Consider the following 115,343-nt stretch of genomic DNA (forward strand, 5'->3'; position numbering starts at 1 on the left):
GAAGCGCGCGAAGCCCGCAAAGCAATGCGTGAAGAAATGCGCGAGCAGAAAAAAGCCGAGCGCGAAATGAAAAAGGCCGACCACAAAGAAAAAATGGCCCAGAAAAAAGCGCAAATGAAGCTGGATAAAGAAGAGCGTAAAGCCCAGCGAGCCGATGCCAAGGCCATGAAAAAAGCCATGAACAAAGGCAAGGGTGACGATGATGACGACACGGACGACGATGAGGACGATGACGGCACGGAATAATCCCGAGATTGACCCCACCTTCCGTTCCTGTTGAGATAAGTAAATTACATCTCAACAGGAACGCACGTGTACAAACTCTGCCGTAAGCTTCATAACTGGTTAGGTCTTATCCTTGCCCTGCAAATTCTTTTGTGGTTTCTCAGTGGCCTTATCATGTCGGTGTTACCTATTGAGGAAGTGCGCGGCGAACATCTTAAAAAACACATCAGTGCCAATTGGTCGGATGCAGCCGTATCACCTGCCGATGTGTTGTCAGATTACCCGGGGGAAACACCATTGCGGCTTAGCAGCAGACTGTTGCTGACAAATGGTCTGCTGACCGCCGAGCCGGTTTACTCTGTGCGTAGTAATGACCGCAACGTGAATGTCAGTGCAATTACCGGCGAAACGCTTGCGCCACTTACCGCCACGACGGTATCAGCGCTTGCCATGGCACAGTATACAGGACCCGGTACGGCCGTCTCAGTGCAGCTGCTCGACGCTCTGCCTCAGGAAGTACATGCCCTGACGCCGCCATTGTGGCAGGTGCAAATGGATGACGCCCAAAACAGCCGGTTTTATCTGGATCCCGATACGGGCATGGTGACACGGGTACGCACAGATAACTGGCGCCTGTTCGACTTCTTCTGGATGCTGCATATCATGGATTACGACGAACGCAGTGACATCAATAACCCGTTACTTATTAGTTTCTCCGCCTCGGCGTTATTGTTCACCCTGACCGGACTGGTCCTGTTGTGGCAACGATACCGACCGCGTCGCCGTCGTTTTACGCGCAGGGCGAGACATGCGTGAGCTGCACGATAAGCCATTGCCCGCCAGCGTCGGGCACCCTAGAATGCGGGGTGTCGCTAACATGATATGCCGGAAGTGTGATGTCTGACTCAGAACGTCTGTTACTTGATAATCAGTTGTGTTTCTCTCTCTATGCAACCTCGCTTGCAATGACACAACTGTATAAACCACATTTGCAGGCACTGGGGCTGACCTACACGCAGTACACCATTATGCTTATTTTGTGGGAGACCGACGGGGTGAGTCTTAGCGAGATTAGCCGGCGGCTGGGGCAAAAGCCTGGCGCACTGACTCCGGTATTAAAGCGCATGGAGGCTGAAGGGTTACTGTCCCGCAATCGCGGTATTCACAATGACCGTACGCTTACCATTACGCTGACCGATAAAGGCCTCGCACTGAAGCAAAAGGGGCTGGAAGTAAACCGCTGTGTGTTTGACGCATGCGGACTCAGCGGCGATACGTTGCTGGAGCTCAAGCAGCAACTGGACACGCTACGGGCACAAATTACCGCTTGAGGAACGTTGCCAGCATGGCGTTAAGATCATGACGTTTCACCGGCTTGGTAATGTAGGCGTTCATGCCGGCGTCCATGGCGGCGCTGATTTCTTCCTCCAGTACCGCGGCGGTCAGCGCAATGACTGGCAGGTCCGGGTAGCGTCTGCGAATATGCCGGGTAGCCTCTTTGCCGTCCATGACCGGCATATTTAAATCCATAAAAACCAGGTCATACTGGTGTGCGCGCACCTTATCCAGCGCCTTCTGTCCGTTAGCCGCAAGATCAACCGTCACGCCGAATTCCTCCAGCAGTGACCTGGCAACCAGCTGATTAATCTCATTGTCTTCAACAACCAGTACGTGGGCGTAGTAGTGCGCATCGTCGCTGTCGCTTCTGGTTTCAGGCAGCGGTGAACTGGCTTTGGGCAGGGTAATGCGAAAATGAAAGCGGCTGCCTTCGCCCGGCACCGACGCTACCCAGATCTCGCCATTCATGGCAGATACAAGGCTTTTGGCAATCTGCAGGCCCAGGCCGGTGCCACCATATTCCCGGCTTACAGACTCACTGGCCTGCGTAAAGGCCTCGAAAATATGCTCGTGGACACTGGCATCAATGCCGCTGCCGGTGTCCTCAATACAAAAGATAAGTGTCTGCGCGTCCGGCATTTGCTGCTCAACGTTGACGGTGAGTGAAACGCCCCCGTGCTTAGTGAACTTTATGGCGTTGCTGAGCAGGTTGTGCAGCACCTGGGCGATACGCGTCGGGTCACCACTGACAGCGTGAACCACCCGTTCATCAACCTGCTGGGTCAGGGTAAGCCCTTTTTTATCGGCGGCTGGCTGATAGAAGGTCACACAATCGTCTATCAGTGTGGCTAAATCAAAGGTGATGGTTTCCAGCAGCAGCTTTCCGGCATTCAGCTTAGACAGGTCAAGGACGTCATTTAATATGCGGTTAAGCAGCAGCCCGGAACGCTGAATCTTCTCAAGATTAGGACGCTGCGATTCGTCCAGCGGCCTGGCCAGCACAACATCGGTTAACCCCAGAATGCCGTTCAGGGGCGTGCGGATCTCGTGTGACATGGTGGCAAGAAAGCGGGATTGTGTTGCCGAGGCATGACGCTCTTTTTCCAGCGCCAGTTTAAGCTCGTAGGATTTATTTCTGCTTTCTACCAGCGCCTTCTCCAAGCGGCTGACCAACGCGTAAATAAGAATAGAGATAACCACATTGGTCACACAAAGCCGCAGCCATATCCCGGTATCGATAGGGCCGTCGTACAGTGGTACCAGAAAAATACATCCGGCGAGGATCGCCATACTCATCAGACGCCATCCGCCGCGCAGCAGCATGACCGGAAAAATAGTCGCCAGCGGCAGCAGGGTGGCGGGCATCAGCCCATTGTTAATGATTAACACCGGCGCCATAGGAATAGAGATTACGGCCCACGTGCGGGCGCAAAGCTGACTAAGGTGGGGGAACTGCAGTGCAATCACGGCGATGGCAGACCACCATAATGGGAAGAACAGCGCGATAGCACTGTTCTCTGGTGACGTGGCAATAATCACCAGAGTAATCATCAGTGAAAACGCCAGCAGGATCCGAAAGCCCGCGAGTCGCAATGTCTGCGCAACTTCTCTTATATATGTGGCGGTATCTGTAATCGATTCAGGCATAACAGATGATAAGCAAACCCTGAAAAGGAGTAGCGAAAAGTCAGTATAGACATTGCCTTAGCGTGATGTACACAAATTCATCAGGGCCGTCGTGTGATCTTTTTATCTTTGCTTGCGTAATAATATTTATCGCAATAACATTGTCAGTAAAGCAATTGCTTCAATTAAAGGAGATGCACTATGAAAGCACTATACACAGCTACGGCAAAAGCCACCGGTGGTCGCGACGGTCGCGCGGTGTCCTCAGATAATAAACTGGATGTAGCGTTAAGCACGCCTGCCGGACTGGGCGGCGCTGGCGGCGACGGCACGAACCCTGAACAGTTGTTCGCGGCAGGCTACTCCGCCTGTTATATCGGTGCGCTGAAATTTGTTGCCGGGCAGAAGAAGGTGTCGCTGCCAAATGACCTCAGCGTAGAGTCTGACGTGGGTATTGGTGAGAACGACCGCGGTGTGGGCTTTGCAATCAGTGTGGACATGCGTGTCAGCCTGCCGGGCATTGATAAAGAAACCGGCAACATGCTGATAGAAGAAGCGCATAAAGTCTGTCCGTACTCTAATGCAACACGCGGTAATATCGACATTACTACCACCCTGGTATAACCCGCCTGTTGGTGTCTGCCGGTGTTATGCCGGCAGGCTGTTTTTCGCCCGTTGAACGCAAGCGACAACACGTGACTTAACGCGGCTGAACGCAAAACCGCCCTGATCGGTTTTTATTCAAACTTTCCCTTGCTTTATCTGCTCTCCCCTGTATAATTCGCGCCCACTGCCTGTTATGGGCATAACTTTTTAGCCGCGACCTCACTGCTTTTAGGGTGGTTGCCAACGTAACGCGCTCGGTCGATTAGACGATTTGTGTTGCAGGCGTGCTAGAAGAAGAACAGGGTTCCGATTGGGAACCATCGGTTTACGCACATCCTTTCTTCCCGGTAATAAAAGGGAGAGAAAGGGTGAATTTTTTTGTTCTTTCGATTGGAGCTTAATCGATGCCAAATCAAAGAATTCGTATTCGTTTGAAAGCGTTCGATCATAAATTGATCGATCAGTCTACGGCTGAAATCGTTGAAACGGCGAAACGCACTGGTGCTCAGGTCAGCGGTCCAATTCCTCTGCCTACTCGCAAAGAACGCTATACAGTTCTGATTTCTCCGCACGTCAACAAGGACGCGCGTGATCAATACGAAATCCGCACTCACAAGCGTTTGGTAGACATCATCGAGCCAACTGACAAAACAGTTGATGCGTTGATGCGTTTGGACTTGGCTGCCGGCGTTGATGTTCAAATCAGCCTGGGCTAACAAGAGAGGGTTATAACAATGGCGATTGGTCTAGTCGGTCGTAAAGTGGGTATGACTCGCATCTTCACTGAAGATGGCACGTCTATCCCTGTGACTGTTATTGAAGCGACCCCAAACCGTGTTACTCAGCTTCGCACTGAGGAAACAGACGGTTATCGCGCTCTTCAGGTTACTGCTGGAACCAAGAAAGCGAACCGCGTGAACAAAGCTGAAGCAGGTCACTTTGCTAAAGCAGGTGTTGAAGCGGGCCGCAGACTTGTTGAATTCCGCCTGGAAGACAACGAAGGTGCCGACATTGAAGTAGGCAGTGAAATCACTGTAGAAATCTTCAACGACACCAAGAAAATTGATGTCACTGGTACATCAAAAGGTAAAGGTTTCCAAGGTGCTATCAAACGCTGGAACTTCAGTTCTCAGCGCATGACCCACGGTAACTCTTTGTCACACCGTGCTCCTGGTTCAATTGGTCAAAACCAATCTCCAGGTAAAGTTTTCAAAGGCAAGAAAATGGCTGGTCAGCTTGGTAACAAGCAAGTGACTACGCAGTCTTTGGAAGTTGTACGTGTAGACGTAGAGAACAACCTGATCCTGGTTAAAGGTGCCGTACCTGGCGCAACAGGCGGCGACGTAATCGTTAAGCCAGCTGTTAAAGCGTAACGTCTGGGGAGTGAACTGATGGAATTAACATTGAAAGACGCGAACAGCGCTCTTGAAGTATCCGAAGCGACCTTTGGACGTGAATTCAACGAAGCCCTGGTACACCAGGTCGTTGTTGCTTACGGTGCAGGTGCTCGTCAGGGTACTAAAGCGCAGAAAACGCGCGCAGAAGTACGTGGCGGTGGTAAGAAGCCATGGCGTCAGAAGGGTACTGGTCGTGCCCGTGCTGGTACAATCCGCAGCCCAATCTGGGTTGGTGGTGGCCGTGCATTCGCTGCTAAGCCTCGTGACTTTGACCAAAAAGTTAACAAGAAAATGTATCGTGGTGCGATCAAGAGCATCCTGTCTGAGCTGATTCGCCAGGACCGTCTGGTTGTGGTTGAGAAGTTTGGTGTTGACTCACCTAAGACTAAGGCCCTGATTGCTAAGCTGAACGAATTAGAACTGAATGACGTTCTGATCGTAACGCCTGAAGTTGATGAGAACCTGTTCCTGTCAGCACGTAACCTGTACAAGGTTGACGTACGTGACGTAGCAGGCATCGACCCGGTCAGCCTGATTGCATTTGAAAAAGTGCTTATCACTGCTGATGCAGTGAAACAACTTGAGGAGGCGTTAGCATGAGAGAAGAACGTCTACTGAAGGTGCTGAAAGCACCACACGTTTCAGAAAAGTCTACAATGGCTGCTGAAGCGAACAACACAGTTGTATTCAAAGTAGCGAAAGACGCGAACAAAGCCGAAATCAAAGCGGCAGTTGAGAAACTGTTCGAAGTTGAGGTTGAAGGTGTTCGTACCGTGAACGTGAAAGGTAAAACCAAGCGTCACGGCATGGCTTTCGGTAAACGCAGCGACTGGAAAAAGGCCTACGTGGTTCTTAAAGAAGGTCAGGACATCGACTTTGTCGGTGGCGCTGAGTAAGAAGGGGATTAGAAATGCCATTAATGAAAGCTAAGCCAACTTCTGCCGGTCGTCGTCACGTAGTTAAGGTCGTTAATCATGACCTGCACAAAGGCGCGCCGTATGCACCGCTGTTGGAAAAGAACAGCAAAACTGGCGGTCGTAACAATAATGGTCGTATCACCACTCGCCACATCGGCGGTGGTCATAAGCACCACTATCGTCTGATTGACTTCAAACGCAACAAAGACGGCATTCCAGCCAAAGTTGAGCGTTTGGAATACGATCCTAACCGTTCTGCAAACATTGCTCTGGTTCTGTATGCAGATGGTGAGCGTCGTTACATCCTGGCACCTAAAGGCATGAAAGCGGGTGACAGCGTACAGTCTGGTTCTGATGCGCCTATCAAAGCCGGTAACACGCTGCCTATGCGCAACATCCCAGTGGGTACCGTTGTACACGCAGTAGAAATGAAGCCTGGTAAAGGTGCACAGATTGCACGTTCTGCTGGTGCTTACGTTCAGATCCTGGCGCGTGACGGAAACTACGTTACACTGCGTCTGCGTTCTGGCGAAATGCGTAAAGTATTGTCTGATTGCCGCGCCACTATCGGTGAAGTTGGTAATGCAGAACATATGCTGCGTTCACTGGGTAAAGCGGGTGCAAACCGCTGGCGCGGTGTCCGTCCTACCGTTCGTGGTGTTGCCATGAACCCGGTTGACCACCCACACGGTGGTGGTGAAGGACGTACATCTGGTGGCCGTCACCCAGTCACTCCTTGGGGTACTCCTACTAAAGGTAAGAAGACCCGAAGCAACAAGCGTACTGATAAGCTTATCGTACGTCGTCGTAACAAGTAATAGCGAGGATTCACCATGCCACGTTCTCTCAAGAAAGGTCCTTTTATTGACCTTCACTTGCTGAAGAAGGTAGAGGCTGCAGTGGAAAAGAACGACCGTAAACCAATTAAAACCTGGTCACGTCGTTCTATGATCATCCCAGATATGATTGGGTTGACCATTGCGGTCCATAACGGTCGACAGCACGTTCCAGTTTTGGTCAACGACGAAATGGTCGGCCATAAGTTGGGCGAATTCGCGCCAACGCGTACTTACCGCGGTCATATCGCGGATAAGAAAAGCAAACGTTAAGGGGTAGGAAGATGGAAGCATTAGCTAAACACCGTTTTGCCCGCACGTCGGCTCAAAAAGCACGCTTGGTTGCGGATCAGGTTCGCGGTTTGCACGTTGAGAAAGCCCTTGAGCTTCTGACGTTCAGCCCGAAGAAAAGCGCAGCGCTGATCAAGAAAGTTCTGGAATCTGCGATTGCCAACGCTGAAAACAACGAAGGCGCAGACATCGATGAACTGCGCGTAGCAAAAATCTTCGTTGATGAAGGCCCAACAATGAAACGTATCAAGCCACGTGCGAAAGGCCGTGCAGATCGTATCTTTAAGCGTAGCAGTCACATCACTGTGGTTGTAGCGGATAACTAGGAGTAGATAATGGGACAGAAGGTACATCCTACGGGCATACGCCTGGGTATCAGCAAACCATGGACTTCTACCTGGTACGCTAATACCGCAGACTATGCAGATAATCTGTATAACGATCATCAGGTACGTCAGTACCTGACGAAGCAACTGAAAAACGCGTCACTTTCTCGTATCGTGATCGAGCGTCCAGCGAAGAGCATCCGTGTAACTATTCACACTGCTCGTCCAGGCGTGGTTATCGGTAAGAAAGGTGAAGACGTAGAAAAGCTGCGTAATCACGTATCTAAGCTGGCCGGCGTGCCTGCTCAGATCAACATTGCAGAAGTGCGTAAGCCAGAGCTGGATGCCCAGCTGGTTGCAGACAGCATTTCTAGCCAGCTTGAGCGTCGTGTTATGTTCCGTCGTGCTATGAAGCGTGCGGTACAGAACGCTATGCGTCTTGGTGCTAAAGGTATCAAAGTTGAAGTAAGCGGCCGTTTGGGCGGTGCAGAGATTGCACGTACTGAATGGTATCGTGAAGGTCGCGTTCCACTGCACACGTTCCGTGCGGACATCGATTACGCGACGTCTGAAGCGTCAACTACCTACGGTATCATCGGCGTTAAAGTATGGATCTTCAAGGGCGAGATTCTGGGCGGTTTGCCTACTACTCAGGAGCAAGCTCCTGCTCAGCCTAAGAAGAAAGGCCGCAGCGCTAAGCGAGAGGGCTAAATCATGTTACAACCAAAACGCATGAAATTTCGTAAAATGCACAAAGGTCGTAACCGTGGTCTTGCCGTTGCTGGTAGCAAGGTAAGCTTCGGTACTTATGGCCTGAAGGCAGTTGGCCGCGGTCGAATGACTGCTCGCCAAATCGAAGCAGCGCGTCGTGCTATGACTCGTCACGTTAAGCGTCAGGGTAAAATCTGGATCCGGGTTTTCCCAGACAAGCCAATCACTGAGAAGCCTCTTGAGGTTCGTCAGGGTAAAGGTAAAGGTAACGTTGAGTACTGGGTATGCCAGATTCAACCTGGCCGTGTTCTGTATGAGATGGAAGGTGTTCCTGAGTCTCTGGCACGCGAGGCGTTTGAACTGGCAGCGGCAAAACTGCCATTTAAAACAACCTTTGTAACTCGGACGGTGATGTAATGAAAGCGGCAGAACTGAAAGAAAAAAGTGTGGAAGAGCTGAACGCAGAGCTGATGAATCTGCTTCGCGAACAGTTCAACCTGCGCATGCAGCACACCACTGGCCAGCTTGAAAAAACTGACCAGTTGAAGAAAGTGCGTCGTAACATCGCGCGTGTTAAAACCATTCTGACTCAAAAGGCTGATGCGTAATGACTGAGCAAAAAATTCGTACAGTACAAGGTCGTGTGGTTAGCAACAAAATGGATAAAACCATCACTGTTGTTGTAGAACGTTTTGTTAAGCACCCTATCTACGGGAAGTTCATCAAGCGCTCTACCAAGCTGCACGCTCACGATGAAAACAACGTAGCCAACCAAGGCGATACCGTCACTGTACGTGAGTGTCGTCCTCTGTCTAAGAACAAATCTTGGATGCTGGTAGACGTTGTAGAGAAAGCTGGCGTTTAATCGCTACCGCTAATCTCCAAAAAGCGCTGACCTTTGGTCGGCGCTTTTTTTTGCCTGATTGTTGGTGCTGAAGACCCAGTTGGCGAATATTTGCCCTCGCTATTAGTTCGGAATCAATGTTTCTTATGACTTAGCCCAGGCATGCAGTAGCTGATTTACTGAGGTAAGATGGTGGTTTGACGACAAGTTCGCTGTGCGGTGTAGGACATGACAAAGAACATTACCTTGCTTTCGCTAATTCTGTTGCTGTTGGTTAACCCGGTATGGGCTGACGATACCGACACTAACAACAGTTATGAAGCCGTATTTTCCAAACTGGCGCTTGAGTGTATTCACAAGGAATACAGCAATAAAATTGCGCACTACATGATCAGCGACGACGACGTAAAGCCCCCGCGTGAGCTTTATCCTGCATTCTATGGCTGCTTCGACTGGCATTCATCGGTGCATGGCCACTGGTTGTTAGTCAGAATGCTGAATACCAGCAGTGGGAAAGTGAATGCGGATACCATCATCAGCAAGCTCGATCAGAGTTTTACTGCGGACAATATTGCCGGCGAACTGGCGAATTATCAGCGCGATGGTATGGCATCGTTCGAGCGTCCTTATGGTATTGCCTGGTTGCTGCAGCTCACCGCTGAATTGCGTCAGTCGTCATTGCCGCAGGCAAAGATCTGGCTGGAGAACCTGCGCCCCTTAGAACAGCAAGCGGTGAAAAATATCAGCGACTGGCTGCCGAAACTGACGTTTCCTATCCGTACCGGAGAACACAGTCAGACCGCATTTGCCTTTGGCCTGATGCTGGACTGGAGCAGAATTGCTGGCGATGGCGAGTTTGAGGCTTTGCTGAAAGACCGTATCAATGCTTTATACCTGAAAGACAAAAACTGTCCGCTGGCGTATGAGCCGTCCGGTCAGGACTTTTTGTCACCGTGTATTGCCGAAGCCGACCTGATGCGCCGGGTGATGGATAAGAAGGCTTACGCTGCGTGGTTATCTGACTTTTTTCCAACCCTGACGGCCACAAGTGGCGATAACTGGCTGGTTCCTGCCGTTGTTACAGACAAAACCGACGGTAAGCTGGCCCACCTTGATGGGCTTAACACCAGCCGTGCCTGGATGCTGGAGGGCATTATTCGCGGTCTGCCTGAAAACGATGCCCGCATCAGGCCGCTGAGCCGTGCGGTAGAGGCCCACCGACAGGCAGGCCTGAATGCGGTACTTGGCGATATGCATTATATGGGCAGTCACTGGCTTGGCAGCTTCGCCGCGTACCTGCAGACACAGCGTGGACTGGAGTAACCATTTACCCGCTCGTTATTCGTGCGAGTTAGTGATAAAAAGTAAACAACGAAGCCTACGCCGTAAGCCAAGCAATGAAGTTTGTAGAAAAGCCACGCCACTATTTACTGATATCTTTAGGTATAGGGTGTCTGATCGCGTTTTTTATGGTGTTTACAGAGCCATTTGATACGCAGCGTCAGGCAGACCTGAGTACATCGCTAAAACTGATGGGTTATGGCGCGGTAGTATTCATTTCGCTGTTGCTGAGTTACGTTGTTGAAAGAAAGTGGTACTTAAAAAGTAGCCGCGTCTGGCACTGGCAGAATGAAGCGTTTTCCATGGCGATGCTATTCCTAGTCATTGCTGTATTAACGAATATCTATCATGCAATGATGTTCGGTGCGCCAGATAAAACTCTGGTTGAATCCGGCTTATTCATCATTAAGTTTGTAATGCCGTTTGCGGTATTTGTATTCCCGGTCATCGTATTATTAAGACAACATGTAGGGACACAGTTTGACGCAACCGGACATGCCCAGGTTGCAGACAACAACCTTGAAAATGTAGTCAGGATAGAAGGGGAAAATGCGGATGAACGCATAGAAGTTTCTTTTTCCCGGTTTTGTTGCGCAGTTGCACAACAAAACTATGTTGCCATCCATATCCTGAATGAGAATAACGCGGTGCAGGAAGTATTACTGCGTACAACGTTAGCCGATGTACTAAGTCAGTTGCCTGGTGCCGTGCAGGTTCACCGCTCCTATATTATAAACCCAGAGAAAATCAACAACGTCACAGGCTCTAAAAGAAAAGCTAAGGTATTGCTTGAGAATGCTGAGACTCCCATCCCTGTAGGTGCTACATACTTCGACAAGTTAATGGAAAGGCTGCAGGTTCGTCCCTGACTTCGTCACTTCATCCCTGATCTGTTGTCTTCATCACTCAATGAGTGGTTTTGGTCACTCACTTTTCTTCACCCTGCCAGATTGCGATATGTTTTTTACGTCAGCAAAAAACAGGAAATGAATTATGAGAGTGATCAAATTAGCTGCTTTTACCGCACTCGTCGCTGCGGTACTTGGGTCTGTTAGTTACGGTGCATTTTTTTTCAGTGAATACGTTTCAGGTGCAAAGTACGTCGACTATCTACAGCAAAATAAAGAATCAAAGAGCCTCAATGAGCCATTTGATTATGAATTGATGAAAGATGATATACAGAACAATGACTTAATTCTTGTGGGTGAAATACATGGATTTTCATCACCAACAGATTTCGATGTCGAGTTTTATACCCATCTTAGAACACAATTTGCTTTCGATACTTACCTGGCGGAGATGGATTACAGCCAGGCGTACTTCATGAATACATATAACCGCACAGGTGATGACGCACTGCTGGAACGCGTTCTTTCTCATTGGGCAGTCAATATTGGTCGGGAAAATAGTGACTACAAAAAGCGTTGGAAGCGGTTGCGCGCTCTGTATCAGTCAGGCGCAACATTCACGTATTATGGGAATGATAAAATACGTGATGTCTCTCTGCTTTATAAACACCTGGCAGACATCGACCAACAACTCGCGTTGCACTTTGATGAGGGTAAAACCGAGTCAGAGCAACTGAAGGATGCACTAGCCGCAATAAATGGTCTGATGGAGCAAAAAGATATCTCTGAGTCAGTACAGTGGGAACTGAATCACCTGAAGGCAAATATTCAATTCAGACTGAACGATGTACACAGAGAAGCCATACTGACCGACAATCTTATCGCTTTGTATGACCACTATGATCTGTTCAACAAAAAGGTTTATGGGTTCTATGGGTTAGGCCATACCCTGACACATCCAATTGCAGAGGGCCTCAACCCCATGGCTTCTCGAATCGGTGAGAAAAATGCGTGGTTTAAGGAAAAGACACTGTCAATCAACATGCTCTTTGTCGACAGTTATATGACGGTGCATAGCAACAGTCTGCCATCATTTATGCAGTCAGAGGGAAAATACTCGAAATTGCCGGTGTCCTACGACAGCCTGCTTACCTATTATGCCTACGGCATTATGGACTTGAAGATGGTCACTGAATCATCGACTAAAACCTTGTTTAAAATGGATAATGAGGGTAGTCCTTACAGAGAGTCTCAGAGACTGTTTCACCCCGTTAAATTACTTCCCTTTGGGACGACATTAACCGCGGCTGAGAATGCCTCTACGGCGGATTATGGCCAGTACCTGCTTTTATTTCGCAATTCTGACTGGGCTAAGCCGACAGGCATTTGATGATTCTGAGATTGCATCTTTTTATTTGAGTGCGGGCTGTGTTGTTTTGGCAACGTCTGTTTGAAAAATCACTGCCACCAGTACAACGGGTACGCATTCCCATGTTGCCAGACAGCCGGAGTATGAACCTGTCTAACGCGGTATCGGTGTTCGTGTATGAAAGCTGGCGCCAGTTGGGTTTTGAAGGCGCCCGCTAGCAACACCTTTTATTTTATGCAGCACGCGCAGCCTGAGTCAGTGCTACCAGCGCTTTTCGCGCATCTCCTGGTGCCCGACACACTTCATTGAACGGAATAAAATGGTTCTTACCCTGACTGTAAAGGTAACAGCCATCGGCCAGGATCCCCGACATAACCACCTGCTCATCCAGGATGCCAGTGGCCTGACGAAGAATGAGAGTCATTGCATCCTGGTGATCATCGTTCATGTGTTCAATGATTCCACTCTCTGCCTGTGCATCCCAGGGCGCTTCATCAGCAACCCATTCCTGTTGTTCTAACCAGAATATTTTGCCAAAACCGCCAATGTAGCGAATGCGCTTTACCGTGATTTTCCAAATATTGAAGTCGTGAGCCTGCTCATAGGATTTGGCATCCGGATAACGGCGGATATACCTGGCCAGCACTTCATCGTGTTTATCGCCATCCACGATGTTGCCATCGCCGACCAATGTGACTCGCGCCTGCTCATTCTGATCACCATGCTCACCTTGTCTGAAGACGGTCAGACTCATTCGGCTGTCCGCCTGCATATTTTTGGCGTGCTGAGCAATATCACTAATATATAAGTATATATTGCCCTGACTGTCAGAAATGAAGGGTGTGACTGAGCCAAACGGGTAGCCCTGCAGGTTTTTCGAAATGGTTGAAATTACGCCGGTATCCGATTGTCTTAGCAGTAGTTTTGCTTCACTCATTGCGCGTTCTCGCATATAGATTCTCCTTTGGTTCTGAATAAATCATGGGGTGATGTAATGTTGGGTGACTGCTGACATGCATAGGAGTGTGGTACACCGACTCAAGCCGACTGGCGGTAAACACGCCTGATGGTGAGCCGAAAGCCGCTACTTTTTTATCGTGTAAAAGACAGACGCGATTGGCATACAGCGAAGCCAGATTAAGATCGTGAATGGCAACGATGGCGGCATTGCCCTGTTCAACGAAACGACGAACGAGTTGCATCAGCGTATGTTGATGACGTAAATCAAGTGCCGAAGTGGGTTCATCAAGCAGTAGTAATGCGGGTTTGTGAGCATCACCAAACGCATCCAGCTGGGCCAGACATCTTGCCATGTGAACGCGTTGTAACTCGCCGCCCGACAACTGATGGGTACTGCGTGACACCAGTCCCTCCAGCGCGAGCAACTGAATGAATTCGTTAACTCGCTTAAAACAGGTTTGGCGGCTCTCGGCTATCTGGTGGCGGCCCATGGCAATGACATCAATCACTGACAAGTTAAATGCCGTCTGAATGTGCTGGGTTAACACCGCCCTGCGGCGGGCAAGTTCACTGGCAGACCAGGCTGTCAAAGGTACCTCGTCAAATAAGATCTGCCCGATGAATGAATGGGTGCCTGCCAGCGTATGTAATAGTGTCGACTTCCCAGCACCATTTTCTCCTGTCAGGGCAACCAGTTGGCCAGGTTGTATGGACAGGGCGAGATCGGCAATGATTGTTCGGTAGCCACGCTTAACACTGAGGTTTGAAATCTCAAGCATACCGGCCCTCCGACTGTTGACGATGCAGCAGATAAATAAAGACGGGGGCACCGATAAGTGCGGTAATAATGCCAATAGGTAGTTCAGCCGGAGCGACGATAATGCGCGCCAGCCAGTCTGACAATAGCAGCACGGTACTGCCACATAGCATACACAGCAACATCATTTGTTGCATATTGCTTCCCAGCAGCAATCTGGCGACGTGAGGAATAACCAGGCCGACAAAACCAATCATACCGGTCATTGCGACGACAGCGCCTACACCAAGTGCAATCAGACACACAACCTGAACCTTAAGACGCGCGATATTAACGCCCATATAGCGGGCTTCGGCTTCTCCCAGTAACAGTATGCTGAGCCTTTTTCTGAGCACAAACAGCCCTGCAGCACTTATCAGCAAAAGTGGTAACGTCTGGAGTAGTGAAGACCAGGTTGCACCGGCCAGTGAGCCCATCGTCCAGTAGTTGATGAGACGCAGAGCGCTGTCGTCAGCATAGAAGCTAAACAGGCCAATCAACGCGAATGACAGCGCATTGAGGGCTACACCCACCAGTATGAGTGTGGTGACATTAATTTCACTGTGTCGGGCAGAAAGCCGGTAAACCAGCAATGTAGCAAGCAGGGCACCTGCAAATGCAGCATACGGTAAGTAATGGTCAGCGCTGAAACCGAAAACAGTACTAAACGCAATCGTGGCCACCGCCATTACCGCTGCACCGGCGCTGACACCGATGATAGACGGATCGGCCAGCGGATTTCGGCACAGTGCCTGGGTTGCCGCACCGGTCTGCGCCAACACAGCACCGACTATGACGGCAAGACAAAAACGGGGAAGTCGTATTTGAGAGACAATATTTATTTGTAGCTCGGTAAAATCGCTGAACAGGTCGGGCGCTACCCAGGCTACCGCCAGTCGCCAGTCCCAGCCTGCCGGGCCGAAGCCCAGTGATATAAGGGCAAGCACGAACAACGCGGCAATCAGCGTTAATTCCCAGCGCGACTTGTATTGCTGTGAAGCGTGGTAAAGATGCGCAACCTGTTCCATTAGTCTGCCTCAATAAACTGATTTATGGTCTTAATTGCGTCGGCGATACGTGGTGTCATACCCAATGACAGCAGACTTTCCATGACCAGCAAGCGACACTGCTGCGCTGCTTCGAGCATAGCCAGTGCGGGTTGCTTGCAAAAAATTTTGCGACCACCTCCGCCTTCGACAACATGGCTGGGGGCAACAATAAAGTCTGGCTGGCTCACCGCCAGTGCTTCCACGCCCATGGCTTTAAATCCACTGTGAGAGGCAACATTATCAATACCTGTAAGATCAAAAAGAAGCTGGGGTACCGTGTCGTTCCCGGCAGCAATCAGACCTCGTTCGCCAGCGGACAGAAGGTACAAACCTGCTCTGTTTCGTTTAGTCGGAATACCAGGCAGCGAAGCCTGTAAGGACGCTATTAAGGTGTCAGCCTGCCGATGTGCATCAAGGTCATCAGCCAGCGATTGAATTAACTGGTATAGGCCTTCCAGCGTTACAGGTTTGGGATAGAGGGTTACCGGGATGCCAGCATTTTCAATATGCCTGAGCGCTGCATCGCGACCGCTTCCTTCCAGTGCCAGTAAGTGAGTTAGCCCTGTGGAAAGCACGCCTTCAGCAGCCAGGTCGCGGTAATAACCCACCTGCGGCAATTGCTTTACCTCTGGTGGGTAAGACGAGGACTGATCTACCGCGACAACCTCATCACCTTTGCCCAACGCAAAGACTATTTCAGTCAGCGTGCCGCCGGCAGTCACGTATCTCTCGGATGCCTCTGCCTGCCACGCCACCATTGCCAGTAATAAAACATGTTGCACTAACCGATTCATATCACTCTCCTTTAGCCGGCTTTCTAGTATACGTAATTTAATGCAAATGAAAATAGTTATCATTAGTATTGATTTTGGTGCGAGGCTTTGTTTAAATCCCTTTATAAATGAGAATCATTATCATTAGAGGTGGACGAGAATGAACCAATCCCTCCCGGCAATGTTTACTATTGCTACCCTGGCGACGAGTGTTTCAACGGCTGTGAATGCCAGGACAACGCTGGCAGAACCCTTCGATGGAGAATATGTGGTGGTCAGTGGTTCCCGTGTGGAACAGAAACTCAAAGATGTGGCTGGCAGTGTATCAGTGATTACCGAAGAGGCCATCGAGCGTCAGTTGGTAGCAAGTGTTGCTGACATGTTTCGTTATGATCCGGGTATTGCGACTACGGGGAGTGGCAGTGGACCGCAAACGGTCACTATTCGGGGGATTGGCGGTAACCGGGTGGTCTATATCAAAGACGGTCGCAGGGTGAATGATGCTTATGCAGCACAGGGCGATTTTGTCGTTGGACGCAATTACTTTGACGTTGACAGCATTCGGCAGGTTGAAGTGGCGAAGGGAGCTGCCTCCTCGCTATACGGATCTGATGGGCTGGGTGGGATTGTCATTGTTACTACCAAAGATCCGGATGATTATCTTTCGGACGGCGATAAGTACGCTGAAATGAATGCGGGTTATACCGGCACCAGTGAGCAATGGCGAGCGGGGGGGAGTGCTGCCGTGCGCAGTGGAGACTGGGCGCACAGTGCAGTTTTCTCCTATCGCAATGGCAATGAAGTTCAGAATTTTAATGAAACCTTGCCGGGTCAACAAGCGCAATCGACAGCACTGTTGTTAAAGTCGGTGCGACAACTCGATGACAAGCGCCAGTTCAAACTGACATTGGATTACTTTTCCCAGGATCTTGAACAGGTGATTGACCCTCAGACGAATGCGACCGAGAACCAGGATGTGAACTGGGCACTCAGTTTTGACTATGAAAGCGACGTCGCTACCGCCTTTTACGACAGCGCAGCTTATCAGCTTTACTTCGGACGCTATGATCAACAGAGCGATCAGGTACGGTTTAACCCGCGCGGTTATACCGACTTCAATGACTATGGTTTTGAACAGGATATCATGGGCTTACGAGGCCTGTTTTCAAAAACGACAGAGACCGGGAACGTCACGCACAACCTGGTTTATGGAATGGATGTCGACGTTTATGATTCGTCCCGCCCACGACGCAAGACCCGCATCAACGCAGATACAACAGTGGCGTTCGAAAACGAACGGCAAAAGGCGTTCCCCGGCGCAGACACACTTATGGCAGGACTGTTTTTGCAAGACGACATTCAGATAGCCAACAGTAAACTTGCACTTGTTGCCGGCGCCAGACTTGATTACTACCAGCTACGTGCGAAGTCAGATCCGCTTTATCAGGACGTGACGCTACAGGATATAACTGAATGGGCGCTATCTCCGAAGCTGGCAGTTAAATACGCATTTTCTGATACCTGGTCTGGATATGTGCAATACGTCAGGGGATTCAAAATTCCACCGCATGATCAGGCATATCAAAGTCATGGTGTGGAACCTTTTTATGCCATTTTACCAAATGCAGACCTCGAGCCAGAATCAAGTAACAGCTACGAAGCCGGTATTCGCTATCAGGGGAATGATCTGAGCATGCAGTTTAATGCCTTTCATTCCCGCTTTAATGACTTTATTGAATCAGTACAAACCGGTACTGAACCAACCTTTATTCCGGGCGTGATGCGTTCTGTCATTCAGTATCGAAACCTTGATGGCGCGACGATTGAGGGCGTTGAAGTAAGTGCTCGATACCATATAAATGATAATTTAAACATATCGACGGCGGCGATATATACCGATGGCACGAATGAAGATAGCGGACAGGCTCTAGCCACTATCAGTCCGTTTCAGGGCAATGTGGCGTTGAATTATCAGCTTGACAATTGGGCTTTATCGGGTATCTGGCGAATAGCGGACGCGATGAGTGATGTGCCGGAAGATGAAGCAGGCTCCCCGTTAATCCAGAGTGCTGGTTACGGTGTTGTGGATGTCTTTGCAACCTATTCCGTCACAAACTGGCAACTCAGCCTGGCTATTGAGAACCTGCTGGACAAAGCGTATGCGCCTTATGAGCGAATTGCCGGGCTACCTTCAGAGACTGATGTGGGTCAGTTTACACAGCCGGGCAGAACGTTGTCAGCGAATGTGTCTTATCGGTTCTGAATCAGATAAGGCGGTCGTTTCAGGTTCATGTGGAGCAGGGCTGCCACCCTGCTTCGATATCTCTCAGCCTGTCTCACTTTTTAAGTCTCGTCCCAGTAGCGCCATCTGAAAAGACGGGTAACTGTCAGCTCAAGTCTTAGCTAGTACAAAAAATGTCGGCCTCATAACTTCAGAAGACGGTCGTCGCCCTAATTCCGTAAACCCTGTTACAGTAACAAGCCGACTGGCAAAGCGGCGCACTTTCAATAATACTCTGCACTTACCAGGGTTGTTGATGAGCGGGTTACATGGAAACCAGTCTGCCCCTTTATAAAAAGCTGATTGTTCTTTATCGCATAGAGCCGGGATGCCTTGGACCCGAGGGCATTAATTATGCCGAAGACTTTTGCACCTTTGCGAAGCAGCAGATTAAAAATACCCACAGCCATTTTATTCGCTGGATCATTAAGCCCCGTTACGACAAGTCACTCCCCGAATTGGAATTTCAGATAAAGGGCTCGGCTATCTCACGTCCACAGGCCGCCAAATTCATGTCGGCATTCAGCGTCGATATCGATAATTTTGAAACGCAGCTGGATGAAACACTCGCCGAACTGGTTGAGGCCTTTTTCGACCGCTAGTTTCATCAGACCGGCTGTTTCCCACATAGCGTTGAAATGTCGGATTTACTGTTTACGGCTTCTCATCTGGCGCCTTCCCATGTAGTCTGTTGCGGCGTGTTTCCGAAACAGGGAACGTAATAACTTTAAAGGGAGCTTTCATGCGTATTACCAGCATTGCTATAGCTGCGGGACTACTTGTTGCCGCCGGAGCGGGTGCCACCTGGTACACCAAGGAACAGTACAAACAGTCAATTGATGACCAGATTGCCAGGTTCAGGCCCGTGTACGATGACATTGGCATGACCATTGGCCGTGACATCACTCAGCAGAACTTTTTTTCCTTCACCGACAAAGTCACTTTCACGGTCACGCAGGCCATGATTGACCAGATTGACCCGGAGTTCATCCTCGATGCGCCTGTCAGCGTCAGCATTACCAATCAGTGTGACCTGATGCCGCTGTTCATCACCTGTGGCAGCGAGTTCACGATGGGCGATGATCCGGTGTCGCTGGCGGTGAAAGATAAGCTTGATGGTTTCAGCTACACCATGGCCTCTACCATTAATGCGCTGACCGGCACAATGACATCGAAGTTTACGTCTGCGCCGTTTACCCTTAACTTCGAAAAGGGCAGCGTTGAGCTTAAGCCGATGACCCTGACCAGCAATACGGATTTGTCAGACGCCAGCGGTACATTTGACGGCTTGTGGGATGGCGTAACAATCAATGATCATATCGATCAGGTGACGATGACGGTCGATGCCGTGACAGTGTTTGGCGATGTGTCTTACCTCGAAGGCCTGCTGTATACCGGTGAAACCGGGCTCAATATCAAGCAGATTCAGGTTGATGCGCCAGCGTCAGGCAATCACATCAACATTGAAGATATGCAGGTGTCCACCGACACCTGGCAGCGTGAGGATGGCCGGTTTGGTCTTCGCTATAGAATCAAGTCTGCGCACTTTAACGCTGAAGGCCCGTCGCCTGCCACGCTCAGCGATACTGAGCTGACGTTTAGCTTTGAAGGCATGGGTAAGGACGCAATGACCTATCTGTCGGGCTTTAAATCAACGCCGGATATGGAAGACCCGCAAGCTATTGCCAGCACCATTGCAATGCTGGGTAAAAACCCGCTGGTCATGTCGGTTGAGAAAATGGCGTTTGTTTATGACGGCGCCAAAGTGAATGCCGATGCCCGTTTTGATATCGACAGCTTCGATATGGCTGCCATTGAGCAGGGTACAATCAGCGAGAAAATTCGCGGCATTATAAATATTGCGCTGGATGAAAACGCCCCTGAAGCTATGCCGGCACTGGCACCGATGCTCGAACAGTATGTTGAGCTGGAAATGGTTGAGATGGGCGAAGCAGGTAACTATAAAACGACCATCGAAGTCGCTGACCGGCAGATCCTGGCGAATGGCAAACTGGTTAAGCAGATTTAACCATCGCGTTACCTGTCATGACGATAAAACCACGCTTTGGCGTGGTTTTTTATTTGACCTGTCGTGTGCGCGCGAGGATGAAAAAAGTCGCCAATCCGTGTATCTTAGCGGCGTGACATACCACTGTGAGCGCGCAGTAGCCGCGCAGAAGTTGAGTGCCGGTAACAGACCGGCAGTTATCGCATAAAAGGATATCCAGATGGGATCAGGCTTATTTCCCGTTAACACGCGCGCTGCCCTTACTGCTTTGCTTTGCTCAGCATGGCTGACTCTGCCTGCGTGGGCCGCGTCAGGTGTGTCTAATTACATTCCACTGCAGCAGTCTGTGCGTGTTGAAGCTGAAATTGACAGGGTTATTGCCCTGACAACCGGCAATGCGCTGATTAAGCCGTATAAAGTGGCGGATATTCAGGCGAGGCTGCAACAACTCAGACAGTCACACCCTGTTTTGTATAAGCGGGTGTCGCAGTATTTGTCGCGTTACCAGCAGGGCGCCGGTGTAACGCTGGCCAGCGCAGAAGTTGCTGTGTCTGACGATGCGCCCGGGTATCTGCCAAATGCCCGAGGTAAGTCCGCCGACAGCGCGTATGAAATTGCCCTGACAGGCTACTATCAGCCCTCTGAGTATCTGCTGTTGTCTGCGGGTGGCGTGTACAGCGACACCGATGACTTTCGGGCAACGGCCAGTTTTATTGGCATTGGTCATGAGTATGCGCAGCTTGATATTGGTTTTCGCGAACACTGGTATTCACCGTTCAAACATGGTGCCATGCTGATGAGCACTAACGCGAAAGCCGCGCCGTCTGTCACCCTGAGTAATGTACGGCCTATCTCCGACTGGAATATTCGCTATGAAGTGTTTTACAGCGAACTGACCGAGGTAGACCAGATTCGCCTGGGCGATGATATTTTCCCGGGCAAACCGCGTCACGCAGGTGTCCATATCAGCATCTCGCCATTTGAAAACTGGACCTTTGGGGTTAACCGTACTCTGCAGTTTGGCGGTGGACAGCGCGAGGCCGGTTTTGGCGACTTCGTTGATGCGTTGTTTAACCCGGCGGGCAAGGACAACATTGAGGACCGCAGCGGCGATCCTAATTACGAGTTTGGTAACCAGCAGGCATCCATTACTTTCCGTTACCACGCTGACTGGGGAATGCCGCTGGAAATCTATGGTGAGTACGGCGGTGAGGATACCGAAGGGGAAAAAAACTATAAGCTGGGCAACACCACTACCGGCTTTGGCATCTTTGCTCCCTATATTACCGACAATCTGGCGTTACGTTTTGAATTCAATCACTGGACGGATTTATGGTATGTACACCATATCTACCGTGACGGCTATGTGAATGACGGCCTTGTCATGGGGCACTGGGGGGCAGTACAGGTCAACGAACAGCGTGCGCCCGGAGGCTCGGTGCACAGTGTCAGTGCACATTGGGAAATCAGCCCTGAACGTTATGTGGATACCCGCCTGTCGGTTATCCGTACCGAGGACGACGGCCGCATCACCTTCGATACCGGTTATCAGTTGGAAACCACCTACAGTGAGGTCATTGAGAACGGCATTCTTGGACTGACTCTGTTTGTGGCGCGCGATCCCTGGGGAGATAACCAGACGCGCCTGTCACTGAACTATCAGTGGTAACACCCGGATCCTCTATGCGTAACCATCCGTCAGAAACGCTGCCCCAGCGACTTGCCCGTTTTGGGTATAGTCTGCTGATCCTCGGGCTTGTCTGTCCGGTCACAATCCTCCGTTTGCTGATTGCCGGTGTCACTGACCAGGACAGCGCACGAAGGCTCATACAACGCCTGGGGCGTCTGCCTGCAAACAGTCCGAAGGATGGCTATCTGTTTCATTGTGTCTCAGTGGGCGAAGTGGTGGCCGCGTCGGTGGTTATCAAAGCCCTGATGCAACGTGAACCGGATGTGCCCGTTACCATAAGCACAACAACGGCGACCGGCGCTGACCGGGTCAGGGCGATTTTCGGCGATACCGTCACTCACTGTTATCTGCCCTACGACATTCCGGGCGTTATCTCTGCCTGGCTAACGCGATTATCACCGCGCGCCATCTTCATCACAGAAGTGGAGCTTTGGCCTAATCTGCTTCGCGCCGCGCGAAAACAAGCGAGGCCGGTAATGGTGATTAATGCCCGAATGACAGACAGGTCGGCCAGACAGTACGCCAAAATTCGCGCATTATTTACCCCCATGCTACACAACCTGACCCATGTCTGTGCCCAGGGAGAGCGCGACTATCAGAACTATCTGAGGTTAGGCATTACACCAGACAAGCTCACGCTGACACAAAATATCAAGTTTGATCAGGTCGCAGCAGGGGCATCGGACACGGACGAGACCTTTATGGGGCTGGAGCAGGGAGCTAAGCCGGTTATCGTCGGCGGCAGCACGCATGAGCCGGAAGAAGCGCTGCTGCTGGATGCCTGCGCATCACTGAATGCGGCAGGGCACGAGGTAATGCTCATTCTGGTGCCACGACATCCGCAGCGCTTTGATGATGTGGCAGGTTTGCTGGACAAACGCGCGCTGCGTTATGTCAGAACCAGCCAGGCCTCATCGGTGCCAGATGACTGTCAGGTCATACTGGTCGATGAAATGGGCAAGCTGAACGCGGCGTACCGGGTGGCCACGGTTGCGTTTGTCGGCGGCTCTGTTGCACCGCGTGGCGGACATAACGCCCTTGAGCCGGCGGCAGTCGGCGTTCCTGTTGTCATGGGGCCGAGTATTCATAATAACCCGGTGATCTGCGCCATCCTGATAGAGCGTGGTGCGCTGGTACTGATATCTGATGCAGCCAGCCTGACAGCACAATGTCAGACCTGGCTGGATGAGCCTGACCGCGCTGATAAGGCAGGAAAGGCAGGCAGGCAGGTGCTGACTGAAAATCAGGGGGCACTGGCAAAAACCCTTGAATGCATCAGTCATGTACTGGCTGAACAAAAAACGAACCCCTGAATGGGGCAGTGATGCACAAAAATGTGCCGGAATTCCGGTTTTGCCCTTAGCCGAAAAAATGTAAGTTATTGTTTTTATTTGCTTTATATGATTGGCAAGACCTTTGCAAACTACATTGCCGACGGCGTAACGCAGGTAAAACATCAACAATAATGTAGTGCGTCACACTACACTTGCTTACTCGTTTTCCAGGGAGAAGCACCCTGCCTTACCGGCAGGGTGCAATTCACACACTTTCTTCGCTTTCGGGTTCAATCAATCCAATAATGCGCCAGCCAGACTGCGGCTTAAGTTCACGGCCTTTTACGAAGGTGTGAATACGACCATCGGCGTCAATGGCGATCAGCGGCGTGGTGCGGGTACCGTACTTTTCCAGGTAATCCTCAAAGGTAAATTCTTCACTCAGACGCGTGGTTTTTACGGTTGCCCCGCGGCTGACCGCAGAGGCAAGAAAGCCATAGGTAATGCCCTCGTCAAACAATGTCAGCTTCTTCGCATAATGCTCACTGACCTGGTGACTGGGACGTGTTGACTGCTCGTTGTTCGTCAGTGCCCACACTTTGTCTTTACCCATTGTGTATTCAAAGTGATAGGCAATCATGGGGTTGAGTTGCTTGTACGGCGACATGATAAGCACAGTGCCGAATATGCCCATTTCCAGATGGCGGGCGGCATGGTCTGACATCGGGTTGCCAAAATACACGGGGATTTCCATCATTCTTGCTTCCCGTATCGCGTCCCAGTTGGTGTCTGCCACGCACACTTTAATGCCCTGATTCTGCATCTCTTTGGCCATCAGGCGATTAAACTTACTGCCACCAAAAATCAAAAAGCCGGTTGGTGCGGGAGCACGCACACCCAGCAGATGCGACACGGTTTTGGCAGTCAGACTTTGCACCACCACGGTGGCAATAATGACCAAAAAGACAATGGGCACAATGATATTGGCACCCTCATAACCAATCTCTTCCAGTTTCAGCGAGAACAGTGCGGACACCGCAGCGGCAACAATGCCGCGCGGCGCAATCCATGACAGCAGAGCCAGCTCTTTAAGGTTAAGTCCGGTACCAATGGCCGACACCAGCACAGACAGCGGCCGCGCAATGAACATAATGGCAACCAGTACAACCAGAACGCCCCAACCGAGCGCTGCCACCGAGTTCAGATCCAGTCGCGTTGCCAGCAGAATAAACAGCCCGGAAATCAACAGCACGCTCAACGTTTCTTTGAATTCAAGAATGTCTTCCACGTCGACATCTTTCATATTGGCCAGCATGATCCCGGTCAGCGTGACCGCCAGCAGGCCGGATTCATGGGCGACGTAATTTGACGCTGCGAATACGCCAAGAATGACCGTCAGCACGGCGGTATTTTGAAGGTAATGCGGGATCATCTCCTTACGCAATGCAATACCAAGCAGGTAGCCCACGGCAATGCCAAGAAAGCTGCCAATGCCGATGGTCTTGCCAAAGGTAATCAGCGTGTGCGAAATAGCCGCTTCCTGAGAGGCCACGATAAACTCAAACACCAGTACCGCGAGCAGTGCGCCAATCGGATCAATGATGATCCCCTCCCAGCGCAGAATGTTCGACAGGTTGGTTTGCGGCCTGACGGTGCGCAGCATGGGCACAATGACGGTGGGGCCGGTGACGGTGACGATAGCCCCGAACAGAAATGAGAGCTGCCACGACAATGATAGCGTGTAGTGTGCAGCTACGGCGGCGACCACCCAGGTCACAGCAACCCCGATGGTACAGAGGTTTCTCACCATATTGCCGTGACCGGCGATGTCAGAAAACCGGAGTGTCAGCGACCCTTCAAAAAGAATAATGGCCACCGACAACGAAACGACCGGAAAAAGCAGGTCGCCAAACAGCGCATCAGCGTTCAGTATGCCGAAAACCGGCCCGACCAGGATGCCGGTGACAAGCAGGGGCAAAATGGCAGGAAGACGAATTTTGTAGGCCAGAAACTGACAGCTGATAGACAGCAGCCCGACCATAACCAGTGAGACCAGTGGATCTGACAATGTGATGTCCTTCTAGGGTAATTCCGTTGGGTTGATGTTGTACGTGTCAGGCAAGTGCCTGACAACAGTATAGGTATTAGAACCAATGAAGCTAAGGATAGGATCAAAAAAGGCCCGGATGAAGTGATTTCCTTATATCGGAAACCTGTGTAAGATTTAACCCTTACTTTTCCTGCGGTTAGCGTTCGCAGGGTTCGACTGACAACACAGGTAACCATGATTAAGTCCGCATCGCACTGGATGAAACTGACAACGGCCATTGTGCTATGGACTATGCTGTCAGGCTGTGTGTCATCGGTGGCAGAAAATTTACCTGCGTTAACAGAGCGTCAGCGCGTGACGTTGCCGCCGTCGCTCAGTGAAACGTCGGGACTGTTCTGTCAGGGCGAGCGGCTGTTGACCATCAACGACTCGGGCAACTCACCGTTGCTATACACCATCAATACCCGCGGGGATGTTGAGCATGTGCGCCTGCTTCACGCGCGTAATCACGACTGGGAAGCGGTCACCATGATAGGGGATACCGCGTTTGTCGCAGACATCGGTAACAACCACGGAAACCGCGAAAACCTGTCTGTTATTCAGGTCAGTGCCAGTAAGGAAGAAACGGTTTACCCCGTTGGCTACGCCGACAACACGCCAGCCCGCAATACCTCGTATGCCCATGATTTCGATGCAGAGGCACTAACGGCGAAAGAGGGTAAGCTGCTGCTGTTTTCAAAGAGCTGGGCAAGTTATGACGCCAGGGTCTACATCTTCGCACCAGGTGAGGATATCAGTCAGTTGCGCCCTTCGGCCCGGATCACCGGGCTGCCAGGAGTGATTACCGGCGCCGACTGGGATAGCGTACGTAACGAGTTTGCCGTCATTGGCTATCGCAGCGATCCGTTTGGTAATTTTGATGCCTTTCTCGCACGTATCAGTGAAGACTTCAGGGTCATCACCGTGTGGCCGCTTGACGGCTTCCGTCAGGCTGAGGGTATCTGTGTGTCACCGTCTGGCAGCTATTGGGTCAGCCAGGAGGCAGATGATACGCAACCCGCACTGCTTATTGAGTTAGTTCCTGATATATAACGTTTTTTAACGTCACTTTTGGCTAAGTGATGGTCAAAACCTATTCTTGTGAATCGTTCTTCATACCTTTTCTGAATATTATTTAACCTATACTGGGTTTTGTGAGAGCAGCAATGCTGAATGAGACCGAGGGGGTTGATGATGAAAATCAAAACACTGACATTAAGTCTGATGATGGCGACAGCATCGAGCATGTGTGCTGCATCACCGGCCCCGGTCACCTGGCTGAAAACCCTGGTACAGGACGAAGCCGATATCGAAGTGGCCATGGAAAAACAACGCTTTTCATTTAAAGGCTGCCGTCAGAGCCAGTATCAGCTATCGTTCACCAAAGATATTTCTTCAGTCTGGAATGTTGAAGCGGTTGCCCATTACAATCGCGGTACCCTTCAGTTTGGCACCCTTCGCCAGCAGGTACAGACACGGTCGGTGGAGTTTATCGCCTGGTGGCAGCAAAGCGGCTATCGGGTGGGACTGATGCATAAAGCCCAGCCTCGTCATCGCATTGCACTGCCGATGGGCGATGAGTTGAATCTGCCAACCAGCCAGACCAGTGGTGTGTATATGGAAATGCCGCTGGATACCGACGAAAATCAGTCCATCAGGCTGGCCGCACTGCACCAGACCTGGTCCGATAACGATGCGACCGTTAGCCTGCCGTGGAAACGTAACCAGGATAATCAGGTGTCACTGCACTATTCTGTGGCGTTCTGAACCGGTCAAAGGCGAAAGCGGTTAACCTGCACAAGCAGTTCGGTTGCCAGCGCATCCAGTTTTTCACTCACCGCAACCAGAGACTTCATTGCGGCCAGATTATCTTCGCTGCTACCACTGATCTCGTTGATATTACGGCTGACATCTTCAATCACAATAGACTGCTGTTCAGTCGCGGTGGCGACCTGCGTGTTAATGTCATTAATTCCTGCGATTTCGGTGGCAATATCATTCAGCAACTGATCAATATTTTGTGTGGCGTCAACCACATGGCCGGTCTGGGCCTGGCTGGCGCGCATTTTCGTTACCGCCTGGCGTGAATCAACCTGAAACTTATCAATTTTGGTCTGAATTTCATCGGTGGCCTCGGCTGCTCGCTGTGCCAGACTGCGCACTTCGTCCGCTACAACCGAGAAACCACGGCCATGATCGCCGGCCCGCGCGGCTTCTATGGCCGCATTCAGCGCAAGCAGGTTGGTCTGTTCTGAAATGCCGCGAATGGTATCCAGAATGCTGCCAATTTCGCTGGTGTGCTCATCCAGCGCCTCAATGGCACCGGCAACATCAGTGACCTGTTGTGACAGGGTATGAATATCATTAACCGCTTTTTGTGTCAGAGCGCGGCCAGCGGACGAATTGTCGTTGGCCTGATGCGCTCGCTGTGCGGCCCGTGTGGCCGACTCTGCAATTTCGCGAACCGTGCTGCCCATTTGCGTCAGCGCGGAGGCGACCTGCATCGTGCTGTCACGCTGTGCCTGGGTAATGTCGGCGCTGGTATGCGACTGGCGGGCCACATCCGAGGCATGGCTTGTCAGCGCTTTACCTGTGCTGGCGACGGACGAAATCGTGGCATGCAGGTTAGAGATAAAGTTATTAAACCCGGTAACAAGGCGGGCGGTTTCTTTCTGCCCCGGGACGTCGATGCGCTTGGATAAGTCCCCTTCGCCCTGACCGAGTTCCTGAAAAGTATCTGCAAGACGTTCAATCGGACGGGTAACACTGCCTGCCAGCCAGATCCCCAGTACCGCGAAGCCGCCGGCGATCACCAGCGTCCAGATAATCATCAGCTGGCTGCTGCGATTCAGTGAGGTAAACAGCTCATGACGTGGCACCTGGGCAACCACGTACCAGCCTGCAGAGGTCACGTAGGTGCTGGCAACCAGTGTCTCTTCGCCATCAATGTCTGTGGTTGCCATGGCAAACTCCCGCTTGCCCAACAAGGCCGATGCAGTGCGGGTGTCGGTGATGTCACGCAGTTTGGCCTTGCCCAGTAAGCTGGTATTCGGGTGCGCAATGACATTACCGTCACCGTCAACAAGATAGAGAAAGCCGGACTTCGCAATTTTCACGCTGTTCATAATATCCAGCAGCTCGTCGACTGACTTTGCCACGCCAGACATACCCCGTCCGTTTACCTGCTGGAAATTGGCGAACAACCGGTAACCCTGCCCGGGTTCGTTATATAAACTGAGTGATATGGGCTCACCGCTGTCCTTGTATGCGAAGAACCAGCCGTCATATTCGTCATTCCTGAGCACCCGCAGAAAGCCTTCCTGATTCCAGTATTTGTAGCTTTCCCGGTCGGCGAATGACGCCACGGTCAGATCATTAAAGTCGGTTACCTGGCGCAGATAGCTCAGTAGCATACGTTCACCTTCGGCGTCGGCACCGCGGGCACTCCACTGAATGATTTGCGGGTTTGAGGCAATACTTTGCGCCACCGACACCATGACGCTGGCTTCACGGTCAACGCGGTTACCCACCTGTTTTAACTGCGAGGGTAATTCGATATTTTCTACCTTTTCGGTAACCAAATCCCGGGCAATCCACTGACTCGCGGAGCCCACCAGTACCGATGCCGCCAGTACGGCAACCACCAGTGAAAAAATGATTTTTTGTTTAATACTGAACGTACGCAAACTCATGCCTTCCGACCAGGTTGGTTAGAAAATAATGCGGGCAGTCGTGGACTGCTCAGACAATAGTAAGACAGAACGACCGTCTTGTCCTTATCGGCAGACGGGCAGGAGGCTTAAAAGAAAAACGCCGCTCAATGGAGCGGCGTTGGGTCACAGGCGATTAGTCGTCGCTGTCAGCGGCGGGAACCGGAAAACCACGGTCGCGCATCAGTGCATCAACCTTGGCGTCACGGCCACGGAACTTGCGGTAAGCTTCCGCAGGATCCATCGCGTTTCTGACCGAGAACAGGTATTTCACCAGACGGTCAGCCAGTTCCTTATCGTAGAATCCGCCCGGCGCATTCTCAAACGCTTCGGCGGCATCGGCTGTGAGTACTTCTGCCCACATGTAGCCGTAGTACGCGGCGGCGTAACCTTCACCAGAGAACACGTGACCGAAGTGCGGTGAGCGGTGACGCATGACAATTTCTTCAGGCATGTTCAGCTTTTTCAGCTCTTCACGCTCGAAGGTATCCGGGTCAATGTTTTCCGGATCCGTGGTGTGGTACTTCAGATCCATAATGGCAGATGCCATGTACTCGGTGGTTTTGAAGCCTTCGTTAAAGGTGGCCGCTTTCTTGATTTTAGCGACCAGCTCATCAGGAATAGGCTCACCGGTTTTGTAATGCACCAGATAGTTGTCAATGACTTCGTCTGTGGTCAGCCAGCGCTCCAGCAGTTGTGACTGGAACTCGGTGTAGTCACGCACGCCAGAGTGGGACGTTGGGTAAGCGACATCTGCTGACAGGAAATGCAGGGCATGACCAAACTCGTGGAAGTAGGTTTCTGCGTCATCCCATGAAATCAGTGTAGGCTCGCCTTCAGGTCCTTTCACGAAGTTAGAGTTGTTTGACGCCAGTACCGTTTCTTTACCATCAAACGTGGTGTAAGAGCGGTACGTGGTGGCCCATGCGCCCGAACGCTTACCTTTACGGGCGAACGGATCAAGGTACCACAGACCGATGTGCTCGCCAGAGTCTTTGTCAGTCACTTCCCAGACTTTCACGTCAGGATGGAATACCGGCACTTTGCCTTCTTCAACCGGCGTGAAGTTAAAGTTAAACAGACGACCTGCTACATAGAACATGGCCTCACGCAATTTATCTAACTGCAGATATTCTTTAACTTCATTGGAATTAAGGTCGTATTTTGCCTGGCGTACTTTTTCTGCGTAGAAGCGGTAGTCCCATGGCGCAATGGTAATGTTGGCCCCTTCAGCATCCGCTACGGCCTGCATGTCCGCCACTTCCTGTTCTACGCGGGCGATGGCAGCCGGCCAGACTTTCATCATCAGATCCATAGCATTGTCCGGGTTTTTCGCCATGCGATCTTCCAGACGCCATTCGGCATAGTTGTCGTACCCCAACAGAGCAACACGCTCATCACGCAGTTTCAGGATCTGTTTAATGATGTCGTTGTTGTCGAACTCATCGCCATTGTCACCACGGTTGTAGTACGTGCGCCAGACCTTTTCGCGCAGCTCGCGGTTGGTTGAATAGGTCAAAAACGGATCCATTGACGAGCGCGTGTTGGTGATCGCGTACTTGTCAGGCTCACCGCGGTCTGCAGCAGCGGCTTTTGCAGCCTTAATAAAGGTTTCTGGCAGGCCGCCAAGCTGCTCTTCAGTAATGAAGGTGACATAGTTTTCTTCATCAGCCAGGATGTTGTTAGAGAACTTGGTGTACAGGGTAGCCAGTTCCTGGTTAATGTCTGCGTAGCGCTTCTTCGCGTCGCCTTCCAGCGTTGCGCCGTTGTGCGCAAAGCTGTTGTAAGTCAGCCAGGTGATACGTTTTTCTTCATCGGTCAGGCTGTCCATCTCATCTGATTCATAGACGGCTTTAACCCGCTCGAACAGTTTTTCGTTCTGGGTGATTTTGGAAGAGAAAGCAGAAATTTTGGGCGACATCTCTGCCTGAATCTGACGGAATTCGGGGCTCGACATGTTTGAGCTCCAGATACCCCAATAACGAAACACACGGCTTAGTGCCTCGCCTGAGCGTTCCATTGCGACAATCACATTGTCGAATGTCGGCGGCTCCGGGTTGTTGGCAATTGCCTCGATTTCGGCCAGGTTAAGCTCCATGCCTTTTTCCAGTGCCGGTTTTAAGTCTTCCAGCTTCATTTTGTCAAAAGCCGGAACCCCACCGTAGGGCCCTTTGAATTCCTGAAGCAGCACATTGCTGAATTCTTCCGCCTGCTGTGATGCTTGTGCCGCAGGTTGTTGGGCCTGAGATTCTGCCGGAGCCTTCTGCTCAGAGCAGCCTCCCAGCGCCAGAACGACGGCGAGGGCCGTCATTGAAGTTTTAAATTTTCCCATGGTATTTCCCGGATGTCGTTGTCGTTATAGTAATGGTGTTTTGCCAGTGTAGAGGATTGGCAAGGCGTCGAAAATGCCCTTTATCTTATAAACCTGCCAGACATCGGTTGAATAGGCAATGCCGCGTCACCCGTGGTGTTGTCAAAAAATGTCACAAAGTGTTGAAAAAAGGATTGCGTGAAAAACAGACGGGAGTACACTGCGCGCGATTCGTCTTCATTTTCACAGTGATACTGCCCATGGCTGACATTATTTTGCACGGCTTGCCGGTCATGCTCGCCGTACTTTCGTTCTGGTCGAATACCGAAAAGAAACTGCTGCTGTTAAATCTCAGTCTGTGTCTGTCGATGGCGCTGCTGATGCTGTATATGCAGGCGTGGGGCGGCATGCTGGTCATGCTGGTCGCGGGCGGCTGCACCAGCTACCGGCTGGCGACCCAACGATTGCTGAACAGTGCGCTGACGGGTGTACTGATTACCCTGATGTCGGTAATGATCGGTGTGATTAACCTGCATACTATCAATCAGGGCTGGCTTGAAATATTGCCCATGCTGACGTTCATTTTCTACCGGTTTGGTGAGTTATACTGCCGTGAGCCAGAACTGCGCCTGTGCATGGTCGCCGGGTCGGGACTGTTTACCCTGTACGGACTTATCACACAGTCCTGGGGCGTGGCACTGACCGAAGCCCTGTTCGCAGCGTCTAATGCCTGGTACTACCTGCGGCTGCGCCGCAACGCTGTGCGAATGGCCCCCTAATCCTGCGCCTGGCGTTTGTCGTTTTCGCGTTTCACAAAGATAAACGTCAGGTACATTTTGGTGGGCAACGACATCGCAAGACCCACGGCCATCATGCAGGCCCCCAGCATAAAGCCCTTAACACCCCACACCTCCGGCAGCGATGAATAACTCACAATGTAGTGGCCGGCAATAATCAGCACAATGCCAATAACCATGGCGGCTTTCATCAGTCGCAGTGTTTGCCTGTCAGTCATACCGGTGACCTCATCATTCTGTGAGATCACCAGTATCGTTTAAAGCAGGCCGTCAGATGTTGATTTACATCAGGGAATGGCAGCGTTTTGCTGTCACAGCGCGTCGAGTCTGGCTTTGAGGTACCTGGCCAGCTCCAGCATGGCAAATTTACCTGCCTTAGCTTCAGCGTCAGAGTTGTAGTTGGTATTGGTGTTTACGTCATACGCGTAGTAGTTGCCGTCTTTGTCGGTGATGACCTCAATTCCGGCAACCTGAATATTGTTGTCGGTCAGAAACGCTTCGAAATCATCGATAAATGCGGGACGGTAGTCGTTGAGAATTTCAAATTTGGCTTTCGGGGCGTCACTGGCTCCATCGGTCGGGCAGAACCGGTCTTCGATGGAACAGGCATCTGCCGGACACAGCTCAAACCCTTCAGAGGTGTCGACTCTGACACCGTAAAAGAATTTTCCACCGATAAATTCATGGCGAATGATGAATGGCTCTGGTGCCTGAATATACTGCTGGATCAGCGTAATACCGTCGACCGGCTGATCAAACGCAGCAGAATCCAGATACTGTTGCAGGGCGTCGACAGACTGGAATAACTGCACGCCCTGACCTTTGCCTGCGCGGTTGTGTTTGGTAATAAACGGCGTCATACCAAGCGACTGTGCGGCATCCGCAATATGCGCTTTGCCAACAGCGGCCAGTGTTTTTGGCGTAGGGATACCGGCACTATTCAACGCCATATACTGATTGACCTTGCTGACTTCCAGGCGTAACGCACGGGTACCGTTAATCACAACCCGCTGGTGGCGTTCAAGCCAGGCCAGCACCGCCTCAGTAAACTCCGGTGCGTAGCGGTGATCGCGGGTATGTGATGAGGCACTGATGCGATTGTAAAATACGCCCTCAGGCGGTGGCGCCGACAAGTCGATATGGCCTTCATCCAGATGCCACATCTCATAGGGCAGGGCTAACTCATCTAACCGGTTCTGAAGATGAATGGTCCAATCGTTATTTTCGTGCAAGACGTATATTTTGCCCATACGAGGCTGCTCCTAACTCTAGCGAATAGTTAACTGTCAGTGGCGGCAAGAATACCAGAAAGACTTCCTGAATGCGGAAGGTTTGGTTCCTTGTCGTATAAGTCAGAGCGGCAGTGGGAGGACCCGTTAGTTGGCGAATATAAAAAATGGGTAACTATTTTCAGGATAACTTTCTATTTTTCTTATGGTTAAAAAGTAAGTGAAATAAAAGTAGACAGGAAGTATTTTACGGCGTAGTCTTGCCGGGCGTTAGATAATTAAAACGCCTCCTACTACTGCATTGTTTTCTCTTGACCCCTCTTTTTTAGATTAAAGACGTTTATTGACATACAGCTGCTTTACTAGCCTGGTTGTATCTATCGTTTTTGGCGGTGAGATTCCACCGTTGTTTAATTTAAAAGGTCATATTATGTCTCATTCAGTCACTGGTACTGTGAAATGGTTTAACGAAGAGAAAGGCTTTGGCTTTCTGACTCAGAACGATACCGGCAATGATGTATTCGTCCACTATCGCTCTATTCTATCTGAGGGTTTTAAAACCCTTCGTGAAGGACAGATAGTTACGTTTAATGTCGAAAAAGGACAGAAAGGATTACAAGCTACCAATGTTTTATTAGGCTAACGCTTTCTCGTTAAGGTCGGATAATTCCGGCCTTTTTAAGTACAGTTATTGATAATGAAATTAATGGTGAATTTAACTGCTAATTTAATAAAGAAAAATCATGAAAATATACAAAAATACAAAGTTTGTGAATGCGTCTCCGCCGGTTTCAAATATATCGGTTAATAAAAATGAAGTTGTGTTTACTGACATTAAATCTAAAAAAAATATTCAATTTAACAGTAATGCCGAAACCAAGAAGTTTATTGGATGGTTGTTGGGCATCTCTTCAAACAGCCGTTATCCTACTGCATAACCAGCGCCTTTTAATCTGTTAACGCGACTAGGCAAACACTACCGTTTTATTCTGGTGAATAATCACCCGGTCCTCCAGGTGATAGCGTACACCGTGTGCCAGCGCGGTGACTTCACAGTCCTTGCCTTTTCGAACCATGTCAGCGGCTGAGTCGCTGTGGCTGATGCGTTTGACACTTTGCTCGATGATCGGGCCTTCATCCAAATCTTTTGTCACGTAATGGCAGGTGGCACCAATCAGTTTTACACCCCGGTCGTAGGCTTGCTGGTAAGGCCTGGCACCGGCAAAGCTGGGCAGAAAGCTATGATGAATATTAATGGCGCGTCCGCGTAATGCATCGCACAGGGTATCTGGCAGAATCTGCATAAAGCGGGCAAGAACGGTCAGGTCAATCTGATACTCATTCAGCAGCGTGGCAATCTGGGCGAAGGCCGTCTCTTTGCCCAGCGCCTTAAAATCAACCCAGTGAAACGGCACCTTATACCAGTCTGCAAACTGCTTCATCTGGGGGTGATTGGCAATGATACAGGGGATGTCACAGTGCAGCTCACCGGTATGCCAGCGATGAAGAATATCCACCAGGCAATGTGATTCCAGACTGGCCAGCAGGGCAACCCGCTGCTTGTGTTCGGAGTTGCTGAGTTTCCACTGCATTTGAAATTCATTGGCAACCGGCGCAAATTCGTCAACAAAGCTGGGGTAATCCAGCTTAATGGAATCGGCTCTGATTTCATGACGCATGAAAAAGCGTCCGGTAGTCAGGTCGGTATGATGGCTGGCCTCAACAATGGACGCACCGTGATCGGCAAGAAACTGTGAAACATGGGCGACCAGTCCAACCTGATCCGGGCAGTCAATGACAAGGCGATACGTCTGTTGCATGGCGGTGACATAATAATCGAATAGGACTGTCCGTTTTATCGGCGTACGCCTTAAAAGTAAAGGGCAAACGCCCTGACTTTCCATTTTGTCCAGCGGCAGGCACAACATGCTGTCATGCCTGCCTGACCGGCTATTTGTCCTGCAAACGCAGCATCAGCACGGCCGCGCGCTTGGCCTGAGAGGACAGTGTGGTCATATCGGCGGCTTCATTGACCGTATGGCCGGCGGTGCCTCCCATGCCAAGACCATCCAGCGCCATCTGAACATACCCGGCAGTAAATGACACATCGGCGGCACCAGCGTTAAGCGGGTTGACCGGGCCAACCCTGCCAAATCCCAAATCATCACTGACGGCACTATACATGGTCAGCAGGGTTTTGTTGCCTTCAGACGGGCCCATTGGCGGGTAACCCTCGTCAAAGGTAATGGTGGCACTGGTCTGCGGTAAATGCTGGCTGACAATCTGGGTCATTTTGGCTTTCACTCTTGCCAGTTGCTGCGCGGAAACGGCGCGAATGTCACCGGTAGCAATCGCGGTTTCCGCGACCACATTGTCCTTGCCAAACGTGGTGCCGCTGTTATTGGCTACATCATGACTGACGGTGGTGCCACCCATTATTTTACCGGGGTTGAAAGTCAGTAAGTCTTCACTTCTAAGCTCCAGATAAAAGGTGTGAAGAATACGGGAAAGCTCGTAAATAGCACCGGCGCCCACCTTTGGCTGAAATACCTGTGATGAGTGGGACGGTACGCCGGTCGCTGTCAGTGTCCAGCCAATCGAGCCGCGACGGGATACGTTCGCCGTTGCCGGATTACCGTCGCCATTTTCGAATCCCAGGGCAATGTCTGCCCATTTTGCCGCGTCAACCAGCGCCTGCTTGGACGCAGACAGCGGCTCGCCGCTCAGCTCCTCATCGCCGGTCATCACTACTTTAACGTTCATACCAGAAAGATGCCCACTGTGATGAAGGGCCCGTAATGCCTGCAGCAGAATAATATTGCCGCCTTTCATGTCAGCGATACCCGGCCCGCGGGCCATTTTGTCGTCAAGGCGTGTGAAGGTCTGAAACGGGCTGTCCGGTTCAAAGACCGTATCCAGATGACCAATCAGCAGAATGTTGGGACCGCTGCCGCCCTCATGCTCCGCAATCAGGTGACCAGCACGGTTAAACGCAGCACCATCCTCAAACCAGGCGTTGAAGCCGATGGCCTCAAAGTAAGGGATCAACTGCTCTCCTACCGCTTTGACGCCGGCAAAGTTCATGGTGCCACTGTTTATGTTCACCGACTTTTCCAGCAGCGCTTCGGCTTCCTTATGGTTAGCATCAATATATGCAACCACCTCTTTTTCTGCTGGCGAGAGGGCGGCAAATGCCCACTGAGCGTATACGCCCAGCAGCAATAGACATGCTGTTTTTTTCATACTGGCGACGACCTTATCTGATCTGTAAATCTGTTTACTGACTGTATGTGCAACCGAATTTAAGTGCAAACTGAATACGACAGAGCGACCGCTCACGCTGATTAACCGGTGTGATCAGTCAAGCAGTCCCCGTCGCAGCTTTTCACGTACTGATGTTGCTGCCTGTAACGGCCAGCTGTGCCGGATAGGATAGGTGACGCCCGATGGGGCAGACACCGACTCAAACAGGTGAAAGGCATGGGCTGACACCATGCAGTCAGGCGGATAAAGCGGTGGTGGTAACGTGACGCCGGCCTTTCTGATAAGCGTAACATGCGGCCGGTACTCACGCCCTTCCACCTCTATACCTGCCTGACGGGCGGCTTTTCGGCTGTCACGCGCCAGTTGCATCAGCGCCGGCGGAGGGGACGTCGGCGCCGCAAACAGGATTTTCGGGCCGTTCCAGATGCCGGTGGTATCCAGCGTCAGCGCAAAGGGCTCACATGCCACGTTGTCCAGCGCAGCGATGACCTGTTCATGCTGCGATGGTGTTATGTGGCCGAGAAAACACAGCGTAATGTGATAGTTGGCAGCGGGTATGGCGTAGGGGGTTGCGGGCCCCTGAGGTTGTGAGCCACGACGCTGTTTGCGCCGGCCAGGTGACAATTCACTACCCTCTGTCACGCGCGGCAGGACTTCAGGCAGCGCCTGCTGTCGCCAGCTATCCAGCGATAACTTTTCGGTAGGGGACAAATCCAGCCCTATAAAACATCGCATACAGTATGTTGCCTCTCATTCTCGCAGCGAGTTGTACCTGCTGATTGCACTGCAGGGGTTCAAGTATAACGCTAATCAGACGCGCGTGTTGATACCATCGTTTTGACAAACTTCATTCAGTTACTATGGTTAATAGGACCTACTTAGTTTTCAAGGAAAGAAAAATGAAAAGAACCATTGGTTACGTTGTATCTCTGCTTTCACTTTTAGCAGTGGCTCCCATCACCTACGCATTGTCTGACAAAGCCCCGCCTGAACCGCCGTCATTCGATATTGAAGTCATCGAAATTACCGGTGAACGCCCGGTGAAATTTTTCTACGATATTCGTATGGCCAAAGCAGAACACTTTATTCAGACCTTTAATAAATATGTTGAAGATAAGGATCTGGCGTTTGAGTGCGAGCGCGTCATCCGTACAGGTACCCGAATTAGAAAAACCGTGTGTCTGTCGGCATTTACCTGGCGGCTCTATGAGGAAATGATGAAAACACTCAGAGCCGCGGCGAATGGATTGAATGATCCTACCATCCTTAATTCCAATTCGCTTGCCAGTGCCCAAGGGCGGGAATATCAGGAGCGTAAGCGGGATCTGTACAAAGCGGCTTATGAAATGATTAACAATAATACCGAGATGGCCAGGGCGTTCTATGAGTATGAGCTTGCAGAAGCACAATACAAACAGGCCCACGTGCTAAAACATGGCGACATGAGTAAATTTGCCAGCAATCAATAACCTGCCGCTATAAACATCCGCACTGTGCCCGTTTAGGGGGCAGTGCGGTGTGTCTTTCACTGATACTTTTCTTTTTGTTCCCGGCACAGTAATGTGACCAGTTACGGATTGCTTGCGTCTGATGTCGCTGCACTACTTGGAGTATTGTCACATTAAATGGCTTTGGTTAGGTATTTTTACCGCGGTATTTATCTGGTCCGGGGTTAATCCCAGGGACTACTTCACCTGGTTTTTGGAAGTGCTGCCGGCAGTTGCAGGCCTTGCGCTGCTGGCGGCCACATACCGGACATTCCGTCTTACGCCACTGCTTTACGTGTTTATCCTGCTTCACTGCATCGTTCTGATGGTAGGTGGCCACTATACCTACGCTGAAGTGCCGCTGTTTGACGGGCTGTGGGGGGCAGAGCGAAATAACTACGATAAGGTCGGCCACTTTTTTCAGGGCTTTGTGCCGGCGCTGCTGGCCAGAGAAATTCTGATCCGCAAGCACGTCATCAATGGTCAGGTATGGAGAAATGTGATGATTGTGTCGGTCTGCCTTGCGTTTAGTGCATTTTACGAACTGATCGAATGGTGGGTCGCACTGGCAACCGGTGAAGACGCCGAGGCGTTTTTGGGGACGCAGGGTTACATGTGGGACACGCAATCGGATATGGCGCTGGCGCTCATTGGCGCTATCTCCGCCCTGATTGTGTTATCAAAAGTGCATGACGGCCAGCTGAGCCGACTGGCAAAAGCAGGCGACTAAAATACCGATGGATGTCATTACCGATACGACGTTATGGGAACTGGTTAAGCACCTGAAGCAGTGGCTGCTGAACCTGCGTCGTGCTAACGCTAAAAGAAAAGCTCAGTCCGTGCAGGCACTGCGCACAGTCATCATTGCGGCTCGCCAAACCAGTGCCTATGTCCGGCAAGTGAAAGAGGCAGGCAGGGTATCACACGACACCGAGGGGAAGCTGGCTGCTGAATGGACGCGCCTTGGCTTCGAACTCCAGGATCTCGGGTTAACCAAACTGGCAAAGCGCTGTGACATCAATGGCCGTTACTGGGCGAATCCTGCACAGTTTGACGACGCCTACCTGCACAAAGCTGACATTGGACTGGAACGCATGGAGCTGCTTGCCAGACAAATGGTCGCGGAAGTCGAACGCTAGCGTCTGAATCAGAAAAGCTGCCACGCCCTCTGGGGTTCACTGGCTTAAATCAGGTAAACTGTACCAATCTTTTTTCCTGATGATGTCATTACGCCACTGCATGTCTGAATTGTTGTCACACCTTCCCGCCGCATCACTGATCCCTGACCTGTCGCAGGCTGTGAAATCCGGTAACGTGATCATTGGTGCTCCGCCCGGCGCAGGAAAGTCGACGGCATTACCGCTGGCGCTGCTTGATGTGTTGCCCGGCAAAATACTGCTGATGCAGCCGCGCCGGGTTGTGGTGCGCAATCTTGCTGGTTATCTGGCGTCATTGCGGGGAGAGCAGGTGGGGCAGACTGTCGGCTACCGCATTCGTGGAGAAGCGAAAGTCAGTCGGGATACCCGCCTTGAAATCATCACCGAAGGCATACTGGCCAGGCTGATTCAGCAGGACCCGGAACTGACCGGGATCAGTGCCATTGTGTTTGATGAATTTCATGAGCGCAGTATTCACAGTGACTTCGGACTTGCGCTGGCACTCGATACTCAGCAGGCACTGCGCGATGATCTGCGCCTGATTATCATGTCTGCAACGCTTGACCTTGAGGCAGTGAAAGCACTGATGCCAGGTGCCCGTGTGCTGACGACCGAAGGGCGCAGCTTTCCTGTCACCGTGCATTACACCGGAGACGTACCTGCCGGACAGGTGCCCGAAAAAGTGGCGTCGGTGGTGAAGTATGTGATTGCAACACATGAGGGCGATGTGCTGGTGTTTCTCCCTGGCAGAGGAATGATCAGTCAGGCAGACAGGCTTATCAGTACCTTTGTCGCAAAGACAGATCTGGCGGTGCATCATTTGTACGGGGCGTTGTCGGCAGACAAGCAGGATGCGGCAATACGGCCGGATCCTGACGGGCGCAGAAAAATCATTCTTGCCACCAATATTGCAGAAACCAGTCTGACCATCGAAGGGATCCATGTGGTGATAGACAGTGGACTGGAAAATCACGCCCGGTTTTACCCGGTTACCGGCATGACATCGTTGACGCAGCAGCGTATATCCCAGGCATCCGCCACACAACGTACCGGACGTGCAGGACGGGTCAGTGAAGGACATTGTTACCGGTTGTGGTCACAGGAAGGGCACGACAGACTAGCCGCCTATACGCCGCCACAAATCCTTACCGAGGACATTTCACCGCTACTGCTGGATAGTCTGGCCTGGGGCTGTGAACTCTCTGAGCTGGCCTTGCTGACGCAACCCGAGCCGGTGCAGATTGAGGTGGCCTGGCAAATGCTGCGGCAGCTTGGTGCAGTCAGTGAAGACAACCGGTTAACCCAGCATGGCAGGGACATCGCAGCCATGCCATGCCATCCCCGACTGGCGGCCATGTTGCTCGCCGTGGCACGGTTAAAAAATCCGGACTACCAGCTGGCCGCGCCATTTATTGTTGCGCTGGCAGAAGAGAGTATCCGCACCGGTACCCACATCCTTATCAGTGACGCGATTAAGCACCTCGACAGCGCACAGCGCTCACGCCTGGTATTTCAGGCGTCACGATTTGCCCGGTATGTGGGTATTGACAGGCACGCGCTCAAACCTGAAACGCTTTCTTCAGACGCGCTGGCCGCCTGCACGGCACTGGCGTATCCGGATCGGGTTGCCTATCGCCGTGGCAATGGTTATAAGCTGGCCGTTGGGCGTGGCGCCACTGCCGCGCTTAGCACGCCGCCACAATGGCTGGCAGTACTCAGCGGACAGCAGCTGGGGGAGGATATTCTGATACGGCTGGCTGAGCCTGTCGACCAGCGCACGCTGACATCGCTCTTTCCCGACGCATTCAGTGCCCGTGATGTGGTGCGTTACAATCCCGAACGGCAGGCAATGGAAGCCCGTCGGGTTACCGGCTTCGGTGAGATTGATATTACCGCTGAGCCGGTCAGTGTGGTAGATGATGACAGTGTGGCCCGGGCCTGGTTTACGTTACTGACGACACGGCCGGCATCAGCCTGGCCGCTGGGAGCTGCTGCCTGGCAATGGTGGTTAAGGGTGACGCTTGCGGCGCAATACCAGCTTACAACCAGCAAGGGTGAAGACATTGACTGGCCCCGGTCGTTAGACGGGCTGTTGCTATCGTTGCGTGCGTCATTAATGCCGCTGCTTGGAAAGTGCCGCAAGTGGCGCGATCTTGAAACGCTGCCGTGGCTGAATCTGCTGAGTCAGGCACTCCCCTGGCCGGCGCAGCAGACGCTGACAGACATGTTGCCGGACTCGATTACCATCCCTACCGGCCGCAGCGTACCGCTGACCTATCAGGAGCATGGGCCGGTCACCCTGTCAGTAAAAATGCAGGAAATGTATGGGCTGAACAGTCCGGTAACGCTGGCAAACGGCCGCATTGCAGTGGCTATTGAGCTGTTGTCTCCGGCTGGCCGCCCGTTACAGACCACCTCAGATCTGCCGCGTTTCTGGGCAGGGAGTTACCGGGAGATCCAAAAAGAAATGAAGGGGCGATACCCGAAACACTTCTGGCCGGATGATCCGGCAACCGCGACGCCCACGACGCGTACAAAAAAGAACATGTAATGGATGCTGAAGTCGGGCCCCCGGGGGTGGGGGGCGGCGTGAAGTAACAAGCCGATACCATCCCCCTCGCCAACAGGGCCAGTTCGTTAACTGGATGAGGACGGGCTGAGCGTGACCCCGACATTTTCCATCAGAGCCAGACCAGGAAAGCCGTCGGCAACCATGTCGTTGGCCATCTGATAGGCGCGAATTCCCTGACGGGTTGCAGGGCCGATGATGCCGTCTGCAACACCAACGTCGTACCCCAGGGCATTAAGCCGGTTTTGCAGCGCAATAATATCGTTACGACTGTACGCCGGCAGGTCAGGCAGCGGTGCGTGCAGGCCTGCGGCACCCGCAATCCGGTCAGCCAGATGACCGACTGAAATGGCGTAAAACTCAGAGTTGTTCCAGCGCATGATCACGCGGAAATTATGATAAGCAAGAAACGCGGGTCCGTTATGCCCGGCAGGAACCAGCACATAACCTTCAATATCGGCGTTACCCAGCGCCTCCCCACTGGCTTTCTTTACTCCCAGTGCGTTCCATTCGGTGACCGTGCGTCGCTGCGCATACCCTGATAACCGATAATCAAACTGCTCAGGCAGGATAATTTCACGGCCCCAGCGAAAGCCCGGCTTCCAGCCCAGCCCGGCAAGAAAATTGGCCGCCGATGACAGGGCATCAGGCTCACTGTCCCACAGGTTAATGTTGCCGTCGCCGTCACCATCAATCGCATAATGAGCATACGCAGAGGGCATAAACTGCGTGTGTCCCATCGCACCTGCCCATGAGCCAATCATCGCATCCTGTGGCAGGGATTCACGGATCAGCAATTCGATGGCAACCAGCAGTTCATCAGTAAAATAAGCGCTACGACGCTCATCGCATGCCAGTGTCGCCAGCGAGTCAAGCACCGGCATTTTCCCTTTATAGGCACCAAAATTGGTCTCCAGCCCCCAGAATGCCAGCAGGTAGTGTGGTGGAATACCGAACCTGTCATTCAAAGCGTTGAGCAGTTCACGGTGTTTTTCATACATCGCCTGGCCTTTTTGTACCCGCCAGTCGGTTACCCGTTTGCTGAAATACCCGGGAAAGGTTTGTACAAACTCTGGCTGGCTGCGGTCGAGCTCAATCACACGGGGCTGATAGCGCAGGCGACTGATGACGTCAGTGGCTGTCTGCTCATCAATACCTTTTTCTACCGCCTGTTGGGTCAGTCGGGTTTTACATTGTTCGAAATTGTCGGCCGAGGCATGAAACGATGACAGCAACAGGCCACAGGTCACTGAAGAGAGAAAAAAAGAACGAAAAAATATCATGATAATAAAGACTCTGGTTGCCGAAAGACCATGCTAACGCATCGGCGCTTCATGTGGCGAGAAAATTTCAACGGCAATCCGGTGTTCGGTCCAGTGGTTGAAATATGCGCAGTTGATGCGGCTTTGCCTGGTCCGACACTGGCAATTACGCAACGAAACCCGCAAAATCAGAGCAATTCCTCAGTGACATGGCGACGGCGTGGCAAACAAAAATAGTAAAGCGAAGAAAAAGACCGGATTTAGCTGGTGGCGCCTTTTGGGCAAGCTTTTTCTTGTGGGCGGCATTGTTTTGCTGGCCTACATGTTTTATCTGGACGCACAAATAAAACACGCTTTTACCGGCAACAAATGGGAAGTGCCCGCGCAAATTTATGCCCGCCCTATGGTGCTCTTAAAGGGCCTGGAAATCACCCCGAAAGAAGTGCTTGATGAACTGGATTTGCTGGGTTACCGACGGGTAAACCGTGCTGACAGCAGCGGTGAGTTCAGCTATCAGCCAGGCGTATTAACAGTGCAGCGCCGGGCGTTCCAGTTCCCCGACGGACGCGAACCGCTGCGCCATCTGGAGATACGCTGGAGCAATGATCGAATAAGTTCGATTCAGGACCACTCGCAGGCTCAGTCCGTTGGTGAAATCAGACTGGAACCCTGGCTGGTAACGCGTATGGTCAGCAGCAGCCGGGAAGACCGCATGCTCGTATCTCTTGATACGGTGCCTGCCATGTTGCCGAAAGCGCTGACGCTGGTGGAAGACCGCGACTTTTATGACCACCACGGGGTGGCGCCGCTATCCATCATCCGTGCCCTGATGGCAAATATTGCGGCAGGCCGCACCGTGCAGGGCGGCAGCACGCTTACCCAGCAGTTGGTAAAAAACATGTTTCTGTCGCGCGAGCGCTCACTGGTGCGAAAAGCGAAAGAAGCGCTGATGGCAATCATTATTGATGCCCGCTACAGCAAAAGTGAGATCCTGCAGGCATACCTGAACGAAGTATTTCTTGGCCAGAATGGTGACATGGCTGTGCATGGCTTCGGGCTGGCCAGTTACTTTTATTTTGACCGGCCCGCTAATGAACTTAACACACCGGAAATTGCCACGCTGGTGGCCATGATCAAAGGCCCGTCATACTACAATCCGCGGCGTTATCCGGAACGTGTTAAAGAGCGGCGTGACCTGGTGCTGCGGTTGTTATTTGAAGAAAACGACATTGGCCGTGATGAGTATGAACAGTACATCAATCAGCCGCTGAATCTGGCCAGCGGGGCCAGTCTTGCCAGCGGTAAGCATCCGGCCTTTATGGATCAGGTTCGCCGTGAGCTGCAGGAAATTCTGGCCGATCCGTCATTGCGGGATTCAGGAGTGCGGGTGTTTACTACGCTGGATATCGTTGCCCAGCGCCGCGCCGAGGCTGCACTATCGCAAACCCTCGACGGCCTGCAGTCAGACCGGGAAGTGCCACTTCAGGGGGCTATGGTGATTACTGATATTGCCAGTGGCGAAGTTCGGGCTATTGTGGGCGGGCGTGATTACACGTTCAAAGGGTTTAACCGTGCGCTGGATGCGCGCCGTCAGGTGGGCTCGCTGATAAAGCCGGCGGTGTACCTGACCGCATTACAGGATCCGGTAAGTTATAACCTGGCGACGCCGCTGGCGGATAAACCGATTACCTTAAAAAGTACCGGCGGGAAATTGTGGTCACCACAGAACGCCGACAAAACGTTCCGTGGTCAGGTGCCGTTGATTGAGGCGCTGACCCATTCGCTGAACGTACCGACGGTGAACCTGGGCATGGCGCTGGGGCTGGAGAATATTGCTGAAACCCTGCATGCGCTGGGGATCCAATCTGATATTCCGACCGTGCCGTCAATGACGCTGGGGGCCTTGTCGCTGACCCCGTTTGACGTCAATCAGATGTACCAGACGATGTCTAACGAAGGCCGCTATATTCCGCTTCATACGGTGACGGATGTGACTACGTCCAACAACAACCTGTTATGGAAAAAAGCAGAGTTCTTCTCTGAGCGGGCAGACCCGGCCGCGACATACCTGCTCAACTATGCCCTCTATAAGGTAACGCGTGAGGGCACGGCAAAACGTGTTGGCGCTACCTTCCCTTCGGTTAACATGGGCGGGAAAACCGGCACTACCGATGATTACCGGGACAGCTGGTTCAGTGGTTTTGACCGCAATAATGTGATCACAGTCTGGGTCGGCAATGATGACAACCAGCCGGTTAACCTCACCGGTGCCGGAGGAGGGCTCCCGGTGTTTATTAATTATCAGAAGTCACAGTCACCGAAGTCGCTGTCACGCCGGTTCCCGGAGGGACTCGGGATTGCGCATTTTGTTCCGGCGAACGGACGTGTGGTTCAGGCTGGCTGTCCGGGCAGTCTGAGTGTTCCTGCCATTTTGGATGTGCTACCGCCCCCGGCCAGTACCTGCGGACGTAATACTCCAACACCGAATACGCCTGAAAAGGCAAAGAAAAAGAGCTGGTGGGAAAGGTTGTTTGGCAATTAAAAAGCCCCTCAGAAGAGCAATGGCAGATCACTAAAAACGTTGTCGATGCGAATTAAGTGATGTAGACCTGTCATCTTTCTCCTGAGGGGAAGGCCCTATGGGAGCAAGGTTGGAAACCGTCTTTGCAGCACAACACGCAGCGTGCTGACAATCAGTGCACTGGCCACGAACGACAAGACCGGGCCGAATGCGAGAATAAGCAGTGCTAAGGGCGACAACATGGCGACACCTTATGCGTCGTTGTTATCTACAATGGTGCGGGTCACTTGTTTGCCCGCGACATCAGCAACCAGGGCGGCGTTATCGGCCTCATCCATCTGGCTTGACTCCATGACATCGAAGCTGACATCCAGCATCAGTGACTGCTTCGTAGCCGAAGCGGCGTTAAGCACCATGTTATCAACATCTTTTGACAGCGCCGCTTCCGGCTTGTCACCGGCAAAAGCAACCGCGGTAAATGCAACGCTCAGTACCAGTGCAGTTAAAGTGTGACGAAAAACTCGCATAATAATCTCCTGAAAATCGTTTAAAACTGCACTTGTGAATACTGCGTGGCAGTTATCAGTTAAGTCGTGATAAAGACAAAGAAGGTTTAGCGAGACGCGTGCCAGTATGAAATTATTTTTTATCTTATTGAATTGTAATGAATTATTTTTATTTCAAGTGCGGTGTGGCGAGAAGGAGAATGATGGGGTGATTAAAAAGTGGTGAAAAGCGCAAGCGGGTTGGTCATATTGACCAACCCGCTGGGCAGATTAGTGACGACGCATCCGCTGAATCAGCGTGACAGCACCCACCAGCAGACTACCGGCGATGAATCCGAGCGCGGCGTCAGCAAGCAGTGACAGCATCAGGCTGTCACTGGCGAACGCCAGCAGGTGATGAATCACAGGAATATTGTGAGACAGCAGGCCGCCCCCGACCAGAAACATCGCAATGGTGCCGGCCAGCGCCAGTATCTTCATTAATGCCGGTGCAGCAACCAGCAGGCTGCGTCCCATTACGCGCAACACTGGCTTGCCGCCTCCGTTTACCGACGCACGTAACAGATACAGGCCTGCGTCGTCCATTTTCACCAGTGCCGCAACCAGGCCATAAACGCCAATGGTAAACAGCACGCTGATTGCGCTTAACACGCCAACCTGGGTCATCAGCGTCATATCGGCCACCGTGCCCAGGGCAATCACGATAATTTCGGCGCTCAGAATAAAATCCGTGCGGATAGCGCCTTTGATTTTTTGCTGCTCCATCGCAACGATGTCGACCTTGTCATCTGCGAGCTCAGCCAGTTTCTTTTGTTTTTCTTCCTCGGTGTGATGCGGCAAAAAGCGGTGCAGCACTTTTTCTGCTCCTTCGAAACACAGATACAGGCCGCCCAATACCAGCAGTACTACAATCATCACCGGCAGTAGTGCCGTGATGGCCAATGCCGAGGGCACCAGAATCAGTTTATTCAGGAATGAGCCTTTCGCGACCGCCCAGACAACCGGGAGTTCGCGTTCGGCACTGACGCCTCTGACCTGATCGGCGTTCAGTGCCAGGTCGTCACCCAGCACACCGGCAGTTTTCTTTGTGGCAACTTTCGACATGGTGGCAATGTCGTCCATCATCATGGCGATATCGTCGAGTAAGGCAAGAAGGTTGGCGGCTGCCATGTTACTAATCCCGTATTCAAAAAAAGAACCGTCAGAATACGCGCTGATAGCGTGTGAACGCAAACGGGGATGCAGGTTTATCTGACGGGTGTTTTCTGGTATTGCTGGCAGTATCAATGGCGTTTTCACTTAATAAGGTATAACCATGAGCACAATTAGCTGGGACGACTTCACCAAAATAGACATGCGGGCGGGCACCATTATCGATGTCCAGCCGTTTCCAGAGGCACGCAGACCTGCGTATAAGCTGGTTGTCGACTTTGGCGATGAAATCGGTATCCGGAAATCCAGTGCGCAGATCACCGATCTCTATTCCATGGAGGAGCTGATTGGGCGGCAAATCCTTGGCGTGGTCAACTTCCCGCGAAAACAGATTGGGCCGTTCATGTCGGAATGTCTGGTGACCGGCTTTTACAATAAAGACAACCACGTGGTGCTGCTCAGCCCTGACCAGCCTGTGCATAACGGTGCGCGGCTGGGCTGATACAGTCGGTATTGATTCACATACCTGAGTATCATCTTTGGGATTTATCTGCATACGGAATCGACGTTTAATGGCGCCGTACCATGTTGATAACCACTAAAGAGTATTTAACCATGTTGAAAATTGTTAAAACTTCACTGATTGTAACCGCGGCATCTTTTGCTTTCTCTTCAACTGCAAGTGCAGACGTTAACGAAGCACTGGCAAATATCTGTACTATCGTTCAGGCAGATGACAAAGGCGAGCTTCGCAAAAAGCTGCGTGCGGTAGAATCTGATTACCGTCTTAAGCTGCACGACTACTACTCAGCGATTTCTTGCGGTGGCGACAGCCTTATCCGCACTGCGATTAAGAACAACGCAGTAGAAGCAGGCACACTGCTGGTTAAGAAAATGCCAAGCCGTGACCTGGAAACAGCAGAAGCTGACGGAAAAACACTTCAGGCATGGATTGCTGAACAGGGCCTGGAATCAAGCCCGATTGCGGCGGAGCTAAGCTCACGCATCTAAGGCCAGGGCCTTACAGCAACACCATGTGACCATTTCAACATGGTAGTGGAGACACCTCCACATCGTAGCCCCGCAAGGGGCTACACCTTTTTTGGGCGCCTGAAAATCTGGCCCCGATCTGCAGCGTCCTCGTTCTCTTCCTGGTTTGCCAGCCACTTGTACATCACTAACGCGTCAATATAGCCCTGTTGCGGATGAAGAAACGCGTTGGGTAGTCTGCCCACAATATCAAAGCCCAGCGACTGCCACAGGCGAACAGCGCCGGAATTACTGGACGCTACAAAATTAAACTGCATGGCTTTGTAACCCGACTGCACGGCAACGTTCTGAGAATGAATACATAACCGGGTCGCAATGCCTTGTCCCCGTGCGGCGCCCGCCACCATGTAGCCACAGTTACAGACATGACGTCCCGGCCCCTGATGATTGGTTTTCAGGTAATAGGTACCCAGCACTTTGCCGTCCTGTTCGTAGACAAAGGTGTATTCTGGCAGCGTCAGCCACACACGCTTCCCGTCTTCATAGGTGATGTCTCGGTCAAAACCGTAGGTGGTCCCTTCACGGGCGATGCTGTGAAAGACTGGCCAGATCGCATCCCAGTCAGACTCAGTCGCTTCTCTGATGCTCATAAGGGCTCCCTGTTGTCCTAAGGTTAAATCAGGTTATCAGTTCATATACCTGAGTATCATCTTTGGGATTTATCTGCATACGGAATCGCCGTTTAATGGCGCCGTACCATGTTGATAACCACTAAAGAGTATTTAACCATGTTGAAAATTGTTAAAACTTCACTGATTGTAACCGCGGCATCTTTTGCTTTCTCTTCAACTGCAAGTGCAGACGTTAACGAAGCACTGGCAAACATCTGTACTATCGTTCAGGCAGATGACAAAGGCGAGCTTCGCAAAAAGCTGCGTGCGGTAGAATCTGATTACCGTCTTAAGCTGCACGACTACTACTCAGCGATTTCTTGCGGTGGCGACAGCCTTATCCGCACTGCGATTAAGAACAACGCAGTAGAAGCAGGCACACTGCTGGTTAAGAAAATGCCAAGCCGTGACCTGGAAACCGCAGAAGCTGACGGAAAAACACTTCAGGCATGGATTGCTGAACAGGGCCTGGAATCAAGCCCGATTGCGGCGGAGCTAAGCTCACGCATCTAAGGCCAGGGCCTTACAGCAACACCATGTGACCATTTCAACATGGTAGTGGAGACACCTCCACATCGTAGCCCCGCAAGGGGCTACACCTTTTTTGGGCGCCTGAAAATTACGTTATAGCCTTTCATTTTCAAGCCGCCAGTCTGCGATATCCCATATCCCTTTCTCTGTAAGACGCGTTAACGCAGCGTTGAGTGCTGCCGGCAGATACGGTGTGGCAACCGCTAAAAACGAGCGCGCCGATGCGGGTTGACCCCGCCTGACTTTTTCGGTGAACCGTTGCCAGAGCGTAAAAATGGTCAGGTCATGATGCTGTCTGACTGCCCGGTCAATCTGATACATCATGAGCAAACCGCAACTGTAATGCACCGAAGGGCGTGCTCTGGCGGCGTCGGCATAGACTGTCTGGCCTTGTGTGTCCCTGGCGCAGTCGGCCTGCGCGGTTGCCACGCGGGTTTGCAGGTAAGCGGGATCTGAGGCCAGTCCGGCGAACAGGTCGGCCGCCCCTTCATGAACCCACGCCTCTTCAGGCGCATTTATCTGACTTGCTTCACGCTGAAACAAGTGTGCTACCTCATGCGCAAAAAACCAGAAGGTAGCCTGGCTGTCAAAGGGATGAATAGACTTATAGCCGTACCAGTGCATAAAAATCTGACCTGGCAGGGTGCCTCCCTGATTGCCATACTGCCCATTTTCACGGTCATGGTATGAGGCAAACAAGGCGGGACGATAATTGAGCGCACCCAGATGACCGGCAAAGAAGCCGACAAGCAGGGGTAGCTGTGTACGAATACTCTCGTGCAGAGCCGGGGGAAGCGTGCTGTCGATGATACTGATAAAGTGCGTGTCGCTGACGGGGGCCGCCGGCCCAACATAAATTTTTTGTCCGTTTGCGGCATCGGTCCACTGCACTCTGGCGTTATAGATCTTACCGCCCACAATGATGTTGTCCTGCACCGGGGCGGTTACCATCATCTGCCAGCGGGCGTGACGGTCATCGCAGGTGTCGGCACAGACAAAAAAGCGACCACTGTGAAACAGCATACCGCCATCGGAGAACGGCGAAAACGGGGCGTACTCTTTTGCCAGCGGATGATAACTGGCATCCAGAATAAACGACGCGTTATCGAAGGGCGCCCTGTCACGTCGCCGAATGATTTCGCTGCCCTCGTGATAGTCAATCATCATGTCCGGTGACAGCGATGTCCAGCGACGCTGACGGGATTTGTCAGGGTTTCTGACGAAAGTCAGTTGGGTTACCGGCGCATCGGACAGATAGGTGACCAGCCAGTCACCCACCGTGGTTTTGGTAATAGCAATGTTGATTTGTTCTGCCCTGCCCGGCAGTGTGACACACAACAGCGCCATAAAAAGCAGCAGCGGGCTAACGCGTGGAAGAGGATTTTTCACCGTTCATGTCCTGATTTGATATAACTGTACTCACAGAGAAACGCGCTGACCGGGCGTCTTTTTATTAATCATGCACCAGACACTGTAGATGACACAATGAATGCCAGCGAGAAAGAAAAAATTGTGCTTGAACATCAGGCCGCAAAATTATTCATGCGCTGGTATGAGTCCATCACCGGCCGGGAAATTCGCCATATCTGGCATAACCAGCCACAAAAGCCGGATGTATCCTGCTACCTGGACGGGCAGCGTCTGGACATGGAAATAGCGCATCTGTATGGCAGTGAACCCGACGCCATGCGTATTTTAAAGCGTGAGTTATCGGCTAAAACCAAAGCCGAACTGAAAAAGCAGGCGGGCCTGACCAATACCGATGAACGTTTGATGGAAGCGCTGCATCGCATCCTGGTCAATAAATCGAAAAAGTCCTATCACTCGGAACGGGTCTGGCTGGTGATCCGCAACGCCAACGCCTGCTGGGACCGGCAGCGTATTGAGGCGCTGAAATCGCGAATTCGTGTTCCCGCAAACCACCCGTTTGAACAAATCTGGATTGTCTGCGATATGAAAGGCGAAACCGGTATTGTGCGTCTTTATCCCTCACGTGAACCGCAGCATTAAAAAAACGCCCCGTGAAGGCGGGGCGTTGTATGTTGTTGTAACGGCGTAATTAGTCTGCCAGCTCGGCGGCAATCCACTGGTCGACTAAGCGCTCCATAATATCCAGCGGGACCGCGCCGTTTTTCAGGATCACATCATGAAACTCACCCAGCGTGAACTTGTCACCCAGTGCGGCTTTTGCCTTTTCGCGAACGGCCAGAATTTTCATCATGCCCACTTTATAAGCGGTCGCCTGGCCCGGAATGACAATATAGCGCTCGATTTCAGACACTACATCAGACTCGGCAATGCCGGTGTTTGACTTCATGTAGTCAATTGCCTGCTCACGAGTCCAGCGTTTATGGTGAATACCGGTGTCGACCACCAGACGAACGGCACGGAACAGTTCGGCCTGAAGGCGACCAATATTGTCATAAGGATCGTTCTGGAAGCCCAGTTCCCAGGCAAGGTATTCTGCATACAATGCCCAGCCTTCGGTGTAAGCAACAAACGGCGACAGGGTGCGAAAAATGGGCAGGCCTTCCAGCTCCATTGAAATGGCTATCTGGAAATGGTGACCCGGGATCCCCTCATGGTATGCCAGCGTGCGCATACCGTATTTCGGCGTCGCTTTAATGTCATAGAGGTTGGCGTAAAACACGCCGGGGCGTGATCCATCCATTGACGGGCGCTCATAATAAGCTCCTGGTGCGGTTTTTTCCTTGAATTCCGGAATACGTTTTACGGTCATTCCGGCGTCAGGACGCAACGAAAAGCTGTCACCCAGACCGGCGTTAATCTCGTCCAGAATGGTCTGGTAATCTTCCAGAATCTGCGCCCGGCCCTCGTCGGTATCCGGATAGTAAAATTCGGGTTGTGCTGCCAGCGTGTCCATGGCTGCCGTGAAACCTTCACTGACATCATAGCCCTCAGCCGCCAGTATATTGAGGATCTCGGCCTGGATACGCGCCACTTCCGACAGGCCAATGGTGTGGATCTCTTCAGCCGTGTAGTCGGTTGTGGTCATAAAGCGCAGCGCCAGCTCATAAACTTTATCGCCGTCCGGCAGGTGCCAGATACCATCGTCGGTGCCCGCAACCTCTTTTAATGGCGTGAAATAGTCAATCAGCATCTGATAGGTGGGGTACACCGTATTCTGAATGGCCACTTCCGCGCGTGACAAAAAGGCAGCCGCCTGATCATCGCTAATCTCTTCAGACTCCTCCATCTTGCGTGCCAGTGAGGTATACAGGATGTTGTCAGTAGCGGGCGTATCGATAAACCCCTGCATTTCATCAATTACGCGCTGGATGACAAATTTCGGTGGATAGATACCCATTTCCTCACGAACGCGCATCCCTTCCAGTTCCTGCGTGTAATAGCGGCGCGACTCGTTAAGACGGGACAGGTAATGTTCGACACTTTCTGCGTCAGTAATGCGGTGCTGGGAGTCCATAAAACTGGGGAAACCGCTTTGTGAACCTGACATCTGGTTGAACGGATAACTGTGGTAACGGTAGGTTTCAAAGCCTTTGGCAGTATCCAGTAAATAGAGCGCAATTTCCTTCGACAGACGCTCTTCTTCGGTCAGGCTCTCGTCGTCATAGGTAAGCAGGGTCTCGCGCGCCGCATTCAGACGGGCAAACATGGCGGTGCCGCTGGCTTCACTGGCGTCGTTCAGGTGCGCGTTATGTTCGGTGATCCCGAGTTTTTCCAGCACGCCGATTGAGGTCAGCGTTTGTGGCGAGTCCAGCGCCTCTTTAATCAGGGTACGGTTTAAGAAGTTGTTGAGCGAAAACGGCTTATCGGCATACCACTCGTGTGCTCCCCATGATGTGCCAAGCACAATCACAACCAGGAGTCCAAGTCCCAGCCACTTAAAAAATCCTTTCATACTAATCTCTTATTGTTATGGTTACAGGTTAATATAACCACAGGTAACCAGCAGATGATACAAGCACGATGAACGGGAACGCCGAATTGCCTAAAGGATTAAATCGTAATTGTCTGACGCGGCTCAGGGATCGTTGGCGACCAGCCTTGTTTTTTCAATTCTGACTGGAGCGCCTGTTTCGCCATCTCCTCGCCGTGCACCAAAAAGAGCTTTGGTTTTGAAGGCTTAAAATGGTTAACCCACTCTATTAGCTGAGATTGACTGGCGTGGGCAGAGAAGCCACCTAGCGTGTGAATCTGCGCATTGACAGCAATATTTTCCCCGGCCATTTTGATGTGTTTGGCACCATCAACCAGTATCCGTCCTGGTGTCCCCATTGCCTGGTATCCTACGATAACCACATGGGACTGATGTCGCCATAAATTATGCTTGAGATGATGGCGAATCCGCCCACCATTGCACATGCCACTGCCTGCGATAATAATCGCCCCTCTGTCAATCCGGTTCAGTGCGATCGATTCTTCCGTGCTGACGGAATAGCGCAGTGTCGGCAAAAAAGAATGCAGGCTTTTCAAATGACGCGGTGAATGGTCATGCGCCTGAATCGCTGTCTTGTCTTCACGGTTATAAACATCCTGGTAACGGTGGTAAATCTCCGTCACTGCAATAGCCATAGGACTGTCAAGACAGACAAGTTGCTGTGGCAGCTTTCCTTTTTGATAAAGTTCGCCAAGACGAAAAATAATCTCCTGGGTTCTGCCTACAGCAAATGATGGAATTAGAATATTACCACCGTCTCTCGAAGCTTCTGTTAGTACTGCCTCAAATTCTTCAAGGGTATCGTGCATGGAACGGTGTTCACGATCGCCATAAGTGGACTCCATAAGCACCACATCGGCATCCTGCAGGTACTCCGGATCGCGCAGCAATGCAGCTTGCGCATTACCTAAATCGCCTGAAAATACCAGTTTTCGTGGAGCACCGCCTTCTTCAATAACAAGTTCTACAATGGATGAACCCAGTATGTGGCCTGCATCATACATTGTCAGCGTCACATCCTGACTGACCGATACCTTTTCGTGGTACTCGACCCCCTGACAGCAGTGCAGTGTGTCCTCAACATCGTCTAGCGTGTAAAGTGGGTCGATTTCTTTTTTACCCGAGCGCCGGCGCCGCTTATTTTCCCACTCAACATCCCTTAACTGCAGTGAAGCGGCGTCATTCAACAGGACTTCAATCAAATCGAGCGTTGGAGAGGTCATGTATATAGGCCCCTGGTAACCATGGTTAACCAGCAATGGCAACCGTCCTGAGTGGTCAAGATGAGCATGAGAGAGAATAACGGCGTCAATCGAAGAAGGGCTAAATGGCAATGACTTTCTGTTCGCAGCCTCCTCTTCTTTTCGACCCTGAAAAAGACCGCAATCAAGCAGAATAGTGGAAGACTGTGTTTTAAGTAAGTACATGGAGCCGGTGACACCTTCAACGGCACCCAAGAACGTCAGTGTTGCCATAGTTTATTCCTTTTTATTCAGGCTACTGCAGTGTTGCTTTCTTCTTCAGTAGCGTTTTTGTCGGGGCGTAACGCCGCTGCCAGTGCAGTAATGCGGTGGGCGGCTTTATGCCAGGTTCTGGCGATGTGCCAGGCATCATGCAGGCAGTCAATCGCACTGGACATTTGGGATATTCCTACCTCATGTAATGTCCCTGCTGTGATGAGTGAAGTTTTTATCTGTTCATGCGAGCGTTCCAGATTTTCCAGTGAAATCTGTTCATGAGGAGCGGCGTCTGATGTTGTTCCTGACAGCAGTGACAGGCCTTCATAAACATGTTTTACGAACTCATCCAGTTGTTGTTCCAGGTCTTCGCTATTTAGCCGTTCGCGCGACGATAAAGAGCCTGCGAGCATCTCTGTCGCATGAATACAATCGTAAAGGTAATGATTTACGCGCATCAGTGTTGAAAGCTGCTCCGTCACTTCCTCACTCAACTCAGCCCGATCGACACTGACGATAAAAGTTGATATCTGCTCACAAAGCGACTTTGCGACGGTGGCTTGTCGATGAAAGTAATGAATGTCGTGCATGGCCTTGTATGCTGCCAGTTGATAAAGCTGCAGCAGACGTTGTTGTAAGGCTTCTACCTCGTTCAGTATCGCGTTAACAGCGAGTGCAGGCGTGATGGCTACGGTTGCGTCCAAAAAGCGAGGGTGAGATTCGGTTTCTTCCCAGCTTAGAAAACGTTTTTCGAGCCAGGCTGCCAGCACGTGGATGAACGGGTACATGAGAAGCAGACCAAGAAAGTTAAACAGCGTATGAAACAGCGCCAGTGAAACAGCACTGTTGTAGGGCATGCTCACAGCCTCGCTTAACCACTCAATAGCAACAAAAAGTAACGGTAAAATCAGCAGAGCAACAACGGCGGTTACAAAATTAAAAATCACCTGGGCTGCAGCAGCACGTTTGGCCGCCGACGTCGCGCCGATAGCAGCAAGCGCCGCCGTCGATGTTGTGCCAATATTTGCGCCAATGATCATTGAGCCAGCCGCATACATACCAATCACGCCGCTTGATGCCGCGGTTATTGTGATGGCGACCGTTGCGCTGGATGACTGTGTTAGTATCGTTACGAGAATGCCGACAAGGAGGTAAATGATAATGCCTGAAATACCCTGTGTGGTTAGCTGATCGAGCGAAAAGGATGTAACCAGACTGTCAAAGGAACTCTTTAAAATATCAATGCCAGTGAAGAAAAGGCCAAAGCCGACAAGAACAGTACCCACCGCAGAAGATTTTCCTCGCTGGGAAATCAGTCTCATAGCCATACCAATACCAATCAGCGGCAAGGCGACCGCTTCAACATTGACTTTAAATCCGAGCACCGCGACCAGCCAGCCAGTCATAGTGGTCCCTATGTTGGCACCAAAAATAATGCCCAGCACCTGACGCAAATTAATCAGCCCTGCATTCACAAACCCCAACGAGGCGACGGTGACGGCACTCGATGACTGCACAATAGCGGTCATGGTGAAACCGGTGATGATGCCCCTGGCCGGGGTATTGGTCCAGACGGCAAGCAGGTGGCGCAGGCTCTCGCCCGCAGCGGCTTTTAGTCCATCGGTCATCATTCCGATGGCGAGAATAAACAGGCCCAGACCGCCAAGGGCGCCGCCAATCAGTGTGACTGTGTCTGACATTATGATTGTTGTTGGTACGTCATGCCTTATGTATAGCAAACTCTGACTTATTTACCTTGCGGAAGATCAACGAAGGAGGAGATGGCATAGTGTAATGTCAGTATTGTAGATTTATCGGATATCACGAATGAAGGTGCCCTCATGACAATGAATCGCCACTTTTACACACCGGCACAAGGCCACAATCTGGCCCATGATCCGTTCAATGCCATTATAGCGCCGCGGCCGATTGGCTGGATTTCGTCTGTGGACGCACAGGGCAAGGTCAATCTGGCGCCGTACAGCTTTTTTAATGCGTTTAATTATGTGCCGCCGATTATCGGCTTTGCCAGCGTGGGCTATAAGGACACGCTACGCAATATCGAGCAGACCGGGGAATTTTGCTGGAACATGGTGAATGCCCCGCTGGCACAGGCCATGAACGAGACCTGTCGGCCTGTTGAACCGGGCGTGGATGAGTTTGATCTGGCCGGGCTGGAAAAGTCTCCCTCGCAGCATATCAGTGTGCCGTTCGTCAGTGCCAGCCCGGTGGTCATGGAATGCCGGAAAACGCAGATTGTGCAGTTGCAGGGGGCGTCCGGCGAGACAGTCGATACCTGGATGGTGTTTGGCGAGGTGGTGGGCGTGCACATCGACACTGCGCTGCTTAAAGATGGGGTATTCCAGACGGCCGCAGCGCAGCCTTTACTGCGCGCAGGCGGGCCTGGCGATTACTTTACGATTAGTGAAGACAACAAACTGTTTATGCCTCGCCCCCGCTAGATTATGCGGGCCGGAGACGTTATCCCGGCCCGGGGGATAAATTACTGTGCAGGAGGCCGGGCGCCGATCTCCGGCATCGGGTTGCTTCGCAGCCAGGCTTCCAACTGATAGGCTATCGCCATCACAGTCGCGTCATCGCCCTTTTTGCCCATCACGGAGAGACCCACGGGCAGCCCATGTACCTTACCCAGAGGCAGCGTGATATGCGGGTATCCGGCGACAGCCGGATAGGTGGACACACCGCCGCTGCCGTTATCGCCGTTAACCACATCAATACTCCAGGCGGGGCCACGCGTAATTGCTATCAGTACATCGGCGCTGTTGTCATCAAGTAACTGGTTGATGCCAGACTGCGTTTCTCTGCGAACCGCCGACAGCGCCTGCTGGTACTCTGGCTCATCAAGCGTGCCCTTTTCCTGCGCTTTAACAAAAATCTCCTGCATGAAATAAGGCATTTCCCGCTCGCGGTTTTGCTGATTGAACGCAATCAGCGACTCCAGCGTTTTGACCCGATCGGCCACCGGCAAATCAGTGAGGTAGTGATTCAGCGTATGCTTAAATTCGTAAAGCAGGACGGTATATGTGTCGTTCCAGAAGCCGTCATAGGGTGAATGACTGAGCTTGTCAGTAATATCGACATCGGCGGCTTTAAGCGCCTCGATGAGACTGGCTTCCAGTGCTGCGACTGACTCATGACGGGTGGCTGATGAGTGTACCCAGCCCAGGCGCACCTGACTCAGCGGCGTCTTTGTAATATCACTCAGCCCGGTGCGTGTGATGCCTTCTTCACGGGTGGCGCTGTCGCGCGGGTCTTCAGACTGCATCGCTGCCAGAATGATGGCCGCATCCATCACCGATGCCGTCATCGGGCCGGCGGTATCCTGGGTGTGCGATATAGGTACCACGCCAAACCGGCTGACCAGCCCAACGGTCGGTTTCATGCCGACCACACCGTTCATTGAGGCCGGACACGTAATTGAGCCGTTGGTTTCTGTGCCAATGGCGGCGACAGCAAAGCCGGCAGCAACGGCTGCACCTGACCCTGAGCTTGAGCCGCAGGGTGTACGGGAAGGATCGTGTGGATTACGGGTTTGTCCGCCTACCGCACTCCAGCCCGACGATGAGCGCTCTGAGCGCATATTAGCCCATTCACTTAAGTTGGTTTTACCCAAAATCACCGCTCCGGCGTTACGAAGATTGGCTGTGAGCGTGGCATCCCGTCCGGTCTGCATGTTGGCAAAGGCCAGTGAGCCCGCCGTGGTGGGCATATCAAGGGTTTCAATGTTGTCCTTAATCAGGATGGGAATGCCGTGCAGCGGGCCACGCAGTTGCCCGGCCTTGCGCTCTTCATCCCGTTGGCGCGCGATATCCAGTGCCACTGGGTTGGTGGTGATGACCGAGTTATAGGCGCCATCCTCTGCCTGAATGCGGCGCAGATAAAAGTCGGTAAGTGCTTCAGAAGTCAGGCGGCCTGCCCCCATCTCTTCCTGCAGTTGCAAAATGGTCATCGACGTCCATGGCGCTTTGTCGGGAGCGCTTTGGTGACGGGTTGTGCAACCAGCAACAAGCACAAGTGAGACCAGCAAAAAAACAGCGCGCAACAGCGTAAACATAAACAAACTCCCGGTAGCGTAGTAAAGGCGGTAAACAGGCAACAACCTAACAGTAACGTTGTAATGCGCAAAAAGTGTACTTATTTTTGCTCGCGCTTTTGTGAATTGTTTTTAATGCGTTCGCGGATATAGCCGTCTATGTTGCTGCGTTCCGAACAAGTGAGCGTGCCGCCGGTAATGCCGCTGAGTACTGCGATGGTCTTATTCACCGCACTGTCACAATTCACAATGGTGGGTTTAACGGCACCAGGCACCGCGTCCGGCTCACTGCTTGCACGTGGGTCGATCAGAACGGGCGAGCGGCGCAGGCGGCGGAAATTCTCAGCGGCCTGCTGGCTGTCCTGTTGCTGCCGGGCAGCATCGTACTCACTCATGTACTGATTAAGTGCTGCTCTGGGATTGAACCTGCCGGCCTCCCGGTTGCGCTCAGATGATGTGTCAGCGTGTGTTTGTTGTGAGGCGGGTGGCTGTGGGGCCACCTCGACGGGCGCAGATTCAGCTCTCAACGGCTCAGTGCTTACCGGTTCAATGTCTGGCGGCACGTTTTGCTGTTTAGGTGAGGGCGCGGGTGATGCTTCAGGCGTCGCCGACAGTGTGGCTGGCTGAGGCTGGAGCACAGGGATGATCAGTCTGGCCTGTATCGGTGGCGCTTTCTTCGCCACCGGGCGGGCGCTGTGCTGGCTGAATAACAGTAAAACTGCGCCATGCAGCGAAAGCGATACGATCAGGGCGACCCACAGGGTACGGGAAGGCCGTCGGTGAACCGGCAAACGTCCGTGTTGTGGCGGTAGTATCAGGTCAGGCGTCATCATACCCACAAACAGACCGCCAATAGTCAGAACAAGTTCCGTTGGGGCTTTACAAACACGCCTGACATGCATGCGTGGTTTCGGTGCAGCAGAAAGCGGCTGCACCATAATGGTGCTAAAACCGCACCGTTTGTTTCAGCTGATTTTAATAACCTGTTGATATTCATGATTTTTAATTTGTGGCACAGGAATTGTGTTACTCACAGGCAAACAACGATACGTGCGATAAAACCACAACATACTGGGAGCAACACTCATGAAACTAGTCACAGCAATCATCAAGCCGTTCAAGCTGGATGATGTTCGTGAAGCCATTTCAGAAATCGGTATTGACGGCCTGACCGTCACCGAAGTGAAAGGTTTCGGACGTCAGAAAGGCCATACCGAACTCTACCGTGGCGCGGAATATCAGGTTGATTTTCTGCCGAAGGTGAAACTGGAAATTGCGGTTAAGGACGATCAGGTTGAACGCCTGGTTGAAGCCATCGTCGGCGCGGCGAAAACCGGCAAAATCGGTGACGGTAAAGTCTTCGTTTACGACCTTGAACATGCCGTGCGTATCCGTACGGGCGAGTCTGATGGTGATGCGATCTAACGCCACCCTGAACACATTGCGGAGAACTCTATAATGGAAATCACATTTGAGCTTGGGTACGCCTTAGATACCTTCTACTTTTTGATTTGCGGTGCACTGGTTATGTGGATGGCAGCAGGTTTTGCCATGCTGGAAGCCGGCCTGGTGCGTGCTAAAAATACCACTGAAATTCTGACTAAAAACATTGCGCTGTTTGCCATTGCCTGCACCATGTACATGGTGTGTGGTTACGGCATCATGTACGGCGGCGGAGACTGGGGCCCGTTCCTGAGTGGCATTATGGCTGACGGCGCGACTGATGTCGCAGAAGATCCTGCCACCTATGCACCCTCAGCAGACTTCTTCTTCCAGGTTGTGTTTGTGGCAACCGCCATGTCTATTGTGTCAGGTGCCGTTGCTGAACGTATGAAACTGTGGGCCTTTCTGGCGTTTGCGGTTGTCATGACTGGCTTTATTTACCCAATGGAAGGTGCATGGACCTGGGGCAGCGAGGCGGTGTTTGGCATGTACACGCTGGGTGATCTGGGTTTCTCTGACTTTGCTGGCTCTGGTATTGTCCATATGGCGGGTGCTGCTGCCGCATTGGCAGGTGTACTGGTACTGGGCGCCCGTAAAGGCAAATATACTGCAGACGGTAAAGTCAATGCGATTCCGGGTGCGAACCTGCCGCTGGCAACACTGGGTACCTTCATTCTGTGGATGGGCTGGTTTGGCTTTAACGGTGGTTCAGTGCTGGCGACTGCCACGGTAGAAAGTGCTAACGCTGTCGCCGTGGTGTTCATGAACACCAACGCCGCCGCAGCCGGTGGTACGATTGCCGCGTTGATTCTGGCGCGCATTCTGTTTGGTAAAGCGGATCTGACCATGGCACTGAACGGTGCACTGGCAGGCCTGGTAGCTATCACGGCAGAACCATCAACGCCAACGCCGCTGCTGGCAACTTTGTTTGGCGCGCTCGGTGGTATTCTGGTGGTCTTCAGCATTGTCACGCTGGACAAGCTGAAAATTGACGATCCGGTGGGTGCGATTTCAGTACACGGTGTGGTTGGTCTGCTGGGTCTGTTACTGGTTCCGGTGACTAACGATGGATCAAGCTTCTCTGGTCAAATCATTGGCGCGCTGACAATCTTCGTTTGGGTATTTGTCACCAGTCTGGTTGTGTGGCTAATCATCAAAGCGGTGATGGGCGTCCGTGTGAGTGAAGAAGAAGAGTTTGAAGGCGTGGATCTGAGCGAGTGTGGTCTGGAAGCTTACCCAGACTTCACCGGCAGCCGGTCTTAAACCCTGGTCTGAACAGATGACCGAATAACGAAAACAACAACATCTGTCTCACTTCCTTTAAACCCCGCGTTAGCGGGGTTTTTTTATGTGTTTATTTCAGTGTGATGATAAGTATAAACAGGGTGTCCTTTATTTCAGCGGCAACTGTCCATCCACACTGACGGCAAATGCGTTTGACGAGATGCAGGCCCTGACCGAGGCCCTGACTGGTATTTGCTTTTACCTGCGGAGCCAGGATATCCCCATCGGGCAGCACGTCCACCGGATTTTTAAAAATAAGCTGCTGTCCTTTCATCTCAATGGTCAGTGATACCGTGCTGGCATGGTTCACCACATTATCCAGCAGGTTGTTGATCAGAATGTGCAGCAGGTTTTTGTTGCAGGTAGTGCGGCAGGTCGGTGGCACCGTGATGGTCAGCTCAGCGTTCTCGGTACTGCAAAACGAGAAATGATTAACCACGCAATGCTCAATTTCCTGACGCAGCGACAAGGTCTCAGTGTCGACAGACTCTTCCCGCGATAATGCGAGCAACACGTTCAGTGATTGTTCAATATCGTTCACGGCCGTCTTCACACGTGACACAGAGTCTGCGTCCAGTGAGGTGTCTGAACGCAGTCTGCTGGCAACCAGCTTTAGCACAGCGACGGGCGTGCGAAGCTCATGGCTGATGTCGCGGGAGAAGTCCGTTTCGCGCGCTAACGCGGCATGTAAGCGGTTAAAACTGTCGCTGATAGTGTGAGCAAGGTAGCCAATCTCATCGTTGGCAAAGTGCTGCTCAAACGTCAGCCTTGTTCCCTCGGTCTGGTTTGATACGCCCGATGCAATATGCTGTAAGGGATTCACGACCAAATGTGCAAGGTAGCGAGCCAGTATCACTGCACACACTACCATCACCCCCAGCACCAGCAGGATCCACGGAATAAGTTTCGGCAGATAAATTTTTGATATCTCATAAGACGACACATTGGCCGACAACAACCAGAGTTTGTTGCCCAGCGCTACTTCCCGCAGGTGAACGGTGCCGCCATCATCGAGGGGAAATTCAATGCGCTGAGGAGACTGGCTGTGCAACTGCTGAATGCGTTGAGGTAATGCTTCCCATCCCGGATGCAGCGTCATAAAAGGAATGCGAGGACTTACCACCTGTCCTGTTGAAGTAAACTGTTGCTCGATATAGCGCGCTTCCTGTGCAACCAGCTGGTTAAAGATATTGTCTTCAATCAGCCAGGCATACAGGATCAGCAGGCTGATGAAAAACAACGAAACGAACACCGTGAAACTGATTATCAGCCAGCGGATCTTGCGCCGGATAGAATCTCTGAACATCATTTTACACCGATAACCTGAAGCCAATACCGTGGATGGTTTTAAGCATGTCTGTTGCAAAGGGCTTGTCGAGCGCCTGGCGAAGTGTGTAGATATGCGAGCGGACCGCGTCGCTGTCGGGGAAGTCCGGGCCCCAAACCTTTTGAATGATTTCCTGGCGGCTCACCGCGTTAGGGTACGCCTGCACCAATAGCTGTAATATCTGAAAATCGGTACTGCTCAGCTTTACGTCGGTTCCATTGCGTTTTACTACCTGCTGTCTGGCATTAAAACTCAGCTCACCAATGATGACCGTTTGCGACTGGTGCAACTGGTGCCGGCGCATCAGTGCCCGGCAACGGAGTAACAGCTCATGATGATCGAATGGCTTTGTCAGGTAATCGTCGGTACCGGCGTCAAAGCCCCGGGTTTTATCCTCGATACTGTCTCTTGCGGTGAGCATCAGAACCGGTGGCACGGGGTCGATGTGTTCCTTGATAAACTGACAGATATCAATACCGCTCATATCGGGTAACATCACATCCAGAATGACCACGTCATAGCGGTGATCGGTAATCAGTGAGACAGCCTGTTTTCCATTCGCAGCGTAATCCACCTCAATTCCCTGATGTTCCAGAAAATCGCAGATTTCCGTCGCAAGCGCCCTGGTATCCTCTACCAGTAGTAACCGGGTATGTTCATTCATGGGTTATCACTTATTTACTGTCTTGCTGTGATGCCGGCAGCATGTTCAACGGCGGCCTGAATATCAGCGTCAGTGCCGGCGCTTATCTGTTCACTGGTTATTGTCACACGAATATCCGGCTTCACGCCGCTAACCTCCGTACTGCCATCAGGCCTGACCAAAAGACGCGTTGCAACGTAGGCGCGCAACTCTGAGTGTGGAAGGTTGAACAGGTTTCCCTGGGCGGTCTGGTTAGCATAGCCGCCTGTCTGGCGACCAACAAGCGTTGCCATGGCGTTATCTTTTACCGCCGTGGCAAACACAATGGCCGATGAATAGGTCAGCGGGCTTATCAGTACGTAGGCATTGCCGCTGAATCTGCGCGAGTCATCAACAGGGTCCAGCCACTCACCCCATTCTTCCTGCAGCATATCACCCACCTCACCGCGGTAGTTAAACAGCCCGCGGTTGTCGGTGTTCAGCCGCTCACGCAGTGAGGATATCATCCTGAATGGCTGGTCAGCGAGGTGTCGGGCGAGATAACTGGCGGTATCGGTATTACCGCCGCCGTTTTCACGAATATCAATGATCAGCGTTTTTATGCCCTGCTGACGTATCTGCAGGAAAGTGGCATCGACAAAATCTTCAAACCAGTCAGGGCTGACATCGAACGTGGCGACCTTCAGGTAGCCGGTGTCTTTGCTCAGGACGCGGTACGCGAAGTCGCTGCCGATATCCGGCTGACTGGCCGGCTGCCAGTTATCATCAGGGCGGATACTAATTTGGTGTATGTTGTCGCTGGTCTGTACGTCCAGATCAAACCGATCAACAAAGCCATACACGGCCCACAGCATCATCGGGAAGCGGGCGGCAACGACATGCTTCCGCAGGAGCTCAGTCTCTCCACCAACAAATTGCTGGGCATGAGAAAAAATCGTCTCCACATTAACATCATTGATACGCAGTAAACGGGTACCCTTGCGCAGCGTCTGTCCGTTCGCGTGGTAATCATATTTAACAAAGATGCCTGACGGAAACACATCCAGTGCGAACGGAAACATCAGTGCACCTTCTTCTTTTAACGCCTGATACTCCTGATAAGGCCAGAGCAGGAAGGTATGCCCGTCGTTGAAATAGTGAGAGAGGGTGCCGACTTCACGGAAGAACTCTACACGGGTCAGCGGCCGGATTAACCCTGCCTTTATGCGCGCAGCCTGCTGATGTATCTGGCTTATGTCAGCATAGCGGGAATAAGCCGGATGGCGCTCCGTCACACCGGCAATAAAAGCGTCGATATCGTCATACAGTTTTTCAGGCGCAATTTTTTGATCGGTTAAGCCCGGATTACTTAAGTCCGGAAAAATCTCCAGATGTTTTGATGTGCAGCCTGTAATAAGCAGTAATGCTGCACTGCATAGCCCGATAAGTACATGTTGCATGCAGGGTTCTCTGTTTTGATAGAAAACCCGGATAGTACCAATCCAAATGTGAAGCAAATGTCGGCAGGTCGTCTTATGACACCTTCACATAAAGACGACATCCTGTGCGCTATTGTGGCGCAGCAATAACGTCACGTTTGGAGACATCATGAAAACCTTCACATTTTACTTTTTTCTGCTTCTTCTGGTTATTAAGAGCGCCCTGGCGTCTGAGACTGAGGCCACAACCCGGGTGCTGATGCTTATCTCAGGGTACGGCAGCGAAGAACAGCCGGCACTGAGCTACGATCTGGAAGAGCTGGCACAGGCTTATCTGGTATTGCATGACAACGGAGTTAAGGTTGATCTTGTGACACCGAAAGGCGGTCCGGTTCTGGTTAAAACCAACAAAGATGCCCTCGCGTATATTCAGCGTTTTAAGTCTGTCGCGCTGACGCAGCTGCAAAACACGCTGCCTGCGCACGCTATCGATACCCGGCGCTACCAGGGCGTGTTCATTGTGGGTGGGGCGGGCGCTATGTTTGACCTGCCTGCAGATACGGCAACACAGCACATGCTGACTGAGTTTGTGGCAGATAATGTCACTATTGCTGCGGTATGCCATGGTCCTGCAGCGATTGCCGACATTACGCTGCCAGATGGCCAGTTCTTTGTTGCGGGAAAACAGGTCAATGGGTTTACCAACAAAGAGGAGAACGCGTTTAGTGGTGAACACATTGCGTCATTCCCGTTTCTTGTCCAGGACCGGTTGACGCAAAACGGCGGGCGATTTGTTTACAATCACCCCATGCTGCCGTTCGTTGCCGTTGACGGAAACCTGATCACCGCGCAAAACCCGCCCTCGGTCCCCAGAGCGGCTGAGATGCTGTTGCTGAAACTGGGCATCACACCGCAAAAGCGTGCCATATTTAACGATGAGGCTACCATGCAGTTATTGGCGGATGCGCATCATTCCGGCGCGTCTGTCATCGACATCGCAATGGCGAAAAAACCGGATGCCTATGACCTTAATTACCTCGCGCTGTATGGCTTTTATGCCTATCCCCTCGCTGCCGATGAGGATAAAGCGAGGGCACTGGATTTAATGCAGACAATAGCCGCGTATTTTCAGCATCCGGCCTATGAGGCTGCAATGATAAAAGCACTCTGCGAACAAGGTCGGCTGCGTCAGGCGCGCGTTGCGCTTAACACATTCTTACAGCGTTATCCCGGGCATGATGATGCACCGGCGTTATCGGCACTGGTGAATAGTCACACACCGCATTCAGACCAGACAACACCATAATGCTGATGAGGGCATCTGCGGCGTTTTTTATTGCTTATTCGCACGCACAACTCTAGATTGGTGAGTGTGTAGTAATGTGTAAGCAGAGGCATCTGACAACCAGTGGTGACTGCTGTCAGCTTTATAAATGAAGATTTTTACCAACCCGAACGCACAGTTAAAAAGTAAGTTTGGTGAGTACCAGATTGCGGTTCTGGGCAATATTGTTGCGGTGTCTGCCGAAGGTACAGCAAGCAAGAGTGCGATAGCGCGTTACAGCCAGGACATGATAGAGGTGATCTCCGGGTTTCAGGGAGGTGACTGGGCGTTTTTGGGGTTTCTTCATGGCGCTGCCATGCTCACACCTGATGCAGAGTCTGAGTTACAAAAATCTATCGAGTGGCGGGCAGGAAAAGGAATGAAGCTAGGTGCACTGGTCACCGGACGGACCACCATAGAAGGGTTAGTGAAGTCACAATTTGAACGAATTTACCGTAAAGCCGGGGTGAAACTGGGTATCTTCAGTACCGAAGAGCAGGCAGTCCGCTGGCTGGCGCAGCAGGGCTTTATGATGTGAAAAATAAAGCATAAATTTAGCTAGTTGTTCCCCTTCAACGAGTAATTTACTTCTCCGTCATTGTTCTGGATGTCAGTCAGCGCCAAAAAATAGCCAAAAGCGACCTCCCATGCGGATAAGTCAGGCGCAGAGCGCCTGGCATCAGCCCAAGCCAGCGCGCTATCATCGCCAACCGGAACCATTTCATCGTAATGGAACCGGTGTTTAAAGATTTCCTGCTTCCGGCATGGTGCCCCGTTTAGTAGAGTGTGACGTACAAACACGCAACCACATGCTGTCGGAACGAAACAATGAAACTAACCACACTGCTGAAACATGGTGCTATCGCACTGAGCTTTGCATTTGTCATTAACGCCCAGGCTTACGACCGTATTACCGGGGAAATGTTTGCCAGCCGTTCAGAGGTGCTGGCACAAAACGGCATGGCCGCAACCAGCCAGCCGCTGGCTACACAGGTGGCACTGGACATTCTGAAAGCCGGCGGCAACGCTGTCGACGCGGCTATCGCTGCCAATGCGGTACTCGGGCTGGTGGAGCCGACCGGTAACGGGATTGGTGGTGATATCTTTGCGATGGTGTGGGATGCCAAAAATAAGGAGCTAGTGGGCCTGAACGGCTCGGGGCGTTCACCCATGAGTCTCAAAAAAGCAGAGTTTGCCAAACGTGGCCTGACAAAAATTCCGTCTTTCGGGCCCTTACCGGTGTCCGTGCCCGGTACCGTTGACGGCTGGTTTATGTTGCATGAGCGTTTTGGCTCACTGCCGATGACTAAAATCCTGAGCCCGGCCATTGAATATGCCCGTAAAGGATTTCCTGTATCAGAACTCATTGCGTACTACTGGCAGATGAATGTGGAACGCATTGGTCAGTATGACGGGTTCAGCGATATTTTTATGCCCAACGGACATGCACCAAGAAAAGGCGAAATCTTTACAAACCCTGCACTGGCGGCGACGCTTGAAAAAATTGCGACCGGTGGACGCGATGCGTTTTATAAAGGCGATATCGCCCGCACCATTGATGCCTACATGGCCGAGCAGGGTGGCTTTTTGTCCTATGAAGACCTGGCGGCGCATCAGGGGGAATGGGTGACGCCGGTCTCGACCAACTATCGTGGTTATGATGTCTGGGAGTTGCCGCCAAATGGTCAGGGCATTGCCGCACTGCAAATTCTCAACATTATGGAGCGTTACGACATCGAAGGAATGGGCTTCGGTTCGGCCGACTATATCCATACTTTTGTTGAAGCGAAGAAGCTGGCATTTGAGGATCGTGCCCGCTATTACGCTGATATGGCATTTAGCGATGTGCCGGTGGACTGGCTGATTTCCAAAGACTACGCGGCCAAACGCCAGGCGCTGATTGACCCCAAAAAAGCCGCAGAGCGCGTCGATGCGGGCGTGATTGATGGAGATACCATTTACATGACCGTGGCCGACAAAGACGGCAATATGGTCTCCCTCATTCAGAGTAATTACCGTGGTATGGGGTCGGGCATGACGCCACCGGGACTGGGTTTTATTCTGCAGAACCGCGGTGAGTTGTTTACGATGGAAGAGGGCCATCGTAATGAATATGCACCAGGTAAACGTCCGTTTCATACTATTATCCCGGCATTTGTCACCCGCAACGGCCAGCCGTTTCTGAGCTTTGGCGTGATGGGCGGAGCCACCCAGCCTCAGATGCATGCGCAAATCATTATGAATGTGATTGATTTTGGCATGAATTTGCAGGAAGCCGGTGACGCACCGCGCATTCTGCACAGCGGGTCGAGCAGCCCGACCGGCGCGCTGATGCGCGATGGTGGGTATGTCAGCCTGGAATCAGGCATCGACGCGAAGGTGCAGCGCGAGCTGATGGAGCGCGGACACACCTTACAGCCGGTTGTTGGCGCCTATGGCGGTTATCAGGCCATCGGCTGGGATCCGCGTACGAAAGTGTACACGGGGGCGTCCGAAAGTCGAAAAGATGGACAAGCCGCAGGGTACTGATACACTCTAAATAACTGAAAGTAAATGGAAGACCGGTAAGCCTTATCGGTCTTGCAGCCCTGATAACAAGAACAAGATCACTCGTATGGCACAACCTCAAAAGGGCGTCTGCGCTGAGCCCAATTTGCATGCACAATATCTGCTGCTTAACGTAGTGGATGACGACAGCCAGGCTGTCAGAGCCAAGCTGGCGCGCGTGCTGGATGTGATTGACCATTTTGAGAATGAACATTACGAAGCCATGCTGACCGGCATGATCGCAATAGGCAACAGCTACTGGAGTGAGCTGTATCCCGGCCCTATTCCTACCGAGTTATCACCGTTTCCTGACATGCAGTGTGAAGACCGCAGTGCGCCAACCATGCCATGCGACCTGTTTATTCAGATCCGCGCTGACCGACTGGATATCTGCCACGCTGTTGGCATTGAAATTATGGAGCTGCTGCGCCTGCATGTTGAGCTGGTGGAGCAGGTACGGGGCTTTCGTTATCTGGATGGCCGCGACCTTAACGGCTTTATGTACGCCTATGATAATCCGCGAGGCCTGAAACGTCGTGAAGTGGCGGTCATCGGCGAACACGATGCGGACTTCTGCGGTGGCAGTTACGTGCATATTCAGCGTTACCGGCATGATCTGCGGCGCTGGCAGGCACTGTCACCACGCCAGCAGGAGCAGGTCATTGGTATGACACAGGAGCATAACCTGCCGAGTAAAGAGCAATCGGCGTCGTCGCATTGCGTCAGGGCGAGCAGCGCGGTAGTGGGTGATGATGGCCCCGCTCTGTTAAAGCAGGGCATGCCCTACGGTGATATGGCCTCACAGGGATTATTTTTTGTCAGTTGCAGTGCCAGTGCGCTGCCTTTTAAAGCCATGCTGCACAGCCAGATAGTAGGGAATGGCGAGGGCGACTACGACCGCTGGCTGGACTTTACCAGTGCCGAAACCGGTGCCGCATTTTTCGCCCCCTCCGTCCCGTTTATCCGCCAGATGGCAAAACAGTAAGTTACGTTACTGCAATACCGGTGGCAGCGCGCCGTCCCAGTTTTCTGCAATATCCTGAAACCGATACTGGTCACACACTTTCAGGTGATAGGCAATGACCGGGTCGTCAGGCGCGAGTGTCTGTGCCCGCGCAAAGTGAGCCATGGCCTCTTCCCATCGTTGTCCCATGCGACTGTGGACCCCCTGACGGATCAGTGACCCGGTCGCCAGCCTGGCACGCCTGGCGTCATCGCTGAGATGATCCAGTACCTCGTAAATTTCCAGTGGTGCAGTCCGGCCTTTGATCCTGACCCAGTCGATAAGACGGGTATGTAATGTCCGTTTGTTGCCAATGGTTTCAAGGACCTGTGCACTGATCACGATGTCCGCGCCGTAAACCGGCGCCAGCGCTTCCAGACGACAGGCAATGTTGACACTGTCACCAATGACGGTGGTATCCATGCGGTCATCCGACCCCACCGTGCCGAGGATCACCGGCCCAAAATGGATCCCGATGCCCACATTGATAGCCGGATAGCCGCTTTTCGCCCGGTGTGAATTGTAAGTGGTCAGTGCGCTGCGTAAGTCGAGTGCAGCGTTAACAGCATCCGTGGCTTTATCACCGGCGTCACCGTCCGGGTGGTCAAACAGCGCCATGATGGCGTCACCGATGAATTTATCGATGAATCCCTGGTTGTTATGAATCGGATCATTCATACGCAAAAAGTACGAATTCAGAAACTTCATGAGCTCATGCGGCTGCATTCTTTCAGACAGCCCGGTAAAACCGCGGATATCGCAGAACAGGATAGCCACCTCGTCCTCATCGGCATGGCCCAGCTCCAGGGTACGCGAGCCATGCTTCGCAAAGTGCTCGACAAACTGGCGGGGGACAAATTTCTGGAACGTTTGGGATAGCCGGATGGCCTCGTCTGCGCGTTCCTGAATGCGACGGGACTTATCAGTGACATCGTCGGCCGGACGCAGTGCCAGCGGCACGGTCTGCTCCAGCGTCAGCAGATGAAGACGGCGCTGTCTGTACCACAGCACCGTCATCACTATGCCATAAATAACACTCGCTGCCAGGGCAGCGAGTAGCAGGGGATGGAAGGTCAAACTACGGCCTTCTGACGGTTAGAGACGGCTGAATACCCTGTCTACGGCACTCAGTGTCTGGTCAATAATGTCTGTGGTATGTGCCTTTGACACAAAGCCCGCTTCGTACGAGGCCGGTGCCAGGTAGACACCTTGGTCCAGCATACCGTGATAGAACACTTTGAAGCGTTCGGTATCACAGTTAATGGCCTGCTGATAGTTAGTTACCCGGTCAATGTCGGTGAAGAAAAAGCCGAACATGCTGCCAGCCACATTGGTGGTCAGCGGAATACCGTGCTTGTCAGCCAGTGCCTGCATGCCGTCAGCCAGTGCCTGGGTATTATCAAAAATTGACGTATACAAATCGCGGTCTTCCAGCTGTGACAGCGCAGCCAGACCGGCGGCCATGGCAACCGGGTTACCCGACAACGTGCCGGCCTGATAAACCGGTCCGGTGGGAGAGACATGCGTGATGATCTCGCGTTTTCCGCCAAACGCACCAACCGGCATACCACCCCCGATGACCTTACCGAGGCAGGTCAGATCCGGTGTCACGTCATAGCGTTCCTGGGCGCCGCCCCGCGATACACGGAAGCCGGTCATAACTTCGTCGAAAATCAGCACGCTGCCGGCATCATCACAAATCTGACGCAGACCTTCGAGGAAGCCGTCAACCGGTGGAATACAGTTCATGTTGCCGGCAACCGGCTCCACAATAATGCAGGCAATATCGTCACCATGCTGTGCGAATACCTCACGGACACTGTCCAGATTGTTGTATTCAACGGTCAGCGTGTGCTGGGCAACATCAGCGGGTACGCCCGGAGAGCTCGGTACGCCAAATGTCAGCGCGCCTGACCCCGCTTTTACCAGCAGAGAGTCGGCATGACCGTGATAACAGCCCTCAAATTTCACAATCTTGTTGCGGCCGGTATATCCACGCGCCAGGCGAATTGCCGACATGGTCGCTTCTGTACCTGAGTTCACCATTCGCACCATTTCCATGGATGGCACCATACTGGCAACTTTCTCGGCCATCAGAATTTCAGCCTCGGTCGGGGCACCAAATGACAGTCCGTTATGCGCCGCTGCAATCACAGCGTCACGAATTTTGTCATTGTTGTGGCCCAGCACCATGGGGCCCCACGACTGTACATAGTCGATGTACTGTTTGCCGTCGGCGTCCCAGATGTACGGGCCGTCAGCCTTGGTGATAAACCGCGGCGTGCCGCCGACTGCTTTGAAGGCGCGAACCGGAGAATTCACGCCGCCAGGAATGGTTTTTTGTGCTCGTTGAAACAGGGCTTCTGATTTTTGCATGTAAATTAATTGCTCTTGTTGCTGTGCCAGATAACGTCTTTCTCGTACTTGGTCACCAGATTTTCTACTCCGAGAGTCAGCGCAAACAGCGCCATACGGACCAGGACGCCGTTATCGGTCTGCCTGAAAATTGCCAGGTTCGGGTTCAGATTGAGATCGTTGTCGAGTTCGTTGGCCTCAGTACGTGAATCACGCGGAAGCGGATGCATGATCACGGTTTTCGACTGAAAGTGCTTGGTATAAATGGCCTGGTTGAGGCGGAACCGGCCACGGTATTTGTTCGCTTCTTCCTGCGAAGGAAAACGTTCTTCCTGGATACGGGTCTGATAACAGATGTCCACATCCATATTGCCTTCCAACTGGTCGGTAATGTGCAGCTGGTGGCCCGCATTTTCGATGGCGTCGATGATCGCCGGCGGCATAGCCAGCTCTTTGGGAGAGATCAGCGTAAAGCGAATATTTTTGTACAGGCACAACAGACGTGACAATGAATGCACGGTGCGGCCATAACGCAGATCGCCAATCATCGCGATGTGCAGGTTATCAATGCCTTTACCGCTGTATTCAAGTTCGCGCTGAATCGTGTACAGGTCAAGCAGTGCCTGAGTGGGGTGCTCGTTGGCACCGTCACCGCCGTTGATTACCGGCACCCGGCTGCCTTCGGCAAACTCAGCCACTGAGCCCGCCGCGGGATGACGCATGGCAATAATATCGGAATAACCACTTAACACGCGGGCGGTGTCGAACAGTGACTCGCCTTTGGCCAGCGCTGAATTATCCATGCCGGTGGTTTCCCGGACTTCACCCCCTAACAGGTTAAATGCTGTACCAAAGCTGACCCGGGTACGTGTACTTGGTTCAAAAAAGAGGTTGCCCAGAATTGCGCCGTCCAGCACGGTAGTGCGCTTTTCACGCCGTGCGTAGGGCTTCATGATATCGGCAACGCGGAATACTTTTTCGATGGCCTCACGGTCAAACTGATTGACCGAAAGAATATGATTACCGGTAAAGTCTGTCATGAATCGTTCACCAAGCTGAAAACCGGCGCTAGTCTACCAAAAAGCGGTATCACTGTAGAGTGAATTGCAGGATCTGTGACGATTTATTGCTGCAGGCGCGCCTTCATCAACAGGCTGGTTTTTTCGACGGCCTGCTCTACATGCCGTTCAATCTGCTCGTTGTTGAGTGGCGGAATCAGATCGCATAACAACATGATGTGCAATTCGCCTTTTAACAGGCTGAAAAAATCCCGTGCCATGGCATTGGCATCCTGCGTGGAAAGCTGGTTATCGCTGAACGCCATAAACAGTGGCGCCAGGCCATCGAGACTGGCTTTCGGGCCCGCCTGATAGAACAATTCCGCAATACGCGGGTTATTACGCGCCTCACTGATCACCACCCGGAACATGGCAACCACCTCAGGGTCCTGAATCAGCCTGACAAACTGCGTGCCTATCATGCGCAGACACTGTGTCATCGGTAAATCGCAGTGATCATGGCCGGCCAGATCGGTCGGGTCCAGATCGTAGCTCTGGCATTTGGCTGTTATGGCGGCCTGAAACAAGGTGTCTTTACTGGGAAAGTGCGAGTAGACCGTCTGTTTCGATACGCCTGAGGCCTTTGCCACGCTGTCCATGGACGTGTTTGCGAAGCCTTCGCGTAAAAACAATGCAGAGGCCGCGGTCAGGATTTGGCGGCGTTTTTCCTCACTTTTCGGGCGCCCCACGCGGGCAGGCTTAGTTTCAGACACAATAAAATCTCGTTAATTTTAATTATCAAACTAGACGGTCTAGTATTAATAGTCTAGCATTCGCCTTGTCAGTTTACTATTTTCATTTTCAGGATAATCCATGAACACGAAGGGTGTGACATCTTCTTATTCGCTGCGCAGCCGTGCCTTGCTGTACTCGGCCACCATGCTTTTTCTCAGCGCCCTGGTGGTACTGTTATGGAGTGCGGGTCAGAGTCAGGCTGAAAATGCGCCGGTTACACCAACACCCGATGCGGTAAGTACCGGTACCATTCATATACAAACCGGATTCGAAGTGCCGGTGAAATTGCGCGGGCTGATCGAGTCGGCGCAGGATGCCCGAATCGGGTTCGACGTAGCCGGTGAAGTAGAGGCTGTCCTGGTCGAAGAGGGTGATACGGTGTCGCAGGGCCAGATCCTCGCGACGCTGGATACAGCGCGACTGAATGCAAGAAAAAAAGAACTGCAGGCGTCACTAGTACGCGCCAACGCCGAGTCTGAACTGACCGCACTGACCTATCAGCGTATTGATAAGCTGGTGCGCCAGAATCTTGAGTCCTCACAACGCAGAGACGAGGCCGATGCGCAGTGGCGGGCGGCAAAAGCGCGGGTAGACGAGGTTGCTGCAGCGCTTGCCAGCCTTGACGTGGAAATTGCAAAAACCCGGCTGGTTGCGCCGTTTGACGGCAGGATCACGGCCCGCTTTATGGACGAGGGAACCGTCGTTAACGCGGGAACGGCAGTCGTGGCACTGACTAACACGCAGCAGTTGCAGGCGCGTTTTGCTATGCCTGCCAGTGATATTGACCGCTTTCAGGCCGGTCAGCGCGTGAGCGTCAGCGTAGGGGGGCAAACCTATGAAGCGACTGTCACTCAGCGTTTGTCGCTGCGTTCTACACAAACACGGACGGTGGACATGCTGGTCACGCTCAGCGGCGCTGGCGATGTGAAACCCGGTGACATGGCCACACTGGAGGTATGGCATGCCCGGCCTGAGCAGGGCGCATGGCTGCCGGTATCGGCATTAAGTAATGGTCTGCGCGGCCTGTGGACTGTGTTTGTGGCAGAGCAAAACGGGGCGGATACGGTACTGAATGCGCGCACGGTCGAAGTCGTTTACAGCGATGAGAACCGCGTTTTTGTGCGCGGAGCGCTGCGTGAGGGGGAACGCTTCGTGAAAGGGGGTACCCATAAACTCAGTCCGGGGCAGCACGTGGCTGTGATGTCGTCGGGGACTGACCGATGAACTCATCGCAGGAACAAAACGCCCCGTGGTATACGGTTTTCTACCGCCACGGTCATCTTCTTTTTCTTAGTATCATCATTTTGCTGGTTGCCGGCTTGTCGGCACTGGGCACCCTGCCGCGTCTTGAAGATCCCCGCATTGATACCCGTAACGCCCTGATCATCACCGCCTATCCGGGGGCATCGGCAGAGCGGGTAGAAGCGCTGGTGACCGACGTGCTGGAAGATAGGCTGCGTGAGATTTTCGAGATAAAAGAAATCAAATCGACATCGCGCGCCGGCATTTCGATTATTACCGTGGAAACCCAGGACTGGATCGACAACACCACCAATGAATCATTGTTCAGCGAAATTCGCGATGCAATAGGCGCTGCAGCGGCAGATTTCCCGCCCGGTGTGGCATCCCCTGTGTTCGATGAAAAACGGGGTGCGACAGCGTTCACCCTGCTGCTCGCCGTATCAGCAGAGGTGCCGGAAAACAGCACTCAGACGATGACCGGCAGACTGGCCACCGAGCTGACAGACCGTATTCGCAACGTGGCTGGCACCGAACTGGTGCGTATGTATGGCGAACCCGATGAAGAGCTGATTGTGGCAATATCCCCGGAGCGGCTGGCTGCCACCGGGCTGTCACTCTCTGATGTCAGTCGCCAGATTGCGGCGGCCGATCCAAAGCTGCCGGCCGGCTCGCTGTATACCGAAAACAATAACCTGCGCTTTTCGCTGTCGGAGACACTCGATGGCGTGGCGATGGTCAGTAATATTCCGCTGCGTAATCAGGCCGGACGCTACCTTCGGGTTGCCGATGTGGCAGATGTTTATCGGGGATGGAAAGCGCCGGTGGACGACATTGCGCTGGTAGACGGTAAGCAGGTCATTTTTGTCGCCGCCCGGATGCAAACGACGGTGCGGGCCGATGTCTGGACCGAGGCCGCAAAGCAGGTGGTGACGAAATTCAACCAGGAGTTTGCCGGCAGTGTCAGCGCGTCAGTGGTGTTTGAACAAAACACCTATACCGACGCCCGCCTCAACGAACTCAGTGGTAATCTGCTGATGGGCTGTGCGGTTGTTATGGCCGTTATCCTGCTCTTCATGGGGTTCCGTGCTGCCTGGATTGTGGGCCTGGCTCTGCCGTTATGTGCGGCTTTTGCGCTATTTTCGCTTAGCTTTTATGGTGAACAGATCCACCAGATGTCAATTTTCGGGATGATCATTGCGATCGGCCTGCTGATAGACAACGCGATTGTCATCACCGATGAAATGCGGATTAACCTGAAACGACCGGAACTGACCCGCGCGGGAGCCATGGTCAAAACGGTCTCACACCTGTTTGTGCCGCTGTTGTCATCGACACTGACCACCATCCTTGGGTTCATGCCGATTTTCCTGCTCAACGGCAATATTGGTGATTTTATTAGCCCGATTGCTATCAGCGTGGTGATGGCGCTGATTGGCTCGCTGTTTATTTCGCTGACCATTATTGCTGCGCTGGCGGCGCGGTTTCTGCCCCGTCACGATACAACCCTGCGCCACTGGTGGCAGCAGGGTGTGCAAATGCCGACAATCAGCAATGCGCTGCGTCAGCAGCTCGGGCGCTGGATAAAACAGCCACTCGTGGTGCTGCCCCTGATCACCGCGATATGCCTGGGAGGTTTTGTGTTGTCTTCCCGGTTACCGAATGTCTTTTTCCCCAGTGCAGACCGCAATCAGTTTGAGCTGTATGTCTGGACCAAGGACGGTAGCAGTATTGCCCGCACCTATGACTATGCTAAACGGGTTGACGAGATTGTGCGTAACGTTGACGGGGTGGAGCAGGTAACCTGGCTGGTCGGTGGCTCAGCCCCCTCGGTGTATTACAACCAGGTGATGAAGCGCGATAATACGCCCACTTTTGCCAATGCGGTGATCACCACGGACACTGTAAAAAGAGCGTCTTCGCTGATTGCGCAACTGCAGCGCGATTTGTCCCGTCAGTTTACCGATGTGCAGATTATTGTGCGTGCATTCGGTCAGGGACCGCCGATTGATGCCCCGGTCGAAGTCGAAATTATTGGTCCGGATTTGGCGGTGCTGAATGCCCTGGGCCAACAGGTTCGTCAGATCATGTCCGCGATTGGGGGCATTACGCAATCGACCGCCAGTATTACGCTGGGCGAACCAGAGCTGAGTGTGCGAGCAAACAGTGACTCGGTGTCGTACCTGGGCTTGTCGCTGGCCGATATTGCCAACCAGTTGCAGACAAACTTTGCGGGACAGCTTGGCGGCTCTGTGCTGGAAGGGACGGAAGAAATCCCGGTCAGGGTTCGCTATGCAGACAGTGAACGCGGCAGTGTGCAGCACATCGCCGACATGCCGCTGACCAGCAATGCATTGACCGATAATGCCTGGGTGCCGTTTGGCGCGGTTGCTGATATTCAGCTGATGCCAAGTCTGAGTGGCATTACCCGTAAAAATGGTGAGCGGGTGAATCGCATTCAGGCGTTTTTGTATCCTGGCGTGCCGGCCATTGATGTCAGTAATGCCTTACGTGAGCAACTGTCAGGTGCCCTGGTGTTGCCGGATGGATATCGCCTGCACCTTGCCGGTGACGCGGACGAGCAGAAACAGGCGCTGGGCCAGCTTGGCACTTATGCGCCGGTGTTGCTGGTGCTGATGATTACCACCCTGATCCTGACGTTCCTGAGTGTGCGTATGGCCGCAATAATTGCGCTGGTGGCGATTTTATCGGTTGGGCTGGGCATGTTCAGTCTGTGGCTGTCGGGACTGGCCGTGGGTTTCAACCCGTTGCTCGGTAGTGCCGGACTTATCGGTGTGGCTATCAATGGCTCGATTGTGGTAATTGCCGCAATTAACGCCAACGAGGACGCCCGTTGTGGTGATACCCGCGCCATTGTTGAAGAGACGATGGGATGCAGCCGCCATATTTTATCAACCACCTTTACCACGGTAGGCGGCCTGATCCCGCTACTGCTGTTCAGTGAAGGGACGTTCTGGCCGCCACTGGCGGTGGTACTGGCAGGTGGTGTGGGCTTTTCGGTGATCCTGTCACTGGTGTTTACGCCCACCCTGGCAGCGTTATTTCACCGTCGGCGGGCAAAGCGTGAAGCGCAAAAAAATCAGCCTGACGTCAGTGCGGCAGTTGGAGTAAACTAAGACACCGGACCTGCCGTATACGGGTAAGTAATGACAAAACACCGCCAATCAGATGCTCGCAGCGGACGCCTGCGGTTCTGGCATACCGACTGTCCGGTGTGTCAGCGGATCCGGCTGTATATCATCTGGGCGGTGCTGATGTTTCTGGTGTACTGGTATGTCTTCTGAGTCTGTTGAACCTATTTTTATCCGCGCCACGTCAAAACGAAACGGCCTCACCAGCCTCGTGATTGGCGTTGTTGGCCTGCTGTTTTCAGCACTGTGGCTGTCACTGGCACCGGACTGGCTTTTTCTGGCTGGCGTGTTTATGACCAGTGCGTCCATTGTGGCACTATTGATAGGCTACTTTAAGTTGCGGGAGCCGGAGCACAGCATTGCCATTTCACCTCAGTCGATTGGCTATTTTCATCGTCTTGGCCGCTGGGAAATTCACTGGGATAATTTGTTGCGGGTGGACTGTCCGCGCGTCAGACGCGGACTGGATCACGTTGAGCTGGAGACTGTCGGATTCAGAATCAAAGACTATGGCCCGTTTCTTAAAAGCGTCTCGCCTCGTCTGGCCACCCATCTGCTGATGGAGCAGCGCCCCTTGTTATTTCAGAATACGGATGATAACTGTCCGACCGGCAGCTGCTATGAGCAGTCAATGTTTGATGACCGTCACTTTACGCTGCCCGATGGTGATGTTCTGACCGGGATCAAGGCCATGCTCGGACATCGTATGACCCAGCTCAGAGAAAAGCTTGGCCTGGACATTTTCATTTCTGCGTCAGAGCTTGACCGCAGTCCCCCCGACTTCGTCGCACTGGTACGCGAATGCAAAGCGGCGCGCGAGCGGCTCTGAACACAAAGGGGGCAGGTCTGTCCGGAAAGTCCCGAGCTGTCAGACGGGGGGGTAAACACGTATTCATCTTGCATCTGTGACAGAGCCACTATACTTGTTGTTAAACGGACTCGGTAAAGAGTGTTATCGGTGACTATTTCAGGGCGTTATTGCCGTACGCATATACTGGCGGTGTTGGTGTTCATAGTCAGTATGACGGCGTATGCTAACCCGTCATGCAGACAGGTGGTGCTCTACACCTATCACAATAAGCCTCCGTTTATTACCAGCCTCGAGAAAGAGGAAGGGTTGTATTTTGACCTTGCTACGCTGCTTAACAGTCGCAGTGCAAATTATCACTTTTCGACCGCCTATATCCCCCGCAAGCGCCTGGATTACATGATTGCCTCAGATAAGCTCGATGGGGTGGTAGTCGGTGTCAGTCCAACCTGGTTTGCGGACGATACCGAGACGCGGTTTCTCTGGCTGCCACCTCTTTTTGTAGACAGGGATGAGTTTGTGTCGCTGGCCAGCACGCCGTTTGAGTACCAGGATCCGGCTTCGCTGGAAGGGAAAACCATGGCCGGCGTGGCAGGGTTTTACTACATGAATATTAACGAGGCGGTGGCGGCCGGGGAGTTACTGAGAGTGAACACCATTGGTGAGCGGGAAGTGCTGGAACTCGTTGCTAAGGGCCGTGTTGATTTTGGTATTGTCAGCCGGTCGGTATTTTCTTACCTCCAGCGTAAGCATCAGCTCAGCAGTACGTTTCACTTTTCAGAGCAGCCCCATGACGCTTTTACCCGCAGAGCATTTACTTCACCGCAACAGCATGAGTTGCATGACGAGCTGCAGCGCCTGATGGCGGGGCTGCAGGATGATCCCGCCTGGCAGGCAATGAAAGCCAGATACCGTTCAAACTAGCTCGGGTCGAGCTGACGCAGCCCCTCTGCAATCACAATTTCCGCTTCAAGAATAAACGCAGGCAACTGCTCGGCGACGAGAAAATGCTGTCCAAGTTTGAGTGCCGTTTCCAGCTCTCTGGCCAGATCCTGTAATTTGGGGACACCGGTATAGCAACACGCCCCGTGGAGTTTGTGGACCTCTGCTTTCAGACCGGCATAGTTGCGGTTTTCCCATTCCCGTTTAATGACGTCAACAGACTGTGGCAACAAACGGATGAAGTCATTCAGCAGTTCTTTTGACGCTTCATGGTTATGGTTGGCGCGTTTCAGGGCAAGCTGCCAGTCCAGCGTAGGCAGCGCCATCGGAACCGGCTCGACGTTCTGACACCAGCGCCGGATAAGATCAAGCAGGGTATTGATGTCGATGGGTTTTGGCAGGTAGTCGTCCATACCTGATGCCAGCAGGCGTTCCTGCTCTTCTTTAAACGCGTGCGCGGTGACAGCAATAATTGGCGTGCCCATATTCAATGGCGTCTGGCGAATACCCCGCGATGCCTGAAGACCATCCATGCCGGGCATTTGTACGTCCATCAGGATCAGGTCGTACTCCTGACTCTGACAGCGGTTGATGGCGTCCTGCCCGCTCATTGAGGTGGTCAGACTGACTGGCGAATCGTCCAGCCAGGTATGCAGCAGTTTCAGGTTCATATCCATGTCGTCTACTGCCAGGATACGCGCTTTCGGTAAGGCATCCAGTTTGTCCTGCAAGGGGTTGCGGTTAGTCCGTGCGCGCCGGTGTACCAGGCTGTCGAGTTTGGATAGTGTCAGCGGCATGCGCACCTGACTGATAAAATATTCCTGCAGGCTGGGGTACTGACTAAATGGCTCAGGGCCTGAATACCAGAGGATACGTTTGTCTGCATTTACCCTGACCAGTTCACTGAGCATGGCATCGCGCCGGTCCAGACGGCTAACAGGCACGGTGGCAAACAGGTAATCTGGTTTGTCGCAACAGCGTTTCAGAAAGTCGATAGACTCGACGCTGGTCACAACTGCGCCCAGCTTACGCATCATGGCGGCGCTGGTGCGGCGGGTTTCTGCCACCGGATCAAAAATCACAACGTGCTTACCGACCCAGTCATTGGAAGCGCTCAGGCTGAACTTCTGGCTTAGCTGGTTGGTGCGCAGCGTGACGGTGAAGGTACTGCCTATATTGGGTACGCTGCGCAGCGTGATCTCGCCCCGCATCAGTCTGACCAGCTCCCGGCTGATAACCAGCCCCAGGCCTGTGCCCTGGTAACTGCGATTCAGCGCGTCTTCAACCTGAGAAAAGGCGTTAAACAGTTTTTTTCTGTCATGGCGGTTGATACCAATGCCGGTGTCTTCCACCTGAAACATCAGCTCATGGATCCCATGGGGTAAGGAACGGGATTTGGCGGTTAGTGTCACCATGCCACTGGATGTGAACTTCAGCGCGTTGCTCAGCAGGTTATTCAGTATTTGTTTAATCCGGAACACGTCGCCAATCAGCTTTTCAGGCAGCGGACCGAGATCAAAGGCAAACTCCAGTCGCTTGGTATGCGCTGATTTCGACATAATGGTGACCATTTCCTCCAGCAACTGATTGGGTGAAAAGGGCTGGTTGTTAATGGTGAGTTTGCCGGCTTCAATCTTGGAAAAGTCGAGGACATCATTGACGATGCTCAGCAGGTTGTCTGCCGCCGTGTTGATGATGCGTACCTGCTCCTGCTGATCTGACGGCAGCGAGGCATTGGTCAGTTCACGACTGAAGCCCAGAATCGCATTCAGTGGCGTTCGGATTTCATGGCTCATGTTAGCCAGAAACTGAGATTTTACGTTACTGGCTTTGATCGCATCCTTACGGGCAATATCCAGACGCGCATTCTGCTCCTCGATAAGTTCCATATTATTGCGCAGATCGTTGGTGGCCTGTTCAACCTCACTTTCAAGCTGACTGCGGCTTTTTTCCATCAGTGCCAGTGAAAACAGGCCTGCTTCCAGGAACACCCCAACCTGGAAACAATAGGTGGTAAAGTCGTTAGAGGGCAGAATACCAACCAGGCTGAGCATGCCGATAATGGCGCCGGTAGCCAGCATGGTCCAGGCAAAAATAAAGTAGCGCGCTGGCTGAAAGCGGTTAAAGAAGGCTTCAAAGCCAGCATAGATATAACTGCAAATGGCCAGCATGCCGACCCCATACACCAGATTGTTCTTCCAGATGGGCGGAACCAGGTCAATCAGGCACATGACGCCAATAACACCCTGGGCAAACAACAGGGACTGGATCACCGGGTGGGCACTTTTGGCATGCCGCCAGGTTTCCAGAAAGGTCATGGTAAACACTCCGGAACTCATGCCAATAATGACAAAAATCAGTTCGGTATGATGAACCAGGTAGTCGGGCAGACCGTTTGGCGCAATAAGCTGAACATGTCCGCCCCAGATAAACTGCCACAGCAACACGGCGATGATGTAGCCGACATAGGCGAGCAGGCTGTTTTCCGTTACGCCGAAATACAGCACCAGGTTATAGATCGCCAGTATAATGAGACCGCCATAGAACAGTCCCCACAGAAGGCCGTCTACCTGAACATGCTTGCCATGCACCGGCGACGGCACGATTTCCAACGGCAGAATGAGGCTTGAGGAGTGGCTTTCGGCACGAATGTAAAGCACCGACGAGGCAAGCGCAGGAAGTGGCGTGCGAAAGGTCGGCACCCGGTATTGCTGCCCCTGGGCTTTACCCTGATGGCTCTCAGAAATAAGCTGACCGTCTGTCACCAGATAGAAGTCGACCTTGTCGAGCTGGCTGAAGTTGGCGGTGACGACCCAGTCGTTCTGGTTACTGACATTGCTGATCACGACTTTCAGCCACAGGCCTTTGTCGCGGAACCCAAAATTAGGGTTTGAATCGAAATACCGCTGAAAATCGGCGTCGCGCTTCAGAACATCCTGGATAGTCAGTGGCTGATCGCGTTCATAAAGCACCGACAATGAGTCGGACAGCGTCATCGACGCGTCTTCATCAAAAAGCTGGACGGTTTGTTGTGCACTGGCCGGCACGCTCATACACAACAGCAGCCAGACAGTCATCAGTGATAATAAAGACTTCAACGTGGCGGAAAACTCAATCAGTAATACGGCTATTAAACCATCACTTTCCTGCTTTGTACAAAGCAACGCATACAATAACCACGATGCTGCTGTACGGTGCCCGTCTGCGAGGGCAGCAAGTGCAACGCGTTTGTTGCACTGCTTTCCCCTTTGCCCCACAATAGCTTCAACGGTTACCCCCGCCAGTGGTACGCGAGCTTTACGCGAACTGTACGAACTCAGGCGCCAGAAACTGGCACGCTGCCTGAATGTTGTGGACGTTAATAAGAATTTGAATAAGACCTCATGAGCGACCAGATAACCATAAGTAACGACGGCATTGAACAATTGCCCCTGCGGCGTTTCACCGAAGATGCCTACCTCAATTACTCCATGTACGTCATCATGGACCGGGCGCTGCCACATATTGCAGACGGTCTTAAGCCGGTACAGCGACGCATCATTTATGCGATGTCTGACCTTGGCCTGAGTGCCAATGCCAAATACAAAAAATCGGCCCGTACGGTAGGTGACGTGCTGGGTAAATTCCATCCGCACGGGGATTCGGCCTGTTACGAGGCGATGGTGCTGATGGCGCAACCGTTTACCTATCGTTATCCGCTGGTCGACGGACAGGGCAACTGGGGTGCCCCGGATGATCCGAAATCCTTTGCTGCCATGCGTTATACCGAAGCGCGCCTGTCACGCTTCAGTGAGGTGCTGTTAAGTGAGCTGGGTCAGGGAACGGTCGACTGGGTGCCCAATTTTGATGGTACGCTGAAAGAACCCAGCGTGCTGCCTGCAAGACTGCCTCATATACTGCTTAACGGGGTGACCGGGATTGCGGTTGGGATGGCAACTGATATCCCGCCACACAACGTCCGCGAACTGGCCAATGCCTGCGCGATGCTGCTGGACAACAGCCGCACTACGCTGGAAGAAATTACCGATACTGTACTGGCGCCGGATTATCCCACCGAGGCTGAAATTATTACGCCGCGTGAAGATATTCGTAAAATCTATGAAACCGGCCGGGGCAGTATCAAAATGCGCGCCGTTTACCGCGAAGAAGGCGGTGATATTGTCGTGACCGCCCTGCCGCACCAGGCATCCGGTAGTAAAGTGCTGGAGCAGATTGCCGCGCAGATGCAGGCGAAGAAGCTTCCAATGGTCAGCGACCTGCGCGACGATTCAGACCATGAAAACCCAACCCGTCTGATCATTACCCCGCGGTCAAACCGGGTAGACACCGAACAGTTGATGCAGCACCTGTTTGCGACCACCGACCTGGAGAAAAATTACCGGGTCAACCTCAACATGATTGGACTGGACGGGCGCCCGCAGGTTAAAGATCTGCGAACGATTCTGTCTGAATGGCTGACTTATCGTAAGGACGTTGTCACCCGCCGTCTTCAGTATCGTCTGGATAAAGTGCTGGCAAGGCTGCACATCCTCGAAGGTCTGATGATCGCGTTTTTGAACATCGATGAAGTTATCGAGATCATCCGTACGTTTGATGAACCCAAGCCTGAACTGATGAAGCGCTTCGGTCTGACTGACACCCAGGCGGAAGCGATCCTTGAGCTTAAACTGCGTCATCTTGCCAAGCTGGAAGAGATGAAAATCCGGGGAGAGCAGAGCGATCTCGAAGAAGAGCGGGATAAGCTTCAGACGCTGCTTGGATCGGAGCGTCGGCTGAAAACGCTGATTAAGAAAGAAATACTGGATGATGCTGAAAAGTATGGTGACGACCGCCGCTCGCCGCTGGTTGAGCGTGGTGAGGCCAAAGCATTGTCAGAAAAAGAGCTGGTGCCTGCCGAGTCAGTCACTGTGGTGTTGTCGGAAAAAGGCTGGGCCCGTTGTGCCAAAGGACACGATGTCGATGCGCCGTCACTCAGCTATAAAGCCGGCGACAGCTACCGAGCCAGCGCGCTGGGTAAAAGTAATCAGCCCGCCGTGTTCCTTGACTCGTCGGGTCGGGCATTTGCCTGCGACGCGCACAGCCTGCCGTCGGCACGCAGTCAGGGGGAGCCACTGACCGGACGCTTCTCGATTGTTGGTGGTGAAACCTTTGAGCACGTGCTGATGGGACGGGATGACGACAAGTATCTGCTGGCATCTGATGGCGGTTATGGTTTTGTGGGTACGTTCGCCGATATGGTCAGTAAAAACAAAGCCGGTAAAGCCTATCTGTCGGTCCCGACCGGCGCAAAAGTGCTGCCGCCGCAACGGGTGTTTAATCCGCAGACGGATTTGTGTCTCTCGGTCTCGACAGAAGGGCGTATGCTGCTGTTCCCAATGAAAGATTTACCCAGCCTGGGTAAAGGGAAAGGCAACAAAATGATGAATATTCCCTCAGCGAAAGCGCAATCACGCGAGGAGTATGTCCGTCATATCGCGGTGGTACCCGCAGGGGCGTCGATCCGTGTCACTGCCGGCAAACGCAGTATGACGCTGACACCGTCTGATCTGGAGCATTACATGGGTGAGCGAGGACGCCGCGGTAATAAGCTTCCTCGCGGTCTGCAGCGCGTTGACGACGTGCAGATTGAGGCGGCGCAAAACCCGGTCGGAGAAGAAAATTCACCGGCAGAAGAATAATTTAGCGGATCCTGTTGTTGTCTGTTTTACTTATACTACGCTTGAGTAAACAGACAACAAAAGGACGTCGTGAATGCTGGGAGTGATTTTTACATCGCTGATTGAGATGCTTGAGGAAAAAGTATCTCCTGAATTTGCTGATGAAGTTATCACACAAGCCCGTCTGGATAACGACGGCGCCTACACTGCCGTTGGCTATTACCCCTTCGACGACATGCAGAAGCTGTTATCTGTGCTGGTCGAGAAAACCCAGAAATCCTCCGATGCCTTACTGCATGACTTTGGTGTTTACCTGTTTGGTCGTCTGGCAGACAGCCATGCCAGCGTGCTTACGCAAAAAAACTCCCTGTTGGATGTGTTGGAACACCTCGACGGTGATATCCACGTTCAGGTGAAAAAGCTGTACCCCGATGCTGATCTGCCGCGCTTTACCGTACTGTCGCGCACCGATAATGCCATGCGCCTTCGCTATTATTCCGAACGGGAACTGACCACACTGGCAGAGGGACTGCTGCAGGGCGCCGCGCAACACTTTGACTGTGAGATTGCCTGCCAGACCCTGCGCACCGCTGAGCCTCATACGTTTGAATTCAGTATCGAGATAGTCGCGTGATCGGAGAGTGACATGGATGAAATGATTTCCTCACTGGAACGTCGACTCAGGCGCGAGCGTCAGGCCAGAAAGCAGGCAGAATCCATTCTGACAGAGAAAAGTATCGCGCTGTATCAGGCGCTGCAGGAATCGGAACAGGCTAAGAAAAAGCTCGAACTGGCGCTGTGGGCATCGCAGATTTCATTCTGGGAATGGCGTGCTGCAGATGATTTGTTTGAAGTGCGCTCATTCAGCCTGACGGGCGGAAAGGAAAGTGTCTCACGCGGCAACCTCATCTCGCTGATGCGACTTATTCATGACGACGATATTGAGAATCTCCAGTTTGTGTGGGCGATGACCGTTCACGGCAGCCGGGATCGCATTGAATCGACGTTCCGGTTTAAATCGGGCAATGGGTATCAGTGGGTCAGGTTACGTGGCAGGGTGCTGGAGCGGGGGGCAAATAACGAGGCCCTGCATATTGTTGGTATTACCCGGGACATTACCCACGAGGTTGATGCCGAACACTCTTTTCATCTGCTTGCCTCGGCGTTTTCCAGTTCCCGGGAACCTATGGTGGTATTGTCTGTATCGCTGGAAATTACCGAAGCCAACGAGGCGTTTGGCAGGCTTATGGGGGTGGAAAATAAAGATGGTTTCATCGGTCGGCAATTGTCCGATTATATTCATGATGAGACCGATGTTTCACAACTGAGTGCCGATGAGGAGCGGCATGTCGAGACTGAGATTACCCCGCCCTTCGGTCAGCCAATCCCGATTGAACTGTCTATTGCCCGGTTTGCAGAAGAAAAAAAACGTGCCCCGTATTTTATCGCCACGATGCGTGACATCAGTGAGCGTAAGCAAAATGAGGCCCGCTTGCGTCAGCTTGCATTGCAGGATGACCTGACCGGATTACTCAACCGCAATGGATTAAACGATGCCATTACCAGACTAACTGATAAGCAGACGGCTTTCGCGGTGCTGTTTATTGACTTAGATGGGTTTAAGCAGGTCAATGATACTGCCGGGCATGAGCAGGGCGATGCTTGTCTAAAAGCGGTGGCCGGGGTATTAACCCGCATTTTTGACCGGCACAGCACACTGACGCGCTGGGGGGGGGATGAGTTCGTCGTGGTGATGACACAACCTGCGCAGGCGGTAGCGAACAGCGATGCGCTGATTGACGCACTGGAACATCTGGATATCTCTACTCCGTCAGCAGATTTGTGGCTGTCGGCCAGTATTGGCGTTGCCTTTTATCCTGAGCATGGTGATACCCCCTCTGGCATTATTCAGGCTGCGGATGCCGCCATGTATCATGCCAAGGTAAGCGGGAAAGGGCGGGTACAGGTATATGAGCGCGGTCTTTACGAAAAAATGGCTGAGAAGGTGAGTATGGCCAATGAGTTACGCCGCGCCATTGAAGGCCAGATGCTCGACTTCTACATTCAGGGCAAATATGACCTGAACGGGCAGCTTCGCGGCGGTGAAGTGCTGTGTCGCTGGATGTCAGGCTTTCATGGCCTGGTGCCACCGGATATTTTCATCCCTATTGCATCAGACAATAACCTGGACAGCCAGATTGGCTGTCAGGCGCTTGAGGCAGCCTGTGATTATATCTCAATGATGGAAGCAAACGGCAGAACCATCCCACTGGCCATCAATATCACCGTTAACCAGCTAGTGGATCCTGCTTTCCCCGGTATAGCCAGAGCGATTTGTGACGACAGTCAGGTATCAACCGGTCTGATCGAAATCGAGCTGACGGAATCGGCATTCCTGAAAGAGCCGGAGCGGGCTATGCAGGCGCTTAAGTCGCTGCAAAAGCTCGGATTCAGGCTTGCGCTTGATGACTTTGGCGCCGGCTTTTCTGCCATCAGCTATCTGCGGCAGTTTGATTTTGATGTCGTTAAGGTCGACCGCAGTCTGGTCAGTGAACTGGATACCAATACCCGTGCACTGGCCCTGTTCCAGGGACTTACTGCCATGCTGAACAGCCTGCAGGTGGACGTTGTGGTTGAGGGCGTAGAAAAAGCCTCATATCTGCCCTTTATTATCGAGTCGGGTGTGTCACTGCTGCAGGGCTTTTATTTTGACCGCCCGATGCCCTACCAGCAGTTCCTTGGCCGGAATAACCTGTAGTCTTTGAGGAATAAAAAAGCCCGCGTCAGAGCGCGGGCTTTTTAACCGTAACCGTGGTTACTTGGTATTGGTACTTTCGAAGATTTTGTCAGCAGACGCTGCAACAAATCCCTGGTAGCGTTTACCGTTTGGCATATCGTAACGCTGCGCAAACTCATAGAAGCAGCTTGGAATGGCGATGGTTTCACCGCCAAAGTCGACGTCTGCGCGGTCGGCCATGGTCGATGACTGTGCAAGGAACACGTCCGGACCGCCTTTAATTTCACCACCAGAGGTGTTCAGGACAAAGCCGGCTTCTTTAAGCAGGTCATTCACGTCAGACAACTCCTGCGTCTGACTTAAATGATTCACGCTCACAGTAAAGTGATTGGCGCGGAATCCCCATGCTGCCAGCCAGGCTGCATATTCAGACTCATTCAGCAGGGTGTCATAGTCTGCCTTGGTGATATCCCAGTGGCGGCCTGAATACAGGAAGTTATCTTCAGTAACCGTGTCGGCATTCATCTGATCAACCAGTTTGTGGATGATTTTTTGTGCCTCGTCAGACAGCTCCTGAACCCGCAGTTCACTGATAAACACTTTAGGCTGCGTGTCATCCGGGTGCTCGAAATGCTTTGCATCCAGTTTCTTCGCCTCAAAGTTGTACTGACCTTTTTCCTCATAGCCTAACGCGAGGAAATGGGCTGCCAGTTTATCCAGTGACGTTTTATCCAGGTTGAAAGTGCGAAATGCCACGTGGTCATTTACGATTTCATCGCCACTTTCTTCACCCAGCAGCAGTGCATGCACTTTGTGCGCTGACGGGGTAATCGCGATGTAATCTTTCCACAGATTGTCGAACAGAGCGTCGATATTACTGTGCATATCAGTAGGGTCCTTATTGATTTTTTACATTGTAAGGCCAGGGCTCAGTGTGCCCGGCATGGTTACTTTATCCAGCTCAACAGAGGCAACCGGGTAGGCGCAGTAATCTGCCGCGTAGTACGCACTGGCGCGGTGGTTACCACTGTCACCAATACCGCCGAACGGTGCGGCACTGCTGGCGCCTGTGATCGGACGGTTCCAGTTCACAATACCCGCACGAATGCGCTCGAAGAAGTAACGGTAGTCTGCTTCGCTGTCGCCCAGGAAACCGGCTGACAAACCAAAAGTCGTATTGTTGGCTTCATTAATAGCATCATCGAAGCTGTTATAACGGATGACTTTCAGCAACGGCCCGAAATGTTCTTCATCCGGCAGTGCATCTAGCATCGGCGTGACATCGATAATGCCTGGTGTTACGAAGCCTTTGTCTTTTTCCGGTTGTTCCAGACGCAGCAGCACGTTGCCGCCTTTGTCTTCCAGCATGGCTTGTGCCTCAACCATCATGGCGGCCGCTTTCGCGGAAATCATGGCACCCATGAACGGCTGGTCGTCGGCATCATACTCGCCCACTTTGATGTTTTTACTGACTTCGATCAAACGTGACAGAATCTTGTCTCCGGTCTCGCCTGCCGGCAGGAACAGACGGCGGGCACAGGTACAGCGCTGACCGGTGGTGATAAACGCTGACTGCACAATGTCATGGACAGCGGCATCCAGGTCTTCCACGTCTTTGACGATGAGCGGATTGTTACCGCCCATTTCCAGTGCGAGGATTTTGCCCGGATGGCCGGAGAATTGTTCGTGCAGCAGCTTGCCGGTGCGCGAGCTGCCGGTAAAGAACAGACCGTCAATACCCGGATGAGAAGCCAGTGCTTTTCCGGTTTCGACTTCGCCCTGAACAAGGTTAAGCACGCCAGCCGGCAAATCTGCGTTTTCCCATAGCTTGATCATTTCCTGTGCAACTAAAGGCGTCAGGTCGCTGGGCTTGAAGATAACCGTATTTCCGGCAATCAGGGCAGGCACAATGTGACCATTTGGCAGGTGTCCCGGCAGGTTATACGGACCAAATACGGCGACAACGCCATGCGGCTTATGGCGGATAAAGGCTTTACCTACCGGAACGCTGTTTTCTACAACCCCGGTACGGTCAAAATACGCTTTCTCAGAAATACCAATTTTGCCCATCATGGCACCCACTTCGGTCGCGGTTTCCCATTCAGGCTTACCGGTTTCGCGGGCGATGACTTTTGCCATATGGTCTTTGGCATCGGTCAGCAGTTCGCCGTAACGTTTGATGATCGCAAGACGTTCTTCTACGGTTTTTGCGGCCCAGGCTGGAGCGGCTGCGCGCGCTGCCTTAACAGCGCTGTCTACCTGTGATGGTGTCGCAGATTTACCTTCCCAGATAACGGCATTTTTTGCCGGATCGACAGATGCAATGTCATGGCCTTCGCCGGCCATCCACGCACCATTGATAAAATGTGTGTTCTGCATGTCAGTTCCTGTCGTTAGTCTCTGAATTTCACCGGTGCAAAACGCACCAGGTCGCCTTCACTGATATTCAGTGCAGCGGCTGCCTGTCGGGAAATGACCGCGACCTGCTGTTCTTCACTTACCACCATTTCGGTAGCAACAGCGCGGAAGTTTTCAACCGACGTGTTGATAATGTAATGCGTCTGGCCATTTGCTGCTGTCTGATCATCGATCAGTACCGGCAGTTTCATACTGGCCTGCGCTGTACGAATGTGACTGAGGTTAGCTTCTACCGTTGGGCCCGCATCAAAGATGTCTACGTAACCACGGCAGCTAAAGCCTTCTTCCTGCAACAATTGTAGTGCCGGACGGGTTTTTTCATGCACCTGACCGATAACGGCCTGCGCTTTTTTGCTCAGCAGATTGACGTAAATCGGATACTTCGGCATCAGTTCTGCAATGAATACTTTGTTGCCGATGCCGGTCAGATAGTCAGCCGTAGGGAAGTCCATTGAGAAGAAATGTTCTTCCAGCCACTCCCAGAAGGGTGAGCAACCATTTTCATCACTAACACCCCGCATTTCTGCGATCACGGTTTCTGAGAAGCGCTCGCGGTGCTCCATCATGAAAAGGAAGCGAACTTTCGACAGGAAGCGGCCATTAATGCCGCCACGTGCCATTTCACGCAAAAACAGCGTACAGATTTCTGTAACCCCGGTGTAGTCGTTACAGAATGTCAGAATTTCCACGGTATTGTGGATATCCAGTTCCCGCGAGGCGTGTACGACCTTGCCTATATGGTAATGATAAAACGCATCGTCAAGGCCGACGGCCGCTTCAATGCCGGTTGTACCTACAACCTGGCCAGTCACGGTATCTTCCATAACAAACAGGTAAGACTCATCTCCTGGGCGGGTGACATTGGCTTTGGTAAATGTTGCCTCTGCCCGGGCAATCTTATTCCGCAAAAGTTCTTCGTTAACCGGCAGCGACGTAAAGCCGATGCCGGATTCTTCTGCTATATCGTACAGCGACGGATAATCCGCAGCCGTGATTGGGCGAATAATTTTCATGTTCGCTTACTCAACGTTAGTGTGGATTATCAGGCGTTTGCAATTTTCGCAATCGCACGTTCAAAGCGTGCCAGGCCTTCAACAATGTCTTCGTCGGGAATAACCAGTGACGGTGCAAAGCGAATAACGTTCATGCCCGCTACCAGACACATCAGTTTTTCGTCCGCTGCGGCCATCATGAAATCACGGGCACGGCCTTCGTAGTCACTGTTCAGTGCACAGCCAAGCAGCATACCCTTACCACGTACTTCGGCAAACACCTTGTACTTTTCATTAATTTTTTCCAGATGCTCACGGAACAGGGCTTCTTTCTTCAGCACCCCTTCTAAGATTTCCGGCTGATTGATGATGTCAAAGGCACGCTCGGCAACGGCACAGGCCAGCGGGTTACCGCCATAAGTGCTGCCATGGGTACCCGGCTTAAGATGCGCGGCAATCTCTGCTGTGGTCAGCATGGCACCAATCGGGAATCCGCCACCCAGTGATTTTGCAGTGGTCAGAATGTCCGGCGTCACGCCCAGGCCCATGTACGCATACAGGTGACCGGTACGGCCAACACCTGACTGTACTTCATCAAAAATAAGCAGAGCATTGTGCTTGTCACACAGTGCACGAACGCCTTTCACAAACTCTGGCTCAGGAGGAATAATACCGCCTTCACCCTGCAGCGGTTCCATCATCACTGCACAGGTTTTGTCAGAAATCATCGCCTCCAGTGCAGCCAGATCGTTATAGTCACAGTGATCAACCGCACCAGGCTTAGGACCGAAGCCATCTGAGTAAGCTGCCTGTCCACCCACCGTTACCGTGAAGAAGGTACGACCGTGGAAGCCACGGTTAAACGCGATGATTTGATTTTTTTCTTCGCCATGTTTGTCCAGCGCCCAGCGACGTGCCAGCTTGAGTGCCGCTTCGTTGGCTTCAGCGCCTGAGTTGGCAAAGTAAACGCGCTCTGCAAAGGTCGCGCTGGTCAGTTTAGAGGCAAGGCGCAGAGCCGGCTCATTAGTGAACACGTTACTCAGGTGCCACAGCTTGCTGCCTTGCTCATTGAGGGCGTTAACCAGCTCAGGGTGGCAGTGACCCAGCACATTTACGGCGATACCGCCGGCAAAATCGATGTACTCATTCCCGTCCTGGTCCCAGACGCGAGAGCCTTCACCGCGGACCGGTACCATGCTGGCCGGGTTGTAGTTCGGAACCATGACATCATCAAAAGTTGCGCGAGTAACTTTCATCTTTTTTACCTCATCTTAGGCGCCAGAGCCTTGTTAACAGGCTGTGTCTCAGCGCGGTTTTTAATCGAAATTGGTTAACATTATGCCATTTCTGCGTGTAAAAGTCTTGTGCAAGAATTGCTGCAGCCCTTTAAAAATGCGGTCTCTGGCTTAATTTGCAGTTTAAGTGAATAACTATCTACTTTTTGTGTGTTACCCGGTGGCCGGGTAAAACAGAATGCCAGACTATGGACGAGTAGCGAAAACAGGTACAGAGATTTCCTCCGCCGTTATGCATGAATATCCATAAAAAAACCTGTTAAGTGACGTTGACACGTTTCGTAACAGGATCCCCCGATTGCGTGCATTGTGACGTTATAGGAGTGTCCTGTACCATGCAGACTGGATTATTCTGTTCGCTGAGGGCGAAATGTATCTGCACCGATTTGTCGCGCTGATGCTTATGCTGTTTATCACAGGGGGCTGTGCTGTCTTTAGCGCGCCCAACCAGGTTACACAGATCAGTGGTGAAGAGGGGCCGGTCAGCCGTGCCAGTGACGGTCTTTATGACAATCTTGACCCGGGCCGAAAAACGTATCCGGTGACGTGTGAGGGCGATTGCTATCCGCCCACCGACGAGATTGTCTGCGAGGAGGCTACACAGCAGTGCCGGTATGTAGGCAACAACCTGACACCTGAGCTGGATACCGGGTTTACTGTCACCTGGCTGGGGCATGCCAGTTTTGTCGTCAGGTTACCGGATGATACCCGTTTGTTGTTTGACCCGGTCAGCGGTCAGTTTGACTGGCCGGTCGACTGGCTGCACGCCATGACGGGAGGGCATACCCGCTCATTGCCTTCCTGGCTGGATGAGCAAACGCTGGGAGCGGTTGATGCGGTGTTGTATTCACATCTGCATTATGACCATTTTAATAAGCAGGACATTGATAAACTCGGCAGCGATCCGGTGTACTTTGTGCATCAGGATACCGCCGGCTATTTCCCGGACGCCGGACTGAACATCAATGAAATGAGCTGGTTCAGTGAATACCCGCTGGGCGACGTCACTGTTCACGCGGTCCCTGCCCACCATTTTAACGGTCGTTACTACGTGCCGTTTCTGTACGATGACAACGATGATGCGCTGTGGGGCGGATGGGTGCTTGAGTACCAGGGGAAAACCCTGTTTTTTGCCGGTGACACGGGCTATTCAAGCCACTTCAAAACAATTCAGCAGCGGTACGGTGATATCGACGTCTGCCTGCTGCCGATTGCGTCGTATTATCATGAAGAATATGCAAACTGGTACCGCTATGTTCATACGACGCCGGAGGATGCGCTGGTGGCGGCCGGCGATTTAGGCTGCCGGGTGATGATCCCATGGGGGTATGGCAACGCCAGCTGGCAAATGGGAGACCATTCGTCTCACTCGCCGCTGTATCGGTTACTGAATATGCATCAGTCGGTCAGTACCGGCCTGCCGGTGGTTATTTTAAATGAGGGAGAGTCGGTGGCCTTATAGCCAGCCACAGCGGGTTGCCGATTAGCAGTACACCCCGGGCTTGCGGTTTTCCTCGTCCTGCTCATGAATAAGTGGTAGTTCAAATATGTTCATGCCGCGCAGGCAGTCTGTTGCGCCGACAGGCAGGCGAGCCATTTTTAGCTGCTTTTTCGCCTCGTCCTTATCAATAAACCGGTGCTGATGAAGCATACGTACCTGGGTATAACAGGTCGCCTGTCTGAGTATGTCCGCAGATGTGCCGCGCGCACTGACATCATTGCGCGCATACTCGCGCATGGGTTCGGCAAGCGGTACACGACGAAACACCATGTGCTCGAATAGCTCGGCGGCCAGGTTATTGGCATACTCTTCCTGCAGCGCAATCAGATAGTTTGGCGACGGCGACAGTTTCAGCAACGCGTCGTGACGTTCGCGTGCTTTATTTTTTTGTGCTTCCTGCAACATCTCACGCTGAACAAGATCAAAATATTTGAAATACAACCGAATCAGCGCACTGCGGCCAAGGTGACTCAGCATACCCAGCACGAATGCAGGGTATGGCTTCACATTGCTGAAGCGCGCCAGGGCCATGGCAGTGACTGCGCTGCCGGTAGCATATTGCGCCAGTTTGGCTTTAATTTGCGGATATGGATCGGTGATCTGGGGCAATGTTCTCTTGAAGATCATCGCAGGCAGCAACATTTGCAGGTTTTCTATCCCTAAAAAGCTCAACGCCGTTTTCAGTGATTCTACGACAATAACCCGTCCGCGGGAGTCGCGTCGCCGGAATGACGCGGAGTTCACTACCTGTAGCAACTCCTCGTAGAGCCAGGGAAGCGCGGCGGCATGAGGCTCCAGCTTCGACACAGACGCTGCGCGCGTCGCGAGAATATCAATCAGCGCGGTAACGTCATCATTCAGTGTCAGAACGTGCCTGAATACATGCCCAGAGTCCGCAATCTGCTGCTTAATTTCGTGGAACAATGAGTAATGCAGTTCACTGCGCAGGGTGTCGAGATAAGAGGCTTCAGACTGTGCCAGTGCAAAACGGCTTTTAATTGCCTGTTTTTCTACCCGCAATAATTCGCGGCGGGCATTACTTTGCTCGGACTCTTCATAGGTCACTTCGCCCGGGCTGCGCTTACCAAGCATCTTATACACCCGCAACGGTGAGATCAGTACGTTCTCAAAGCGTTCGCCAAAACCAGGGGGTGGCGTGGCGTCAGACATGGCAAGTACACTCCTGATATTACTGGCAGTACCGCGAAAGCAATTCTCCCGGACAGCGGACGAACGGATATTCATATTTATACCTTACTGATACACAGGTAAAAAGTAGACTTCTGGCTACATTAGTCACTGATCTATCGGCAAACGAACGATTTAGTTAACCTGAATCAGGTAGAAAAGCGTCTGCCTGGCCAGTATTTAAGCGTTCAGAAAGGTACGCAGGACGTCATGGCCATACTCGGTCAGCAACGACTCCGGATGAAACTGCACTCCCCACAGCGGAAGTGACGTGTGGCGGATGCCCATGATTTCCATTTCTCCCCGACTATTGGTATGCCAGGCATCGACAGCCAGACAATCAGGCAACGTAGCGGGGTCGAGTAATAAGCTGTGATAGCGGGTAACGGTAAAGGTGGCAGGCAGTCCACGGAACAGTCCGCCACCATTATGGGTAATACGGGATGTCTTGCCATGCAGGATATCCGTTGCGCGGACTACGTTGGCCCCGAAAGCCTGACCGATGGCCTGATGACCCAGACAGACGCCGAGAATCGGGATCCGCCCGGCGAAACGGGCGATGGCGTCCAGTGTGATACCTGACTCGTTGGGTGAGCATGGCCCGGGTGAAATAACCAGATAGTCGGGCGACAGGGTCTCTATGTCATCGAGTGTCAGGGCATTATTGCGCACCACATTTACCGTCTGTCCAAGCTCGGTAAAGTAGCGCGCAAGGTTATGCGTGAACGAGTCAAAGTTATCAATCAGTAGCAGCAATGTGATTCTCTGCAGCAGACCGCGAAATGTGGTTTATGGCTTCGGGAGAAAACCAATCGCATTGTAGACCGTCTCAAGCGTTTTGGCTGCGCGCTCCGACGCTGCTTCTGCGCCAGCTTTCATGACGCTGTCAAGATAGGCCCGGTCATTGCGCAGGTCCTGGTATTTTTCCTGAATAGGTGCAATCAGGGCGACAACGGCGTCGGCAACATCCCCTTTCAGGTGGCCGTACATTTTGTCTTCGTATTCAGGCACCAGTGCATCAATGCTGCGTCCGGTTGCCAGTGACAGCAACGTCAGCAGGTTCGACACACCGGCCTTCTCTTCGCGATCAAAATAAATACGCGCCTGCTCGTCAGAGTCGGTGACGGCACGCTTGATCTTCTTGGTAACCTTTTTGGGGTCTTCGAGCAGGCCGATAAAGTTATTCGGGTTTGAGTCAGACTTAGACATCTTTTTGTCTGGCTCCTGCAGGCTCATAATACGGGCGCCGAATTCCGGAATGGCGGGATCCGGTAAACGGAATATGTCGCCGTACAGGTTATTCATTCGGGTGGCAATATCCCGGGTCAGCTCAAGGTGCTGTTTCTGGTCTTCGCCCACCGGTACCTTGTGCGCCTGATACAGAAGAATATCCGCAGCCTGAAGAACCGGATAGCTGTACAGGCCGACATTCACATTGTTGACGTTGCGCGATGACTTGTCTTTGAACTGCGTCATGCGGTTCAGTTCGCCCATCTGGGCATAGCAGTTCAGCACCCAGGCCAGCTGAGCATGTTCGGGAACATGTGATTGTACGAACAGGGTACTTTTTTGCGGGTCAATACCACACGCGAGATACAGTGCCAGTCCATCCAGGCAGGCCTCACGTAATTGTGCGGGTTCCTGTCTGACCGTAATGGCATGCAAGTCAACCAGCATATAAAGGCAATCATGGTCGTCCTGCATGGATACCCATTGCTTCAGTGCTCCCATGTAGTTACCAAGGGTTAACTGTCCTGACGGCTGACAGCCACTTAATACAATAGGTTTACTGTTCATTATGGTTACCTGTTCTTTATAAATGGGTTATGCCTGATGCAGCGCTGCAAGCTCGGCGCGCATTTTTTTGAGCACGGCACTGTAATCCGGCTGGTTGAATATCGCTGAACCAGCAACAAACATGTCGGCACCGGCCGCTGCAATCTCGCGGATATTATCGACTTTTACGCCACCGTCAATCTCTATCCGGATGTCATAGCCTGATGCCTCAACGCGCTGGCGTACCTGACGAATCTTATCCAGAGTGGAGGGAATAAAGGACTGTCCGCCAAACCCCGGATTTACTGACATCAGCAAAATATGATGGAGTTTGTCCATCACGTGATCGAGATAATGCAGCGGCGTTGCCGGATTAAATACCAGGCCGGGCTTGCAGCCGGCATCAATGATGAGCTGCAGTGACCTGTCGATATGATCGGATGCTTCCGGGTGGAAGCTGATATAGCTCGCGCCAGCCTTGGCAAAGGATTCAATCAGACTATCTACCGGACTGACCATCAGATGGACGTCAATAGGGGCTGTGATTCCGTACTTCCGTAACGCGTCGCACACCATGGGACCGAACGTCAGGTTAGGCACATAATGATTGTCCATCACATCAAAGTGCACAACATCAGCACCGGCATTAAGCACCGCCTCTACGTCCTCGCCCAGCCGGGCAAAGTCAGCAGACAAAATAGATGGGGCAATGATGTAGTCAGCCATAGTGTGGTCCCATTGGAAGCAAAGGTACGACAACGTGTCGCGGCAGGTGTCGCAGTTTACCGAAATCCGACAGGATTAAAAAGTGCCGGGCTCAAGGTGAACCGGGCGGCGGTGCTGCGCCAAAACAGGGAAACTGCTTAGTTTTGGTGCAAAAAAGCAGCAACGTAGTGGGGTGATATTTTCGTGCCATAAATAAAGGAAATGATAAGTTCTTTAAAAACAGAGTGTTGCGTTTTTTATTTGATGTGAATCCAAAGAAGTCGGTAAGCGGGCACTAAGCTTGCGTAGTGTTCAACAGCACAATAATAAAAAGACAGAAAACTACGAAATTACAACAAGTTTGAATAACTGGAGAACACACATGAAAAACACTTTTAACAAAACGCTGATTGCGGTTGCCCTTGCTTCACCGGCCCTGTTCAGTGCCTCTGCGATGGCAGAAGGCGAATGGACGGCGAATGCCAGTGCGGGCAGCAACTACATCTGGCGTGGCCTGACGCAGTCTACGAACGAAGCTGTTGTTCAGGGTGGTATCGACTATGCGCACGAAAGTGGTTTCTATGCAGGTACCTGGGCGTCGAACGTTCAATATGCTGCTGACGACGTGTACTCCTATGAACACGACATGTACTTTGGTTTCGCAGGGGAAGCCGGTGACATCAGCTATGACGTAGGTTACCTGTACTACAACTATGATGCTGAAGCCGAGTTCGATTTCGCTGAAATTTATGCCACGGTTGGATACAACAATCTGAGTGCGACCCTTTATTTACTGGCGCATACGGAAGCTGATGAAGGCGAAGGACAGGACTTTGGTTTTGCACAGGCGTCTTACATTTCGGTTGATTACAGCATCCCACTGGAAAGTGGTGCTGAAGTCGGTCTTCACCTTGGTCATCACCAGGGCGATTTTGCCGAGGCCTTTAATGGTCTGACTGAAAGCTACAGTGACTGGGGCGTTTCACTGTCTAAAGATGGTTTCTCTTTCCTGGTATCGGGTACCACCATGGACAGTGATGAGCCTGCCGCGCTGGGCGGATTAGACAACGATGAAATTAAGTTCACGGTTTCATACGGGGTTGATTTCACTCTGTAAAACAAATGAGCTGCGTGGCGCGAGCTTGTGTCACGCTGCCTGTCAGGACGCGAATAAACGGCGTCCTGCAGGCAAATTATGGTCATTGAACGTGTTTTTGTGTCTGTGGCACTTGTCGTTGGCGTTGAATAGCGTATTATATGGTCACGTTTTAACCGGTGAACAGGACTCAGGATGAGAAAATTCGTCACACTTTCTATCGTTGCGGGGGTTATGCTCACGTCGACGGCAGCAATTACACTGACGATGTCAAAGGACTGTGCATGGCAGGCACAAACCGATATGCCCGCTAATAATCCTGTCGTGGTTAGTCAGATACCCCAACAATGCGATGCCAGTGTTACGGAAGTCAGCTGGTTATCCTGGTTGGCGGGCAAATCGTCATCGTATCAATTTCATTTCCTGGATTTGCTTGAGCTGTTGCACGGCTCAGATCGCAGCAATCGTCAGCCTGTTTCACCCGTCCACTAGGTGATAAGTGGCTGAGTCAAAACCCGGTATTATTGCGGTCATACTCAGTGTGCTGGCCAGTGCGTTTGGCGTACAGACCGGCAAAAATTATCAGCGGGATTTCGCCCAGGCTTCTGCAGTAAGATATGTGGTGGTCGGAGTCGTCTTTGTGGTTCTGTTTATTTTTCTGCTTATCGGGGTGGTCAGGCTTATCGTACCGGCCTGAAAATACGGCTTAGCGCTGTGCACCGACTGTGGGTGTGGTTTGCAGACCGGCTACCGGCTTTTTGCGTTTTCTGGTCAGCGTCACCGGTGACGCGGTGGGCGGAAAAAACGCCAGGATCTCATCGACCGGTGCCCGTTTGGCGCCATTCTGGCTGATCGAACGTTTAACCGATAACATACTGAAATCCGCACCCCGATATAACTGACGGGTCAGCGGCAGATCATGATTCGAAATCAGCACCGGAATGCCGCGTTTACTTGCCGCTCTGTCAGCCAGCTCGGCCAGCTTTTCCTGCGCCTCATGACCAAAAGATTTCGCCGCATAACTGGTAAACGCAGCTGTTTTGCTGATCGGCGCATAGGGTGGATCACAATAAATTACATTGCCGCGTCGGGCCCGGCTGAATACCTTCTCAAATGGCAGGCAGGTGAATGTGGCGCGTTGCGCTTTTTCAGCAAAAACCAGCATTTCTTCCTGTGGAAAATACGGTTTGCTGTAGCGACCAAACGGCACATTGAATCTGCCTGACAGGCTGTAACGGCACAGGCCGTTGTAGCCATGACGGTTCAGGTACACAAAAAGAATAGCGCGGTAGTATTCGTCCTTCGTCTGATTAAACTCTTCCCTGAGTGCATAATACGTTTTCTCGTCATTATGACCGGGCGTAAAGAAACGCCGGGTATCTGCTATCAACGCGTCAGGTTGGGCTTTGAGCAGCGAATACAGACTGATGAGATCGGGATTAATGTCGTTCAGCAGATAGCGTTTAAAGTCGGTATTGAGGAAGACTGAGCCGGCGCCAACAAACGGTTCGATGAGTTTATTGGCCTGCGGTAACCGCGCCTGAATTTGCTCAACCAGACTGTACTTTCCACCGGCCCATTTGAGAAAGGCCCGGTTTTTCTTTTGCGTCATGCGTTCTCTAACTACCCGTACAGAATGTAAGCGCCAGGCGAAAGGTGATGGCAGCGTGTGTGTCGCCGCCCTGCTGGCTGCCGCTTGCGTGTTGTTACCTGTCTGCCACCGTAATCATTGATTGTATCTGTGATGCCGTGTGTCGACAACCACGAAACCGGTTTCCGGCTTAAATAGCACATCGAACCACAACACGGTGGGCACCAGTTCTGTGGCAGGAAGACAGACTAAGGCAGTCTGGCGGCGTTGAGTTCTTTAAGAATTTGATCGCCACGTTTTACAAACACATTGGCCTTACCGTTAAACGCAGGCAATGTCGCTATCGCTGCTTTAGCGTCATCAACGGACGGATAGGGGGTGGCAAACAACACGACAAACCAGGCGCCGCCGTACCGCTGAGTCTGATAGACCTTGGTCAGGGAGGTTAACTTATTGTCGCGTAAAAACTGCTGCAGCAAGGTGGTGTCAGACAAGCCAGCCAGTTGCAGGAAATAGTCGCTGGGTCGGACCGCACTGAGTAAGGCCGCATTGTCGTTCGCTGGTGTTGGTTGAGCCGCACTGTCTGACACCTTGGCTTCTGCAGGTTGCACTGGCTGTGGCTGCTTTGTCACCAGCGAGGTATCTGGCTGTGAGGCCACGGCAGTTGCGGTGTCATTGAGTTCGGTGGTGTCTGTTATGCCGGCGGCCGGGGCTGCATCATCTGGTTGCGCCGTACCTTGTCCTGGGTCGGGCGTATCCGCTGCCTGTTGGTTGGCAATAGCATCATTCCAGGTGGTTACCAGCGGATCAGCAGTGACCTCTGGTTCTGTTGGAGTAGCGGGTTCAGGGGCGGCGACTATCTCGGCATACGCCGTGCCTGGCTTGGCTTCCGTGGTGTTTGTCACGACTGGCGTGGTCTCAATAGGGGAAAACAGCTGACGCAACTGATCGCCATACTGCCAGCCCACCATGGCGGCAAAAATACCAATAAAGGCCAGTACGATGAGGCTGATAAACCAGGGGGAGCGCAGAACATTCGACGGTAACCGGTGCTGCTGTTGGTGACGCGCTGCAAGGTGTGCCTGAAACGCTTCACGCCGCTGGCTGATCATTCGATCAAGATCTGACTGTTCACGTCCGGCGTTGACTGACTGACTGCTGATAAGCAATGGCGTGTCGGTATTTTTGGCTGGTAACCATTGCTTGGCACGCTCAGCCCATTTCGTTTCCCCGAATAACAGCACATTCAGATGCTGTTTGTTGCCGGCAAACCTGCTTTGCAGAACCAAATCCCACAGCTCCTGTAAAAGCGTGTCAGGGATAAATTGTGCCTGGGTAATGGCAATAAGAATCGGTCCATCGTGGGCATTAAGATCGGCGAGTAATTCATTCAGCGGGCGGACATAACTGCCGACAACCTGACCGAGCAACTGCCTGCACAGTTGTCGCCGGTAGTCCGACATCGTCATGGTGTCATCCGCAGTCAGGTAAGCAATTTCGGTATCATCGTGTTGCTGGAACACAAAGGTTTCCAGCGTACGCTGCTGATGGGCAATAGAATCCCCGCTGACAAAAATCAGCTGAGAAGAATAATTGACCAGATAATCCAGTCTGTCATGCAAATCGTTGTGCATGTGCCCTCGCAGAACTCCCGTTGTAATCTGCTACAGTGAAACCGCATCAGCGCGCGGACCTTAATTACAGAACACGCCGTAAACCCATCCATGGGGGCTCTACCGCAGCATCCATGCTGCGGTAGGTTCTGAAATTAAGGTCCGCGCGCTGCTCCGGTCCTACCGCCTGTCAGACCGCAGACACTCAAGAGAGAAACCGTACCTTATTCTGAATAATAGAAGGTTATTTGCCGAGTACCGCATTTAGTATGTCGTCGGTGACTTCATCTGTCACCACGGCATGACCGATACGTTTAGGAATGATAAAACGCATCTTACCGGCAGCCACCTTCTTGTCCCGCTTCATGTGTTTGACATAATCGGCCTTACTCATGCCGCCTGGCCCGATGACGGGCAGATTAAAGGCAGACAGTAACGCAACAACACGTCGGGTTTCCGACGCAGAAAGCCAGCCAAACACTTCTGCAGTTTTACAAGCAAGCACCATGCCCGCTGCAACGGCTTCACCGTGCAGCCAGTTACCATAGCCTTGTTCTGCTTCAATGGCATGGCCATACGTGTGTCCGAGGTTGAGGATGGCACGTAGTCCGCCTTCGCGCTCGTCCTGAGCAACCACGTCGGCCTTAATTTCACAGCAGCGCTGGATGGTGCGGCTTATCACTGTCGGTTCAAGACGCTTGAGAGCCTCAACATCCCGCTCCAGCGCTGCAAAGAAGGCGCTGTCGTAAATAATCCCGTACTTAATGACTTCGGCCATGCCTGCGGCGAACTCTCTGTCAGGCAGGCTGGAGAGGGTGTGGGTGTCAATCATGACGGCGCGTGGCTGATAAAATGCGCCAATCATGTTTTTCCCCAGTGGGTGGTTAACGGCAGTTTTACCGCCAACCGACGAATCGACCTGTGACAGCAGCGTGGTGGGCACCTGAATAAACGGGACGCCGCGTTGGTAGGTAGCGGCGACAAATCCACACAAATCACCAATCACACCCCCACCAAGCGCAATCAGCGTGGTATCACGGCTGGCATTAAGCTCCAGCAGGCGGGTCATAATACGTTCATACTGCTGCAGTGATTTATTGGCTTCGCCATCCGGCACACGAATGACTTCGGTACGCTTGCCCTCACAGGCACTAAGTACCTTATCGAGGTACAGGTCGGCCACAATGTCATTGGTAATGATGACAGCCAGCGGCCCCTTTATATAAGGCACAAAAAAGCCGGGTGTGCTGAGCAACCCGGCCTTGATATGTATCGGGTAACTACGATCTCCCAGTTCTACATTCACGTCTGGCACAGTCGTAGCTCCTTATTTTAATTAGAATAGTCCAATCTTACTGACAATTTGATTCGCGACGGCGCGGGCGGACTGGTCGTCGGTTTCAATGACGTAATCCGCAATTTCTTCGTACATCGGATTGCGTTCTTCCGCCAGCGCGCGAAGTACTTTTTCCGGATCGTCATTTTGCAGCAGTGGACGACGCTTGTCGCGCTGAGTACGGGCAACCTGCTTATCAATGGTGGTTTGAAGATAGACAACGATGCCGCGGGCAGAAAGACGGTTACGTACGGCTTTGTTGACTACGCTGCCGCCGCCGGTTGCCAGAACAATACCCTGTTTATCGGTCAGTTCATTAATGACATTTTCTTCGCGCTTGCGGAAACCTTCTTCACCTTCCAGGTCGAAGATCCAGGCGATATCGGCGCCGGTACGGCGTTCGATTTCCTGATCAGAGTCATAGAATTCAAGGTGAAGTTCGTCTGCCAGATGTCTGCCTATGGTGCTTTTACCTGCACCCATGGGGCCAACTAAAAAGATATTACGTTTTTCAGCCATATTTGCTTACATCACAACTTTTTATCAAGTTAGGGGTAGAATTCGTTGAATTACCTGCCTACCCAATCAATCGTGCCTATCATCTTTCCAATAAGCACCACTCCTTAAACCTCGCTAAAATTTCGAGAGCGCGATTATCTCAGCTTACCGTGAGCAGTTGCAAGTGTTGATGCGGGTAAACGCCAAAGAGTTGACGCTTTTCGGGATATTTTTATAAAAAAGGGGCGGATAGACCGCCCCTTTTCAGAGATTAGTGGCCGTATTTACATGCGCTCGGTGACAATTTTCGGCGTCACAAAAATCAGCAGCTCACGTTTTTGTTCCAGTACCGATTTGTTGCGGAACAGTGCGCCAACCACAGGCAGATCGCCGAACAGTGGCACTTTGGTTACGCCATCTGAGCTGGTCTGCTGGAATATACCGCCCAGAACCACGGTTTCGCCATTTTGAACCAGTACCTGGGTTTTGATTTCCTGGGTGTCGATAGCTACCGCATTACCCGTTGACGTTGATACCGTTTCACCGCGGGTATCCTGGGTGACGACCAGATCCAGAATGATGCGGTTGTCCGGCGTAATATGCGGCGTGACTTTCAGGCTGAGTACCGCTTTCTTGAACTCAACTGCCGTTGCGCCGCTTGATGTTGCCTGGACAAATGGGATCTCAGTACCCTGTTCGATATAGGCTTCCTGCTGGTTGGCTACCGTAATACGCGGGCTGGCAATAATTTCACCCTTGTTTTCTGATTCCAGTGCTGACAGTTCCAAATCCAGGATCGTGCCATCAACCAGTGATGCTACCTGAAAACCAATGGTCCCTGCTGCAGAGGATACCGGCAGGTTCACATTAAGACGATCGCCAATGGCCGGTATCACGCCGCCGGCAATGGTCTCTGCACCTTCCAGCGAACCAGATACGCCATCGTCATTCTGACGGTCACTGAAGCCCCAGCGAACGCCCAGCTGTTCGTCGACATTGTCCAGCACCGTTACCATGCGGCTTTCAATCAGTACCTGCTTAACCGGTACGTCAAGTGCCTCAATCATAGCCCGAGCTTCGTCAATGGATGCCAGCGTGTCGCGAACTAACAGGGTATTGGTGCGCTCATCAACAGTAACCGAACCGCGATCAGACAAAATACCGCCTTCATTCGACTTCAGAATGGTGGCCAGTACAGCGGCTTTCGCATAATTAATGGCAATATGCACAGTTTGCAGCGGTGCCAAGTCAGATACCTGCTTCTTAGACTGCAATTGCTGCGTCTCACGCGCAGCCAGCTCATCGGCCGGTGCAATCAGCAGAATATTGCCATCCAGTCGCTTGTCCAGGCCTTTCACTTTCAGGATCATGTCAAGCGCCTGGTCCCAGGGAACCCCGGACAGACTAATCGTAACGTTGCCGCTCACCGTGTCAGTCGTTACCAGATTAAAGCCGTTAACCTGCGCAATAATCTGCAGCACCTGACGCACGGGTACATCCTGAAAATCCAGTGAAATAGGATCGCCGGTATATTTCGACTCATCGTTGAGGCTGGCCTCCTCTTCTTCCGTCATCGGCTCAACTTCAACGCGCAGGGTATTATCCTGCTTGCTGTGCCGCGCATAAACCGTGCCTTCGTAGCGAAATACCACGCGCGCGCCGTCCTCATCCTGAAACGTTTCAATAGCGGACACGGGCGTGGCGAACTGTAAAACATCCAGTTCAACAAACTGATCGTCAGCCAATTGGGTCTTGGGCAGTGTGACCGTCAGTTCACCCTGTGATTCAATCAACTGCGGTGTCGTACCCGCATTGTCGAAGGTGATAGTCGCAACGGCGGTATTGTCTGCCTTACGCGCAAAATCAATGCCGGTTAATGTGGAGGTAAACGCCGATTCAGCCGGTGCAGGGTCAAACAGCACGGGCTCGTCAGTCTGTGCTGCGACCGGTCGTGCAAGCACATTGAACAGGATCAGGGCTACCACAGAGCCACCTACCCAGTACCATTTTCGTCCGGTCCGATTTAACTTCTTATTAAATATGTATCGCTCAGACATTCTCGTTTTCTCCTGTCGACGAGGCAACCGTCAACGTTGTTTCCTTGCGTTGCCAGCAGCCTGCTCCGTCTGGTAGCAGTTGCTCTATTGTCACCGACGCATTTCCTATAGACATAATCTTGCCATGAAATAAACCAATACGGCTGCCTTGCGTTGCCTTATGCAGCTTTCCATCGTTGGACTTAAACAGCACGTACCGTACACCATTGCTTGCGAAACTCCCGGCCAGAGATAAGGCATCCAGGCCGTAGCTTTCCAGCTGTTGTTTCTTCCTTGAGAAGTCTGGTTGCAGACAATTCTCACGGGTTTGCACTGACACTGACGCCGTTGTCGCACGAGGGCGGACAAACGGACTACGCTCAGACTGTGCGGTGTAAACAAACGCCGGCTTTGCTTCAAACTCCGGGTAGGGTTCGATACTCACAGTTGTGACCTGCCTTACCTGCTCAGTATAGGCCCGTAAATCACCGATCTCCGGAGAACATGCAGAGAGCGCGCCAACCGCAACCGTCACAAAAATAACGCGGGAAAGGACCATTATTTACCTCCCTGCTTTAAATCGCTGCTGGCGGCACGGTATGTTTTGGCCTGAAGCTGCAGTTGCAGGTTGCCCTTTTCCCCTTCCAGCGAAAAGTCGTGTAGCGTAACAATACGCGGTAAGTCAGCCACTTTCGACATAAACTCACCAATATTGTGATATCCGCCAGACACTTCCATTTCAATTGGAAGCTCGGTGTAAAACTCTTTAGGCACTTCCTGCTGCCAGTTCAGCATTTTGAAATTCAGGCCGGAAGACGTACCCACAAAAGTAATGTCATCCAGCAATCCTGGCGTTTCGTTACTGGTAGGCAGGCTTTTCAGCATCGATGAAAAGTCGCTTTCGATGCGGGCCAACTGCTCTTTGTACGCTTCCAGGTTTACCGCAATACGGTATTTGGCTTCAAACTGCAGTTTAAGCTCCTGCTCCCGCACTTCAGCCGCATCCAGCACCGGCAGTTTGGGGCTGACCAGAAAATAGTAACTCAGTGCACCCACCAGAATTGCGACAAACGCGGCAACCACGATTTTGACCTCTTTGGGCCACACCGCTACCTGTTCAAAATCAAGTTCGTTGAGTTCTTTTAGTTTGGCAACATCAAAGTTCATTTCGTGTTACCTCCACTATTTCCTTCGGCCAGAGGGGCCAGCTTAGGGCTGATATGAAACGTTAGCGTATATTCACTGATTGCCTGATTCGAATCCGGGTCGGCAACAATCGATGACAATTCACCGTTGGTGAACACACTGGAGGCCTCAAGGCGACGCATAAAGTCTGACAAGCGGTTGTTTGACTCGCTGATACCCTGAATCTCTATGCGATTACCCTGGCGCTGCATTGACTTGAACGAAACCCCCGCGGGCACTATTTTCGCCAGCTCGTCAAAAATAACCGGTGATACATTCCGGCTGGCCTGCAGCTGTTCAATCAGTGCCATACGTTGTTCAATTGCGTTCTTACTTTCTTTGATTTTCTGAATTTCAGAAATCTGCGTATCCAGTTTGGCAATTTCAGCCTGCAAATACGCATTACGCGCATTCTGACCGTTAATCTGCTGGTCAATGGCCTGACCGACAAACCAAAAAATCAGACCAACAATGGCTGCGACTGCAACCAGGCCGCCAAGATATTGCTGTTTCTGGAACTGGCGCTGCTTTTCGCGCCACGGAAGCAGGTTTATATGTGCCATGGAACAAAACTCCTGCTTGCGAGACCTGCCGCTATGGCCAGCTGAGGGGCAACCTCAGCCAGTTTGTCGGCATCAATTTTAGGGTTAATGGTCATCCCGCTGAACGGATTGAACACCTCAACGTCGAGATCCAGGTCCTGACGCAGAATGTCAATCAGCGGGGCGATAGTGGCAGCCCCTCCGCTCAGCAGCAGCTTCTTAGGCTGGCTGGCGTGTGTCGCGGTCACATACATTTGCAGTGCGCGATTAATGTGCTGCTGCAGGTTGGCAGCAAAAATTGGCAGGGTATCCTCTACCCAGTTCGCGGGCAGGCTGTCATCCAATAATTGCTTTTCCGCTTCGTCGGCATCGACCATATGTATAGCGGCCAGGTCGCTGATAAGGTTATTCAGCCCGAATGCATGCTCTTTGGTGTAGATGACATCGCCGTTTTGCCAGACACATACCTGCAACAGCGACGCCCCAACATTAATGCAAATAATCCAGTCTTCTTCTTCAACCGGATAAAAATAATCAATGGCGTTGCCCAGCGCGTAACTTTCTACATCGACGATGCTTGGCTCAAAATTGGCCTCGCGTGCCAGCAGCAGACGACTATCCACCATGTCTTTATGGGCTGCAGTCAGTAATACATCTGACTTACCGGCGTAGTTTTCACTAGGGCCAATTTCTTCAAAATCCAGATACACTTCTTCAAGTGGATAGGGGATCAGGCTGTCGGCTTCGATTTCAATCTGGCTTTCCATTTCAAAATCGTTCTGATCGGTGTCCATGTAGACCACTTTTGAGATCACCGATGAACCGGCTACCGCTACATTGGCGTTTTTGATTTTGGTTTTGAGATGCGCACGTACTTTCTTCAGCGCCAGACTCACGGCTTCATAGTCTTTGATCTCACGTTCAGAAAACGCCATCTTGCCAATTGGCTCGCACGCGTAGCCCTGGAGCACATAATTGTCTCCGGACTGCTCCAGCCAGACGGCTTTGATTTGACGCGTGCCTATGTCTAAGCCCACAATAGCTGGCGCCTTTTTTTTGAACAGCGACTTCATTGATAGATGTCCGTTAAAATGGGTCGATTTGTCTCTAGCATAAAATCTTACGAAATTTTTTATGCTGTTAGGGTTCAATTAAACACACATACGTATGAAAATATACGTCATAAATGGCAATCTTGCCTTGGTAATGTTATTTCGTGAAGTACATTAAACCTCTCTTTTTGCTAGTTTTACTCGGGACTGCCGTGGGAACCGCCACGCTGGCAGGTATCTATTTTTATATCAAACCCGAGCTTCCAAGCGTCACTGTCCTCAAGGATGTGCGGCTGCAGACCCCTATGCGCATCTATACCAAGGACGGAAAACTTATCTCGCAATATGGTGTTAAACGGCGGATCCCGGTAAAACTTGAGGATGTACCACAAGACCTGATTAATGCAGTGCTGGCCACCGAGGACAGCCGCTTCTACGAGCACCATGGTATCGATCCGATCGGAATTGCTCGCGCGGCAATTAGTCTGGTGCTGACCGGAGAAAAACGGCAGGGCGCCAGTACACTGACCATGCAGCTGGCCCGAGGCTTCTTTCTCAGCCGCGAAAAAACCTACATCCGTAAAATTAAGGAGATTTTCATCGCCTGGCATATGGAACAGGTGCTGACCAAAGATGAAATTCTTGAACTCTATTTAAACAAAGTTGAACTGGGGCACCGCGCGTTTGGTTTTGGCGCAGCGGCTCAGGTGTATTATGGCACCACACTGGATAATCTGACGCTGGCCCAGATGGCTACTATAGCCGGTTTGCCAAAAGCACCGTCGGTACTCAATCCCATCAGTGGACCGGAGCGTTCTCTGGAACGCCGCCGGGTGGTGCTGCTGCGTATGCTGGACGAAGGCTATATTACCCGGCAACAGTTTGAGGATGCCGCCGCGCAACCTGTCACAGCGCGTAAGCATGGCGCTGAAATTGAAGTAGATGCGCCTTATCTGGCCGACCTTATCTACAGTGAAATGGTCGAGATCTACGGTAAGGAAGAAGCAGAAACCGGTGGTTATCAGGTGTTCGCTACCGCCCCTTCAGACTTACAACTGGCGGCGCAAAATGCGGTGGTGCGAAACCTTCACGATTACGACGAACGCCATGGCTATCGGGGGCCTGTGCGTTATCTCTGGAACCAGCCAGAGCAGGAAGAAAGCAGCGATTCCGCAATAGCCGCAGAGGGTGAGGCACTGACCCTGTCCGATGACATGCGGGACATCCCGGACAAGCAGACGGTGCTGGCGGCTCTCCAGGAAATTCCGGCATTTGCGCCGCTGGTGCCGGCCGCAGTGATGGCCGTGGAAAACCAGTCGATTTCCGTGCTGACCGTGAATGGTGAGACCATCACCATTGACTGGGAAGGTCTTGACTGGGCGCGCCCTTATATTACTGATAACCGACAGGGCGATGATCCCCAGCTTGCCTCCGATATTCTTAACGCCGGTGCCATCATCTATATCCGTCAGCAGGAGGGTAAATGGCGTCTGGCGCAAATTCCTGAAGTCAGTGGCGCGCTGGTTGCGCTTAATCCGCAAAACGGCGCAGTCGAGGCCGTTGTTGGCGGATACAGCTTTTACCAGAGCCAGTTCAACCGGGCGACCCAGGCGGAACGACAGGTAGGATCGAACATCAAACCGTTTGTCTATTCAGCGGCGCTCGAACATGGCTATACCCTGGCCTCTATCGTCAACGACGCCCCGATCAATCACTGGGATGAGGCATCCGGGACCGCCTGGCGTCCGAAAAACTCGCCGCCTGAATATGACGGTCCTATTCGGATGCGAATGGCGCTGGGTAAATCGAAAAACGTGGTATCCGTGCGGCTACTGCGTGGCGTCGGGCTGCAGAACACGGTGGACCATCTGACCAAATTTGGTTTTAACCGCGACGATATTCCCCTCGATGAAACGGTTTCTCTTGGGTCGAGTTCGCATACTCCACTGGAAGTCGCGCGCGCTTTCACTGTGATTGCCAACGGCGGCTATCTGGTGAATCCCTATTTCATCGATAAAGTCCTGAACGAGCAGGGCGATGTTCTTTGGCAGGCCGATCCGGTCTGGGCCTGCGATCCCTGTGAGGAGGCGCCGGCTGAGACAGAGGAAGACGATATTGAGCGATTGCTAGCCAAGCAACTGGGCGATGTTGCACTCGATGATCCGCAGGCGACACCCAAACGCCCTGCACCCCAGGTCATTTCATCGCAGAATGCGTTCCTGGTGGCAGAAATGATGCGCACAGCTGTGCGCGCCAACGGTGAATGGAGTAAAAAAACCTACTGGCTGGGTACCGGCTGGCGGGCACGCAACTTACTGCAGCGCACCGATATTCACGGCAAGACCGGTACCACCAATGATTCCAGGGATACCTGGTTCAGTGGTTTCCACCGCGATCTGGTAGCAACCGCCTGGGTCGGCTTTGATGATATGGGGCGACAACTGGGCCGCGCGACGCGCAATCAGAACCTGATCAATCGCAATCCTGAGCGCTTCAACTGGATTGGCAATGCCATGATTGGCGGGGAAGACGGCGCCAAGGCAGCGGGACCGGCGTGGATCCGGTTTATGCAGGAAGCGCTTGCTGACAAGCCATTCTCGCCTATTGCCGTACCCGATAAAATCGTGCGCGTCCGGATTGATCGTACCAGTGGTAAGTTGACCCAGCGCACAGACCATACGACACTATTCGAATATTTCCTGCAGGGTACCGAGCCCGCTGTCTATGTTCGCGATGAAGATATCGTGGATCCGGCAGAGCAGGACGATGAAACCACCCCTGAGCCAGAAGACGTTTTCTGATCCTCCCGCACTGGTTCAGGGTATCTGTTGCTAAAAAATAACAATCGGAATCCCAATGTCTGAAGATTCAAACCGGTATCTTTACATTCCTCACTCAGGCCCATCGCTGCTGGAAACGCCCCTGTTGAATAAGGGCAGTGCATTCACCGCCCGCGAGCGCACGGCGTTCAATCTGACCGGCCTGCTGCCGCCACGCTATGAGACTATCGAGGAGCAGGTAGAGCGTGCGTACATGCAGTACAGCAGTTTTGACGATGCCCTTAATAAGCATATTTATCTGCGCGCAATTCAGGACAACAACGAGACCCTGTTTTATCGGCTGATTCAAAAGCACATCGACGAAATGATGCCGATCATTTACACCCCGACCGTGGGCGATGCATGTGAACAGTTCTCCGATATTTACCGCAGTTCACGCGGCCTGTTTTTGTCGTGGGAAGAGCGCCATCAGCTGGACGACATTATCCGTAACGCCACGAAGCGCAAGGTGAAAGTGATTGTTGTGACAGACGGCGAGCGCATTCTGGGGCTGGGCGACCAGGGTATCGGAGGGATGGGGATCCCAATCGGAAAGCTGTCATTGTACACCGCGTGTGGGGGGATCAGCCCGGCCTATACGCTGCCGGTTATGCTGGATGTGGGTACCAACAACGAGAAACTGCTCAACGACCCGATGTACATGGGTGCCCGTCATCCGCGCATCAGTCAGGAAGATTATGACGAGTTCGTCGACATGTTCATCAAGGCTGTCAAACGTCGCTGGCCGGATGTCATGATCCAGTTTGAGGATTTTGCTCAGCCAAATGCGATGCCGTTGCTTAACCGCTATCGTAATGAAGTTTGCTGCTTTAATGATGACATTCAGGGCACCGCGGCAGTGACGCTGGGTACCATACTGGCAGCCTGCCGTATGAAATCCAGAAAACTGTCCGACATGAAAGTCGTGTTTGTTGGTGCGGGCTCTGCCGGCTGTGGGATTGCAGAGATGCTGATCCAGCAGATGGTGCGCGAGGGATTAAGTGATGAAGCCGCCCGCCGGCAGGTGTTCATGGTTGATCGCTTTGGTTTGCTGACAGAAGGTATGGAAGGCCTGCGCGACTTCCAGCAAAAACTCCAGCACAAACAGTCTGATCTTGCTGACTGGCAGTACAGTGGTCCGTACCCATCCCTGCTGGATGTGATCCACTGTGCCGAACCTCATATCCTGATTGGAGTGTCCGGTCAGCCCGGCCTGTTCACTGAACAGGTCGTGCGTGCGATGCGTGAACATTGTGAAACGCCGATTATTTTCCCGCTGAGCAACCCGTCCCGTCAGGTCGAAGCGCGGCCAGAGCAGGTCATTGAGTGGACTGACGGCGATGTGATCATTGCTACCGGCAGCCCGTTCAAGCCGGTAGAATATAACGGTAACACGTACCCGATTGCGCAATGTAATAATGCGTATATCTTCCCTGGTATTGGTCTTGGGGTGGTGGCAGCCAAAGCCCGCCTGGTCAGTGACGAAATGCTGATGGCCGCGTCTACTGCGCTGGCCAATGCGTCGCCACTGGCGAATACAGGAACCGGCGCCTTGTTACCGCCGCTGACTGGCATTGCCGCGCTAAGTAAAGAGATAGCCTTTGCGGTAGGCAAGGTGGCCATGGAGCAGGGACTCGCACTGGAGATGAGTGACGACGCACTGCGCAGCGCCATTGAACGGCATTTCTGGAAACCGGAATACCGTCCGTATAAACGTGTCAGCATCTGATGTGTTGTGCATATGCCGTTTTACCCCGAGTGTAATATCGGGGTAAAACGCCACTTTCCCGTAAAAAAATAGTTATCCCCGTATTTCAGCCCTTTCGCATGTATCAGTGCGGATACCCCACCGGTCTTTATATTCTGTTGCCAATCGGTAACACTTTCTCGCTTTGATTACCGTCAATTGTCATTCTGTATTCACTAACAATTTGAAAAATAATGACTTTATGGCCTTGGCATAGTCATTGAATTATCTCATGACACAATCGTCTCATAACGTGGAGTAAGCATGAAACGAGCAACAACAAAACACATCTCTGTCCGCCAGATTATTGCGGCGTCGATTGCACTTACCGGTCTGGCCGCCTGTGGTGGCGGGTCTGACAGCGGTGTCACTGCGCCGGATCCGACACCGGACACAGCGACATTTTCCCTGGCTATCTCTGATGCGCCGGTAGACAACGCCTCAGAGGTGGTTGTGTATTTTGATGAAGTCGAGCTTACCGGTAACGGCGAGCCGATTACTTTTGATGTGACCGATGATAACGGCGATCCGCGCAGCGTGGATCTGCTCACCCTGCAGGGCACCAGCTTCGCGACTCTCGTCGAAGAGACCGAGATTCCTGTTGGCGACTATGGTCAGCTTCGTCTGGTTGTCACCGAGGACTCGTACATTGTGATGGACGATGGCACGTTTCCGCTTCGCGTACCAAGCAATGAACTGAAGCTGGACGGGTTCAGCGCGCTACCGGGTTTCGAGGCGGCGTATACGGTGGAATTTGATCTGCGTAAAAGCCTGGTCGATCCGAATGGTCAGAGCGCGGTGTTTCTCAAACCCCGGGGCGTGAGACTGGTCCTGAACGATGACGTTGGTGTGCTCGAAGGTACTGTAGACAGCACCCTGCTGGATGCGCCTCAGTGTGCAGAGAAAGTCGACCTCAATGAAGGCAATGCGGTGTACGTCTATGAGGGCGAATACAGCGAAATCAGCGAGTTGGGTGATGATGCCGATGTAGCGGACGGCGACACAGAGGCGCGTCCGTACAGCATTATTCCGGTGACATACGACGATGTGAATGAAACGTATGCCTTCATCGGTGGCTTCTTCCCTGCTGGCGACT

At 52.3% G+C, this 115,343-nt stretch carries 108 protein-coding genes and 1 pseudogene (1 of these 109 running past the window's edge); 60 read left to right on the forward strand and 49 right to left on the reverse strand.

Annotated elements, in window-relative coordinates; translation table 11 throughout:
• From AB1N33_RS03885 to AB1N33_RS03895, 3 genes are all read left to right on the forward strand, one after another.
• On the forward strand, positions 1 to 246 hold a 246-nt coding region (locus tag AB1N33_RS03885; protein ID WP_411270231.1), incomplete at its 5' end, for a hypothetical protein.
• 66 nt (positions 247 to 312) lie between these two features.
• Entirely contained in the window at positions 313 to 1,041 is a 729-nt protein-coding gene (locus tag AB1N33_RS03890) for a PepSY domain-containing protein (RefSeq protein ID WP_411270232.1), read from the forward strand.
• Between the two features lie 80 nt (positions 1,042 to 1,121).
• Positions 1,122 to 1,556: a MarR family winged helix-turn-helix transcriptional regulator gene (locus AB1N33_RS03895; RefSeq protein ID WP_411270233.1), complete on the forward strand. Its 435-nt coding sequence runs from the start codon at positions 1,122 to 1,124 to the stop codon at positions 1,554 to 1,556.
• On the opposite strand, the gene AB1N33_RS03900 is transcribed toward AB1N33_RS03895, so the two are convergent.
• Positions 1,546 to 3,210 (reverse strand): response regulator, encoded by a 1,665-nt coding sequence (locus tag AB1N33_RS03900; RefSeq protein WP_411270234.1) that lies wholly within the window; start codon positions 3,208 to 3,210, stop codon positions 1,546 to 1,548. The genes AB1N33_RS03895 and AB1N33_RS03900 overlap by 11 nt on opposite strands.
• A gap of 180 nt (positions 3,211 to 3,390) precedes the next feature.
• Here AB1N33_RS03900 and AB1N33_RS03905 point away from each other — a divergent pair, with 180 nt between their 5' ends.
• The 16 genes and pseudogenes from AB1N33_RS03905 to AB1N33_RS03980 form a co-directional block, all read left to right on the forward strand.
• Entirely contained in the window at positions 3,391 to 3,813 is a 423-nt protein-coding gene (locus AB1N33_RS03905) for an organic hydroperoxide resistance protein (RefSeq protein ID WP_411270235.1), read from the forward strand.
• A gap of 386 nt (positions 3,814 to 4,199) precedes the next feature.
• The gene (gene rpsJ, locus AB1N33_RS03910; RefSeq protein WP_010179497.1) at positions 4,200 to 4,511 is read left to right on the forward strand and encodes a 30S ribosomal protein S10; all 312 of its coding nucleotides are present in this window, start codon (positions 4,200 to 4,202) and stop codon (positions 4,509 to 4,511) included.
• Between the two features lie 18 nt (positions 4,512 to 4,529).
• Positions 4,530 to 5,168: a 50S ribosomal protein L3 gene (gene rplC / locus AB1N33_RS03915; protein WP_411270236.1), complete on the forward strand. Its 639-nt coding sequence runs from the start codon at positions 4,530 to 4,532 to the stop codon at positions 5,166 to 5,168.
• 18 nt (positions 5,169 to 5,186) lie between these two features.
• Positions 5,187 to 5,792: a 50S ribosomal protein L4 gene (gene rplD, locus AB1N33_RS03920; protein ID WP_411270237.1), complete on the forward strand. Its 606-nt coding sequence runs from the start codon at positions 5,187 to 5,189 to the stop codon at positions 5,790 to 5,792.
• Entirely contained in the window at positions 5,789 to 6,088 is a 300-nt protein-coding gene (gene rplW / locus AB1N33_RS03925) for a 50S ribosomal protein L23 (protein WP_411270238.1), read from the forward strand. Before rplD ends, rplW begins: the two co-directional genes overlap by 4 nt.
• A 14-nt stretch (positions 6,089 to 6,102) precedes the next feature.
• Positions 6,103 to 6,927 carry a 50S ribosomal protein L2 gene (gene rplB / locus AB1N33_RS03930; protein WP_411270239.1) on the forward strand — a complete coding sequence of 275 codons (825 nt, stop codon included), beginning with the start codon at positions 6,103 to 6,105 and terminating at the stop codon, positions 6,925 to 6,927.
• Between the two features lie 15 nt (positions 6,928 to 6,942).
• On the forward strand, positions 6,943 to 7,218 hold the full coding sequence (gene rpsS / locus AB1N33_RS03935) for a 30S ribosomal protein S19 (RefSeq protein WP_411270240.1): 276 nt from the start codon (positions 6,943 to 6,945) through the stop codon (positions 7,216 to 7,218).
• Positions 7,219 to 7,229: 11 nt separating this feature from the next.
• Positions 7,230 to 7,562 carry a 50S ribosomal protein L22 gene (rplV, locus tag AB1N33_RS03940; protein ID WP_411270241.1) on the forward strand — a complete coding sequence of 111 codons (333 nt, stop codon included), beginning with the start codon at positions 7,230 to 7,232 and terminating at the stop codon, positions 7,560 to 7,562.
• 9 nt (positions 7,563 to 7,571) lie between these two features.
• The gene (rpsC, locus tag AB1N33_RS03945) at positions 7,572 to 8,273 is read left to right on the forward strand and encodes a 30S ribosomal protein S3 (RefSeq protein WP_411270242.1); all 702 of its coding nucleotides are present in this window, start codon (positions 7,572 to 7,574) and stop codon (positions 8,271 to 8,273) included.
• 3 nt (positions 8,274 to 8,276) lie between these two features.
• Entirely contained in the window at positions 8,277 to 8,690 is a 414-nt protein-coding gene (gene rplP, locus AB1N33_RS03950; protein ID WP_411270243.1) for a 50S ribosomal protein L16, read from the forward strand.
• Entirely contained in the window at positions 8,690 to 8,881 is a 192-nt protein-coding gene (rpmC, locus tag AB1N33_RS03955; protein WP_411270244.1) for a 50S ribosomal protein L29, read from the forward strand. The genes rplP and rpmC overlap by 1 nt, the downstream gene beginning before the upstream one ends.
• Positions 8,881 to 9,138, forward strand: coding sequence for a 30S ribosomal protein S17 (rpsQ, locus tag AB1N33_RS03960; RefSeq protein ID WP_411270245.1), 258 nt, complete (start codon positions 8,881 to 8,883; stop codon positions 9,136 to 9,138). Before rpmC ends, rpsQ begins: the two co-directional genes overlap by 1 nt.
• Positions 9,139 to 9,345: 207 nt before the next feature.
• Positions 9,346 to 10,440, forward strand: coding sequence for a DUF2891 domain-containing protein (locus tag AB1N33_RS03965; protein ID WP_411270246.1), 1,095 nt, complete (start codon positions 9,346 to 9,348; stop codon positions 10,438 to 10,440).
• Between the two features lie 74 nt (positions 10,441 to 10,514).
• Positions 10,515 to 11,327 carry a LytTR family transcriptional regulator DNA-binding domain-containing protein gene (locus AB1N33_RS03970; protein ID WP_411270247.1) on the forward strand — a complete coding sequence of 271 codons (813 nt, stop codon included), beginning with the start codon at positions 10,515 to 10,517 and terminating at the stop codon, positions 11,325 to 11,327.
• Between the two features lie 124 nt (positions 11,328 to 11,451).
• A complete protein-coding gene (locus AB1N33_RS03975; protein WP_411270248.1) occupies positions 11,452 to 12,696 on the forward strand; it encodes a hypothetical protein in 1,245 nt (414 codons plus the stop codon).
• Positions 12,697 to 12,761: 65 nt separating this feature from the next.
• A pseudogene (locus AB1N33_RS03980) lies at positions 12,762 to 12,893 on the forward strand (tRNA (uridine(34)/cytosine(34)/5-carboxymethylaminomethyluridine(34)-2'-O)-methyltransferase TrmL); the annotation flags it as partial.
• Between the two features lie 14 nt (positions 12,894 to 12,907).
• Here the strand turns inward: AB1N33_RS03980 and AB1N33_RS03985 are convergent.
• From AB1N33_RS03985 to AB1N33_RS04000, 4 genes are read right to left on the reverse strand one after another with little or no spacing between them, the layout of a single operon-like run.
• The gene (locus AB1N33_RS03985; protein ID WP_411270249.1) at positions 12,908 to 13,627 is read right to left on the reverse strand and encodes a HugZ family pyridoxamine 5'-phosphate oxidase; all 720 of its coding nucleotides are present in this window, start codon (positions 13,625 to 13,627) and stop codon (positions 12,908 to 12,910) included.
• Positions 13,605 to 14,414 (reverse strand): heme ABC transporter ATP-binding protein, encoded by an 810-nt coding sequence (locus AB1N33_RS03990; RefSeq protein WP_411270250.1) that lies wholly within the window; start codon positions 14,412 to 14,414, stop codon positions 13,605 to 13,607. The genes AB1N33_RS03985 and AB1N33_RS03990 overlap by 23 nt, the downstream gene beginning before the upstream one ends.
• On the reverse strand, positions 14,407 to 15,459 hold the full coding sequence (locus AB1N33_RS03995) for a FecCD family ABC transporter permease (protein ID WP_411270251.1): 1,053 nt from the start codon (positions 15,457 to 15,459) through the stop codon (positions 14,407 to 14,409). The genes AB1N33_RS03990 and AB1N33_RS03995 overlap by 8 nt, the downstream gene beginning before the upstream one ends.
• A complete protein-coding gene (locus AB1N33_RS04000; RefSeq protein WP_411270252.1) occupies positions 15,459 to 16,274 on the reverse strand; it encodes a heme/hemin ABC transporter substrate-binding protein in 816 nt (271 codons plus the stop codon). Before AB1N33_RS04000 ends, AB1N33_RS03995 begins: the two co-directional genes overlap by 1 nt.
• 139 nt (positions 16,275 to 16,413) lie before the next feature.
• On the opposite strand from AB1N33_RS04000, the gene AB1N33_RS04005 reads away from it, so the two are divergent.
• From AB1N33_RS04005 to AB1N33_RS04025, 5 genes are all read left to right on the forward strand, one after another.
• Positions 16,414 to 18,516 (forward strand): TonB-dependent hemoglobin/transferrin/lactoferrin family receptor, encoded by a 2,103-nt coding sequence (locus tag AB1N33_RS04005; protein ID WP_411270253.1) that lies wholly within the window; start codon positions 16,414 to 16,416, stop codon positions 18,514 to 18,516.
• Between the two features lie 287 nt (positions 18,517 to 18,803).
• Complete coding sequence (locus AB1N33_RS04010) at positions 18,804 to 19,136, forward strand: hypothetical protein (protein WP_411270254.1); 333 nt, start codon at positions 18,804 to 18,806, stop codon at positions 19,134 to 19,136.
• Between the two features lie 140 nt (positions 19,137 to 19,276).
• A complete protein-coding gene (locus tag AB1N33_RS04015) occupies positions 19,277 to 20,563 on the forward strand; it encodes a DUF945 family protein (protein WP_411270255.1) in 1,287 nt (428 codons plus the stop codon).
• 199 nt (positions 20,564 to 20,762) lie between these two features.
• Complete coding sequence (locus tag AB1N33_RS04020; protein ID WP_411270256.1) at positions 20,763 to 22,211, forward strand: capsule assembly Wzi family protein; 1,449 nt, start codon at positions 20,763 to 20,765, stop codon at positions 22,209 to 22,211.
• A 14-nt stretch (positions 22,212 to 22,225) separates the two neighbouring features.
• A complete protein-coding gene (locus AB1N33_RS04025; protein ID WP_411270257.1) occupies positions 22,226 to 23,545 on the forward strand; it encodes a 3-deoxy-D-manno-octulosonic acid transferase in 1,320 nt (439 codons plus the stop codon).
• Positions 23,546 to 23,771: 226 nt separating this feature from the next.
• Here AB1N33_RS04025 and AB1N33_RS04030 read toward each other — a convergent pair whose 3' ends face one another.
• Entirely contained in the window at positions 23,772 to 25,574 is a 1,803-nt protein-coding gene (locus AB1N33_RS04030; protein ID WP_411270258.1) for a cation:proton antiporter, read from the reverse strand.
• Positions 25,575 to 25,790: 216 nt separating this feature from the next.
• On the opposite strand from AB1N33_RS04030, the gene AB1N33_RS04035 reads away from it, so the two are divergent.
• Both AB1N33_RS04035 and AB1N33_RS04040 read left to right on the forward strand, forming a co-directional pair.
• The gene (locus AB1N33_RS04035) at positions 25,791 to 26,648 is read left to right on the forward strand and encodes a hypothetical protein (RefSeq protein ID WP_411270259.1); all 858 of its coding nucleotides are present in this window, start codon (positions 25,791 to 25,793) and stop codon (positions 26,646 to 26,648) included.
• Positions 26,649 to 26,786: 138 nt separating this feature from the next.
• Complete coding sequence (locus AB1N33_RS04040) at positions 26,787 to 27,362, forward strand: hypothetical protein (protein WP_411270260.1); 576 nt, start codon at positions 26,787 to 26,789, stop codon at positions 27,360 to 27,362.
• Between the two features lie 5 nt (positions 27,363 to 27,367).
• Here the strand turns inward: AB1N33_RS04040 and AB1N33_RS04045 are convergent, their stop codons facing one another.
• Together AB1N33_RS04045 and AB1N33_RS04050 are read right to left on the reverse strand one after the other, a co-directional pair.
• Positions 27,368 to 29,287 (reverse strand): methyl-accepting chemotaxis protein, encoded by a 1,920-nt coding sequence (locus tag AB1N33_RS04045; protein ID WP_411270261.1) that lies wholly within the window; start codon positions 29,285 to 29,287, stop codon positions 27,368 to 27,370.
• Positions 29,288 to 29,441: 154 nt separating this feature from the next.
• On the reverse strand, positions 29,442 to 31,637 hold the full coding sequence (locus tag AB1N33_RS04050) for a M3 family metallopeptidase (protein ID WP_411270262.1): 2,196 nt from the start codon (positions 31,635 to 31,637) through the stop codon (positions 29,442 to 29,444).
• Positions 31,638 to 31,876: 239 nt separating this feature from the next.
• Between AB1N33_RS04050 and AB1N33_RS04055 the strand changes: the two genes are divergently transcribed.
• Positions 31,877 to 32,395 carry a YgjV family protein gene (locus AB1N33_RS04055; RefSeq protein ID WP_411270263.1) on the forward strand — a complete coding sequence of 173 codons (519 nt, stop codon included), beginning with the start codon at positions 31,877 to 31,879 and terminating at the stop codon, positions 32,393 to 32,395.
• On the opposite strand, the gene AB1N33_RS04060 is transcribed toward AB1N33_RS04055, so the two are convergent.
• Both AB1N33_RS04060 and AB1N33_RS04065 read right to left on the reverse strand, forming a co-directional pair.
• On the reverse strand, positions 32,392 to 32,631 hold the full coding sequence (locus AB1N33_RS04060) for a hypothetical protein (protein ID WP_411270264.1): 240 nt from the start codon (positions 32,629 to 32,631) through the stop codon (positions 32,392 to 32,394). The two genes, AB1N33_RS04055 and AB1N33_RS04060, sit on opposite strands and share 4 nt — an antisense overlap.
• Positions 32,632 to 32,724: 93 nt before the next feature.
• Entirely contained in the window at positions 32,725 to 33,663 is a 939-nt protein-coding gene (locus AB1N33_RS04065; RefSeq protein WP_411270265.1) for an ATP-grasp domain-containing protein, read from the reverse strand.
• Positions 33,664 to 34,072: 409 nt separating this feature from the next.
• On the opposite strand from AB1N33_RS04065, the gene AB1N33_RS04070 reads away from it, so the two are divergent.
• Together AB1N33_RS04070 and AB1N33_RS04075 are read left to right on the forward strand one after the other, a co-directional pair.
• Complete coding sequence (locus AB1N33_RS04070; RefSeq protein ID WP_411270266.1) at positions 34,073 to 34,285, forward strand: cold-shock protein; 213 nt, start codon at positions 34,073 to 34,075, stop codon at positions 34,283 to 34,285.
• Between the two features lie 100 nt (positions 34,286 to 34,385).
• Entirely contained in the window at positions 34,386 to 34,580 is a 195-nt protein-coding gene (locus AB1N33_RS04075) for a hypothetical protein (RefSeq protein WP_411270267.1), read from the forward strand.
• Between the two features lie 27 nt (positions 34,581 to 34,607).
• Here the strand turns inward: AB1N33_RS04075 and purU are convergent, their stop codons facing one another.
• The 3 genes from purU to thpR form a co-directional block, all read right to left on the reverse strand.
• On the reverse strand, positions 34,608 to 35,462 hold the full coding sequence (gene purU / locus AB1N33_RS04080) for a formyltetrahydrofolate deformylase (protein WP_411270268.1): 855 nt from the start codon (positions 35,460 to 35,462) through the stop codon (positions 34,608 to 34,610).
• A 130-nt stretch (positions 35,463 to 35,592) separates the two neighbouring features.
• Positions 35,593 to 36,885, reverse strand: coding sequence for a M20/M25/M40 family metallo-hydrolase (locus AB1N33_RS04085; protein ID WP_411270269.1), 1,293 nt, complete (start codon positions 36,883 to 36,885; stop codon positions 35,593 to 35,595).
• 114 nt (positions 36,886 to 36,999) lie between these two features.
• Positions 37,000 to 37,641, reverse strand: coding sequence for an RNA 2',3'-cyclic phosphodiesterase (gene thpR, locus AB1N33_RS04090; protein ID WP_411270270.1), 642 nt, complete (start codon positions 37,639 to 37,641; stop codon positions 37,000 to 37,002).
• A gap of 164 nt (positions 37,642 to 37,805) precedes the next feature.
• Between thpR and AB1N33_RS04095 the strand changes: the two genes are divergently transcribed.
• The 4 genes from AB1N33_RS04095 (at position 37,806) to hrpB (ending at position 42,101) form a co-directional block, all read left to right on the forward strand.
• On the forward strand, positions 37,806 to 38,375 hold the full coding sequence (locus tag AB1N33_RS04095; protein WP_411270271.1) for a hypothetical protein: 570 nt from the start codon (positions 37,806 to 37,808) through the stop codon (positions 38,373 to 38,375).
• Positions 38,376 to 38,526: 151 nt separating this feature from the next.
• Entirely contained in the window at positions 38,527 to 39,123 is a 597-nt protein-coding gene (locus tag AB1N33_RS04100) for a DUF2238 domain-containing protein (RefSeq protein ID WP_411270432.1), read from the forward strand.
• Positions 39,124 to 39,130: 7 nt separating this feature from the next.
• On the forward strand, positions 39,131 to 39,532 hold the full coding sequence (locus AB1N33_RS04105) for a hypothetical protein (RefSeq protein WP_411270272.1): 402 nt from the start codon (positions 39,131 to 39,133) through the stop codon (positions 39,530 to 39,532).
• A 100-nt stretch (positions 39,533 to 39,632) separates the two neighbouring features.
• Entirely contained in the window at positions 39,633 to 42,101 is a 2,469-nt protein-coding gene (gene hrpB, locus AB1N33_RS04110) for an ATP-dependent helicase HrpB (protein WP_411270273.1), read from the forward strand.
• Between the two features lie 86 nt (positions 42,102 to 42,187).
• Here hrpB and AB1N33_RS04115 read toward each other — a convergent pair whose 3' ends face one another.
• Complete coding sequence (locus AB1N33_RS04115) at positions 42,188 to 43,402, reverse strand: lytic murein transglycosylase (RefSeq protein WP_411270274.1); 1,215 nt, start codon at positions 43,400 to 43,402, stop codon at positions 42,188 to 42,190.
• A gap of 256 nt (positions 43,403 to 43,658) precedes the next feature.
• Here AB1N33_RS04115 and mrcB point away from each other — a divergent pair, with 256 nt between their 5' ends.
• The gene (gene mrcB, locus AB1N33_RS04120; protein WP_411270433.1) at positions 43,659 to 45,923 is read left to right on the forward strand and encodes a penicillin-binding protein 1B; all 2,265 of its coding nucleotides are present in this window, start codon (positions 43,659 to 43,661) and stop codon (positions 45,921 to 45,923) included.
• A gap of 95 nt (positions 45,924 to 46,018) precedes the next feature.
• On the opposite strand, the gene AB1N33_RS04125 is transcribed toward mrcB, so the two are convergent.
• The 3 genes from AB1N33_RS04125 to AB1N33_RS04135 form a co-directional block, all read right to left on the reverse strand.
• Positions 46,019 to 46,144, reverse strand: coding sequence for a hypothetical protein (locus AB1N33_RS04125; RefSeq protein ID WP_411270275.1), 126 nt, complete (start codon positions 46,142 to 46,144; stop codon positions 46,019 to 46,021).
• A 9-nt stretch (positions 46,145 to 46,153) separates the two neighbouring features.
• Positions 46,154 to 46,429 carry a hypothetical protein gene (locus tag AB1N33_RS04130; RefSeq protein WP_411270276.1) on the reverse strand — a complete coding sequence of 92 codons (276 nt, stop codon included), beginning with the start codon at positions 46,427 to 46,429 and terminating at the stop codon, positions 46,154 to 46,156.
• A 249-nt stretch (positions 46,430 to 46,678) separates the two neighbouring features.
• Positions 46,679 to 47,578 carry a DUF808 domain-containing protein gene (locus AB1N33_RS04135; protein ID WP_411270277.1) on the reverse strand — a complete coding sequence of 300 codons (900 nt, stop codon included), beginning with the start codon at positions 47,576 to 47,578 and terminating at the stop codon, positions 46,679 to 46,681.
• Positions 47,579 to 47,723: 145 nt separating this feature from the next.
• On the opposite strand from AB1N33_RS04135, the gene AB1N33_RS04140 reads away from it, so the two are divergent.
• A complete protein-coding gene (locus AB1N33_RS04140) occupies positions 47,724 to 48,062 on the forward strand; it encodes a tRNA-binding protein (RefSeq protein WP_411270278.1) in 339 nt (112 codons plus the stop codon).
• A 113-nt stretch (positions 48,063 to 48,175) separates the two neighbouring features.
• Complete coding sequence (locus AB1N33_RS04145) at positions 48,176 to 48,571, forward strand: DUF3718 domain-containing protein (RefSeq protein WP_411270279.1); 396 nt, start codon at positions 48,176 to 48,178, stop codon at positions 48,569 to 48,571.
• 80 nt (positions 48,572 to 48,651) lie between these two features.
• On the opposite strand, the gene AB1N33_RS04150 is transcribed toward AB1N33_RS04145, so the two are convergent.
• Entirely contained in the window at positions 48,652 to 49,200 is a 549-nt protein-coding gene (locus tag AB1N33_RS04150) for a GNAT family N-acetyltransferase (protein ID WP_411270280.1), read from the reverse strand.
• Between the two features lie 138 nt (positions 49,201 to 49,338).
• On the opposite strand from AB1N33_RS04150, the gene AB1N33_RS04155 reads away from it, so the two are divergent.
• Positions 49,339 to 49,734 carry a DUF3718 domain-containing protein gene (locus AB1N33_RS04155; RefSeq protein ID WP_411270279.1) on the forward strand — a complete coding sequence of 132 codons (396 nt, stop codon included), beginning with the start codon at positions 49,339 to 49,341 and terminating at the stop codon, positions 49,732 to 49,734.
• Positions 49,735 to 49,845: 111 nt separating this feature from the next.
• Here the strand turns inward: AB1N33_RS04155 and AB1N33_RS04160 are convergent, their stop codons facing one another.
• Positions 49,846 to 51,141, reverse strand: coding sequence for a hypothetical protein (locus tag AB1N33_RS04160; protein ID WP_411270281.1), 1,296 nt, complete (start codon positions 51,139 to 51,141; stop codon positions 49,846 to 49,848).
• A 96-nt stretch (positions 51,142 to 51,237) separates the two neighbouring features.
• On the opposite strand from AB1N33_RS04160, the gene AB1N33_RS04165 reads away from it, so the two are divergent.
• Positions 51,238 to 51,762, forward strand: coding sequence for a hypothetical protein (locus tag AB1N33_RS04165; protein WP_411270282.1), 525 nt, complete (start codon positions 51,238 to 51,240; stop codon positions 51,760 to 51,762).
• A gap of 49 nt (positions 51,763 to 51,811) precedes the next feature.
• Here AB1N33_RS04165 and AB1N33_RS04170 read toward each other — a convergent pair whose 3' ends face one another.
• The 3 genes from AB1N33_RS04170 to AB1N33_RS04180 all read right to left on the reverse strand — a co-directional run bounded on the left by AB1N33_RS04170 (position 51,812) and on the right by AB1N33_RS04180 (position 56,831).
• On the reverse strand, positions 51,812 to 53,635 hold the full coding sequence (locus AB1N33_RS04170; protein WP_411270283.1) for a DUF885 domain-containing protein: 1,824 nt from the start codon (positions 53,633 to 53,635) through the stop codon (positions 51,812 to 51,814).
• A gap of 98 nt (positions 53,636 to 53,733) precedes the next feature.
• Entirely contained in the window at positions 53,734 to 55,149 is a 1,416-nt protein-coding gene (locus tag AB1N33_RS04175) for an MBL fold metallo-hydrolase RNA specificity domain-containing protein (RefSeq protein ID WP_411270284.1), read from the reverse strand.
• A 17-nt stretch (positions 55,150 to 55,166) separates the two neighbouring features.
• Positions 55,167 to 56,831, reverse strand: a complete 1,665-nt coding sequence (locus AB1N33_RS04180) for a Na/Pi cotransporter family protein (protein ID WP_411270285.1) — start codon at positions 56,829 to 56,831, stop codon at positions 55,167 to 55,169.
• A 141-nt stretch (positions 56,832 to 56,972) separates the two neighbouring features.
• Between AB1N33_RS04180 and AB1N33_RS04185 the strand changes: the two genes are divergently transcribed.
• Positions 56,973 to 57,593: a flavin reductase family protein gene (locus tag AB1N33_RS04185; protein WP_411270286.1), complete on the forward strand. Its 621-nt coding sequence runs from the start codon at positions 56,973 to 56,975 to the stop codon at positions 57,591 to 57,593.
• A gap of 41 nt (positions 57,594 to 57,634) precedes the next feature.
• Here the strand turns inward: AB1N33_RS04185 and AB1N33_RS04190 are convergent, their stop codons facing one another.
• Together AB1N33_RS04190 and AB1N33_RS04195 are read right to left on the reverse strand one after the other, a co-directional pair.
• Positions 57,635 to 59,206 carry an amidase gene (locus tag AB1N33_RS04190; RefSeq protein WP_411270287.1) on the reverse strand — a complete coding sequence of 524 codons (1,572 nt, stop codon included), beginning with the start codon at positions 59,204 to 59,206 and terminating at the stop codon, positions 57,635 to 57,637.
• An 80-nt stretch (positions 59,207 to 59,286) separates the two neighbouring features.
• Positions 59,287 to 60,123, reverse strand: coding sequence for a hypothetical protein (locus AB1N33_RS04195; protein ID WP_411270288.1), 837 nt, complete (start codon positions 60,121 to 60,123; stop codon positions 59,287 to 59,289).
• A 148-nt stretch (positions 60,124 to 60,271) separates the two neighbouring features.
• Here AB1N33_RS04195 and glnK point away from each other — a divergent pair, with 148 nt between their 5' ends.
• Both glnK and amtB read left to right on the forward strand, forming a co-directional pair.
• Positions 60,272 to 60,610 (forward strand): P-II family nitrogen regulator, encoded by a 339-nt coding sequence (glnK, locus tag AB1N33_RS04200; RefSeq protein ID WP_411270289.1) that lies wholly within the window; start codon positions 60,272 to 60,274, stop codon positions 60,608 to 60,610.
• Between the two features lie 33 nt (positions 60,611 to 60,643).
• Complete coding sequence (gene amtB, locus AB1N33_RS04205) at positions 60,644 to 61,891, forward strand: ammonium transporter AmtB (RefSeq protein WP_411270290.1); 1,248 nt, start codon at positions 60,644 to 60,646, stop codon at positions 61,889 to 61,891.
• A gap of 91 nt (positions 61,892 to 61,982) precedes the next feature.
• On the opposite strand, the gene AB1N33_RS04210 is transcribed toward amtB, so the two are convergent.
• Genes AB1N33_RS04210 through AB1N33_RS04220 form a run of 3 tightly spaced genes read right to left on the reverse strand, consistent with a single transcriptional unit; the run spans position 61,983 to position 65,321 of the window.
• Entirely contained in the window at positions 61,983 to 63,221 is a 1,239-nt protein-coding gene (locus AB1N33_RS04210; protein ID WP_411270291.1) for a sensor histidine kinase, read from the reverse strand.
• A 1-nt stretch (position 63,222) separates the two neighbouring features.
• Positions 63,223 to 63,903: a response regulator transcription factor gene (locus AB1N33_RS04215; protein WP_411270292.1), complete on the reverse strand. Its 681-nt coding sequence runs from the start codon at positions 63,901 to 63,903 to the stop codon at positions 63,223 to 63,225.
• Between the two features lie 14 nt (positions 63,904 to 63,917).
• Entirely contained in the window at positions 63,918 to 65,321 is a 1,404-nt protein-coding gene (locus tag AB1N33_RS04220; RefSeq protein ID WP_411270293.1) for a S41 family peptidase, read from the reverse strand.
• Positions 65,322 to 65,469: 148 nt separating this feature from the next.
• Here AB1N33_RS04220 and AB1N33_RS04225 point away from each other — a divergent pair, with 148 nt between their 5' ends.
• From AB1N33_RS04225 to AB1N33_RS04240, 4 genes are all read left to right on the forward strand, one after another.
• Positions 65,470 to 66,606, forward strand: coding sequence for a type 1 glutamine amidotransferase domain-containing protein (locus tag AB1N33_RS04225; protein WP_411270294.1), 1,137 nt, complete (start codon positions 65,470 to 65,472; stop codon positions 66,604 to 66,606).
• Positions 66,607 to 66,733: 127 nt separating this feature from the next.
• Positions 66,734 to 67,162 carry a hypothetical protein gene (locus tag AB1N33_RS04230; protein WP_411270295.1) on the forward strand — a complete coding sequence of 143 codons (429 nt, stop codon included), beginning with the start codon at positions 66,734 to 66,736 and terminating at the stop codon, positions 67,160 to 67,162.
• A 290-nt stretch (positions 67,163 to 67,452) separates the two neighbouring features.
• A complete protein-coding gene (gene ggt / locus AB1N33_RS04235) occupies positions 67,453 to 69,153 on the forward strand; it encodes a gamma-glutamyltransferase (protein WP_411270296.1) in 1,701 nt (566 codons plus the stop codon).
• An 85-nt stretch (positions 69,154 to 69,238) separates the two neighbouring features.
• Positions 69,239 to 70,156, forward strand: a complete 918-nt coding sequence (locus AB1N33_RS04240) for a Dyp-type peroxidase (RefSeq protein ID WP_411270297.1) — start codon at positions 69,239 to 69,241, stop codon at positions 70,154 to 70,156.
• A 6-nt stretch (positions 70,157 to 70,162) separates the two neighbouring features.
• Here AB1N33_RS04240 and AB1N33_RS04245 read toward each other — a convergent pair whose 3' ends face one another.
• From AB1N33_RS04245 to AB1N33_RS04260, 4 genes are all read right to left on the reverse strand, one after another.
• Positions 70,163 to 71,191: an adenylate/guanylate cyclase domain-containing protein gene (locus AB1N33_RS04245; protein WP_411270434.1), complete on the reverse strand. Its 1,029-nt coding sequence runs from the start codon at positions 71,189 to 71,191 to the stop codon at positions 70,163 to 70,165.
• A 78-nt stretch (positions 71,192 to 71,269) separates the two neighbouring features.
• Positions 71,270 to 72,550 carry a glutamate-1-semialdehyde 2,1-aminomutase gene (gene hemL / locus AB1N33_RS04250; protein WP_411270298.1) on the reverse strand — a complete coding sequence of 427 codons (1,281 nt, stop codon included), beginning with the start codon at positions 72,548 to 72,550 and terminating at the stop codon, positions 71,270 to 71,272.
• A gap of 5 nt (positions 72,551 to 72,555) precedes the next feature.
• A complete protein-coding gene (locus tag AB1N33_RS04255) occupies positions 72,556 to 73,569 on the reverse strand; it encodes an aspartate carbamoyltransferase (RefSeq protein WP_411270299.1) in 1,014 nt (337 codons plus the stop codon).
• 83 nt (positions 73,570 to 73,652) lie between these two features.
• Positions 73,653 to 74,300, reverse strand: coding sequence for a TetR/AcrR family transcriptional regulator (locus AB1N33_RS04260; RefSeq protein ID WP_411270300.1), 648 nt, complete (start codon positions 74,298 to 74,300; stop codon positions 73,653 to 73,655).
• Positions 74,301 to 74,400: 100 nt separating this feature from the next.
• Here AB1N33_RS04260 and AB1N33_RS04265 point away from each other — a divergent pair, with 100 nt between their 5' ends.
• The 5 genes from AB1N33_RS04265 to AB1N33_RS04285 all read left to right on the forward strand — a co-directional run bounded on the left by AB1N33_RS04265 (position 74,401) and on the right by AB1N33_RS04285 (position 80,445).
• The gene (locus AB1N33_RS04265) at positions 74,401 to 75,546 is read left to right on the forward strand and encodes an efflux RND transporter periplasmic adaptor subunit (RefSeq protein WP_411270301.1); all 1,146 of its coding nucleotides are present in this window, start codon (positions 74,401 to 74,403) and stop codon (positions 75,544 to 75,546) included.
• On the forward strand, positions 75,543 to 78,698 hold the full coding sequence (locus tag AB1N33_RS04270) for an efflux RND transporter permease subunit (protein ID WP_411270302.1): 3,156 nt from the start codon (positions 75,543 to 75,545) through the stop codon (positions 78,696 to 78,698). Before AB1N33_RS04265 ends, AB1N33_RS04270 begins: the two co-directional genes overlap by 4 nt.
• 30 nt (positions 78,699 to 78,728) lie before the next feature.
• Complete coding sequence (locus tag AB1N33_RS04275; protein ID WP_411270303.1) at positions 78,729 to 78,866, forward strand: hypothetical protein; 138 nt, start codon at positions 78,729 to 78,731, stop codon at positions 78,864 to 78,866.
• Complete coding sequence (locus AB1N33_RS04280; protein WP_411270304.1) at positions 78,856 to 79,542, forward strand: DUF2982 domain-containing protein; 687 nt, start codon at positions 78,856 to 78,858, stop codon at positions 79,540 to 79,542. Before AB1N33_RS04275 ends, AB1N33_RS04280 begins: the two co-directional genes overlap by 11 nt.
• A gap of 177 nt (positions 79,543 to 79,719) precedes the next feature.
• Positions 79,720 to 80,445: a substrate-binding periplasmic protein gene (locus tag AB1N33_RS04285; protein WP_411270305.1), complete on the forward strand. Its 726-nt coding sequence runs from the start codon at positions 79,720 to 79,722 to the stop codon at positions 80,443 to 80,445.
• Here AB1N33_RS04285 and AB1N33_RS04290 read toward each other — a convergent pair.
• Positions 80,442 to 83,540 (reverse strand): hybrid sensor histidine kinase/response regulator, encoded by a 3,099-nt coding sequence (locus AB1N33_RS04290; protein ID WP_411270306.1) that lies wholly within the window; start codon positions 83,538 to 83,540, stop codon positions 80,442 to 80,444. The two genes, AB1N33_RS04285 and AB1N33_RS04290, sit on opposite strands and share 4 nt — an antisense overlap.
• 306 nt (positions 83,541 to 83,846) lie before the next feature.
• Here AB1N33_RS04290 and parC point away from each other — a divergent pair, with 306 nt between their 5' ends.
• The 3 genes from parC to AB1N33_RS04305 all read left to right on the forward strand — a co-directional run bounded on the left by parC (position 83,847) and on the right by AB1N33_RS04305 (position 88,878).
• Positions 83,847 to 86,141: a DNA topoisomerase IV subunit A gene (gene parC, locus AB1N33_RS04295; RefSeq protein ID WP_411270307.1), complete on the forward strand. Its 2,295-nt coding sequence runs from the start codon at positions 83,847 to 83,849 to the stop codon at positions 86,139 to 86,141.
• Between the two features lie 73 nt (positions 86,142 to 86,214).
• Positions 86,215 to 86,754 carry a heme NO-binding domain-containing protein gene (locus AB1N33_RS04300; protein WP_411270308.1) on the forward strand — a complete coding sequence of 180 codons (540 nt, stop codon included), beginning with the start codon at positions 86,215 to 86,217 and terminating at the stop codon, positions 86,752 to 86,754.
• A gap of 12 nt (positions 86,755 to 86,766) precedes the next feature.
• Positions 86,767 to 88,878: a putative bifunctional diguanylate cyclase/phosphodiesterase gene (locus AB1N33_RS04305; protein ID WP_411270309.1), complete on the forward strand. Its 2,112-nt coding sequence runs from the start codon at positions 86,767 to 86,769 to the stop codon at positions 88,876 to 88,878.
• Positions 88,879 to 88,935: 57 nt separating this feature from the next.
• Here AB1N33_RS04305 and AB1N33_RS04310 read toward each other — a convergent pair whose 3' ends face one another.
• The 4 genes from AB1N33_RS04310 to AB1N33_RS04325 are packed head-to-tail and all read right to left on the reverse strand — an operon-like array spanning position 88,936 to position 93,523.
• Positions 88,936 to 89,742 carry a DUF1338 domain-containing protein gene (locus AB1N33_RS04310; RefSeq protein WP_411270310.1) on the reverse strand — a complete coding sequence of 269 codons (807 nt, stop codon included), beginning with the start codon at positions 89,740 to 89,742 and terminating at the stop codon, positions 88,936 to 88,938.
• Positions 89,743 to 89,766: 24 nt separating this feature from the next.
• On the reverse strand, positions 89,767 to 91,236 hold the full coding sequence (astD, locus tag AB1N33_RS04315) for a succinylglutamate-semialdehyde dehydrogenase (protein WP_411270311.1): 1,470 nt from the start codon (positions 91,234 to 91,236) through the stop codon (positions 89,767 to 89,769).
• A 14-nt stretch (positions 91,237 to 91,250) separates the two neighbouring features.
• Positions 91,251 to 92,288: an arginine N-succinyltransferase gene (gene astA, locus AB1N33_RS04320; protein WP_411270312.1), complete on the reverse strand. Its 1,038-nt coding sequence runs from the start codon at positions 92,286 to 92,288 to the stop codon at positions 91,251 to 91,253.
• Positions 92,289 to 92,317: 29 nt separating this feature from the next.
• Entirely contained in the window at positions 92,318 to 93,523 is a 1,206-nt protein-coding gene (locus AB1N33_RS04325) for an aspartate aminotransferase family protein (protein WP_411270313.1), read from the reverse strand.
• Between the two features lie 409 nt (positions 93,524 to 93,932).
• Here AB1N33_RS04325 and AB1N33_RS04330 point away from each other — a divergent pair, with 409 nt between their 5' ends.
• On the forward strand, positions 93,933 to 95,024 hold the full coding sequence (locus AB1N33_RS04330; RefSeq protein WP_411270314.1) for an MBL fold metallo-hydrolase: 1,092 nt from the start codon (positions 93,933 to 93,935) through the stop codon (positions 95,022 to 95,024).
• 21 nt (positions 95,025 to 95,045) lie between these two features.
• On the opposite strand, the gene AB1N33_RS04335 is transcribed toward AB1N33_RS04330, so the two are convergent.
• From AB1N33_RS04335 to rpe, 4 genes are all read right to left on the reverse strand, one after another.
• Entirely contained in the window at positions 95,046 to 96,233 is a 1,188-nt protein-coding gene (locus tag AB1N33_RS04335; protein ID WP_411270315.1) for an HDOD domain-containing protein, read from the reverse strand.
• A gap of 198 nt (positions 96,234 to 96,431) precedes the next feature.
• Positions 96,432 to 97,007 carry an anthranilate synthase component II gene (locus AB1N33_RS04340; protein WP_411270316.1) on the reverse strand — a complete coding sequence of 192 codons (576 nt, stop codon included), beginning with the start codon at positions 97,005 to 97,007 and terminating at the stop codon, positions 96,432 to 96,434.
• Positions 97,008 to 97,040: 33 nt separating this feature from the next.
• On the reverse strand, positions 97,041 to 98,048 hold the full coding sequence (gene trpS / locus AB1N33_RS04345) for a tryptophan--tRNA ligase (protein ID WP_411270317.1): 1,008 nt from the start codon (positions 98,046 to 98,048) through the stop codon (positions 97,041 to 97,043).
• Positions 98,049 to 98,075: 27 nt separating this feature from the next.
• Complete coding sequence (rpe, locus tag AB1N33_RS04350; protein ID WP_411270318.1) at positions 98,076 to 98,753, reverse strand: ribulose-phosphate 3-epimerase; 678 nt, start codon at positions 98,751 to 98,753, stop codon at positions 98,076 to 98,078.
• A gap of 361 nt (positions 98,754 to 99,114) precedes the next feature.
• On the opposite strand from rpe, the gene AB1N33_RS04355 reads away from it, so the two are divergent.
• From AB1N33_RS04355 to AB1N33_RS04365, 3 genes are all read left to right on the forward strand, one after another.
• The gene (locus AB1N33_RS04355; RefSeq protein ID WP_411270319.1) at positions 99,115 to 99,849 is read left to right on the forward strand and encodes a TorF family putative porin; all 735 of its coding nucleotides are present in this window, start codon (positions 99,115 to 99,117) and stop codon (positions 99,847 to 99,849) included.
• 174 nt (positions 99,850 to 100,023) lie between these two features.
• On the forward strand, positions 100,024 to 100,320 hold the full coding sequence (locus AB1N33_RS04360) for a hypothetical protein (protein ID WP_411270320.1): 297 nt from the start codon (positions 100,024 to 100,026) through the stop codon (positions 100,318 to 100,320).
• Positions 100,321 to 100,327: 7 nt separating this feature from the next.
• Complete coding sequence (locus AB1N33_RS04365; protein WP_411270321.1) at positions 100,328 to 100,525, forward strand: DUF2970 domain-containing protein; 198 nt, start codon at positions 100,328 to 100,330, stop codon at positions 100,523 to 100,525.
• A gap of 9 nt (positions 100,526 to 100,534) precedes the next feature.
• On the opposite strand, the gene AB1N33_RS04370 is transcribed toward AB1N33_RS04365, so the two are convergent.
• The 9 genes from AB1N33_RS04370 to pilM form a co-directional block, all read right to left on the reverse strand.
• Positions 100,535 to 101,440, reverse strand: a complete 906-nt coding sequence (locus AB1N33_RS04370) for a Dam family site-specific DNA-(adenine-N6)-methyltransferase (protein ID WP_411270322.1) — start codon at positions 101,438 to 101,440, stop codon at positions 100,535 to 100,537.
• Positions 101,441 to 101,667: 227 nt separating this feature from the next.
• Entirely contained in the window at positions 101,668 to 103,053 is a 1,386-nt protein-coding gene (locus AB1N33_RS04375; RefSeq protein ID WP_411270323.1) for an SPOR domain-containing protein, read from the reverse strand.
• 223 nt (positions 103,054 to 103,276) lie between these two features.
• Entirely contained in the window at positions 103,277 to 104,347 is a 1,071-nt protein-coding gene (gene aroB, locus AB1N33_RS04380; protein WP_411270324.1) for a 3-dehydroquinate synthase, read from the reverse strand.
• Positions 104,348 to 104,368: 21 nt separating this feature from the next.
• Complete coding sequence (gene aroK / locus AB1N33_RS04385; protein ID WP_411270325.1) at positions 104,369 to 104,887, reverse strand: shikimate kinase AroK; 519 nt, start codon at positions 104,885 to 104,887, stop codon at positions 104,369 to 104,371.
• Positions 104,888 to 105,150: 263 nt separating this feature from the next.
• Positions 105,151 to 106,923, reverse strand: coding sequence for a type IV pilus secretin PilQ (locus tag AB1N33_RS04390; RefSeq protein ID WP_411270326.1), 1,773 nt, complete (start codon positions 106,921 to 106,923; stop codon positions 105,151 to 105,153).
• The gene (locus AB1N33_RS04395; RefSeq protein ID WP_411270327.1) at positions 106,916 to 107,461 is read right to left on the reverse strand and encodes a pilus assembly protein PilP; all 546 of its coding nucleotides are present in this window, start codon (positions 107,459 to 107,461) and stop codon (positions 106,916 to 106,918) included. The genes AB1N33_RS04390 and AB1N33_RS04395 overlap by 8 nt, the downstream gene beginning before the upstream one ends.
• Positions 107,461 to 108,069 carry a type IV pilus inner membrane component PilO gene (locus AB1N33_RS04400; RefSeq protein WP_411270328.1) on the reverse strand — a complete coding sequence of 203 codons (609 nt, stop codon included), beginning with the start codon at positions 108,067 to 108,069 and terminating at the stop codon, positions 107,461 to 107,463. Before AB1N33_RS04400 ends, AB1N33_RS04395 begins: the two co-directional genes overlap by 1 nt.
• Positions 108,066 to 108,650, reverse strand: coding sequence for a PilN domain-containing protein (locus AB1N33_RS04405; protein ID WP_411270329.1), 585 nt, complete (start codon positions 108,648 to 108,650; stop codon positions 108,066 to 108,068). The genes AB1N33_RS04400 and AB1N33_RS04405 overlap by 4 nt, the downstream gene beginning before the upstream one ends.
• On the reverse strand, positions 108,638 to 109,702 hold the full coding sequence (pilM, locus tag AB1N33_RS04410; protein ID WP_411270330.1) for a type IV pilus assembly protein PilM: 1,065 nt from the start codon (positions 109,700 to 109,702) through the stop codon (positions 108,638 to 108,640). Before pilM ends, AB1N33_RS04405 begins: the two co-directional genes overlap by 13 nt.
• A 143-nt stretch (positions 109,703 to 109,845) precedes the next feature.
• Here pilM and AB1N33_RS04415 point away from each other — a divergent pair, with 143 nt between their 5' ends.
• From AB1N33_RS04415 to AB1N33_RS04425, 3 genes are all read left to right on the forward strand, one after another.
• Positions 109,846 to 112,482, forward strand: coding sequence for a penicillin-binding protein 1A (locus tag AB1N33_RS04415; RefSeq protein ID WP_411270331.1), 2,637 nt, complete (start codon positions 109,846 to 109,848; stop codon positions 112,480 to 112,482).
• 55 nt (positions 112,483 to 112,537) lie between these two features.
• On the forward strand, positions 112,538 to 114,229 hold the full coding sequence (locus AB1N33_RS04420) for an NAD-dependent malic enzyme (RefSeq protein ID WP_411270332.1): 1,692 nt from the start codon (positions 112,538 to 112,540) through the stop codon (positions 114,227 to 114,229).
• Between the two features lie 282 nt (positions 114,230 to 114,511).
• A protein-coding gene (locus AB1N33_RS04425) for a DUF4382 domain-containing protein (protein ID WP_411270333.1) crosses the window boundary here: on the forward strand, positions 114,512 to 115,343 show its 5' portion. It continues 137 nt past the right edge of the window; 832 of the gene's 969 nt are visible here — the first part of the coding sequence; the start codon lies at positions 114,512 to 114,514; the stop codon falls past the right edge of the window.

It is taken from the genome of Alteromonas nitratireducens (assembly GCF_040812025.1).
GTDB lineage: Bacteria > Pseudomonadota > Gammaproteobacteria > Enterobacterales > Alteromonadaceae > Alteromonas > Alteromonas nitratireducens.

Bases quoted from the DNA above. Each gene is read 5' to 3' on its own strand.
- amtB (WP_411270290.1), top strand. From the start codon at position 60,644: ATGGAAATCACATTTGAGCTTGGGTACGCCTTAGATACCTTCTACTTT.
- AB1N33_RS04075 (WP_411270267.1), top strand. From the start codon at position 34,386: ATGAAAATATACAAAAATACAAAGTTTGTGAATGCGTCTCCGCCGGTT.
- AB1N33_RS04220 (WP_411270293.1), bottom strand. From the start codon at position 65,321: ATGCAACATGTACTTATCGGGCTATGCAGTGCAGCATTACTGCTTATT.
- rplC (WP_411270236.1), top strand. From the start codon at position 4,530: ATGGCGATTGGTCTAGTCGGTCGTAAAGTGGGTATGACTCGCATCTTC.
- AB1N33_RS04015 (WP_411270255.1), top strand. From the start codon at position 19,277: ATGCGTATTACCAGCATTGCTATAGCTGCGGGACTACTTGTTGCCGCC.
- AB1N33_RS04040 (WP_411270260.1), top strand. From the start codon at position 26,787: ATGATGAAAATCAAAACACTGACATTAAGTCTGATGATGGCGACAGCA.
- AB1N33_RS04085 (WP_411270269.1), bottom strand. From the start codon at position 36,885: ATGAAAAAAACAGCATGTCTATTGCTGCTGGGCGTATACGCTCAGTGG.
- rpe (WP_411270318.1), bottom strand. From the start codon at position 98,753: ATGGCTGACTACATCATTGCCCCATCTATTTTGTCTGCTGACTTTGCC.
- rplW (WP_411270238.1), top strand. From the start codon at position 5,789: ATGAGAGAAGAACGTCTACTGAAGGTGCTGAAAGCACCACACGTTTCA.
- AB1N33_RS03965 (WP_411270246.1), top strand. From the start codon at position 9,346: ATGACAAAGAACATTACCTTGCTTTCGCTAATTCTGTTGCTGTTGGTT.
- AB1N33_RS04370 (WP_411270322.1), bottom strand. From the start codon at position 101,440: ATGACGCAAAAGAAAAACCGGGCCTTTCTCAAATGGGCCGGTGGAAAG.
- rpsQ (WP_411270245.1), top strand. From the start codon at position 8,881: ATGACTGAGCAAAAAATTCGTACAGTACAAGGTCGTGTGGTTAGCAAC.
- AB1N33_RS04055 (WP_411270263.1), top strand. From the start codon at position 31,877: ATGGCTGACATTATTTTGCACGGCTTGCCGGTCATGCTCGCCGTACTT.
- AB1N33_RS04060 (WP_411270264.1), bottom strand. From the start codon at position 32,631: ATGACTGACAGGCAAACACTGCGACTGATGAAAGCCGCCATGGTTATT.
- AB1N33_RS04045 (WP_411270261.1), bottom strand. From the start codon at position 29,287: ATGAGTTTGCGTACGTTCAGTATTAAACAAAAAATCATTTTTTCACTG.
- thpR (WP_411270270.1), bottom strand. From the start codon at position 37,641: ATGCGATGTTTTATAGGGCTGGATTTGTCCCCTACCGAAAAGTTATCG.
- AB1N33_RS04290 (WP_411270306.1), bottom strand. From the start codon at position 83,540: ATGACTGTCTGGCTGCTGTTGTGTATGAGCGTGCCGGCCAGTGCACAA.
- AB1N33_RS04270 (WP_411270302.1), top strand. From the start codon at position 75,543: ATGAACTCATCGCAGGAACAAAACGCCCCGTGGTATACGGTTTTCTAC.
- AB1N33_RS04070 (WP_411270266.1), top strand. From the start codon at position 34,073: ATGTCTCATTCAGTCACTGGTACTGTGAAATGGTTTAACGAAGAGAAA.
- astD (WP_411270311.1), bottom strand. From the start codon at position 91,236: ATGCAGAACACACATTTTATCAATGGTGCGTGGATGGCCGGCGAAGGC.
- AB1N33_RS04025 (WP_411270257.1), top strand. From the start codon at position 22,226: ATGCGTAACCATCCGTCAGAAACGCTGCCCCAGCGACTTGCCCGTTTT.
- AB1N33_RS03975 (WP_411270248.1), top strand. From the start codon at position 11,452: ATGAGAGTGATCAAATTAGCTGCTTTTACCGCACTCGTCGCTGCGGTA.
- AB1N33_RS04050 (WP_411270262.1), bottom strand. From the start codon at position 31,637: ATGGGAAAATTTAAAACTTCAATGACGGCCCTCGCCGTCGTTCTGGCG.
- AB1N33_RS04170 (WP_411270283.1), bottom strand. From the start codon at position 53,635: ATGAAAGGATTTTTTAAGTGGCTGGGACTTGGACTCCTGGTTGTGATT.
- rplP (WP_411270243.1), top strand. From the start codon at position 8,277: ATGTTACAACCAAAACGCATGAAATTTCGTAAAATGCACAAAGGTCGT.
- rpsC (WP_411270242.1), top strand. From the start codon at position 7,572: ATGGGACAGAAGGTACATCCTACGGGCATACGCCTGGGTATCAGCAAA.
- rpmC (WP_411270244.1), top strand. From the start codon at position 8,690: ATGAAAGCGGCAGAACTGAAAGAAAAAAGTGTGGAAGAGCTGAACGCA.
- ggt (WP_411270296.1), top strand. From the start codon at position 67,453: ATGAAACTAACCACACTGCTGAAACATGGTGCTATCGCACTGAGCTTT.
- AB1N33_RS04035 (WP_411270259.1), top strand. From the start codon at position 25,791: ATGATTAAGTCCGCATCGCACTGGATGAAACTGACAACGGCCATTGTG.
- AB1N33_RS03985 (WP_411270249.1), bottom strand. From the start codon at position 13,627: ATGCGAGAACGCGCAATGAGTGAAGCAAAACTACTGCTAAGACAATCG.
- parC (WP_411270307.1), top strand. From the start codon at position 83,847: ATGAGCGACCAGATAACCATAAGTAACGACGGCATTGAACAATTGCCC.
- AB1N33_RS04005 (WP_411270253.1), top strand. From the start codon at position 16,414: ATGAACCAATCCCTCCCGGCAATGTTTACTATTGCTACCCTGGCGACG.
- AB1N33_RS04355 (WP_411270319.1), top strand. From the start codon at position 99,115: ATGAAAAACACTTTTAACAAAACGCTGATTGCGGTTGCCCTTGCTTCA.
- AB1N33_RS03900 (WP_411270234.1), bottom strand. From the start codon at position 3,210: ATGCCTGAATCGATTACAGATACCGCCACATATATAAGAGAAGTTGCG.
- AB1N33_RS04095 (WP_411270271.1), top strand. From the start codon at position 37,806: ATGAAAAGAACCATTGGTTACGTTGTATCTCTGCTTTCACTTTTAGCA.
- AB1N33_RS04245 (WP_411270434.1), bottom strand. From the start codon at position 71,191: ATGACGGTGCTGTGGTACAGACAGCGCCGTCTTCATCTGCTGACGCTG.
- AB1N33_RS04230 (WP_411270295.1), top strand. From the start codon at position 66,734: ATGAAGATTTTTACCAACCCGAACGCACAGTTAAAAAGTAAGTTTGGT.
- rpsS (WP_411270240.1), top strand. From the start codon at position 6,943: ATGCCACGTTCTCTCAAGAAAGGTCCTTTTATTGACCTTCACTTGCTG.
- AB1N33_RS04135 (WP_411270277.1), bottom strand. From the start codon at position 47,578: ATGGCAGCCGCCAACCTTCTTGCCTTACTCGACGATATCGCCATGATG.
- AB1N33_RS04310 (WP_411270310.1), bottom strand. From the start codon at position 89,742: ATGCACAGTAATATCGACGCTCTGTTCGACAATCTGTGGAAAGATTAC.
- purU (WP_411270268.1), bottom strand. From the start codon at position 35,462: ATGCAACAGACGTATCGCCTTGTCATTGACTGCCCGGATCAGGTTGGA.
- AB1N33_RS04405 (WP_411270329.1), bottom strand. From the start codon at position 108,650: ATGGCACATATAAACCTGCTTCCGTGGCGCGAAAAGCAGCGCCAGTTC.
- AB1N33_RS04140 (WP_411270278.1), top strand. From the start codon at position 47,724: ATGAGCACAATTAGCTGGGACGACTTCACCAAAATAGACATGCGGGCG.
- AB1N33_RS04145 (WP_411270279.1), top strand. From the start codon at position 48,176: ATGTTGAAAATTGTTAAAACTTCACTGATTGTAACCGCGGCATCTTTT.
- AB1N33_RS04255 (WP_411270299.1), bottom strand. From the start codon at position 73,569: ATGACAGACTTTACCGGTAATCATATTCTTTCGGTCAATCAGTTTGAC.
- rplD (WP_411270237.1), top strand. From the start codon at position 5,187: ATGGAATTAACATTGAAAGACGCGAACAGCGCTCTTGAAGTATCCGAA.
- hrpB (WP_411270273.1), top strand. From the start codon at position 39,633: ATGTCTGAATTGTTGTCACACCTTCCCGCCGCATCACTGATCCCTGAC.
- AB1N33_RS03970 (WP_411270247.1), top strand. From the start codon at position 10,515: ATGAAGTTTGTAGAAAAGCCACGCCACTATTTACTGATATCTTTAGGT.
- AB1N33_RS04335 (WP_411270315.1), bottom strand. From the start codon at position 96,233: ATGTCTGACGCCACGCCACCCCCTGGTTTTGGCGAACGCTTTGAGAAC.
- aroK (WP_411270325.1), bottom strand. From the start codon at position 104,887: ATGGCTGAAAAACGTAATATCTTTTTAGTTGGCCCCATGGGTGCAGGT.
- rplB (WP_411270239.1), top strand. From the start codon at position 6,103: ATGCCATTAATGAAAGCTAAGCCAACTTCTGCCGGTCGTCGTCACGTA.
- AB1N33_RS04330 (WP_411270314.1), top strand. From the start codon at position 93,933: ATGTATCTGCACCGATTTGTCGCGCTGATGCTTATGCTGTTTATCACA.
- AB1N33_RS04265 (WP_411270301.1), top strand. From the start codon at position 74,401: ATGAACACGAAGGGTGTGACATCTTCTTATTCGCTGCGCAGCCGTGCC.
- AB1N33_RS04420 (WP_411270332.1), top strand. From the start codon at position 112,538: ATGTCTGAAGATTCAAACCGGTATCTTTACATTCCTCACTCAGGCCCA.
- AB1N33_RS04130 (WP_411270276.1), bottom strand. From the start codon at position 46,429: ATGCGAGTTTTTCGTCACACTTTAACTGCACTGGTACTGAGCGTTGCA.
- AB1N33_RS04180 (WP_411270285.1), bottom strand. From the start codon at position 56,831: ATGTCAGACACAGTCACACTGATTGGCGGCGCCCTTGGCGGTCTGGGC.
- pilM (WP_411270330.1), bottom strand. From the start codon at position 109,702: ATGAAGTCGCTGTTCAAAAAAAAGGCGCCAGCTATTGTGGGCTTAGAC.
- AB1N33_RS04300 (WP_411270308.1), top strand. From the start codon at position 86,215: ATGCTGGGAGTGATTTTTACATCGCTGATTGAGATGCTTGAGGAAAAA.
- AB1N33_RS04375 (WP_411270323.1), bottom strand. From the start codon at position 103,053: ATGCACAACGATTTGCATGACAGACTGGATTATCTGGTCAATTATTCT.
- AB1N33_RS03990 (WP_411270250.1), bottom strand. From the start codon at position 14,414: ATGCTTGAGATTTCAAACCTCAGTGTTAAGCGTGGCTACCGAACAATC.
- glnK (WP_411270289.1), top strand. From the start codon at position 60,272: ATGAAACTAGTCACAGCAATCATCAAGCCGTTCAAGCTGGATGATGTT.
- AB1N33_RS04125 (WP_411270275.1), bottom strand. From the start codon at position 46,144: ATGTTGTCGCCCTTAGCACTGCTTATTCTCGCATTCGGCCCGGTCTTG.
- AB1N33_RS04390 (WP_411270326.1), bottom strand. From the start codon at position 106,923: ATGTCTGAGCGATACATATTTAATAAGAAGTTAAATCGGACCGGACGA.
- rplV (WP_411270241.1), top strand. From the start codon at position 7,230: ATGGAAGCATTAGCTAAACACCGTTTTGCCCGCACGTCGGCTCAAAAA.
- AB1N33_RS04275 (WP_411270303.1), top strand. From the start codon at position 78,729: ATGACAAAACACCGCCAATCAGATGCTCGCAGCGGACGCCTGCGGTTC.
- AB1N33_RS04185 (WP_411270286.1), top strand. From the start codon at position 56,973: ATGACAATGAATCGCCACTTTTACACACCGGCACAAGGCCACAATCTG.
- AB1N33_RS04225 (WP_411270294.1), top strand. From the start codon at position 65,470: ATGAAAACCTTCACATTTTACTTTTTTCTGCTTCTTCTGGTTATTAAG.
- AB1N33_RS04280 (WP_411270304.1), top strand. From the start codon at position 78,856: ATGTCTTCTGAGTCTGTTGAACCTATTTTTATCCGCGCCACGTCAAAA.
- hemL (WP_411270298.1), bottom strand. From the start codon at position 72,550: ATGCAAAAATCAGAAGCCCTGTTTCAACGAGCACAAAAAACCATTCCT.
- AB1N33_RS04010 (WP_411270254.1), top strand. From the start codon at position 18,804: ATGGAAACCAGTCTGCCCCTTTATAAAAAGCTGATTGTTCTTTATCGC.
- AB1N33_RS04360 (WP_411270320.1), top strand. From the start codon at position 100,024: ATGAGAAAATTCGTCACACTTTCTATCGTTGCGGGGGTTATGCTCACG.
- AB1N33_RS03905 (WP_411270235.1), top strand. From the start codon at position 3,391: ATGAAAGCACTATACACAGCTACGGCAAAAGCCACCGGTGGTCGCGAC.
- AB1N33_RS03895 (WP_411270233.1), top strand. From the start codon at position 1,122: ATGTCTGACTCAGAACGTCTGTTACTTGATAATCAGTTGTGTTTCTCT.
- AB1N33_RS04325 (WP_411270313.1), bottom strand. From the start codon at position 93,523: ATGAAAGTTACTCGCGCAACTTTTGATGATGTCATGGTTCCGAACTAC.
- AB1N33_RS04195 (WP_411270288.1), bottom strand. From the start codon at position 60,123: ATGGTGCAGCCGCTTTCTGCTGCACCGAAACCACGCATGCATGTCAGG.
- AB1N33_RS04165 (WP_411270282.1), top strand. From the start codon at position 51,238: ATGAATGCCAGCGAGAAAGAAAAAATTGTGCTTGAACATCAGGCCGCA.
- AB1N33_RS04210 (WP_411270291.1), bottom strand. From the start codon at position 63,221: ATGATGTTCAGAGATTCTATCCGGCGCAAGATCCGCTGGCTGATAATC.
- AB1N33_RS04305 (WP_411270309.1), top strand. From the start codon at position 86,767: ATGGATGAAATGATTTCCTCACTGGAACGTCGACTCAGGCGCGAGCGT.
- AB1N33_RS04155 (WP_411270279.1), top strand. From the start codon at position 49,339: ATGTTGAAAATTGTTAAAACTTCACTGATTGTAACCGCGGCATCTTTT.
- AB1N33_RS04395 (WP_411270327.1), bottom strand. From the start codon at position 107,461: ATGGTCCTTTCCCGCGTTATTTTTGTGACGGTTGCGGTTGGCGCGCTC.
- AB1N33_RS04115 (WP_411270274.1), bottom strand. From the start codon at position 43,402: ATGATATTTTTTCGTTCTTTTTTTCTCTCTTCAGTGACCTGTGGCCTG.
- astA (WP_411270312.1), bottom strand. From the start codon at position 92,288: ATGAAAATTATTCGCCCAATCACGGCTGCGGATTATCCGTCGCTGTAC.
- AB1N33_RS04215 (WP_411270292.1), bottom strand. From the start codon at position 63,903: ATGAATGAACATACCCGGTTACTACTGGTAGAGGATACCAGGGCGCTT.
- trpS (WP_411270317.1), bottom strand. From the start codon at position 98,048: ATGAACAGTAAACCTATTGTATTAAGTGGCTGTCAGCCGTCAGGACAG.
- rpsJ (WP_010179497.1), top strand. From the start codon at position 4,200: ATGCCAAATCAAAGAATTCGTATTCGTTTGAAAGCGTTCGATCATAAA.
- AB1N33_RS03995 (WP_411270251.1), bottom strand. From the start codon at position 15,459: ATGGAACAGGTTGCGCATCTTTACCACGCTTCACAGCAATACAAGTCG.
- AB1N33_RS04400 (WP_411270328.1), bottom strand. From the start codon at position 108,069: ATGAACTTTGATGTTGCCAAACTAAAAGAACTCAACGAACTTGATTTT.
- AB1N33_RS04020 (WP_411270256.1), top strand. From the start codon at position 20,763: ATGGGATCAGGCTTATTTCCCGTTAACACGCGCGCTGCCCTTACTGCT.
- AB1N33_RS04175 (WP_411270284.1), bottom strand. From the start codon at position 55,149: ATGGCAACACTGACGTTCTTGGGTGCCGTTGAAGGTGTCACCGGCTCC.
- AB1N33_RS04240 (WP_411270297.1), top strand. From the start codon at position 69,239: ATGGCACAACCTCAAAAGGGCGTCTGCGCTGAGCCCAATTTGCATGCA.
- AB1N33_RS04150 (WP_411270280.1), bottom strand. From the start codon at position 49,200: ATGAGCATCAGAGAAGCGACTGAGTCTGACTGGGATGCGATCTGGCCA.
- AB1N33_RS04000 (WP_411270252.1), bottom strand. From the start codon at position 16,274: ATGAATCGGTTAGTGCAACATGTTTTATTACTGGCAATGGTGGCGTGG.
- AB1N33_RS04105 (WP_411270272.1), top strand. From the start codon at position 39,131: ATGGATGTCATTACCGATACGACGTTATGGGAACTGGTTAAGCACCTG.
- AB1N33_RS04065 (WP_411270265.1), bottom strand. From the start codon at position 33,663: ATGGGCAAAATATACGTCTTGCACGAAAATAACGATTGGACCATTCAT.
- AB1N33_RS04190 (WP_411270287.1), bottom strand. From the start codon at position 59,206: ATGTTTACGCTGTTGCGCGCTGTTTTTTTGCTGGTCTCACTTGTGCTT.